The sequence below is a fragment of the Modicisalibacter sp. MOD 31.J genome (assembly GCF_020147985.1).
GTDB lineage: Bacteria > Pseudomonadota > Gammaproteobacteria > Pseudomonadales > Halomonadaceae > Modicisalibacter > Modicisalibacter coralii.
This window is the reverse complement of record NZ_JAGXFF010000005.1, coordinates 227,514-339,760: the sequence shown is the minus strand read 5'-3', so window position 1 is coordinate 339,760 and position 112,247 is coordinate 227,514. Positions and strand designations below refer to the sequence as shown.

The window sequence follows — 112,247 nt, the reverse complement described above, 5'->3', positions numbered from 1 at the left end:
CGAGGGGCGCGCCCCCTGAGGAGCCGGCGCGGCGCTCAGGCGGCGTCGCCGTCGCGCGTGTCGGCGAGATCCGGCGAGCGGCGTACCGCTTCCAGGCCGGCGCTCGAGATCAGCCCCTGGTCGTGGGCGTGCTCGGCCATCTGCACGCTGCTGCTCGCCAGCAGCAGGCTGCAGCCATCCTCGCCGACCTCCTCGGCGAGGCGGTCGATCGCCGCAGCGCGGCTGGCGTCCTGGTTGATGTTGCGAATGTAGATGGTGTGGATCCGCCCCGGATGCTCGCGGACGATGCGCGCGTAGGTCTCGGGATCCTGCTGGCCGCTGTCGCCGATCAGCACGAACGGCAGGGTGTCATAGAGCGAGAGCATCTGCTCGATCACCCGGGCCTTGTGATCGGTGGCCTTGCGTGGCCAGGGGCGTTGCAGGCTCAGCCCCCATTCGCGCAGGAAGAGAATCGGCCCCACCGGGATACGATTGCGCTGGAAGAACGCCTCGAGGACCTCGTAGATGCTCCAGGGCCCGCGCGAGACGTAGAGCATCGGTCGGCGTCGCTGGCCGTCGGCGCCGGCGAACAATGCCTGGTAGAAGGGCGCGACACCGGGAAAGGCGGTGCGCCGGTCGGCCTTCTCGAGAAACAGTCGGTAGAACATCTTCAGCTTGTTGGCGACACCGGTGTACATCACGGTGTCGTCGATGTCGCTGATCACCACCATGTCGACCGCCGGCGGCGGCACGTAGACTTCGGCGCTGCCGCTGACCGTGTGGGCGTCGTCGACGCGCACGTCGAGTTCGGCGCGGTGCCAGCTGCGATCCTGCGGCAACGGCTCGTCGAGCGGCATCCAGGCATCGTAGTAGCCGTCACGGTCGGTGATCACGGTCAGCGTGCTGCCGTTCAGGCGCAGGGTGACCTCGGCGCCGCCGACGCCCCAGCGCACGCCGCGGCGCACCACGTCGGCCAGATCGCGGGCCAGCGTGCCCTCGGCGAGCGGCAGTCCCAGGCTGGGCTGGTGAAAGACCCGGCCCATCAGGTAGACCTGACTCGCCGAGCCGTAGCCCCGGTAGGCGTGCACCACGATGCCGCCGCGACCGCGATCCGATTTCATCGGCCGGGCGGCGAGACGCAGCAGCTTGCGCAGGGCCTGTGACGGGCGGCGGGTCATGGGGCTCTCCCGGGAAACGGTATCGGCGGTGGCCAGACGCAAAACGTCCGCCTCGTCGGGCGAGGCGGACGCAAGCGATCCGACGTGGTGTCGATCAGGCGTGTTGCTGGTTGTGACGGCCCTCGCCGATCTCCTCGATCAGCTTGCGGCAGAAGGCGTCGAGGTCGGCCGGCTTGCGGCTGGTGACCAGGCCGCTGTCGACCACGACCTCTTCGTCGACCCACTCGGCGCCGGCGTTCTTCAGGTCCTGGGCCACCGAGGGGAAGGAGGTCATCCTGCGCCCTTCGACCACGCCGGCGTTGATCAGCAACCAGGGGCCGTGGCAGATCGCCGCGACCGGCTTGCCGGCCTCGAAGAAGTGCCGGGCGAAGGTCTGGGCCTTCTCGTTGATGCGCAGGCTATCCGGATTGAACAAGCCGCCCGGCAGCACCAGGGCGTGATAGCTGGCGACGTCGGCGTCGTCGAGGGCGACGTCGACATCGTAGGTCTCGCCCCAGTCGCTCTCCGCCCAGGCGCGGATGCCCTTCTTCTCGGGGGCGACGATATGCACCGTGATGCCCTGGGCATCGAGTTCCTTGCGCGGCACCGCGAGTTCCGATTCCTCGAACCCGTCGGTGGCGAGAATGGCGACGCGCTTGCCACTCAGTTTCTGGCTCATGGCTACCTCCTTGCGGCACAGTGAGCGATGCGGCCGAATGCCGCCTTGCCCCCCTGACCTTGGGGCGACCGTCCTTACGGACAAGGGGGTCGCGTCAGCGGGGACACCCCAAGGATAGGCAATGCAGTGACTTCCACAACCGGCCGGGCATGAAAAACGCCGCTCCGGGGAGCGGCGCGTCGATCTCGGGCGGACGTCAGCGGGTCGGCGTCAGCCGAGATAGGCGTTGAGCATCCAGACGGTCTTTTCCTGCTCGCGAATATAGTCGCTGGCCAGCGAGGCGGTGCCCTCGTCGTCGGCATCCGAGGCCAGGCTGAGCAGTTCGCGCTGCAGCTCGATCAGGGTCTGGTAGCCCTGGACGATGCCGCGCACGCAGGCCTCGCCGTCGTGGACGTTCTTGTCCTCGGCGATGGCGGCGGTCTTCACGTAGTCGCTGTAGGCGTGCAGCGGCTGGTGCCCCAGGGTGAGCACGCGCTCGGCGACCTCGTCGATCTTGGTCAGCAGGTCGGTGTAGAGTTCCTCGAACTTTGTATGCAGCTCGAAGAACTGCTGGCCCTTCACGTTCCAGTGATAGCCGCGCACGTTCATGTAGAAGATCTGATAGTTGGCCAGCAGGGTATTGAGCTGCTCGGCCAGTTGATTGGCGCTGGCCTGATGCAGGCCGATGGCGTTGGTATCGGACATGATGAAGCCCTCCTTTGCAATGACTGACTCGATGATAACGACCCGTGTCGAGTGTTGACAGACATCACTCTACATCGTGGGGATAGTCCCATCCTATTGATTTGGCTCATGACATCATGACATCGGATCGGCCTGGGCGATGAACAGGCGAACCACCGACTCGGCGCGGTCGGCGAGCAGCTCGGCGCAGCGCGACAGGGCCTCGTCGAGCTCCATGGGGCCATCGGCCAGGGCGAAGGCGGCACTCACGCCCTCGGCATAGGCAGCCTGCCAGCCGTCCCCCAGGCGCCCGGCGAGAATGACCGTGGGCACCCCGCAGGCATGGGCCCGGCGGGCGATGCCGATCGGCGTCTTGCCGGCCAGGCTCTGGCCGTCGAGCTGGCCCTCGCCGGTGATCACCAGATCGGCGCCGGCGAGCTGGGTGTCGAAGCCCACCTGGGGCATTACCAGCTCGATGCCCGGGCGCAGCTCGGCGCCCAGCAACGCGCGGGCGGCGAAGCCCATGCCGCCCGCCGCGCCGGCGCCCGGATGATCGCGCTCGTCGCGGCCCAGGGCGTGGGCGACGTGATCGGCGAAGTGCCCCAGCGCGGCGTCGAGGCGTTCGACGTCCGCCTCGCTGGCACCTTTCTGCGGGCCGAACACCGCGCTCGCCCCGCGCGGCCCGGTCAAGGGGTTGTCGACGTCCACGGCGGTTTCCACCGTCAGCGAGGCCAGGCGCGGGTCGAGCCCCGAGAGGTCGAGCCGGTCGAGCCCGGCCAGCGCCGCACCGCCGGGGGCCAGCGGCCGTCCGGCGGCGTCCTCGAGCCGCGCGCCCAGCGCCACGAGCATGCCGGCACCGGCGTCGTTGGTGGCGCTGCCGCCGAGCGTCAGAATCAGCCGCTCGGCGCCGGTCTCGAGGGCGGCGAGGATCAGTTCACCGACGCCGCGGGTAGAGCTGTGCAGCGCGGTGCGCTCGTCGCGGGCGAGTGCCTGCAGGCCGCTGGCCTCGGCGAGCTCGACATAGGCGGTGCGACTCGCCGCATGCCAGCCCCAGGCGGCCTGGGCGGGGCGTTCCAGGGCGTCGTGCACGTCGGCGAGGCGGCGTTCGGCACCGGTGGCGGCGAGCAGGGCATCCAGCGTGCCTTCGCCGCCGTCGCCCATCGGGCACTCGACGAGTTCGGTGTCGGGGCGTGCCCGGCGAGCGCCGCGGGCGATCGCCGCGGCCGCCTCGCGGGCCGGCAGGGCGTCCTTGTAGCTATCGGGGGCGATCAGGATCTTCATTGGCGTCCTCTTGTCGTGGGCCACGTGAGGGACCTCGCAGCCGCCCTGGCGTCGGGGTCTCGGGAAGGCTCGGCACAGTCCGTCAGCCTAGCGCGAATCGTCCCGGCGCGGGAGATGGCAAGACGGGTGCCGTCGCGCCGCAAGGCACGCTAAGCTGGGAGTGACGAGTCGCGAACGCGGACTCGACAACGCGATGGGGCACACGCCATGACGAGACGAATCGGGACCCTGCTACCCCTTCTGGGACTGCTGCTCGGCGGTTGTCAGGCCGTCGGCCATGACCCCTTGACTCAGCCTGCCGCCGACATGCCGGCCTCGTGCACCTGGCTGCGCGACGCCGGGGTCAGCCGCGAGGCCTGGGTACGCGCCGCGATTCCCGAGCTCGAGGCGCGCGGCTTCACGGTGCGCAGCACCGACCTCGAGCTGGGCGTGGTCAGCGCCGAGCGGACCCGACGACAACCGGGGATGGGCGCCATCGACGAGCCCTGGTTCGCCGGCACCTCGCTGTGGAGCAGCTTCGGACGCCGCTCGGCGGTGGGCGTGGGCTATGGCGTGCACCTTGGCGACGACCCGGTCCAGGTCGAGCGCTTGTCGCTGGTGGTCGGCGAGGACAGCGTGAGCCTGACCCGCGATTCCAGCGTGATCGATACCGACGGCTACGTGGTCGATGCCCGCCCCTACAATCGCGATGCCTTCTGTCGCGAGGTCAGCGGCGCCATCGAATCGCGCCTGATCAACACGGGGGCTCGGCCATGAAACGCTTGCTGGCGGTACTGATGACGGCGCTGCTGCTGGCGGGGTGTGCCGGCGTCGCGTCGACGCCGGAGACCCGCAGCCTGGTGGTCCGCGCCGAGCCCCGTCCGGCGCTCGAGGCCGGGGTCGCGGTGCTGGTCGAGCACGGTTTCGTGATCCGCATGGCCGACGCCGAGCTGGGCCGGGTCGATGCGGTGCTCGCCGCGCGGTCCGGCTATGTGCTGACGCTCGAGACGCAACCGGCAGCCGACGGCACGCGGCTGACGCTCTCGGGGCGTTTCTCGGGGCGGGGCATCGAGCCGCACCGCTTCGCTACCCTGCTCGACGAGATCCGCGCGCGCCTCGGGGCGTCCTGAGTGGGGCCGATACGCCGTCGGCGCCTGCGCCGTCTGCTGATCGCCTCGGGCGCCGTCCTGATCGCCGCCGTGTTGTGGTGGGTGTGGCACTGGCAGTTCGACAATGCCCTGCGCGAGGCGCGGCGCCACGCCGAGGCGCGCCTGGCGCTCTACACCAGCAGTCTCGACGGGGCGCTGGAACGGTTCACCTATCTGCCCGACCTGCTCGCCCGCCAGCCGCTGGTGCGCGGCGCCTTGGCGGATCGCCCCGCGGTGATTCGCCGGGTCAACCGCCATCTCGAGCGGGTCGCCGAGCGTTCGGGGGCCGAGGCGATCTACCTGATGGACCGCCGGGGTCTGACCCTGGCGGCCAGCAACCATGCCACGCTGGCCAGCTTCATCGGCCATCGCTACGAGTACCGGCCCTACTTTCGCGCCGCCATCGAGGGCGGTCAGGGGGAGTTCTTCGCCGTCGGCAGCACCACCGGGCGGCCCGGCTATTTCGTCTCGGCGCCGGTGCGCACGGCCTCGGCGGAGGATGCCACGATCGGCGGCGTGCTGGCGATCAAGGTGTCGCTGGAGTCGCTGCAGGCCGACTGGCGCGAGGCCGGGGAGAAGGTGCTGCTCACCGATGCCAACGGTGTGGTGATCCTGTCCAGTCGTCCCGAGTGGCGCTTTCGTCGTCTGGGCCGGCTGGATGCGGCGGCGCTCGGTGAGGTGCGCGCCCAGCGTCAGTTTCAGGGGGCCGCGCTCGCCCCGCTCGGCGAGCGCTTGAACGACGGCTCGCTGTGGGTCGAGTCGGGGGCGCTCGGCGAGCGCTTCTTCACCACCGCCAGGGCGCTCGACACCCTGGGCTGGCGGATGCATTACCTGGTGCCGGTGCGTCCGCTCTACGTGAGTGCCCGCAACGCGGTGCTGCTCGCCGGGGCGGTGTGCCTGGCCCTGCTGCTGCTGGGCCTGTGGTTGCGCGAGCGCCAGCAGCGGCTGTGGCTGCGCGAGCGCGAGGCGCGGATCATGCGCGAGGCCAACGAGCGCCTGGAGAGCCGTGTCGCGGCGCGTACCCGCGAGCTGGAATCGGCCCAGGCCGAGCTGGTCCAGGCCGGCAAGCTGGCGGCGCTGGGCACCATGGCGGCGGGCATCGCCCACGAACTCAACCAGCCGCTGGCCGGCATCCGCACCTACGCGGCGAGCGGGGCGCGGTTGCTCGAACGGGGCCGGGATGAGGCGGCGAGCGACAATTTCCGGCGTATCCAGGGGCTCTCCGAGCGACTCGCCACCCTGATTCGCCAGCTCAAGCTGTTCGCCCGCAAGGGCGGCGCGCGCGAGCCGGTCGACCTGGCAGCGCGGCTCGATTTCGTCCTCGAGCTGCTCGAGGAGCGCCTGGCCCGTCAGGGCGTGGCGCTGGACGTGCAACTGCCCGAGCACGCCGCTGCCGGAAGCCTGCTCGTCGCCGGTGACACGGTGCGCGTCGAGCAACTGCTGACCAATCTGTTGCGCAATGCCCTCGATGCGTTGCGCGAGATCGAGGCGCCGCGCCTGACGGTGAGCGTGTCGCAAGGCGAGAGCCGGGTGACCCTGGAAATCGCCGACAACGGGCCGGGCATCGACGAGGACGTGCTCGAGCACCTGTTCGATCCCTTCTTCACCACCAAGGCGGTCGGTGACGGCCTGGGGCTGGGGCTGTTCATCGCCTTCGGCATCGTTCAGGATCTCGAGGGCCGCATCCGTGCCGAGAATCGCCCCGCGTCGCTCGGCGGCGGGGCGGCGTTCAGCGTCGAACTGCCCCGGGCTCGCCAGGTGCCGGCCCGGCGGGACCGCGAGGAATCCCTGACATGAGCGAACTGCCGATCTGGCTGATCGACGACGACCCCGGCGTGCGCGAATCGCTGGCCCAGTGGTTCGAGCTCGGCGAACTCCCGGTGCGCACCTTCGCCGACGGCGAGACGGCCCTCGCCGAGCTGGGCGAGGGCGCCGACTGCGGGGCGATGATCTCCGACGTCAAGATGCCCGGGCTCGATGGCCTGGCGCTGCTCGCCGCGGTACGCGAGCGGGATGCCGAGCTGCCGGTGCTGCTGATCACCGGCCACGGCGACGTGCCGATGGCTGTGGAGGCGATGCGTCGCGGTGCCTGGGACTTCATCGAGAAGCCGTTCGAGCCCGAGCGTCTGGAGGAACGGGTGCGCCGTGCCCGCGAGCGACGGCGGCTGGGCGAGGAGAATCGCCGTCTGCGGCAGGCACTGCGCCAGGGCGGGCTGGCCGGCCGGCTGCTCGGCGAGGCGCCGGGCATGTGTCGCCTGCGCGAGCAGGTCGCCAACCTGGCACCGACCCGCGCCAACGTGCTGGTGGCCGGCGAGACCGGAAGTGGCAAGGAGGTGGTGGCCCGCTGCCTGCATGAGTTCGGTCCGGGCGAGACGGCGCCGTTCGTGGCGCTCAACTGCGGGGCGATCGCCCCGGAGCTGGTGGAATCGGAGCTGTTCGGCCACGAGAAGGGCGCCTTCACCGGCGCCCTGGAGGCCCGGGTCGGCAAGCTCGAGCACGCCAGCGGCGGCACGCTGTTTCTCGACGAGATCGAGTCGATGCCGCTGGCGGCCCAGGTCAAGCTGTTGCGCGCGCTGCAGGAGGGCGAGATCACCCGGCTGGGCAGCAACCGGGTGATCGCCCTCGACCTGCGGGTGGTGGCGGCGACCAAGGCGGACCTGCTGGCGCTCGCCGAGCGCGGTGAGTTCCGCGAGGATCTCTACTACCGGCTGGCCATCGCCGAGCTGCGCATCCCGCCGCTGCGCGAACGCCGCGAGGACATCGCGCTGCTGTTCAACCATTTCTGCCGTCAGGCCGCGGAAGTCCATCAGCGTCCGCAGCGCGAGGCCGACGGCGAGCAACTGTCGCGCCTCGGCCATCACGCCTGGCCGGGCAATCTGCGCGAGCTGCGCAACGCCGCGACGCGCTTCACCCTGGGGCTGGACGTACCGCAACTGGCGGGCGAGGCCGGCACCACGGCGACCGGCTCGCTCGGCGATCAACTGGCGGCCTTCGAGGCGTCGCTGCTGCGCGCCGCGCTGGCACGCCATCGCGGCAACATCCAGGCGGTGCTCGAGGAACTCGACCTGCCCCGACGCACTCTCAATCAGAAGATGCACCGCCACGGCCTGCGCCGCGAGGCCTTTCTCGAGGCCGGCGCCGACCACTGAAAAACGCCGGTTTGGGGGTCCTGGCGGCGGCACCTATACTCCGGGTACCTCGCCACGACGAGGGGCGATGCCGGGCGACCAGGGATAGCTCATCGCCGATCCTCGATGGATCCTGTGCTCACACCTTGCTGGTTCCGGCATGCCGGCCCCCGCCGATGGCACTTTTCATTGGCTTCAGGGAGGAACGGCAATGACGAATGATCCCAAGACCTTGCTGCGTGAACGTGCCTTCGTCGGCGGTGACTGGATCACCGCCGACGATGACGCGCGTCAGGCGGTCGACGACCCGGCCACCGAGCAGACAATCGGCCAGGTGCCCGACCTGTCGGCGGCGAACATCGACTCGGCGATCGACGCCGCGCTGGGCGCCTTCGCCGAATGGCGCGACACCTCGGCGCTGGAACGCGCCGACAGGCTGCTCGCCTGGTATCGAGGCATGACCGAGCATCGCGAGGCGCTGGCGCGGCTGATGACCTGGGAGCAGGGCAAGCCGCTGGCCGAGGCGCGCGGTGAAGTCGACTACGCGGCCAGCTTCCTGCGCTGGTTCGCCGAGCAGGCACGCCGTGCCGACGGCGAGACGATTCCCGCCGACAAGCCCGATGTCTCGCTGGGTACCGTGCAGGAGCCGGTCGGGGTCGCCGCGGTGATCACCCCCTGGAACTTCCCCCTGGCGATGATCACCCGCAAGGTCGGTGCCGCCCTGGCGGCGGGCTGCACGACGCTGGTCAACCCCGCGACCCAGACGCCGTTCTCGGCGCTGGCGCTGGCCGTGCTCGCCGAGCGCGCCGGCTTCACACGCGGCGAATTCAACGTGGTCACCGGCAGCGGCAAGCGTTTCGCCGAGCGGGTCTGCGCCGACGACCGGGTCCGGGCGCTGTCGTTCACGGGCTCCACCCAGGTGGGGCGTTCGCTGTTGCGCCAGAGCGCCGACACGGTCAAGCGCAATGCCATGGAGCTCGGCGGCAACGCGCCGTTCATCGTCTGTGACGATGCCGACCTCGACGAGGCAGTCGAGGGCGCCATCGCCGCCAAGTTCCAGACCAGCGGCCAGGACTGCGTGGCGGCCAATCGGCTCTACGTGCACCGCTCGCTGTATGAGGACTTCGTCGAGCGCTTCACCGCGCGCATGAACGCCATGGCGGTGGGCAACGGCTTCGACGAGAACAACGCCATCGGCCCGCTGATCAACCGCGACGCCGTCGACAAGGCCCGCTCGCTGGTCGACGAGGCCCGTGACAAGGGCGCGCGAATCCTCGGTCGCGACCAGCGCGAGGCGCCGGGGCCGCGCTTCTTCATGCCCACCGTGGTCGCCGACTTCACCGCCGAGATGCGCGTGGCCGGCGAGGAGTCGTTCGCGCCGGTGGCGCCGATCTGCGCCTTCGATGACGACGATGCGGTGATCGCGGCCGCCAACGACACCCTCTTCGGCCTCGCCGCCTACGTCTATACCCATCGCGACGCGCGCATCCGCAAGTTCATGCGCCGGCTGGAGGTCGGCATGGTCGGTATCAATACCATGGACATCACCGGCCCCCAGGTGCCGTTCGGCGGCGTCAAGCAGTCGGGGCTGGGGCGCGAGGGCGCCGATGCCGGCATGCAGGAATATCTCGAGACCAAGTACTACTGCGTGGGCGGCGTTCCCGGCCGCTGAACCCCGCCTCGCGCCGGGCTCGGCACCCCGTGGCTCGTCGACTCGGGTGGTTTCGCGCGCCACATGCCACTGATCTCGACGAGGGAGTGGCGATATCGCGGAGGCCGTCGAGGCGGTGCTCGCCAAGCAGGGGTTGCCGACCGGCGCCTGATTTCCCTCAACCCGCCATCAGCGGCGCGGCGAGACGTTCGATGCGTGCCCGCCACGCCTCCACCGCCCGGGCCGGGTAGGGCTCGGGCGTGCCTACCCCCCACACCGGGCCGGGCCAGGCGGCATCGTCACGGCGCCGCACGATCACGTGGAAGTGCAGCTGTGCCACCTGGTTGCCGAGTGTCGCCAGATTGAGCTTGTCACCATCGAGTTCGGCCTTGAGCGCCGCGCCCAGCCGGGTGGCCTCGCGCCACAGCCGGTCCTGCTCGGCCTCGCTCAGGTCGTCGACTTCGACGACGGCGTCGCGACGCGGCACCAGAATCAGCCAGGCGAAACGCATGTCGTCCATCAGCCGGACCTGACACAGCGGCAGGTCGACCATCAAGTGGGTGTCGGCGGCGAGGCGCTGGTGCAGGGCGAAGTCAGTCATGGCGGTGTCTCCTGAGTGGGCCGTGGCGGCACGAGGATCGGCAAGAATTGGCCGATCGCTGGGCTCGCCATCGGCCATTTTCTGCCGATAGCGGGGGCGAGTTGCTGCGGCGAGATCGGCAAGTAATTGTCGGAAAAGCATTTTCGCCAACTGGCAAGGGCTTTGCTACGTCTTGTGGGCCTCACCACAATAACCGCCAATTCCCACAAGGAGAAACGGCATGCACAAGCGTCAGTTCCTCAAGTCGGCCATCGGCCTGGCCACCGCCGCGGCGCTGGGCGTCTCGGCCTCTTCCGCCCTGGCCCAGGACGGGTCACACCACTACATCATGGGCACCGCCACCACCGGCGGCACCTACTACCCGGTGGGGGTGGCGTTGTCGACGCTGGTCAAGGTCAAGCTCGAGCCCAAGACCGGGATCTCGGTCTCGGCGATCAGTTCCGCCGGTTCCGGCGAGAACCTCAAACTGATGGATGCCGACGAGGCGCAGTTCGGCATTCTGCAGGGGCTCTACGGCGCCTATGCCTGGAAGGGCACCGGGCCGGTACCCAAGGCCTACAAGAACCTGCGCAGCGTGTCGATGCTGTGGCAGAACGTCGAGCACTTCGTGGTCAAGGACGCCATCGTCGACTCCGGCACCATCGACGACATGACCAACCTCTACGGCAAGGCGTTCTCGATCGGCGCGCGCAACTCGGGCACCGAGGGGTCAGGCCGCTACATTCTCGGCCAACTGGGCATCGAGCCGGACAAGATGGACATCGCCTATCTGGGTTACGGGCCGAGCGCCGACGCCCTGCAGAATGGCACCATCCAGGGCATGAACATCCCCGCCGGGGTGCCGGCCTCGGCGGTGACCCGCGCCTACGCCAACGTCGGCGGCGACATCACCACGCTCGACTTCAATGCCGAGCAGCTCGCGAAGGTCAACAGCGAGTTCGAGCTGTGGACGCCCTATGACATTCCGGCGGGCACCTATCCCAATCAGGACGAGGTGATCCATACCATCGCCCAGCCCAACATCCTGGCGGTGCGCGCCGACGTCCCGGCCGACGACGTCTACGCGATCACCAAGACCATGTACGAGAACCTGCCGTTTCTGCAGAACATCCACCCGGCGACCAAGGCGATGGCCATCGAGAAGGCGATCGCCGGCCTGCCGATGCCGCTGCATCCCGGCGCGGCCCGCTACTTCGAGGAGCAGGGCATCGAGATCCCCGATCGGCTGATGCCGAAAGCGGACGGCGCCGAATAAGCACCGGTACGTCACGAGGTTACCTTCCCGGTCAACCTGGCCGGAAAGGTACCTCCGCCGAAAGGCGCCATGGCTCGTGGCGCCTTTCGCTTCCCCTGTCATGATCTGACGCACGCCGCTCTTCAGGAGATCGCCGTGAGCGACCCAACACTCGATTCGATCCGCGACGAGGATGCCCAGGAGGCCGACGAACGCCTCCAGCACCCCTGGCTGGGGCGCTTCCTGTTCGCCTTCGCCATCCTCATCGCCCTGGTGCATCTGTACTTCAATACCTTCTCGACGCTCTCCACGCTGTGGACCAGCGCCATGCACTTCGGCCTGTTCGGCGCGTTGTGCGCGCTGTCGGTGCCATTGGCCCGGCCGCGCCAGGCCGGCGCCCGCCGCGCGATCTTCGCCGTCGACGTGCTGCTGGCCGTCGCCGCGATCGGCTGCGCGCTGTACCTGATGGCCTTCGAGGATGCCCTCTACGACCGGGGCGTGACCTTCGTCACCAGCGACTGGGTGGTGTCGATTCTCGCCGTGGGGCTGATCCTCGAGTTCGCCCGGCGTACCACCGGCTGGTTCATCCCGGTGCTGTGCCTGATCGCGCTGACCTACGTGGCCTGGTGGGGCAAGTACGTCGGCGGGGTGTTCAACTTTCCCGGCCTGAGCTGGGAGACGGTGCTGTTTCGCAGCTACATCGGCGGCGAGGGCATGCTGGGCTCGATCGCCCGCATCTCCTGGTCGTACGTGTTCATGTTCATCCTCTTCGGCGCCTTCCTGGTCAAGTCCGGCGCCGGGGAGTTCATCATCGAGCTGGCCCGCTGCGCGGCCGGGCGCTTCATCGGCGGCCCGGGGTTCGTGGCGGTGTTCTCCTCGGGGCTGATGGGCTCGGTGTCGGGCTCGGCGGTGGCCAACACCGTGTCGACCGGGGTGATCACCATCCCGCTGATGCGCAAGGCCGGTTTTCCGGCGCGCTTCGCCGCGGGCGTCGAGGCGTCGGCGTCCACCGGCGGACAGTTGATGCCGCCGGTGATGGGTGCCGGGGCCTTCATCATGGCCTCCTACACCCAGGTGTCGTATCTGACCATCATCGGCGTCGCCGCGCTGCCGGCGTTGCTCTATTTCCTGTCGGTGGCGATGTTCGTGCGCATCGAGGCCAAGCGCAGCAACGCCCAGCAGCTCGACGATCCCGACGCGCCGAAGATCGGCACGGTGCTCAAGAACGGCTGGCACTATCTGCTGCCGCTGATCGTGCTGGTGTGGGCGCTGATCTACGGCTTCACGCCGACCTATGCGGCGGGCATCGCCATCGTCTCGGTGGTCGTCGCTTCCTGGCTGTCCAAGCAGCCGATGACCCCGAGGCTGATCGTCGAGGCGCTGGTCCAGGGCACCCGCAACATGATCACCACGGCGATCCTGCTGATCACCGTGGGGCTGATCGTCAACGTGGTCTCGACCACTGGCATCGGCAACACCTTCTCGCTGATGATCACCGACTGGGCGGGCGGCAGCCTGCTGGTGACCATCGTGCTGGTCGCCATCGCCTCGCTGATCCTGGGCATGGGGCTGCCGGTCACCGCCTCGTACATCGTGCTGGCGACGCTCTCGGCGCCGGCGCTCTACAACCTGATGGCGCATGCCCAACTGGTCGACCTGATCGTCGCCGGCGACCTGCCGCAGCAGGCCAAGTCGATCTTCATGCTCGCCGCCCCCGACCAACTGCAGGCGCTGTCGGCGCCGATGAGTCCGGCCGATGCCAAGGCGCTGCTCGACAAGGTGCCCGATACCTTCTCCAGCCAGCTCTACGAGCAGGCGCTGTCGCCGCACTTTTTGACCATGTCGCTGGTCGCCGCGCACATGGTGATCTTCTGGCTGTCGCAGGATTCCAACGTCACCCCGCCGGTGTGCCTGACTGCCTTCGCCGCGGCGGCGATCGCCGAGACGCCGCAGATGCGCACCGGGCTGACCGCCTGGAAGATCGCCAAGGGGCTCTACATCGTGCCGCTGCTGTTCGTCTGGTCGCCGCTGATCACCGGCACCCCCGAGGAGATGCTGCAGGTGTTCGTCCTGGCGCTGTTCGGCATCTACGCGATCATCGCCGGCCTCGAGGGCTATCTGGAGCACGAGCTGTCCTGGTGGCTGCGGCTGCTGATGTTCCCGATCGGCGCCCTGATGCTCTGGCCGCATGGTATGCTCGCCGTCGATCTGGTCGGGGTGGCGATCTTCGTCGCGGTGCTCGTATGGAGCGCACGGCGGGGGCGCGGCGTTCCGGCGTGACCATGGACGGCCTCGAAAGGAGTCGCGATGACCTGGCTGGAAGGGCTGGCGCTGGTGGCGATCGGCGGCGTCGCCGGCTTCATCAACGTGCTGGCGGCGGGGGGCTCGATGCTGACCCTGCCGCTGCTGATGTTCCTGGGCCTGCCGCCACAGGCGGCCAACGGTACCAATCGGGTGAGCATCGTCCTGCAGAGCGTCAGTGCGGTGGGCAACTTCTTCCGCGCCGGGGCCCGCGACCTGGGCATCAGTCTGCGCCTGTCGGTGCCGGCGGTGCTGGGGTCCCTGGCCGGCGCCTGGCTGGCGCTGCAGGTGCCGGACGCGGTGTTCCAGACGGTGCTGGTGGTCGCCATGGTCGCGGCCTCGGTGATGATGCTGCTGCCGCAGCCGCGGCTCGATACGCGGGCGCTGACGCCGGAGCGACTGACCCCGGCGGTCTATCTGGCGATGTTCGCGATCGGGATATACGGCGGTTTCATCCAGGTGGGGGTGGGCGTGCTGTTCATCGCCGTCCTCTACCGGATGCTCAGGATCGACCTGGCGCAGGTCAACGTCTTCAAGGTGTTCGTGGTGCTGGTCTATACGCTGCCGGCGCTGGCGGTGTTCCTCCTCGACGGCCAGGTGCGCTGGGCCTACGGTCTGCTGCTGGCGGTGGGCAGCATGAGCGGCGCCTGGCTGGCGGTGCGCGTCAACATGGGGCCGCGCGGCGCCAAATGGGTCAAGGCGCTGACGCTGGTGGTGATCGCGGCGATCATCCTGCGGCTGATCTTCTTCTAAGCGACACCGCTTGTGCGCGACGCGGCGATCGGCGATAACAAGGCGGAGTGTGTCATTCAGGAGACGAACATGCGCAAGACCCTACTGCTGGCCGCACTGGCGGCGCTGGTCTTTCTCGCGGGCTGCAACACCATGCACGGTTTCGGCCGGGACGTGCAGAAGGTGGGTTCGGAAATCGAGGAGGCCGCCGGTCAGTGAACGCCCGGTGTGCGAAATCGCCCACGGCCTGTTAGGCTGCAGGTGTGACGTCTTGTCACCCGCACCGTCAGGGGGAGCCGGAGCGCTCTGCCGAGTGGCACGACCGATGCCTCTACTGGCGGTGACTTCATTGGCTAGTTAGGGAGGACTCAATATGAAGAAACTGACGGCACTGATGTTCCTGGCACTGGTGAGTGTCAGCGTACTGAGCGGTTGCAACACCATGCACGGCGCTGGTGAAGACATCGAACAAGGCGGCGAAGAAATTCAGGAATCCGCCAGCTGAGTCTCGGTACCGACGCCCGGCGGGCTACCGCCGGGTTGTCAAGCAACGACCCGCCTGTCGGCACTGCGCCGCACCACTAGCTACCGAAGCGATAACGGCGCTCCAGCCGTTCGAAGAGCAGATCGCTGACGATCGCCAGCAGCCCCACCAGAACCGCCCCCTGAATCACGTAGGCGATGTTGTCGCCGACCAGCCCGGCGATGATCGGCGTGCCCAGGCTCTGGGCGCCGACCGTCGAGCCGATGGTCGCGGTACCGATATTGATGATCACCGAAACGCGCACGCCGGCGATGATCACCCGCATCGCCAGCGGCAGTTCCACCCGCCAGAGGATCTGCGTGGCGCTCATGCCGGTGCCGCGGGCCGCCTCCAGGGTGTCGGTCGGCACCGTGCCCAGCCCGGCGATGGTGTTCTGGACCACCGGCAGCAGGCCGTAGAGCGTCAGCGCGACGATGGTCGGCACGAAGCCGAAACCGGCCAGCGGGACGACGATCGCCAGTACCGCCGCGGGCGGGAAGGTCTGGCCGATCGCCGCCAGCGCCGAGACCAGTGGTTCGAATTCGCGCCCGGCGCGGCGGGTGACGAACAGCCCGGCGGCGACGCCCACGCTCACCGAGATCAGCGACGACACCAGCACCAGGGCCAGGTGGTCGAGGGTGAGCTTGAGGAAGCTCTCGCGGGCGTAGACGGCGGTGTCGAGCTGCGGAAAGGCCGCGCGGAACAGCGGCGCTAGCGCGTCCATGAACAGCACCAGCAGGATCAGCGCCACGCCGAGGACGAGCAGCAGGGCATCGCGCCCGTGGGGAAGGTTCCGCTTCATGGCTGGCGGCCCATCACGCCGTCCATGCTCACCTCGCCGATCAGCCGACCGCTCTCGTCGATGACCGGCAGCACCATCACCCGATACCAGACCATTCGCGAGAGGGCTTCCTTCATGGGCATCCCCGGGGTGGCGATCCACTCGTCGTTGACCGCGGTGCGCGCCTCGGGATCGCCGTCGCTGAGCCGGCCGCCATGCAGACAGGTGGGGCGGCCCGTGGCGTCGGTCTCCCAGTAGTGGGAAGGCCGCCCGGAGGCTGCGTCGGGCGTGGTGCGGGCACGATCCTGGTACTGGTTCACCCAGCGCCGCGAGAGCAGCTTGAGGCCCAGGTCGGCCTTGCCGATGAAGTCGCTGACGAAGGCGTCGGCCGGCTGGGTCAGCAGCTCGATGGGGCGGTCGTACTGGACCAGGCGGCCGGCGTTGAGAATCGCGATACGCGAGGCCAGCTTGAGCGCCTCGTCCATGTCGTGGGTGACGAAGACGATGGTCTTGCGGGTCCGCTCGTGGACGCGGCGCATCTCGTTCTGCAGCACCTCGCGGGTCAGCGGGTCGACGGCGCCGAACGGCTCGTCCATCAGCAGGACCTCGGGATCGGCGGCGAGCGCCCGTGCCACGCCGACGCGCTGTGCCTGGCCGCCGGAGAGCTGGTGCGGGTACTTGTCGCGGAACTCGCCGGCCGCGAGGTGAAACAGATCCAGCAACTCGTCGATGCGCGCATCGATGCGCGATCTGGGCCACTTGAGCAGCCGGGGGACCACGGCGATGTTGTCGGCCACCGTCCAGTGCGGAAACAGGCCGATCGACTGGATGGCATAGCCGATACGCCGGCGCAGCGTCTCCGGCTTGAGATGGCTGATGTCCTCGTCGCCCAGCAGGATGCGCCCGCGGGTCAGCGGGATCAGCCGGTTGATCATGCGCAGCGTGGTCGACTTGCCGCAGCCGGAGGGGCCGATCAGCACGCCGAACTCGCCGCTCTCGATACGCAGCGAGATGTCCTGGACGACGTCCTTGTCGTCTTAGGTCTTGGTCAAGCCCTGTAGTTCGATCATTCCTCGTCTCTCGGTGGGGCGGCTCAGCGGGCCCCGGCGGGGCGGCTGACGGTGACCAGGATCTGCAGCAGGAAGTCGGCGACCACCGCCAGGGCGATGGTCGGCACCGCGCCGAGCAGCACCAGGTCGATGGCGTACTGACCGAGGCCCTGGAAGATGAAGGCGCCGAGCCCCCCGGCGCCGATCAGTGCGGCGACCACGGTCAGGCCGATCGCCTGGACGGTGACGATGCGCAACCCCGAGAGGATCACCGGCAGGGCCAGGGGAATCTCGACTCGCCACAGCACCTGAGTGGCGGTCATGCCCATGCCGCGCGCCGCCTCGAGGGTCGCCGGCGCGACCCCGGCGAACCCGGCGTGGGTGTTGCGCACGATCGGCAGCAGCGAGTACATGATCAGCGCGATGATCGCCGGTGCCGCGCCGATCCCCGACACGCCCCACTCGCGCAGCCACGGCAGCGCGTCGCCGAGCCGCGAGAGCGGGGTGACCAGCAGCGCGAACAGCGCGATCGAGGGAATCGTCTGAAAGAAGTTGAGTACCCCGAACAGCGGCCCGCGCGCGCCGGGCCGACGGTGGGCCAGCAGCCCCAGCGGCAGGCCGACGACCAGCGCCGGCCCCAGCGCCAGGCCCACCAGCACCAGATGGGTGACGAACTGGGCGGCGAAGGCGTCCTCGATGTTGAAGTATTCCTGCATGATCGCCAGGGCATCGAAGGTGCCGGCGGCGAACAGCGCCACGATACCGCCGAGCACCACCAGGGCGTAGACGCTGCACAGCCACAACGGCGTGCGCAGGCGCTGGAAGGCATCGACCATCATCAAGGCACAGCAGAATACCGCCACCCAGAAGGCCGCGCCCTGCGAGACCCGCGCCGCGGGCGAGGCGTCGGCCAGGGCGCGAGTGGCGTAATCGCCGAGGCCGTAGAGCACCACCAGCAGCGCCAGTGGCGCGGCGATCAGCGCCGTTCGTGCGCCGCGGTGCTCGCCCAGCGGGCGGGCCAGGCAGGCCATGCCCAGTACCAGGGCCAGGCCGAGCAGCACCAGCGTCTGCCAGGGGCTCAGAGCGGCGACGAGCGCCACCGATTCGCCCGAGACCAGCCGGTTGGGTGCCATGGCGGCGAAGGGCAGCAGGAGACAGCCGGCGACCGCCGCCACCAGCAGGGTCGCCAGGACCCGGTTGGCGACGAGGCGCCGGTCGGCGTGTCGGAAAACGGCCGGCACGCGACGCTACTGCTCGAGGAAGTCGTGATCTTCGAGATAGCGCCGGGCCACCTGCTTGGCCGGCAGGCCCTGGACCTGAATCTGGCTATTGAGGTGCTGCAGGGTCTCGCGGTCCAGGCTGTCGAACACCGGTCCGAACAGCTCGGGCAGCTCGGGGTGCGACTCGAGCACCGACTCGCGCAGTACCGCGGCCGGTTCGTAGACCATCTGCACCCCCTGGGTATCGTCCATCACCTTGAGTCCGGCCGGCTGGATGGCGCCGTCGGTACCGTAGACCATCGCCGCATTGGTGCCGCTGGTGCCCTCCGCGGCGGCGCGGATGGTGGCGGCGGTGTTGCCGCCCGAGAGCACCAGCAACTGATCCTGGGAGAGTGTGAAGTCGTAGGCCTTCTGGAAGCTGGGCAGGGCGGCATCGCTCTCGACGAATTCGGCCGAGGCGGCCAGCTTGACGTCGCCGCCGTCGCGCACCCAGCGGCCGAAATCGGCCATGGTGTCGAGGCCGTTCTCCTCGGCCAGCGACTGCTTCACGGCGATGGCCCAGGTGTTGTTGGCCGGCGCCGGCTCGAGCCAGACGATGCCGTGGTTCTCGCGGTCCCAGTCGCGCACCTTCTCATAGCCCTGCTCGGCGTTCTTCCAGGCCGGGTCGTCGGTGGTGCTGCTGAAGAAGGCGCCGTTGCCGGTGTACTCGGGATAGAGGTCGATCTCACCCTCGAGCAGGGCCTTGCGCACGATGTTGGTGGGGCCGAGCTGCAGCTTGTTCTCGACCGGGTAGCCGGCGTTCTCGAGCAGGGCGATCATCATGTTGCCGAGCAGGGCGCCCTCGGTATCGATCTTCGAGGCCACGCGCAGCGGCTCGGCCGCCACGGCCTGACCGGCCGCCAGCAGCGTGCCGGCCACGAGACCCAAGACATTGCCAATCCTGACCATGAGCTTCCATCCTCTTGTCGGTGACGGGGTACGATGAGCGGTATCGTGCGTCGTTCCATTGAGCCTAGCCATCGACATTGGATGGCTCCACATTTCAGGACCTTATCGAGGGTGCCTCGCGGCGTCCATAACACCGTCCGACGCAGGATCAACGAGTGGTCGCCTCGGTGAGTCCCTTGTGCAAGGAGAGAAAGATGATTCGACGCGTCATGGCCGGGATGGTCGCTGCCGTTGTGCTGGGCGGGTGCGGCGGTTCGCCGCTGCGCGAGCCGGCCCCGGCGCCACCGCCGCCGCCGATGAGCCAGACCGGCGAGGATGCCTGCGGGGCGTCGGCGCTGGCCGACTGGCAGGGGCGGGAATATCGCGAGACGCTGCAGGCGCGCGCCGCCGCGCTCAGCGGCGCTTCCGAGGTGCGCGTGATGCGCCCGGGCCAGGGTTACACCATGGATTACCGGCCGCAGCGGCTGGATCTGCACCTCGATGCGAGTGGGCGGATTACCCGGGTTGACTGTGGTTGAGGGCAGCGTTGCCCGCTCAGCGTTGGGCGCCTACCGCCTCGAAGGCCCGCCGTTGGGCCCGGGACAGTGCGTTGGGCGTCAGGCCGAGCCGCGTCAGGCCCGTCCAGTCCAGGGCGTCGAGTTCGCCGCACTCGAGTGACTTGGCCGTCGCCAGGATCTGCCCCAGCGGGCCCTCATGATGCAGGATGGCACGGCGCAGGCTGTCGTGTAGCGGCAGTTCGTCGAGGACCTGATCGAGCGGACGATCGAAGAAGGCATCCAGGCAGGAGAACAGGCCCACCGTGAATCCCGGGCCGCCGTTGTCGAGCAACTGATCGGCGAGTGCCTGGCAGAGTTCGCCTCGCGCCAGCGCCAGTTGTCGCAGGGCGTGGGGCTTGTCGTCCAGCCGGGTCAGCGCGATCAGGTTGGCCAGGCTGAGGATGCGCCGCTTGCCGAGCAGGGTGACGGCCATCTGCACCGAGGTGATCTCGCGGGAGCGGCTGAAGTAGGCGCTGCCGGCCATCTTCAGCAGACGTACGCTGATGAAGGGGTCGCGACGAATGATCGCGCTCAGTTCGTTGAAGCCGATATCCGGACGGTTGAGCTCGGCGAGCAGGTGCAGAACCGAGAGTCGGTCGCTGGGCAGGTGCTGGCCGTGGACCGGCGCGGGCCGCGCCAGGAAGTAGCCCTGGAACAGGTCGCAGCCGGCCGCGAGACAACGCTCGAAGTCCTCGTGCGTCTCGACCTTCTCGGCGAGCAGCCGGACGCGCGGGTAATCGCGGCGCAGGGCGGCTATGACCCGCGCGAGACCGTCGGTGCTGTATTCGGGGTAATCGAGTTTGACGATATCGGCGAAACACAGCAGTGGATGGCCGCTGTCCTCGAGCCGGTAGTCGTCGAGGGCGATCCGGTAACCATTGAGACGGTGCTGGTTGAGCGCCGCGATCACCGGGGCGCTGGCCGGAACGGTCTCGAGCACCTCGATGACCATCTCGCCGGGCGGGAACGGCAATGTCTCGGTCAGGGTGGCGGTGCCGAAGTTGATGAACGCCGGGGTATTCTCGCAGACATCGCGCAGGCTGGTCTCGGTGAAGGCACTGAGCAGCACCTGGCGGGTGGCGAAGTCACCGTCGAACGGTGCTGAAGTGGCCCCCGGGGCGGGACGGAACAGCAGCTCGCAGCCGGCCAGTTCGCGGCGGCGATCGTAGATCGGTTGGCGAGCGAAGAGGACCGCCGGGGTTTCATGCATTGCCGTAACATCCCGTGACGTTGCGTAATAGTTCATATCGTCACGAGCGAGCTAAACTTAAGCGATTGCCAAGAATTGCCACGGCGGCCGGCCTTCAGCCCAGGATGAAGATCACGCAGCCCGCCGTCATCGCCCCCATCGTCACGTTGAAGATCCGCCAGGCGCGCGGCGTTTTCAGCGTGCGCCCCACGGCGATGCCGAAACCCGCCCACAGCGAGATGCAGGGCAGCGCGACCAGTTCGGCGAACCCGGCCAGCAGCAGCGCAGCCAGCCAGGGGGTACCGCCCTCCGGCAGAAAACCCGCCATCAGCGCCAGGCCCATCACCCAGGCCTTGGGATTGGCGAACTGAAAGGCCGCAGCCTGCCAGAAAGTCAGCGGCCGACCGCTGCCGCGCAGACTCAGGTCGGGGGGTGGTGCGCTGGCGATCTTCCAGGCCAGGTACAGCAGATAGCCGCTGCCGACGATCTTGAGCAGCGACTGGAACAGCGGATAGCGCTCGAACAGCAGGCCCAGGCCCAGGGCGATGGCCGAAAACAGCACGAAGCAGCCGGCCAGGATGCCGAGAATGTGTGGCAACGTCCGCCAGTAGCCGTAGTTGGCCCCCGAGGCGGTGAGCATCAGGTTGTTGGGACCGGGTGTCAGGGTCATCGAGATCATGTAGAGGGCCGCAGGGCCGAGGGTGGCGAACGCTTCCATATTGTATGCCTACAATTTTTCCGGATTCTTTGAATTGTGCGCGTAAAGGAAGGATAATTGGCGCAGGTAGGGCGTCAACGGATTTATTGTCACCATGACATTATGGGTTCCCGAACTGCCGCCAGACGGCACCCGCTATCGTGCACTGGCCGATGCCATCGCCGCGGCGATCGCCGACGGGGAACTGACTCCCGGTCAGCGGTTGCCGCCGCAACGCCGGCTTGCCGATGCTCTCGGTGTCACCGTGGGCACCGTGACCCGCGCCTATGCCGAGGCCGAGCGTCGCGATCTGGTCGAGGCGCGGGTCGGCAGTGGCACCTATGTGCGCGAGCGCGCCGCGCCCGACAGCGGCTTTCGCCACGTCGCCGCCGAGGCGCCGCCCGGGCTGATCGATCTCAGCCTCAGTCTGCCCCCGCCGCACCCCGACCGGCCCGCCGGCCTCGCCGAGGCATTGACGTCGATCGCCGCCGACCCCGAGGCGCTGGCAGAGGCGGTGGGGTATCAGGGCGAGTGCGGCACGACCCGGCATCGCGCCGTTCTGGCGCGCTGGCTGACCGCGCTGGGCCTGCCCATGGACGCCGACGAGCTGACCATCACCCTGGGCGGCCAGCACGGGATCTTTCTCGCCCTGCACGCCCTGACCCAACCCGGCGAGCGTATCGCCTGTGCGGCGCTGACCTATCCCGGGTTGATCAACGCCGCCCAGCAGTGCCACCGCAAGCCGTTGCGGGTGCCGCTCGACGATGACGGGATCGATGTCGACGCCCTGGCGCGGCTTTGCGCCCAGCAGCCACCGCGGCTGGTCTATGTGACCCCCGAACAGAACAACCCCACCGGCGCGCGACTCGCTGAAGCCCGCCGCCACCAACTGGTCGAGCTGGCTAGGCGGCACGACATCTGGCTGGTCGAGGATGGCGTTCAGTACATGCCGCCCCAGGCGCGCGATACCCCGCTCTATCGCCTGGCGCCGGAGCGCACGCTGTACCTGTTCAGTACCTCGAAGGTGATCGCCGGCGGGCTGCGGGTCGGCGTGATGCGGGCGCCGGCGGTGCTTCACGAGCGGCTGGCCAATCTGCTGCTGGCGCAGAGCTGGATGGTACCGCCGCTGATGGTCGAGGCGGTGTGTCGCTGGATCGACAGCGGGGCGGCCGACCGTCTGCTGGCCTGGCAGATCGAGGAAACCGTCGAGCGCCAGCGGCTGGCGATGGCGCGGCTGGCGGCGTACTCGCCGCGCGGTCAGGTCCATGGCTCGCATCTCTGGCTGAACCTGCCCGAGGGCTGGCGGGCCGGCGCGCTGCTCGGTCAGCTCGAGCGGCACGGCGTGCGGGTGACCGGCGGCGAGCCGTTCTGCGTGGGCAGCGAGCCGGTGCCCCAGGCGATCCGGCTGTGCCCCAGCGCGGCACCCGACCGGCCGGCCCTGGAGCGGGCGTTGACGGCGATCGCCACCACCCTCGAGGCACCCGCGGGTCACCCCTGGCGTACCCTGTAGCGCCCCGCGGCCGGTTGCATTCGCCGGCGACGAGCGCCATGCCAGCGAGGCGCCCTACACGCTGCTGGCCATCGAGTGATCAGTCGTACTTGGTCTGCCAGCGCTTGGTGGCGACCTGCTCCTTGAGCAGCTCGAGGACCTCGATCAGCACCTGTTCGGTGATCCGCTCGCTGCGCCGGTCGCTGACCAGCAGCACGTCCATGCCACTGTCGGCGGCGCGCCGCAGCAGTTGCGAGAACTCCGGCGAACGCAGGCCGCCGACCGCTTCGTGGATCAGCCGGCTGGCCAGGTCGCTGAGTGCCTGGTCCATGGCGCCGGTGAACTGCCGACCCATCGGCAGCCGGTGCAGGCGCTGGATTTCCGGGCTCTCCTGCAGGGTCCGGCCCACCAGGGCGCTGACGTAGCGGGCGATCAGGGCCCGGTTGTCGGCATAGATCCCCTCGAGTCCCGTTTCCAGCCGCTCGGCGATCTCCTCCACCAGCTGTTCCTTGCGCGGCGCCACCACCTCGTCGGCGAGCCGCCGCGACAGGGTGTTGCTGTGGCGGACCTCCTCCTGGATGCTGCCGATCAGGCGAACCGCGACACGGTCGGAGATCTCCTCGAGCAGGATCTCGTAGTACTTGTGGGCCCCCTGGAACAGGGCCCAGCGGCGTACGTCGATCAGTCCCAGGCGCTGCAGGCGGTGGAGCAGGGCGAACACGCGCAGCACGCGCAGCCAGCGAAAGCCGACCAGCGGAATGCAGCCGAGCACGTCGTACCAGTGCACGAAGGGGTAGAAGAACCAGCGATGATAGCGGCGCTCGATGATCGCCACCGCCCAGCCGAACAGCACGTCGAGCACATAGACGCTGACGAACGCCAGGTCGATCGCGAAGAAGTGGGCGTGGATGTGATCGGCGTAGGCCGCCTCCAGCCCCGGCGCGACGGCCGCGAAGCCCTCGCGCAACGGGGGCAGCAGATAGAGGCTGTCGAACAGCAGCAGGCCGAGATTGACGATCACCAGCGCGATGATCAGCAGGTCCCAGGCCAGACCCAGGCGTTCGCTGAGCGGCGACGATTTCATTCGGCCTCCTGGCGGGCGGTGACGGTCAAGCCGCTCAACGCGGTTGATGCGTGTACTGGGCGTCGTGCTCGCGAGAGGCCTGCTCGGCCTGCTTGCGCAGTTCCTTGCGCAGCGTGGCCTTCTCGAAGCGCAGCTGCTGCAGCGGCGTTTCCAGCCTGAGCGGCGGCACCTCGACCGGATGGCCCTGGGAGTCGACCGCGACCATCGTCAGGTAGCAGCTGTTGGTATGGCGAATGACTTTCTCCTGAATCGATTCGGCCACCACCTTGACGCCGATCTCCATCGACGAGCGGCCGACGTGATTGACCGAGGCCAGGAACGTCACCAGTTCGCCGACGTGGATCGGCTGCTTGAACAGCACCTGATCGACCGACAGCGTCACCACATAGCTGCCGGAGTAGCGGCTGGCACAGGCGTAGGCCACCTCGTCGAGTTTCTTGAGGATCGCGCCGCCGTGTACCTTGCCGCTGAAGTTGGCCATGTCGGGCGTCATCAGCACGGTCATGGTCAGTTCGTGCTGACGGGGCATGTCGTCGGGATTCATCGTGTGTCCTGCCGGTGGTTTTGCCGTTAGGTGTAACACGTTTTGCCCCGCCATGATGAGTGCCGGCCGGGAGTCAGGGCACGAAAGTCAGCCCCAGGGCGATGATCGCGCCGGTGACGAACAGCTGGATCAGGCAGAAGCCCATGATGTCCTTGGCCTTGAGCCCGGCGATTGCCAGTACCGGCAGGGCCCAGAAGGGCTGCAGCAGGTTGGTCCAGGCGTCGCCCCAGGCCACCGCCATGGCGATGCGCGGGATGTCCGCACCCAGCGCCTGCGCCGCCGGCAGCATCACCGGTGCTTGGACCGCCCACTGGCCGCCGCCGGAGGGCACGAAGAGGTTGACCACGCCGGCGCTGATGAACGACCAGAACGGCAGAGTCTGGGCGTTGGCGATCGACACGAAGCCCTGCGACAGGGTCTCGGCGAGCCCGGACTGGACCATGATCGCCATGATCCCGGCGTAGAAGGGGAACTGGATGACGATGCCGGCGCCGCCCTTGATCGCCTCGTGCAGGCTGTCGAGCAGTCGGCGTGGCGTGCGGTGCAGCACGATGGCCAGGAACAGGAACAGGAAGTTGATGATGTTCAGGTTGAGCCCGCCGCCGCGCAGCAGGAAGTGATCGAGCAGGAACAGCAGGCCCGGAATGCCCACCAGCCAGGCCAGGGTCTTGCTGTTCTCGAGGTGTTCGGCCGGACGTTCGATGAGTGGGCGGGCCTCGGCCGAGGCCGGCTTGCCCAGCTTGTCGGCATCGACGTAGACGCTGTCCGACTCGTCGGGCAGCATCAGCCGGTTGATCAGCGGTACCACCGCGAACAGCACCACCAGGATGGCCAGATTGAAAAACGAGAAGATCGTCTCGCTGGTGGGAATCACGCCGATCCGGTCCGCGGCGAAGTGACCCGGCGTGGCGATCACCAGCGGGATCGAGCCGGCCAGCCCGCCGTGCCAGACGACGAAGCCCGAATAGGCGCTGGCGATCAGCAGGCGGTAGTCGACCCGAATCTGGCGGGCCAGTTCCTTGGCGAACAGCGCCCCGACCACCAGGCCGAACCCCCAGTTGAGCCAGCTCGCCGCCAGCGAGACCAGCGTCACCAGCACGATCGCCCGCGCCGGTGTGCCCGCCTGGGCGGCCAGCCGGGCGAGGATGCGCTGGACCGGCGGCGAACTGGCGAGCATGAAGCCGGCGACCAGCACCAGCAGCATCTGCATCGAGAAGGTCAGCAGGTTCCAGAAGCCGTCGCCCCAGAAGCGCAGCACCGCCAGCGGCGTCTGGCGCTCGACGCCGATCGCCGCCGCGGCGGCGACCAGCGTCAGCAGCAGCACGAAGATATAGGGATCGGGCAGGTAGCGTTCGACCAGTTTTACCGCCGGTCGCGACAGAGTCTTGAGCATGACGAGTCTCGTTTGTTGTCGAGGTTTTTTCCAACCGTAGCGCACCCCTCGGGGCGGCGCCGCAACCGGCTTCAACGCTCGCCGGGCAGTGCCGCGGATGCCTGGCCGCTCCAGCGCGTGCGCCGGTAATACAGATAGTAGCCGCCCAGCGTTGCCGAGCGCACCGCCGTGAACAGCACGAAGGCCAGCCACAGGCCATGGTTGCCCAGCCCCAGCGGCCCGGTGGCGAGCCACCAGGCCGGCAGGTAGACCGCCAGTCCGGCAAGGATGCTGTTGCGCATCTCGCGGGTGGCCGTGGCGCCGATGAATACCCCGTCGAGCAGATAGCTCCAGACCGCCAGTGCCGGCATCAGCACCATCCAGGGCAGGTAGTCGGCGGCGACGTCGCGCACCTTGGGCAGATCGGTGAGCAGCGCTATCAGGAGGTGGCCGGCCACGGCGAAGACCAGCATGGCCGCGCCGGTGGTGAGCAGCGAGAAGCGCGTCGCCGCCGCTACCGCACTGACGAATTCCCGCCAGTCGCGTCGGCCGATGGCGCGCCCGGTCAGGGCCTCCGCGGCATGGGCGAAGCCATCCAGCCCGTAGGAGGTGAGCATCACGAACTGCAGCAGCACGGCATTGGCGGCGAGGATCACGTCGCCCTGGCTGGCGCTCTGGCGGGTGAAGAAGGCCGTGGCGAAGAGCAGCCCCAGGGTACGCAGGAACAGCTGCCCGTTGACCTGGAACAGCTCGGTGTAGGCCGCGAGCCGCCACAGTCGTTCGCCGAGAAAGCGTCCGCCGAGCGCACGCAACTGGCGTCGCACCAGCCACAGCCCCAGCGCCAGCGCCGTGTAATCGGCGATCACCGTCGCCCAGGCCACGCCGTCGCTGGTCATCCCCAGGCCGGCCACGAAGATCAGGTCGAGGACGATGTTGACGCTGTTGGTGGTGACCATGATCGCCAACGTCACGCGGCTGTTCTGCTGGCCGAGAAACCAGCCGAGGATCGCATAGTTGGCGAGCACCGCCGGCGCCGAGAGAAAGCGGATGGCGGCGTACTCCCGGGCCAGTGCGGTGGCCTCGTGGCTGCCGTCGAGCAGCCACAGGCCGAGCGCGGTGAGCGGCTGCGACAACGCGATCAGCAGCGTGCCGATCAGCGCCGCGAGCAGCAGCGACTGGCCGAGCAGGTTGCGCACCGCGGTGTCGTCCTCGCGGCCCACCGCCTGCGAGGTGAGCCCCGTGGTACCCATGCGCAGGAAGCCGAAGCCCCAGTAGAGAAAGCTGAACAGCGTCGCCCCCAGCGTCACCCCGGCCAGGAAGCGCGATTCCGGCAGATGGCCGACCACGGCGGTGTCCACCAGGCCGAGCAGCGGTACCGTGACGTTGGAGAGAATGATCGGCCAGGCCAGGGTCCAGACCCGGCGATTGGGGGCGTTGGCGGCGGGCAAACGGTCGTCCTCGTGGGGTGGCGCGTGCGGATGCGGTGCTGGCATCGGCGAAAGGCGCTCAGGATACGCGCGCCAGCGGCACGGTGCGAATCGACGGTTTGCGCACTAGCGCGAGACCGCCCCCGAGAGGGGAGGGCAGGGGCACTCGTGCCCGCGTTGCGCGGCGGGCGCGCGGCTCAGGCCGCGCTGATCAGCTCATACTTTTTCAGCAACTGCTCGCGGCTCTCGCGGTGCTCGGGGTCGAGCGGGATGCAGTCCACCGGGCAGACCTGCTGACACTGCGGTTCGTCGAAGTGGCCGACGCACTCGGTGCACCGGTTGGGGTCGATGACGTAGATCGCCTCCCCGGCCGAAATGGCATCGTTGGGGCACTCCGGTTCGCAGACATCGCAGTTGATGCATTCGTCGGTAATCATCAGGGCCATGGGGTCATGTCCTCGCAGCGGATCATCAGTGGCCTGGCTGACGCTCGGTATCGAAATGGGCGCGCAGCGCTTCAGCGACTCGCGGGTGGACGAGACGGCTGACGTCGCCCCCCAGGCGCGCGATCTCTCGCACGATGGTGGCGGAAATATAGGAGTTCTCGACCGCGGGGGTCAGAAACAGGCTTTCGACATGCGGTGCCTGGGCCCGGTTCATGTTGGCCAGCTGCAGTTCGTACTCGAAGTCCGACACCGCGCGCAGGCCGCGCAGGATGATCCGCGCCCCCTGCTGGTCGAGCAGTTCGGTGAGCAGGCCGCTGAAGCCGGTAACGGTCACGTTGTCGAGCCCGTCGACGACGTCCCGGGCCAGTTCGACCCGGACATCGAGGTCCATCACCGGGCGCTTGCCGGGACTCGCCGCGATGGCCACCACGACCTTGTCGAAGATGCGCGCGGCACGCTCGATGAGATCGAAATGGCCGTTGGTGATGGGGTCGAAGGTGCCGGGGTAGACGACGATGTTCATGGGCAAATCCTGTCTCGAAACGGGCTGCGGCCGACGCCTTGCGCTGTCGTCCGGGCCTGACGTGCCGCCGGGGTCGGGCCCTCAGCGTAGCCGAGGGCCGGTACCGCGACAATCGCCCGCGCGGCGGCGCGGCATCAATCGTCGAGCCGGCCGAAGGGGTTGTCCACCGCCAGCGAGACCGGGCGGGCGTAACCGGGAATCCGGATACCGTCGGCGTCGACACCCAGCTCGGGGCCTTCGAGCACGCCCTCGCCGAAGCGATAGATCACCGCGAAGTCGGCGGCATCGGCGCGTGCCAGGTAGGCTTCGCCGCGCGCCCGGACATCGGCGGCGCGCTCGCGCCAGGCGTCGACGGCCGCCTGGCCGTGGCGCTTGACCAGCAGACGCTCGGTCGCCGCCGGCGAGAGCAGCAGGCCGGTGGCGTTGTTGCCGCCGAAGCCCTTGGCGTTGATGAAGGCGGCGTCGGCCTCGAAGGCCAGCGGCTCGCGGAACAGCCGCAGCCGCTCGCCGTGGACGTCGTCGGCGACCGCGTCGAGGGTGGGGATGCCCGGCACCAGCCCATGGGCGAAGCTGCCCAGGGCACTGACCAGCTGATCGCCGGCGGCGCTGCCCTGGGAGTGACCGACGAAGGCCTTGACCGCGGCGACCGGCCAGTCGGTGATGTCATGGGCGCGCGCCACGGCATCGAGCACGTGGGATTCGGTGACCCGGTTCTTGGGCGTGCTGGTGGCATGGGCGTGAATGAAGGTGCGCTCGCGCAGGCCCCGTTCGCCGAGAATCTCGCGGGCCAGCGTCGCCGCCTTGCCCAGGGTGATGTAGTTGCCGATGCCCGGGGCGGAGATCGAGCGCTTCCAGCCGTCGGCGTTGACGAATACGCCGGGCACCGAGGCGAGAATCTGCGCGCCGGTCTCCAGGGCCAGGGTGTCGTCCATCAGCAGCACGAACTGGCTCGCCTCGGCGATGGTGAAGCCGCAGTTGCGGGCGAAGGGCCGGCAGGCGCGCTGGTAGTCGGCGTCGGTGAGCAGGCTCAGGGCGTCGAGCGCCTTGAGGCTGTCGTCGTCGGCCAGTGCCCCCATGCTGCGGAAGCCCTCGACGACTTCCGGGGTGATCGGGGCGTCGCTGGTCCCGACCATCACTACCCGGCGGGTGCCGCTGCGGATGTCCTCGATGCCCAGGCGCAGGTTGTAGAGAAAGCTCGCGCAGGCGCCCAGCATGGCCCCGGTCGCGCCGACGCTGCCCAGCACGTAGGCGTTGATGAAGTCGGCGGGCATCTGGCCGTAGCCCAGCGGCATCTGCTTGGAGGTGGCGCGGTTGCCCGAGACGAAGCTCTTGAGCAGGCCGCCCCAGCCCGGATCGTCGAGCTGGCCGATGGAGTTGCCGGCATAGACGGCGATCTGGTCGGGGTCCAGGCCGTCGCGCAGCGACTCCCAGTCGAGTCCGCTCTGGCCCAGGCAGTCGCTGGCGCCGAATACCGCCATCGACAGCCCGCGCGGGTGGTGCACGCTGCGGTAGAGACGGTCGGGGGCGAAGCCGCTGGGCAGCTGGCCGGCGGCGCGCACCAGCGCCTGACGGCGCTCCGGCAGCAGCACATCGAGCACGCCGGCGGGCACGCTGACCTCGACCTGACGGCCGTCGAGATCGCGCACCTGCCAGGTTTCCGGCAGCGGGTCGGGGAGCTGGCGGCGGCGCACCTTGAAGACCAGCGGCGCGTCGAGGCGCAACTGGGCCTGACGGTTGGCGGGGATGCCGTCGGCGTTGAAGGCCTCGTCCTCGATGCGTCGGATCAGGGTGTGATCGATCACCTGCTGGCGGAAGCGCGCGGCGATCTCGGCGTCGTCGAGGCGATTACCGTGAATGTCCTGCCAGTGGCCGTCGGCCTGGCGGGTCACCAGTTGCATCATGGCGGCGAGGCCGACCACGGTGCGCTGCTGTTCCTCGGCGGGCAGGGCGTCGAGCACCGTACGTCTGAACGCCTGGTGGCCCGAGGTTCTGCCGGCGGCATTGACACCGCCCATGCCGACAATCACGGGTAACTGTGACAAGCCACATCCCTCGTTGTGCTGTTGAGTCTACGAGTCCTGACAGCGCAGCACCGTCAGGGTTGCATCGGTGTGCGAGACAGCCGGGCCGCAGCGTGCGCCATGCCGGGCCCGGAGCGCGATGATAGCACCTGGCCCGTAGTGGCGTCATGCCACGGGCACGACGCAGCGACCCCGAGAGGAGGAGATCGATCGATCCGTTCGTCAAACGATTGTTTGAATGCGCTCATGAATCGGGCTATGATGAAACGGCTGTTTGAGTCATACGAGTTGGTGTCGGCGCGTTCTCTCCGGATGCGCCGTTTTTTTGCCGCCGCGGGCTGGTAGAGTGGGATTTGTACGAAAAGTCGGCGAGCGAAGGAAAGACAAGGCAAAAGTCGGCGAGAAAGCGGAGTTTACGGGGTGTAAATGAGCATTTTGAGCCGATTTTTAACGCTGTATTGCCAAGCGCAGGCAGTTTTCGTACAAAGCCTAGGCGCCGTCCACGTCAGTCGAGTCTCATGCACGCCATTTCCCGCTCCGTCACCAGTAATCAGCGCGGCCCCCACGACGCTCTCCCGCGTCGCGTTGCCCGCGCCCTGAGCCACCCCTGGCGCAAGCCGATCGCCGATCACACCCGCGACGCCTTCGCCCGCGCCAGGGACTGGTTCGCCGTGCAGGACCGGCCGCTGATTCTCGATGCCGGGTGCGGGGTGGGCCTGTCGAGCCGCGAGCTGGCCCGGCGTCATCCCGGCCACGCGGTGATCGGCATCGATCGCAGCGCCGATCGCCTGGCGCGCGACCACGGCGAGCTGCCCGACAACGCGCTGCTGGTGCGGGCCGACCTGGTGGACTTCTGGCGCCTGGCGCTGGCCGAGGGCTGGTGGCCCAGCCATCACTATCTGCTCTATCCCAACCCCTATCCCAAGGCCTCCCAGCTCAAGCTGCGCTGGCACGGTCATGCGGTCTTTCCGACGCTGCTGGCGCTGGGCGGGCGTCTCGAATTGCGCTCCAACTGGCGCGTCTATGTCGAGGAGTTCGCGCTGGCCACGACCGAGGCCGGCCTCGCCGCGCCGGCGGTGGGTGCCTTCGCGCCGGCGGGGAGCTACCTCACGCCCTTCGAGCGCAAGTACGCCGAAAGCGGCCAGGCCCTGTGGCGGCTGTGTCTCGATCTGCCCCACGATCCGGGGCTCGTGCCCGGGCCTTGAGGATTCGACATCCCCGGGATCACGGCTAGAATCCTCGGCCATCGAACCAGGCTGAGATTCTTTCGGGAGGGAGCCGGATGGCCTACGTCTACCTGTTCATGGCGATCGTCGCCGAAGTGATCGGTACCAGCGCACTCAAGGCCTCGCAGCAGTTCACCCGGCTGTGGCCGAGCGTGGGCGTGGTGGTCGGCTATGCCCTGGCGTTCTATCTGCTGACCCTGGTACTGCGCACCCTGCCGGTGGGCATCGCCTACGCCATCTGGGCGGGGCTGGGGATCGTGCTGGTCACGCTGATCGGTGTGGTGTGGTTCGGCGAGTCGCTCGATCTGCCGGCGGTACTGGGCATTGCGATGATCATCGGCGGGGTGGTGGTGATTCAGGTTTTCTCGGACGTCTCGGCCCACTAGGCTAGTGTCTTCGGTTCGGGCCACTCATCCCCTACGTCGAGGAAACATCATGCCGCGTGCGTTCATCACCGTCCTGTGCCTGCTCCTCATGGGCGGGGCGTCGTCCGTCCTGGCCGCGGGCTTCGATCACGTGGCGAGACTCGCCGACCAGGGCTACCGGATCGGCGCCCAGGCGCGGCTGCTCGACAGCGGCGAGGTGCTCGCCGAGATCGACCCGCAGCGGTCGCTGGCGCCGGCCTCGGTGTCCAAGCTCTACATGGCCGCCGCGGCGCTGGATCGCTGGGGGCCGCAGCATCGCTTCACCAGCCGGCTGGTGTCGACCGGGGCGGTCGATTCGCGTGGCGTCCTGCATGGCGATCTGGTGTTCGAGGGCGGTGGCGATCCGGCGCTGGTCTCCGAGGACCTGTGGCGGCTGATCCAGCGCCTGCGTCAGCAGGGCGTCGAGTCGGTCAAGGGCCAGCTGGTGGTCAGCCAGTGGCGCTTCGGCCCGGTCGAGTGCGTGACCACCGACCGTTGCCGGGCCGAATCCCGCGCCGACAACGCCTACAGCGCGCTGCTTTCCGCGGCGGCGGTCAACTACGGCAGCTGGTGTCTCAATGTATTGCCCGGGCACACGGTGGGCGGCGAGGCGCGCATCCTCAGCTGCGATACCGTCAAACCCACCACGCGCATCGACAACCACGTGACCACCGTCGCCGAGGGCGGGGATACCCGGCTCGATGCCGAGCGGGTCACCGACGCCCAGGGCGACGTGCTGGTGGTGCGCGGCAAGATCGCCCAGGGGACCTACCCCCGGGCCATCTATCGTGCCAGCTCCGACCCCGCCGAACAGACCGCCCAGACCCTGCTGGCGATGCTCGGTCGCGCCGGGATCGAGGTCTCCGGTGGGGCGGCGGTGAGCAGGACCCAACCCCCCGTGGCGGCGACCCGGTTGGCCGCGGTCGACGGCAAGCCGCTGCAGGAGCTGTTGTTGCGCACGCTCAACTACTCCAACAATTTCATGGCCGACACCCTGAGCCTGGATCTGGTCGACACCCCCCGCGCCTCGCTGCCCGAGGGCGGCGCGGCGGTCGCGGCGTTCGCCGAGTCGCTGCCCGGTCACGGCCCGTTGACGTTGAAGAGCGGCAGCGGCCTGACCACCGAGAACCGCACCACCGCCCAGGGCGTCAACACGCTGCTCGCGGCCATGTACCAGCGCCCGGCGCTGTTTCCCACCTTCGTCGCCGGCCTGCAGTTGCCGGTCAACGGCCCGATGCGCTTCATCCGCCGCGGCGACCCGCTGTTCCAGGACCACGTGATGCTCAAGACCGGCACGCTCAACCAGCCCTTCGCGGTGCGCGCCCTGGGCGGCTACTTCCGCACCCGGAGCGGGCGCTGGGGCTCGTTCAGTGTGCTGGTCAACGGCACCGCCAGCACGCCCTATCTCTCCTGGTCGAAGGTCCTCGATCCGGTCGCTGAGGACCTGGCGGCGATGATTCGCGCTTATTGAGAGATCCGCCGCATCTGCGAGGGGCATGGGTAAGACATTGCTTACAAGAATTGCCTTGAAAGTCGCACGCCGGATTGCGCACCCGTTGACAGGATGGCCGACGAGCGAGTGATAGACTGCCGGTCGTTTCCGAGTGCGTTTCGTTCTGTCCTGAGACTTTGCCCCTCTCGACTGATGGTGGTGTGCGCATGCCCTGGCGACGGGACAAGTGATTGCTCAAGGCTCTTTAGGGTTTGTACGAAAAGTCGGCGAGGGAAGGCAAGACAAGGCAAAAATCGGCGAAAAGCGGACCGGGCTGGCGTACCAGTTTACGGGGTGTAAATGAGCATTTTGACGGGGGCGCCGAGCTCGGGCTGGCGCTCCAGCCGATTTTTAACGCTGTATTGCCGAGCGCAGACAGTTCTCGTACACAGCCTAGCAGCCTGTCCATCAGTCTTGCATGCCATCCTTTGCCTATCCCTGATCGGGCGTTTCACCAAGGCGAATGAGTGTCTCTGCGCTCCGGACTGTTCATGATTCGAGGAGTCGAGATGTTCGGTCTCACAGTTTTTCCGCGGTTCCCATACTTCCTGGTACTAGCCCTTATTCCACTCTTTGCCATGGCAGAGGAAGGAAGTGCGCCAGAGACAGATGATTGGCAGGCTGCCAATTGCCCTGGGGCCTTGCCAGTCGAGGGTGTTTCTTCACCTTACGCGAGTAGAATTGAACACTACGCAAAAACTGAAAATCAGGATAAGTATGTCGAGATGGCGGCGAAACATGGCAGGTATTTAAGATGTAATATTGCTGTGGTCTCTGGTTTGGCGATACCTGTAGGACATTATCGTTCTTATCAGATGTACATGAAAGCTGGAGCGGTCGAGACGGCGGAAAGGATGTCGCTGGAATCCATCCTGGAAAAAGCAAAAGATCAATATGACCCCAATGGGCCAATCTATCCGATTTTGGAAAAAGAGTATCGAGAAGCCTATTCTGAAAAAATGGCCAGCATGGCAGAGTCGTCACCCGACAAGGCAAAAGAATTGATGCTTAAAAAATACTTCTGCGAGTGCCTTTCCGTGCCATGGCGGCGTTTTGAGAAAGACTAGCATGGCCTTAAATATAAGGTCGTGCATGGTGCGTGTGGGTGGCAGGGGGCAATGAGAAAGAGGGGGCATCCGGTAAGCCATGCTTCTGGGGTTTGTGCAGCCTTGACGACTGGGCTTTCAATGTAAAGCCAATTGTTTGTAGCTGAGTGGCGGATTGTCTAATGATTCATACTCTTCCAGTTGTCATGGGATGGCGATATCTCTCGCCCGGAAAATTCGGCAGGGAATCCCCTTGAAGCGCATCAAAAGCTGCTGCCATTCGAACCAAAGTTAAGGAGCCTTTCATGCGATTGACAATGTGGTTGTGTGCGGCATTGCTGTCGATGCTGACTCTACCGGCCTGTGCGGGATACTCCAAGCAACCCTCGTATTATTTCAAGGATGAAGCCCAGTTGGCATTAGTCCAAGCAGTTGGTGACGGTGATGTCCAAGCGGTGCAACGGGCGCTGGATCATGGGGCAGATCCTAATGCCGTGGGTAAGAGAGGGATGACGCCGCTTTTCTGGGCTGTGACTATGCAGCCTGATATTGAGATATTCCGATATTTGCTCGACAATGGTGGCGACCCCAATTTAACGACTATCGATAAAAAGTCTAGTGGTATCAAAAAGGTGGGTCTTTTATACCAGGCGTATAGAAATCCGGATCCTACATTTATAGAAGCGGTTTTAGAAGCGGGTGGAGATCCAAATTATCTTTACAATGGAGCTCAAACATTGCTTTATCATCACATGAGTGATGAGCGTATTGAGCATATTAAAGCGCTGGTTAACCATGGCGCTGAAGTTGACTTTAAAGTAAGGTTTGATGAAACGCCGCTGTTTAATGCTGTTATGGGCCAGGAGTATGAGACAGCCTTGGTGCTTTTGAATGCTGGGGCGGATCCAAATATGATTGAGTCGGGGGGAGGGTATTCAATTTTTGACATATTGAAAGAGTTTAAAGATAGAGAGGCTGGTGGAGATTATAAGAGGTTCGTGGATGCGCTTAAGCAAAGAGGCTATCTTGATCCTTCGTTTTGAATGAAGGCGTGTTTGCGCGATAGGTTTTCATTTCTCTGTTCCGCGTAGCATGGGCTTCATTTTTTTTGTTTCCTGATTTCTACAAGGAGGCTGGGTTCATGAAACTCAAGATTGCAGCAGTAATGATGGGCAGCCTGCTGACACTGGGGCAGGCGCAGGCCGCCAATAACCCGGCTCAGCACGAGGCGGATTGCATGATACAAGCCTCGGTGGCGGAAGACATCATGCAAAAACGCTTGGATGGAGTCTCTAAGAGTCAGGTCATGAGAGGCCTGGAGGCCAATGATATGGGCAAGGCGAGCCGTTGGTGGCGTTCGCTGTCGGAGAAGGCCTACGCCTACGATATCAGCGGCAGCAACCCGGTAGAGTCTTTCCAGGAAAAGGTGCATCGCGACTGCATGGCCGAAGGCTGACCGAAGGCTGCCTTTCCGACCGCAGCCCCGGCGGCGCCACCTTCAGGCGCCGGGGCTCGTTCAGTGTGCTGGTCAGCGGCACCGCCGGCACGCCCTATCTCTCCTGGTCGAAGGTCCTCGATCCGGTCGCCGAGGATCTGGCGGCGATGATTCGCGCCTACTGACGGGGCAAGCGTCGATTGTCGCTTCGTCGGTCGTCTGTCGCGCTCGCGTCGCGGGCGGCCGTGTCCTGGGCGAGAGTGGCGCGAGTCCTGCCCGGGCCATGCGCTTGGCGCATGGCCCCATACCGATTGTTCGTTTGTCACCGCGGCGCTGAGCCTGGGTAGAGTGTCGTTGCATGATCTCGACGCATGGGACGAGTGACAACGACAATCGGAGATACCTGATGCAGACTGCCTTGCGGCCGCTGGTGTTCTGGCCGACCTTCCTGATCCTGATGGCGGCGGTGGTCGCCAGCTATGTCGATCTCGATGCGTTCCTGGCGACCGCCAGCGCGCTCAACGACGCGATTCTCGATCGCTTCTCGTGGCTGTTCAGCCTGGGGAGCCTCTATCTGTTGCTGCTCGCGGTGGTGGTCTATTTCTCGCCGCTGGGCACGATCCGCATCGGTGGCGACGACGCCACGCCACTGCTGTCGCGCTGGCGCTGGTTCTCGATCACCCTGTGCACCACCCTGGCGGTGGGCGTGCTGTTCTGGACCACCGCCGAGCCGCTCTATCACTACATGGGTCCGCCCGAGTCGCTGGGCATCGAGGCCGGCTCCAGCGATGCCATGCTGTTCGCCATGTCGACCATGTTCCTGCACTGGTCGTTCACGCCCTACGCCATCTATGCGGTGCCGGCGCTGATCTTCGCCCTGGCGTTCTACAACCGGCGGCTGCGCTTTTCCATCTCGAGCATGCTCGAGCCGCTGTTCGGGCCGCGGGTACGCCGCTTCGGCGGGATGATCGACGCCGTGGCGCTGTATGCGCTGGTCGCCGGCATGGCCTCGACGCTGGGCACCGGCGCGCTGACCCTGGCCGGCGGCGTCGGTCAGTACCTGGGCGGCGAGACCAATCCGCTGCGCCTGGGCGTGATCGTGGCGATCGTCGTGGTGACCTTCGTGATCTCGGCGGCCAGCGGGCTGAAGAAGGGGATCGCCCGGCTGTCGTCGCTGAATGCCTGGCTGTTGCTGGCACTGGGCCTGTTCATGTTCGTGGTCGGCCCGACGGTGTTCATGCTCAAGCTGGGCGTCGAGTCGTTCGGGGTCTATCTGGACAACTTCTTCACCAGGAGCCTGTTCACCGGCGCCGCCGGCGACGACCAGTGGCCCTACTGGTGGTCGATCTTCTACTGGGCGATCTGGTTCGCCTGGGCGCCGGTATCGGCGCTGTTCCTGGGCAAGATCTCGCGCGGCTACACGGTGCGCGAGTTCCTGCGCGTCAACCTGCTGTATCCGGCATTGTTCGCCAGTGTGTGGATCACCATCTTCTCCAGCGCCGCGCTCTACTTCCAGGCGCATGCCGGCGTCGACCTGCACGCCATCCTCACCGACAAGGGCGTGGAAAACGTGCTCTACGAGCTGTTCCGCCAGTTGCCGCTGTCGGGGGTGTGGATCCCGCTGCTGCTGTTCATCGCCTACATCTCCTACGTCACCGCCGCGGACTCCAACACCGATGCCATCGGCAACCTGTGCACCCGGGGGCTGACCGCCGACTCGGATCTCAATGCCGGCCTGCCGATGAAGGTCATCTGGGGATCGGTCGTCGGTGTGGTGTCCTGGGTGATGGTGAGTTTCGTGGGCATCGACGGGGTCAAGATGCTCTCCAACCTGGGCGGGTTGCCGGCGATGCTGATCATCCTGCTGGCGAGCAGCTCGCTGTGGATCTGGCTGAAGCACCCCGAGCAATTGCGGACCCCCGCCAGGGGCGCGGCTAGCGCCGTTGCGCCGGGCGACGCCAGCTCCTCTTACGTTCCCGCCGTCGACAAGGACTGACGATGACGATCAAGCACGACTTCCCGCACGCGATCCGCGAGATCGAGCACCTCGAGATCCCGCTGGCCGACGGTACCCGGCTGGCGGCGCGCATCTGGCTGCCGGAAGACGCCGAGACGCGGCCGGTACCGGCGATCCTCGAGTACCTGCCGTATCGCAAGCGCGACGGCACGGCGGTACGCGACGAACTCACGCACCCCTACTTCGCCGGCCACGGCTATGCCGGCGTGCGCGTCGACATGCGCGGCAACGGCGAATCCGACGGACTGATGGAAGACGAGTACGCGGTGCAGGAACAGCGCGACGCGCTGGAGGTGATCGGCTGGATCGCCGCGCAGCCCTGGTGCGACGGCACGCTGGGGATGATGGGCATCTCCTGGGGCGGCTTCAACAGCCTGCAGCTCGCCGCCCTGCGTCCCGGCCCGCTCAAGGCGATCATCACGCTGTGTTCCACCGACGACCGTTACGCCGACGACATCCACTACAAGGGCGGCAACATGCTGCTCGAGAACCTCGGCTGGGCGGCGACCATGCTGAGCTTCTCCGCGGCGGTGCCGGACCCCGCGCTGGTGGGGGAGCGCTGGCGCGAGATGTGGCAGCACCGCCTCGACAACATGCCGCTGCTGGCCGAGACCTGGATGAGGCACCAGCACCGCGATGCCTACTGGCGCCACGGCTCGATCGGCGAAAACTATGGGGATATCGAGGCCGCCGTCTACATGATCAGCGGCTGGGCGGATTCCTACATCGACACCATCCCGCGGATGATGGAGCACCTCCAGTGCCCCCGGAAGGCGCTGATCGGGCCCTGGATGCACAAGTACCCGCACTTCGCGATTCCCGAGCCGGCCATCGGCTTCCTGCAGGAAGCGCTGCGCTGGTGGGACTACTGGCTCAAGGGCGTCGACACCGGGATCATGGACGAGCCGTCGTGCACCTTCTACCTGCAGGACGGCGTGCCGCCGGCGCCCAAGTATCTCGAGCGCCCGGGTCGCTGGCTGCGCACCCACGGCTGGCCGGCCCCGCAAGACGAGGTCGAGACCACCCGGCTGTATCTCGGCGACCATGGCCTCGCGGCCGACGCGCGCTTGAGCCGCGACCGGGCGATCGCCTCGCCGCTGACCGCCGGGTCGCTGCAGGGCGAGTACATCCCGCTGTGGTTCGGCGCCGACTTTCCGCCCGATCAGCGGCGCGACGACGGCCTGTCGCTGACCTTCGATTCCGCGCCCTACGACGACGGGCTCGACATCCTCGGTCAGCCGAGCGTCGCCGTGAATATCGCCAGCACCGAGGCCTGCGGCCAGCTCCACGTGCGCTTGTGCGACGTGGCCCCCAGCGGCGAGAGCGCCTTGATCACCTACGGCACGCTCAACCTCAACCTGCGCGACGATCCCGGCACGATCACCCCGCCGGTGCCGGGCGAACCGATGGCGGTGTGTCTGGCGCTGGACATGATCGGCTATCGCCTGCCGCCGGGTCACCGGCTGCGCGTCGCGCTTTCCAGTGCCAATTTCCCGCTGGTCTGGTCGCCGCGCAAGCGCGCCGATTTAACCCTCAAGGCCGGTACGCCGTCGCTGGATCTGCCGCTGGCGAAGGCGCCGTTCATCCCGATGCCGTTCGAGCCACCGGAGAGCGCGCGGCCCTGCCGTCAGGAGACGCTGCGTCCCGGCGCGCCGAAGCGCACCATCAGCGAGGACGTCGGCAGCGGCGAGGTGACCGTCATCGTCGAGGACGACATGGGCGACGTGCGCTTTCTCGATCATGGCCTGCGCGTCGAGCAAAAGGCCCGGGAGGTCTATACCAGTCATCCCCACGACGCCACGCGCACCCGTGCCGACATCGAGTGGGTCTATCGCGCCAGTCGCGCCGAGGGCGAGGGGCGCTTCGCGGTCGAGGTGGTCAGCCGCTATCGGTTGCGCTGCGACGAAGCCACCTTCTATCTGGAGGCCGAGCAGATCGCCCACGAGGGCGAGACCCTGGTGAGTCGGCGGACGTGGCAGCGCGAGATTCCGCGCACGGCGATCTAGGCCGGTGGGCGGCGGGGGCGGCCGGCCGGGGGACACGAACCGTGGAACGGCATCGGTCGCCGGGCATGATAGGCTGCGGGATCAGGATGTCTCGGGGCCGAATGCCGCCATGTCGAGTCACGATGCGCTACCGCCGCTGGCCTGCCTGCGTGCCTTCGAGGTCGCCGGCCGGCACTTGAGCTTCACCCAGGCCGGGGCCGAGCTGAATCTGACCCAGAGCGCCGTCAGTCGTCAGATCAAGCGGCTCGAGGCCGATCTCGGCCGGCCGCTGTTCGAGCGCGGTCACGACGGCCTGCGCCTGACCCCCGCCGGGGAGCAGTACTATCGTGTGGTCCGGCAACTGCTGCGCGATCTGGGTGACGTCTCGGCGCGCCTGCGCCGGCGTGGCGGCGAGCGCCAGTTGACGCTCGCCGCCAGCCCGACCATCGCCTCGCTCTGGCTGGCCCGGCGTCTGCCCGACTTCCAGCGTGCCTATCCCGATATCGCCCTGCGCATCCTCACGGTCGAGGATCCGCATCGCCTGGACCTGGCCGAGTTCGATCTCGGGCTCTATTACCATGTGCCCGGCGAGGTGGAACCGGACGGACTCACGGCCGAACCGATCTTCGTCGACGAGGACGTGATCGCGGTGTGCAGCCCGCTGTACCGTCAGCATCATGGCGAGGTGCGCGATGCCGAGGATCTGCTCGACCGCCACACCCTGCTGGTGGTCGAGGACCACTACCACGACTGGCTGACCTGGGAGGCCTGGTTCGCCGGCGTCGGGCTCTCCTGGCGACGACCCGAACGCACCTTGCGCGCCAACAGTTATCAACTGCTGATGAACGCCACGCTGGCGGGGCAGGGCGTGACTCTGGGCTGGTCGCGACTGCTGGAGCGCGACCTGGCCGGGGGCGAGCTGATCCGGGCCCTGCCGCAGGCCCTGCCCAGCCGGGGGCGTCTGGCCCTGCTGTCGCCCCAGCACCGCCACCGCACCGAGGCGATGCAGACCTTTCGGCGCTGGCTGCTGGGCTGAGTGTTCGCGATGCCGCTGCCGGCGGCCCGGTCGCAACGACACGGACCGCCATGGCGGATGAATTGACGTAGAATGCGACAATGTCCGCCACCGATGCCTGCCGACCAAGGATGCCTCATGACGTCGATGAACTGGGACCGCCTGCTCGACCCACAGCGCCTCAACGACAAGCCGCGCGGCTCGCGTGACGAGGTCGGTCGCAGCCCGTTCCACAAGGACCACGACCGCATCGTCTTCGCCGGCTCGTTCCGGCGCCTGGGGCGCAAGACCCAGGTTCATCCGCTCACCGACAACGACCATATCCATACCCGCCTGACCCATTCGCTGGAGGTCGGCTGCGTGGGCCGCTCGCTGGGCATGAGCGTCGGCGAGAAGCTGCGCGAGCGGCTGCCGGCCTGGATCACCCCGGCCGATCTGGGGGTGATCGTCCAGGCGGCCTGTCTGGGCCACGACATCGGCAATCCGCCGTTCGGCCACGCCGGCGAGTACGCCATCCGCGACTGGTTCAAGCGTGCCGAGTCCGACGGCAGCGGCCTGCTCGACGGCCTCACCGACACCCAGCGTGCCGATCTGTTGACCTACGAGGGTAACGCCCAGGGTTTTCGTATCGTCACCCAGATCGAATACAACCAGTTTCGCGGCGGCATGCGCCTGACCGCGGCGACGCTGGGCACCATGCTCAAGTACCCCTGGACGGTGGAGCACGGCGGCCGGGCCGGCAAGTTCGGCAGCTACCAGTCCGAACGCGAACGGCTCGCCGAGGTCGCCGGACGCCTGGGGCTCAAGCCGCGCGACGACTGGGCCTGGTGCCGCCACCCGCTGGCCTATCTGGTCGAGGCCGCCGACGATATCTGCTATGCACTGCTCGATCTCGAGGACGGTCTGGAGATGGGCATCCTGCGCTTTCCCGAGGTCGCCGAGGTGCTCACCCAGATCGCCGGCGGCGAACCGCCCGAGTATGCGCGCATGGAGCAGGCCGGCGTCTCCCAGCGCCGGCGTATCGCGGCGCTGCGCGGGGCGGCCATGGAGCGCGCGGTGACCGATGTCGGCGAGGTGTTCGTCCAGCAAGAGACCGCGTTGCTCAACGGCGGGCTCACCGAGGACCTGCTCGAACTCTGTCATCCCGACCTCGACTGGGGCGTCAAGGCGGCCAAGCAGCTCGCCCGCGAGCGGATCTTCCAGAACGAGCGCAAGGCCAAGCTGGAGATCGGCGCCTACACCACCCTGGGCATCCTGCTCGAGGCCTTCATCGGCGCGGCCCACGAACTGCACCACCACGGCCGCTCGACCTTCAAGCACCAGCGCGTGCTGGCGCTGATCGGCGAGAACACGCCCAAACCCAACTGGTCGCTCTACGACAGCTACCGGCGCATGCTCGACTTCATCGGCGGCATGACCGACCACTACGCGGTCGATCTGGCCCAGGAGATGGGCGGCCGGCTCAAGGGCGAGTGAGCCGCCGCCGGACCTCGTTCAGGCGGCCACGTCGGCGGGTGGCGTGCGGGCGGTGATATGGCTCAGGATCGCCCGGCCCAGGGTGCGCGCGCTGTCGGCGATACCCTGGGTGCCGAACAGACGGTTGAACTCGAAGACGAACGGGTGGCCCTCGACCATGGCGATGTCGAAGCCGGCATGGTCGATGTCCAGGGTCCGGGCCAGACGCTCGACCAGGGCGATGGCGGCCTCGGGTACGTCGGCGTGGTCGATGCGCCCGCCCTGGCTGACGTTGGAGCGGAAGCCACCCAGCGGGGTCACTCGCCAGTAGGCGGCGAGAATCGCATCGCCGACCCGCACGATGCGCAGATCACGGTCGATGGGCAGAGGCTCCTGGATGTAGAGTACATTCTCGCGCTCGGCGTGGGCGGTGAGCTGTTCTCGGTTCTCGATCAGCGACACGCCCTGGCCCATCGAGCTCTTGATGCGCTTGGCGATCAACGGGTAGCCGAAGCGGCGGTCGATCGCCTCGACACTGGCGGCGCTGCTGCCGCGGATCTCGGTGGGCGGCAGGTGCTCGGGGCACACCGCCTGGAAGGCACGGGTTTGCTCGACCTTGTCGTGGCCCAGATGGTAGCTGGCCGCACTGGGGAAGATGCGCTTGCCGAGGCCGTAGATCAGGGTGTTGACCTGCCAGTACTCGGGAAACAGCAACCAGTCGGCTTGGCGGATCTCGTCGAGGTGGGCGTACATCCGCTCGGGCTTGATATACCGGACCCCGGGGATGCCGAGGGTGCGAAATGCGTCGAACGTGATCAGTTTCATCGACAACGACGGCGAAAGGGCCTCTCCTGTGGCGCAGTGACGGCGCGGATTATCGGCCCGTCGGCGGTCTTCGGCAAGCGATTGCGACGACCGGCTGGAAGTGTGTGTTGCACAAGGGTTTATGCTGACGGGTTGCGAGAACGGTTTTCGAGGATCAATCGAAAGGAGGCGATATGATCGGTGAACTGGTGACCTCCTGGACCGGCATGGTCTGGGAAATATTCTGGGGGCTGGCGCTGGGCTTTCTGCTCTCGGGGGTGATTCGCGCCTGGGTACCGGCCGAGCTGGTCGGCGACAAGCTGGGGCGGACCTCGCCGCGGTCGCTGTCGCTGGCCACCGGCGTGGGCGCGCTGTCGTCGAGCTGTTCCTACGCCGCGGCGAGCATGGCGCGCACCCTGATCATGAAGGGCGCGGCCTGGGCCAATGCCATGGCCTTCATGGTCGCCAGTACCAACCTGGTCTTCGAGATCCTGATCGTGCTGTTCTCGCTGCTGGGCATGGCCTTCGTGCTCGGTGAGCTGGTCGGCGGGCTGATCTTCATCGTGGTGATGGCGGTGCTGGTGCGCCTGCTGGTGCCCAGCGCGGTGATCGACGCGGCCCGCGAGAACGCCGGCCACGACAGCGGCGGTGGCGGGCACGAGCATCACCACGATCATGGTGGCCACGACCACGACCACGACCACGACCACGACCACGACCACGACCACGACCATCATTCGGGGCATTCGGGCCATGGCGAGAGCGCCATGCTCGCCAAGTTGCGCACCGCCGCGTCGCACTTCCACATGGACGTGACCATGGTCGGCAAGGACATCCTGATCGGCGTGACCGTGGCGGCGATTCTCTCGGTGATCGTGCCCGACGAGGCCTGGCGGGCGATCTTCCTCACCGAGGGCGACAACCCCGGCTTCGGCGTGTTGCTGTGGAACGCCGTCGCCGGCAGCATCATCGCCGTGCTGGCCTTCGTCTGCTCGGTGGGCAATATCGTGCTCGCCGCGGTGCTGTGGAAGGGTGGGATCTCCTTCGGCGGGGTGATCGCCTTCATTCTCTCCGATCTGATCACCCTGCCGATGCTGTCGGTCTACCGGCGTTACTACGGCTGGAAGGCGGCGGCCTGGATGGCGCTGATCTTCTTTCTGGGCGCGATCGTCACCGCGTTGTGCCTGGACTACGGCTTCGCCGCGCTGGGCTGGCTGCCCGAGGGCGAGCGTCAGGTCAGCCTGGGCCGCGACGTCTTCGGCTGGAACTACGTGACGCTGCTCAACCTGGTGCTGCTGCCGGTGGCGGTGGCGGCGTTCTTCTGGGGCCGCCGGCAGGGCGGCGGGCACTGCCATTGATCGATCTGTTTCGTCGGGCGCTGGTCGCCGGGCTGTGTGGCGTCGCGCTGCTTTTCGCGGTCGCGGCGCCGGCGACGGCGCTCGACACCCCGGCGCGCTTCGATCACTACACCCTGGCGTTGACCTGGCATGCCGGGTTCTGCGAGACCCGCCGCTCACCGCCGCGGGAGTGCCGCGAACCGCGCCTGCGCGAGGCGGCCGATACGGGCTTCGTCCTGCACGGCCTGTGGCCGTCGCGGCCCGAGCGGGCCGCCGAGGCCGGCGTGAGCCGTCGGCAATGGCGGTCCGAGGGGTGCTTTCGCGACTCGCCCCGACCCGACGGCGGCTTCTGTCGCGCGCATGCGCCCTTCGACCTGCCGCCGCCGCTCGATCGGCGGCTCGATGTCGCGATGCCCGGACGGGCGAGCTGTCTCGATCGCTACGAGTACGCCAAGCATGCGGCTTGCCTGGGCATCGCTCCCGATGACTACTTCGCCACCGGCGTCGCCTTGACGGCGGCGGTCAATGCCTCGGCCTTCACCGATTTCGTGGTCCTCCATCGGGGCGGTGACGTGGCCCGCAATGCGTTGATTGCGGCCTTCGAGGCCGCCTTCGGCAAAGGCAACGGTCGCGCCCTGCAACTGGTCTGTGGCGGCCGCGGCAACCGGCGGCTGACCGAGGTGCGTATCGGCATCGACGCCGCGGCGCTGGACGCCTTCCCCGCGGCGTCGAGCCTGGTGGCGTTGCGCCGGGGTCGCTGTGCCGAGCGGGTGCGCATCGCCCGCTTCGCGGCCGAGTAAACCGGCAATTCGGGGAAACCCTGCTAATTTAGAGACAATGGTGTCTGTAAACGGGGACAGGGTCGTGAGCGAATTCACCTGGTTGGATAGTGCGGTGCTGGTGGTCTACATCCTGGCCATCGCCTTCATCGGTGCGCGCTTCGGGCGCAACCAGCACGATACCCGGGATTATTTCCTCGGCGGGCGCAAGATCCCCGGCTGGGCGATCGGCCTGTCGGTGATGGCCACCCAGGCCAGTGCCATCACCTTCATCGGTGCGCCGGGGTGGGGCTTCGAGGGCGGTCTCGAGCGGCTGGTCACCTTCATCAACGTGCCGCTGGCCATGGCGGTGCTGATCCTGCTGCTGGTGCCGGTTTTCCACCGCGCCGGCATCTACAGCATCTACGAACTGCTCGAAAGGCGCTTCGGCCCGGTGACCCGTAGCCTGAGCGCGGCCTTGTTCCTGATCGCCCGGGGCCTGGCCACCGGGGTGGTGCTGTATGCGCCGGCGCTGGTGCTGTCGGTGGTGACCGGCTGGAGCGTCAATCTGACCATCGTGGTGATGGCGCTGCTGGCGGTCAGCTACACGGTGCTGGGCGGCATCAGTGCGGTGATCTGGACCGACGTGATCCAGATGTTCGTGCTCTGGCTGGGGGCGATCGTCAGCATGGGGCTGATGGTCGCCAGCCTGCCGGGCGGCTGGGGCGACGTCTTCGCCTTCGGCGCCGCCCACGACATGTTCGATGCCATCGATCTGTCGTTCGATCCCACGGTGACCTATTCGCTGTGGGCGGGGCTGATCGGTGGTGTGTTCCTGCACATCGCCTATTTCGGCACCGACCAGAGCCAGATCCAGCGCGTGCTGACCAGCCCCTCCATCGCCGAGGGCCAGCGCTCGCTGCTGATCGGCGGCTACCTGCTGGTGCCGCAGATGCTGCTGTTCCTGTTCATCGGCGTGATGCTCGCCACCTACTACGACCAGCACGGCCTGACGGCCCCGGACAACTTGAACGAGCTGTTTCCGCGCTACGTGGTCAGTGCCTTCCCGCCGGGGCTGGCGGGGCTGGTGATCGCCGGCGTCTTCGCCGCGGCGATGTCGAGCCTCGATTCGGCGCTCAACTCGCTGTCGGCGGTGACCGTGCGCGATTTCTACGGCCGCTTCGTGCGCCCCGACGCCAGCGACCGGCACTACCTCAAGGCGTCGCGCTGGGCCACGGTGTTCTGGGGGCTCTATGCCACGCTGTTCGCCTTCTTCGCCGGCAACCTGGGGCCGGTCATCGAGGCCGTCAATCGCATCGGCTCGTGGTTCTACGGCGCCCTGCTGGGGGTCTTCCTGCTCGCCATCCTCAGTCATCGCAGCAATGCGCGGGGTGCGGTGGCCGGCCTGGTGGCCGGCATGGGCGCGGTCTGGTGGGTGTCGAGCAGCCTGTCGATCTCCTGGCTGTACAACAATGCCATCGGCGTGGCGGTGTCGCTGGGCGTGGGCTATCTGGTGAGCCTCGCCACCCCGGCGCCGAGTCGCGAGCAACTGGCCGACGTGGTGATCGACGAGAGCGCGCCGGACATGCAGGCGCTGCTCTCGACACGTGCTGCGGCGGCCCACGAGATCACCCCGGAAGCGCGCCTGACGCGGCGGCGGTGCTTCGGCCTGTTGCTCTGGTTCGTGCTGCTGGTGGCGGGCCTGGCGCTGTTGCAGGCGGTGGCGCATGGCTGAGCGGGCGCTGCCGCGGCGCTGTGACGCGCAGTCCGCCATGACCCGACTGCGACGCCTGGGCGCCGAGCGCTTCGAGGCGGCGCGGCTCGCCATGTGGGCGTTCACCGTGGCCCTGCCCGGGGCCGACCCCGTCTGGCTGCTGTGTCATCGGCGCCTCGAGCGGGGCCTGCTGTGGCCCGACAGCCTGGCGACGTCGGCCGATGACGACGCTGACGAGCGCCTCGTGCTGGCGGCGGAAGCGCCGCCCGACCGGCAGCGGGTCGCGCGGCTGTGGTTCTGGGAGCGTCTGGCCCGGCGCGGGCTGTGGCGGGCCCGGTTGAGCGAGGCGTCGCCGCTGGCGGTATCGCTGCCGTTGTGGCTGGGCTACGCCGGCGAGCGTCGCGGCCGCCGCCGGCTGCTGGTGATCAGCGGGATCTCGGGCGAGCCTCTGGCGGCGCTCAAGCCGGCGGTGCTGGCCGGGTTGCGAGAGGACGCTCAACGCGCCTAGATGGACGGCTTCTCCCGACGGCGACCGTCGAGCAACGCGCCGCGCCGCTCCAGCGCGTGGGCGATGCGGTCGTGGCTGGCGTCGTCGAGCGCGCCGAGCTGCGTCTCGGCGAGGCGCTGTGCCAGGCCTTCGCCGCTGACCACCTCGAGGTCGTTCGGGGCATGTTCGACCGTGACCTGCCAGCCCGGAAGCACCAGCACGCCACGCACCGGCACGTCGATGCCGTATTCGCGGGCCAGCCAGTGACGCACCCACACCGCGGCCTGGCGTGTCTTGTGCAGCGGCTGGCGCTCGCTCCAGCCGGGGAAGCGCAGGCGCTGGCTCTCCACCGTCACCTCGCGCTGGGGCGCTCCGGTGGCATCCAGCGGATGGCTGCGCGCCCGGGTCTCGATCACGAACACGCCGTGGGGCGTGAGCACCACGTGATCGATGGTGAAGGTCTCGCTGGGGATGTCGTGGAAGACGAAGAAGGGGTGCTCTTCGGGGCGGATCAGCCGCTCGAGTTCCTGACCCACCGCCAGTTCGCAGGCCAGGCCCAGCTTGAGCCGGCGGATACGCTGGAAATCCCGGATCAGCAGGAAGCAGAACAGCAGCACCAGGGCCGAGCAGAGCAGGCCGTAGACCGCCCATTCCAGCCACAGTTGCTCGTCGGCGATGATCATTCGCCCCATGCCGTAGGTCAGCGGGGCGAGGATCACGATCGGTCCCAGCGCGCCGTTGAGGAACAGGCTGGAGAAGGCGCGGTCGAGCCGGTCGCGCAGTGCCTGGCCGGGCTCGCGCAACGGCTGCGCGTCGAACGGCGAGCGCACCCGGGCGTCGTGCAGGCCGCGCAGCGCCGTGACGATCCCGGCGGTCGCGCCCAGCGGCGCCAGGAAGATCAGGGGGATCAGGTATTCCAGCCAGGCCATCTCAGCCATCCTTGCCGTGAAGGGGGACGAAACGCCCATTCTACGTCATGTCCGGCAAATGTCTGCGCCCGGCCATCGTCGGCCGCGCGTGCCGGCGTTCAGGTCGAGCGGGTGGTGTCGGTATAGGCGACCACGCAATTGCGTCCCTGGCGCCTGGCGTCGTGCAGCGCCAGTTCGGCCTGCTGCAGCCATTCGGCGTGGCTGGGCAGGGTCGCGTCGCGCTCGGCCAGGCCGATGCTGAAGGTACAGGGCAGCAGCGTCTCGCCCTGGGACTCGGGGAGCGGAAAGCGCTCGCGCAGGTCGTCGAGTCGCGTCAGCGCGTCCTCGCGCGCCATGCCGGGCAACAGCAGGCCGAACTCCTCGCCGGCATAGCGGCCGATCAGCGCGTGCTCGCCGAGCGACTCGCGCAGGAAGGCGGCGGCGCGGCGCAGCGTGCGATCGCCCATGGCGTGGCCGAAGGTGTCGTTGATGCGCTTGAAGTGATCGAGATCGACCAGCGCCAGGGTCGCCGGCCGGCGCTCGTCGGCGAAGTGCGTCTCGACCAGGCGTTCCCAGTACTGGCGGTTGTAGAGGCCGGTGAGCCCGTCGGTACGGTCGAGGCGGGTCATGCGGCGTTGTTGCTCGACCAGCCGGCAGGCCTGGCGGTAGGTCATGTGGCCGAGCAGCAGCGGGTAGACGAGCAGCAGCGGCAGGCAGCCCAGCAGCACGGCGGGCGAGGGCACGAGTCGCCACTCGGGCGTGGGTGTCGCCAGCCAGCCGAGGGCGGCGCCGAGGCCCAGCGCGCCGAGTCCCATCGCCAGCAGGCGCAGGCCGCCCACGGCGATGTTGCCGAGGTTGAGCAGGGCGATCAGCAGCAGGCAGGGCAGCAGGTCGAAGCCCAGTACCGCGCACCAGGCGCCGGTGAACAGGCTGTCGAGCAGCAGGAAGCCCCGTTCGGCGCGATGCGGATTCTGGCTGCGCGCGGCGAGCAGGCGGGCAAGATGCGGCCAGATCAGGCCGTTGAGCGCCAGCAGGCCCCAAAGCGGCCAGGCGGCCCGGGCTTCCCACAGGCCCGGTGCGATGCACACGAGCCCCAGGCCCAGACCGACGATACGCGGCAGGTAGAGGCGCCGGGCGAGCGCCAGGCGAGGATCCCTGGAGGCGGTCGCTGGATGAAGCATCGCGAATATCCGTTGTCGACGCGGGCGGTGTGTGAGACGTTTTCACTGTGACGAAAAATCCTGCCTCTCGCCAGCAAAAACTCCCCATGCCGAACGATACGCTCGCGCTTTCCCGGCCTGCTGCCCGGCCGTCGCCGTCCGCTGGGGGCACGCCCGATGCCACCACGCTGGCGGCCTTCATCGCGGCGCATCCGCGGCTGCTGGTGCTGACCGGCGCCGGGGTGAGCACGACCTGCGGCATTCCCGACTATCGCGACGCCAGCGGGGCCTGGAAGCGCTCGCCGCCGGTTCAGCATCAGGCGTTCATGACCAGCCCGGCGACCCGGCAGCGCTACTGGGCGCGCAGCCTGATCGGTTTCAAGGCCATCGAGCATGCCCGGCCCGGGCCTGCGCATCGCGCCCTGGCGGCGCTCGAGGCGCGCGGTCACGTCACCGCCCTGGTCACCCAGAACGTCGATGGTCTGCACCAGCGTGCCGGGTCGCGCCGGGTCATCGACCTGCACGGGCGTGCCGAGATCGTGCGCTGCATGAGCTGCGGGGCGACTCGCATGCGTTATGCCCTGCACGAGGAGCTGGCGGCCTGCAATCCTCAGTGGCAGTCGCTGGACGCCGCCGTGGGACCGGACGGCGATGCCGACCTCGATGGCCTGGATTTCTCGACCTTCCGGGTGCTGGACTGTTCGCGCTGCGGCGAGGGCATCTGGAAGCCCGACGTGGTGTTCTTCGGCGACAGCGTGCCCCGTGACCGGGTCGATGCCGCCTTCGACGCGCTCGACGCCGCCGATGCCCTGCTGGTGGTGGGCTCGTCGCTGATGGTCTATTCGGGCTTTCGTTTCGCCCGCCAGGCCGCGCGTGCCGGCAAACCGATCGCCTGCGTCAATCGCGGGCATACCCGCGCCGATGACCTCTACACCCTGAAGGTCGACGCGCCGGTGGACGACATACTGGGCGAGCTGCTCGCGCATCTGTGACATTTTTGTGAAAATATCCTCAAGCCTCGGCGTTGCCTGCCGTTATCTCCCCTGATCGACTTTCATTCCATGACAAAATCAGGGGATCCCCATGCTCACCCTTCGTCACTCGCTGTTCGCTGTCGCCCTGCTCGGCGTCTCGCTGCCCGCCGGGGCGGCCAACTGGTCGCTGGGCGCCGAGGCCGGTACCACCGGTTTCGGCGGCAGCCTTAGCTACCGCTTCAACGACAACCTCGCGCTCACCGGCAGTTACGGCGGTTTCAGCTACGACGGCATCGACCATGAGACCGACGATGCCGACTACGAGGGCGACGCCGATGTCGACGTCTACGGCCTGACCCTGGACTACTTCCCGTTTGCCGGGCGCTTCTTCGTGTCATTGGGCGCGGTGCGTCCGGACATCGCCGTGCAGGTGGTGGGGCGGCCCAAGGCGGGGGGCAGCTACGAGTTCAATGGCCGGACCTACACCGCGGCCGAGGTCGGTACCCTCGAGGGCAAGGCCAGCCTGGGCGACTCCGTGCAGCCCTATCTGGGCATCGGCTGGCGCGGCAGCCATGCCGCCGGCCTCGGCATGTTCGGCCGGCTCGGTGCCTTCCTGACCGACGCCGAGGTCGACCTGCACGCCACGGGGGCGGCGAGCGATCCGCGCCTGGCCGGCGACGTCCAGCGCGAGGAGGACGACCTTCAGGACGACCTCGACGACTACGGCTTCTACCCGGTCGCCGTGGTGGGGCTCGAGTACACCTTCTGAACCACAGGCCCGCAGGATTGCTCGAGGCGAAACACAAGGCGCCCGTGCCAATGGCACGGGCGCCTTTCGTGGTGGCGTGAGTCAGGTTCAGCGGCTCGGCGGTGCCATGAACTCGGGGCCCACCGGGTCGGTGACATGCTCGTCGAGAATACGGTCGATCTCGGCCAGGTCGTCCCGGCTCAGCGTCCAGCCGTCGATGTCGTCGAGCGGGTCCATCTGATCGGGACGACGCCCGCCCCACAGGGCAATGCCGTTGGCGTGACTGTCGAGCAACCAGCGCACGGCGAGTTCGAGCACGCGCTTGTCATGGCGCGCGCGGGCCAGGTCGTCGAGCGCGGCGACCGCCGCGAGGTACTGGTCGAAGCGCGGCTGCTGGAACTTGGGATCGGACTGCCGCAGGTCGTCGCCCTGAAAGCGCGAGTCGCGGGACATCTTGCCGCTCAACAGGCCCCGGCACAGCGCGCCGTAGGTGAGCATGGCGAGATTCTCGCGCTCGGCGTAGGGGATGATGTCGTCCTCGGCCTCGCGTTCGAAGAGGTTGAGCGGCGGCTGCACGGTGTGCAGCGGCGCGACCTCGCGAAACGCCCGGCACTGCTCGGACGAGAAGTTGCTGACGCCGATGGCGCGGATCTTGCCCGCCTGGTGGAGCCGCTGCAGGGCGCCGGCGGTCTCTTCGATGGGCGTCTTGGGATCCGGCCAGTGCACCTGGTAGATATCGATGCGGTCGGTGCGCAGACGGCGCAGCGAGTCCTCGACCTCCTGCTCGATGCGCCGTGCCGTGGCGTTGCGCACCACGCCCTCGATGCCGTCGCCCCATTCCAGTGCGACCTTGGTGGCGAGCACCACGTCGTCACGGCGCCCGCCGTCGGCGAGGGCCTTGCCGACGACCTCCTCGGCGTGGCCGAAGCCATAGGCCGGGGCGGTGTCGATCAGCGTGACGCCCTTGTCGAGAGCGGCGTGAATGGTGCGAACCGCCTGGTCGTCGTCGGTGCCGCCCCATTGCTTGCCGCCCATCGCCCAGGTGCCCAGGCCGATGCGCGTCGGGTTGAGGTCGGTGCCGGGAATGCGGAGGGTTTCCATGGGTGTCTCCCTGTGACGGTTTTTCCCTGAACTCTCTGCAAGGCTGGCTCGATTTCCGGCGGTTTGGCAAGCGCCGCGCCCGCCTCGCACGGTTCTCGTGATGGTCAGGGCCGAGCGACGGGCGTTACCGGGACCTCGACGCGGCCCTGCGAGGCGGCATCGCCGGTGAGTACCGGAACCGGTTTGGGGGAGGTGTAGAGCAGGCGGCCATCGGTGCGGATCGCCGCCGTCAGCACATAGCGCCGGCCGCCCTCGATGGCGTTGTCGTCGTAGCGCAGCACCACCGGGATCGGTCCGCTGCCGAGTCGCGTGTAGGTGGCTTCGGCCACCGTGGCCGAGTTGGCATCGGCATCGCGCAGGGTGACCGTGAGTTCGGCATTGCGGGGCAGCTCCAGGGGCTTGTCGCTGACGATGCGCGCTTCGAGGTTGGCGAAATCGGGGGTCAGGGCACAGGCGCCCAGGGCAAGCAGCAGGATGGCGGCGACGAGCCACGAGCCGATAGGGCGAGCCAGTGAGCCGAACGAACGGGGCATGAGAATCTCCGTGAACAATGGGGCGAGAAGCGTGAGAAGCGCTGCGGCTAGCCGCCGGCCAGCTTGACCCGATACCCCTGGGCCTCGAGTTCCGCCTTGAGCGTCTGGCGATGATCGCCCTGAATCTCGATCACCCCCTCCTTGACCGCGCCGCCGGTGCCGCAGCGCTTCTTGAGCGACTTGGCCAGGGTCTTCAGCTCGCCCTCGGCGAGCGGCACGCCGGTCACGGTGGTCACGCCCTTGCCCTTGCGGCCGCTGGTCTCGCGGCGGATGCGCACGATGCCGTCGAGCGCGGCGATGCGCTCGGCCTCCGCCTGGTCGGCGCAGCGGCAGTCGGCGATGGGCTGACGACACTCGGGGCAGGTCTCGCCGTGCTCGGTGGAGTAGACGAGACCGCGGAGCTGATCCTGAAGGGAGGCCATGCGGCGGCTCCTGTCGAGACGATGGATGAGCCCCGATGATAGCGCAGCCGTCAGGACGCGACGAGGCACCCGTGCGGCGCCCGGCGCGACATCACTTGGCCATCGCCATCGGCGCCTGGCGTGACTCGGCCAGGCGGGCGAGCACGCCCGGCAGCTCGTCCATGTCGTGAATCGCGATGGCCCCGCTCGGCGTGGCCTCGGCCTCGGGGAAGCGGTTGATGTGGACCACCTGCATGCCGGCACGCAGGCCGGCGGTCACGCCGACGGCGGCGTCGTCGATGACCACGCACTGCGACGGCGCAAAGCCCATGCCCCGGGCGGCGTGCTGGAACAATCCGGGATCGGGCTTCCAGCAGTTGAGGGTATAACCGCTGTAGAGGCGATCGTCGAAGTAGGGGCGCAGGCGGGTACTGTCGAGCGCGTTGCGAATCTTCTGTTCGGGACCGTTGGACGCCACGCAGCGCGGGTGACGGCTCAGCGCGTCGAGGGTTTCGCGGACATGGGGGATCGGCTTGAGTTCGCGCGACATGCGCAGCGCCAGGGTCTTGCGCATCTCGGATTCCGCGGCGGCGCGGACCGTGTCGTCGAGTCTGCCGTGACGGCGTTCCAGTTCGGCGACGATCGACATGAAGCGCACGCCCCGGAACTCCTCCATGTACTGTCGGGCGGCGAAGGGCAGGCCGACATGACTCAGGGCGTCGGCCATGACCTCGGCCAGTAGCGGTTCGCTGTCCACCAACGTGCCATCGCAGTCGAAAAGCAGGCAGAGTGGTTGCGGCATGATCTCGTGTCTCTTGCGGCCAGCCCCGGCGTGGGCTCTCTCTTCCCGTTATCGGCAGGGCCGGCGCGCGGTTGAGGATGAATGTGTCCACTTTTAGAACACTGTTTCCTAAACACTAGCGCATCTGTGACGATTTGTCGCCCGGGATTTCCGGGCGCGATGCGCTCTGACAATAGGACTTACGTCTCATGGTGCGCGACCGGGGCCGCCCAAATCAACGCCTGGCAATCGTGAGCGACCTCACACGAAATCCGGGGTCAGCCAGCGTGGTATCGCCAGGACCAGGTCCGGATAGAGGATCAGCAGCACGATCACCGCCAGCATTACCGCCAGGTAGACCAGGGTGGTGCCCAGCGCCTTGAGAAGCGGGATGCCGCCGATCTTCGCCGAGATCATCAGGCACAGGCCGTAGGGTGGCGTGATCAGCCCCAGGCCCAGTGCCATGACGCCGACCACGCCGAACTGCACCGGGTGCACGCCGGCCTGCATCGCCAGCGGCTGGAAGATCGGCGCGAGGATCGCCATCGCCGGTAGCGAGTCCATGAAGGTGCCGATCAGCAGCATCACCGCGGCCATGATGAGCAGCAGCGTGGTGGGGTCGGTGATGTTGACGCCGGCCATCAGCTTGGGCGGGATCTGATAGAAACTGATCAGGTAACCGAAGATCGCCGCGCCGACCAGGCTGAACAGCGACAGCGAGCACAGCCGTACGGTGGCGGTCGAGGCCTCGAGCACGTGTCGCACGCTGAGCTCGCGGTAGACGCAGAACCCCAGCGCCATGGCATAGAGCACGGCGATCACCGCGGCCTCGGTGGGCGTGACCAGCCCCAGGGTGATGCCACCGATGATCACGATCGGGATGCCGGCGGCGAGCAGGCCGTCGCGGCCCGAGTGCAGCAGCTCGCGGGCGCTGGCGCGCCGGCGCACCGGCACGTCGTAGCGCCGTACGTAGATCAGATTGAGCAGCAGTTGAGCGACGCCGATCAGAATCCCGGGGAGGATGCCGCCCAGGAACAGCCCGGCGATCGAGGTGTTGGTCAGTGCGCCCCAGACGATCATGTTGATCGACGGCGGGATGATGATGCCCATCACCGAGGAGGCGGCGGTCACCGCCACCGCGAAGCGCACCGGGTAGCCCTCGCGCTTCATGGCCGGGATCAGCACCGTGCCGACCCCGGCGCTGTCGGCGGTGGAGGAGCCCGAGACGCCGGCGAACAGCATGCTCACCAGCACGTTGACATGAGCCAGGGCACCCTTGACGTGGCCCACCAGATGCATGCACAGGGCGATCAGACGGTCGGTGATGCGCGCCGCGTTCATCAGGTTGCCGGCGAGCAGGAACAGCGGCACGGCGAGCAGCACGAAGGAGTCCATGCCGTTGTACATGCGCTGGAACATCACCCAGACGGTTAGCCGCGGGTCGAGCAGGATCACGCCGAAGGCGGTGAGCACCAGCGACATGGCGATGGGCACCCCGGCGACGATCAACACCGCGAGCAGGGCGAACAGCAGCCAGGGCAGCAGGAAGACCCAGTCCATCGGCATCATGATGCGTCTCCTCGTTCGATCGCGGCGAGCTGGGCGTCGTCCGTGTCGGCGATCTCGTCCAGCTCGTTGGGAGTGTCGAGGGCGCGCTCCATGGCGTCGAGGCCGAAGAGCGCGGTGTGCAGCAGGCGTTCGAGGGCGTAGAGCGTGACGAACACCCCGCAGGCGGTGAAGACCGAATAGACATAGATCATCGGCAACTGCGAGGCGGTGGCGTGACGGCGCAGGCCGGAGAGCGCGAAGTCCTTGCCGTAGGCGATGAAGATCACCCCCACGGCGAGGCAGGCCAGGTCGCGGATCAGCCGTGTGGCGCGGTCGGCCCGGGTGCCCCGCGGAAACGCCTCGAGCACGAAGTGGTCGGCATGATAGACGCCGATCGCGGTGCCCAGCATGACCATCCACTGGAAGGCGAAGCGGCTGAATTCCTCGGTCCAGTACAGGCGCGGCAGCAGCGGCAGGTTGCGGCTGACGATCTGGTAGACGATCAGCGCGATGAAGCCCATCAACAGCGCCAGCAGCACCCAGTGAAGCAGACGTTCCAGAGCACGATTGAGTCGGGACAGCCCGGTCAGCAGGAAAGTCATGGCGTCGTCCTCGAGATGGCGGAGGAACGGGGCGTTGGCACGCCCCGGATGCGGATCAGGACTTGCCGACGTTGACGATCTTGTCGTGCAGCTCGGTCAGGCCCATCTCGTCGATGACCTCGTCGAGCGGCTCGGCGACGATCTCCTTCATGCGCGCGCGATCCATCGGGTAGAGCGTGGCGCCCTCCTCCTGCAGGGTCTGGAGTGCCTCGGCATCCTGCTCGAGCTGGACGTCGCGGGCGTAGCTCGCGGCTTCCTGGGCCGCCGCCATCACCGCTCGGCGCTGGTCGTCGTCGAGCCGATCCCAGGTCATCTGCGACAGGGTCAGCAGGCGCACGGTGATGTCGTGCTCGGACAGCCCGATGTTCGGCGCGACCTCATGAAAGCCCATGCGCTCGATCCATTCGGCCTCGTTGAGCAGGCCGTCGATGGCGCCCAGTTGCAGGCCGGTGTAGATCTCCTTCCAGGCCATCACCGTGGGCTCGGTGCCCAGCGCCTTCCAGGCGGCGATCAGCGGCTTGGTGGGGTTGGTGCGCAGCTTCATGCCCTCCAGGTCGTCGAGGCTCTCGAGCGGTCGGGTGCTGACGATCTGGCGCTTGCCGCCACCGAAGAAGGCCAGCACCTTGACGCCGGTCTCGTCCTCGATCCGGTCGGCGATCTCGCGACCCACCGGGCCGTCGAGCACCGCCTGCCAGTGCTCGACATCGCGATACATGAAGGGGATCGAGAAGACGTTGGCGGTATGCGAGAAGTCGGTGATCAGGCCGGGATTGATGATCGACAGGTCCAGCGCGCCGGCCATCTGCTGTTCGAACATCTCGGTCTCGTGGCCGAGCACCGAGTTGCCCAGAATGGTCACACCGATGTCGCCGTCGCTCTGCTCGGCGACGAGCTCCTTGAACTTCTCGGCGCCCAGTTGATAGGCGGTGTCCTCGGTGCCGCCGTGGCCGAAGCGCAGGTCGATGGCCTGGGCGGCGCTCGACAGGCCCAGAGCCAGTGCGAGGGTAGTCCCGGCGAGCAGGCCTCGGGCCAGCCTGGTGGCGCTTTTTGGATCGATCCATTCGTGAGTCATGTCGGGGTACCTCTTGTTGTTGCCTGCAGCCAGCGGCAGGTCAGGGGGTTAGCGAGCGGGCGTGATACGGCGCGGGGTAGCGCGTCTCGGCGCCACAGGATTCGCGCACGCGGAGCTGGGGCGTGAGCACGACTTGCTCCCGCGCCCCGTCGGGGTCGGCGATGCGGCGCAGGGCCAGACGGGCGGCCTCCTCGCCGATCGCGAAGGGATGGGTGGCGACGCTGGTCAGTGCCGGGTCGCTGAGCGCGGCTTCCTCGACATCGTCGGTGCCGATCACCGCGCAGTCGACGCCGGGAACGAGCCCCAGGCGCTTGAGACCCAGCATGGCGCCGAAGGCCATCATGTCGTTGTGACAGATCACCGCGCTGGGCGGCTGGGGCTCGGCCATCAGCGCCTGGATCGCGGCGAAGCCGGCACGTCGTGTGAGCCCGGTGCGCAGGCAGCGGGTCCGTGTCAGGCCGTGATCGGCCATGGCGGCGAAGTAGCCCTGCCAGCGGGCCCGGGTCGCCGAATGCTCGGCCTCGCCGCCGATGAAGGCGATCCGGGTGTGCCCCATCGCGGCGAGATGGTCCACCGCCAGGCGCACGCCCTGTTCGAAGTCGGTGCCGGCGTAGTCGAACGGCGGCTCGCCGATGTGACGCAGGACCTGCACGCAGGGCATGTTCCAGCGTTGCAGGGTGTCGATCAGGCCGGGATCGGTGCCCTCGGCCGGGCAAAGCAGCAGGCCGTCGACGCGGTGTTCGCGCATGCGTTCGAGAAAGCGCTGCTGACGGGTCGACGAATCCTCGCTGTTGGCCAGGAAGGACACGTAGTTCTCGCGGTTCAGCGCGGCGTCGATACCGGCGACCATGGCGCCAAAAAAAGGATTGGCGATATCGTAGACCACCACGCCGAGGGTCTGGGTACGGCTGCTGCGCAGTGCCGCCGCGCCCCGGTTGTAGACATAGCCCAGCGTCTTGATCGAGGCGCGTACCCGTTCGCGGGTGCGTTCGGCGACCAGCGGGCTCTCGCGCAGCACCAGCGAGACCGTCGAACGCGACACGCCGGCATGCGCGGCGATGTCCTGCAGCGTGACGCTGCCCTGACGGGGCGGTGAGGTCGAGTGGCGGGGCTGCCGGGTCATGGAGAAGTCGGGTCCTGATGTTTTTGGATTGATCCAAATCGTAGAAGAGGCTGGCACGCTCACCAATTACCCATTAGTGGCAGAGCCACCCGGGACTCGGGGCTGCGACAACGATCGCGTCAAGCGGCGGGCGGGCAAGGCACGGTGCTCGACACCGCCGGGTCATGCGCGGGCGACGCGATTGCGGCCACGGCGCTTGGCGGCATAGACGGCCTGGTCGGCGTCATGGATCAGGACATCGATATCCGGTGGTACCTCGCTGCGGGGGTCGTACCCGGCCACGCCGATGCTGATGGTCAGAGCGAGAGCGGGGACGCCGCCATCTGCAACGGCCAGCGAGGTGGCCACCACGCCCTGGCGAATGCGCTCGGCGATCTGCTCGGCCTGCTCCGGGTCGGTGTCGGGCAAAAGCATCAGGAATTCCTCGCCGCCGTAGCGGGCGATCAGGTCGCCTTCACGGGCCTGGCGGCGCAGCTGTTCGGCCATGTGATCGATGGCGATATCGCCGATGCGATGGCCGTAGGTGTCGTTGATCGCCTTGAAGTGGTCGATGTCGATGAACAGCAGGCTCGCCGGGCGTTGCTGGCGGCGCTGATGGGCCAGCAGGCGCATGCCCTCGCCGAGGAAGTGACGGCGGTTGGCCAGGTGGGTCATGCCGTCGGTCAGCGCCTGCTGCTCGATCTGGCACCGGTAGCGGTAGAGGTTCCAGTAGAGGTATTCGCAGAACAGGCGCAATGCCACCACCGGGGGGAAACTGATCAGCATGTAGGCCAGGTAGATCCCATGGTCGAGATCGGCCGATATCCCCAGCAGGGGCGCCACCAGCGGGAAGCTGGTGATGGCCGTCAGGACCAGGACCGACAGGCGCAGCGACTGCACGAGCAGCAGGAACGGCACGAAGATGAAGAAGTAGAGAAAGCCGCCGATGCCGTAGGCATTGCCGCCATCGAGTCGCGCCAGGATAGTGATGAAGCCGGCCTCGACCAGCAGTGGCACCGCGATGGTGGCCAGGCGTGCCGGCCAGCCGTGGGCACGATGTCTGATGATCAGGGCCCATAGCAACACTGAGGCACCCAGCAGTAAGCGCAGGCCGATCACCTGCGGCGCATGGGTGGCGTCGATGGCATGGTCCCAGAGGCTGCTGAACAGCACGAACGCTGCCGTGATCACCAGTGACAGGACGGTGAAGGTAGTAAAGTCCTCGGCCTTGGCGGCGCGATACTCGGACGTATGCTGGGCCTGAAGGAACTCGGCCCATCGTCCGGCGTGAGCGCCATACCCCTTTCCCGGCTTGGCGTCGCCTCGTCGTCTGCTCATGGCAGGCCCTGCGTATGGGTGCGTGAAAGCGTTGACCGCTTTTCTTGGTCTTATCGTGCTGCTGGCTTCCAACATACGAAAAACCCGCCGGGCGCGATAGCGTTCGACGGGTTTTTTTGCGGGCCTGTCGGCTGGAACGCAGCGAAATGCCCGGCGGCCCTCGGATGGGCCTTCACCCCTGACGGCGGGTCCAGGCTTCGTCGTTGACCAGGCTGATCGGACGTTCGCCGGACAGTGCCCGGATGATGTTGTCGACCGCGCGCTGCGCCATGGCGTCGCGGGTTTCCACGGTCGCCGAGCCGATGTGCGGCAGTGCGACCACGTTGGCCATGCGCGGTAGCGGCGAGTCGGCCGGCAGCGGTTCCTTCGCGAAGACGTCCAGCCCCGCGGCGCGGATCTCGCCGGTCTCGAGGGCGTCGATCAGGGCCGGCTCGTCGACCACCTGGCCGCGGGCGATGTTGACGAAGATCGCGCTCGACTTCATGCGGGCGAACTGCTCGGCGCCGAACAGGTGAGTGGTTTCGGCGGTCAGCGGCACGGTGACGCAGACGAAATCGGCCTCGGCGAGCAGTTCGTCGAGTTCGCGGCGCTGCGCCCCCAGTTCGCGCTCCAGGTCCGGCTTGGGCGAGGCATTGGAATACAGCACCTTCATGCCGAAACCCAGTGCGCCGCGGCGAGCCACCGCGGCGCCGATGCGCCCGAAGCCGACCATGCCCAGCGTCTTGCCGTGGACGTCGCTGCCGAACTGCGCCGGGCCGACGCTCTCCGTCCAGTCGCCGCGCCTGACGAAGTCGGCCAGCTCGACGACGCGTCGGGCGCTGGCCATGATCAGCGCGAACCCGGTGTCGGCGGTGGTCTCGGTGAGCACGTCGGGCGTGTTGCAGAGCAGGATGTCGCGGCGGGTCAGCTCGTCGATCGGGTAGTTGTCGACGCCCACCGAGATGCTGGCGATGGCTTCCAGGTTCGGTGCGTCGTCGAGCAGCTCGGGGGTGATGCGCAGGCTGGCGCCGATCAGGCCGTGGGCCTCGCGCAGGGCTTCGCGGAAGGCCGGGTCGTCGGCCGAGTCGAGCTCGGGGAAGTAGTCGACGTGGAAATGCTCGCTGAGCTGTTCCAGGTGATGCTGCCCGAGGCGGCGAAAGGCGGTGATGCGTTTTTGCATGCTCGCTCCGTTGGCGTTGGCGTTGGGGGTGAAGGGGGATCAGCTCGACGGTGGCAGGTCGGCCTCGAGCGTGGCGAGTCGCGTGCGATGGGGCAGCCCCTCCATGTCGCCGCGCACCTGGACCGCCTGGGCGCCGATCAGGTTGCCGCGACGCACCGCGGCGCGCGGCGAGAGGCCGTCGAGCAGGGCGCTGACCACGCCCACCGCGAAGCCGTCGCCGGCGCCCACGGTGTCGACGACCTCGGCGACCGGAAAGCCTGCCACCGTGAAGGCCTCGTCGTGGCTGCGGTAATAGCCGCCCTCGGGCCCCAGCTTGATGATCACCGCCCTGGCGCCGCGGTCGAGGTAGAAACCGGCGATGTCGTGGGCGCTCTCGAGGCCGGTCAGCCGGCGCCCCTCGGCGAGGCCGGGCAGCACCCAGTCGGCGCGGCCCGCCAGGTCGTTGAGCGTGGCGCACATCTCGGCGTCGCTCTTCCACAGGCTGGGCCGCAGGTTGGGGTCGAACGAGATGCCGGCTCCGGCCGCGCGGGCCTGATCGAGCATGTGAAAGGAGAGTTCACGCGCCGTGGCGGACAGCGCCGGCGGGATGCCGGTGGCGTGCAGGTGGCGAGCGGCGGCAAAGTCCACCCCATGGGCGTCCGCGGGCGAGAGGAAGCTGGCGGCGCTGCCGCGGCGCACGTACTCGACGTGGGGGTCGGAGCCGTCCTCGACGCGGGCCTTGAAGACCAGCCCGGTGGCGTGGTCGGGGTCGCGCGTCAGGTGGCGGCAATCCAGGCCTTCGGCTTCCAGGGTCCGGCGGATATAGGTACCGAAGTTGTCATCGCCGACCCGGCTCAACCAGCCGACGTGAAAGCCCAGCCGCGCGAGGCCGATGGCGACATTGGTATCGGCGCCGGCGATGCCGCGCTGGAAGCGGTCGGCATCGGCCAGTTCGCCCGGCGTCTCGGCGACGAACAGCGTCATCGCCTCGCCGAAGGTGAGAATCTCGGGAGCGGTCAAACGAGTCATGCAAGGTCTCCTGGGTCGGGGCGCGTCGGTTCATGGCGGTTATTGGGTGGCAAGACACCACCCTGACGCTGCGTGGAGCCGCGCTGGATCAGCCGGCCCATGTAGTCGGTGCGCCGCGGCGGCGTGGCGGCGGTATCGGCATCGAGTCGCCGCATCAGGCTGGCCACCGCGGCCCGGCCGATGGCCTCGGTGGGCTGGGCCAGGGTGGTGATGCCGGGGCCGGCCAGCGCACACCAGTCCAGCTCGTCGATGCCCAGCAGGCCGACCTCGCCGAGGGTGACGTCCAGTTCGCGCAGGGCGTGGGCCACCGCCAGGGTGACGTTGCCGTTGGCGCAGAGCAGGGCGTTGGCGTCGTCCGGCGCCTCGGCGAGCCAGGCGGCCAGGGCTCGTGCCAGGCTCGGGTCCTGGGGCGGCATGGCGAGCTCGATGACGTCGCCGGTGAAGCCGCCGGCGGCGAGGCGTTGCCGGAAGCGCTCTCGGCGACGCTGGCGCGAGCTCGCCGCCTCGGGCGGTTCGCCGAGATAGAGCAGTCGCGTGTAGCCCTGGGCGAGCAAATGGTCGAGTGCGGTATCCACGGCACGGCCGTTGTCGAGCCCCACCACGTCGGCCTCGAAATCGGCCAGCGTCCGGTCGAGCAGCACCACCGGGGTGCCCTGGCCGGCGAGCGTGCGCAGCTCGGCGCTGGGGCGGCCGGCGGCGTTGACCACCAGCCCCTCGACGCGATAGGCGGCCAGCAGCGCCAGATGCTCGCGCTCCTGGGCGGGATCGTTGTCGGTATTGCAGACCAGCAGCGAGAAGCCCTGCTCGCGGCAGGCCTGCTCGACGCCGTGCAGGACATCGACGGTGAACGGGTTGCGGATGTCGGCGACGACCATGCCCAGCAGACGCGAGCGCCCGCCCTTGAGCCCTCGCGCCATCTGGTTGGGGCGATATCCCAGGCGGGTGATCGAGGCGGCGATGCGGCGTTGTAGCGTCGCCGACAGGCGATGGCGTTCGCCGCCCAGGTAGCGCGACACGCTGGTCTTGGAGACGCCGGCGTCGCGGGCGACCTCGAGGATGGTGGAACGGCTGGTGGCTGGCATGAGGCATCGCCTGTTGTCGCATCGCCCGGCATGGAACGTGACGATGCTTTGCGAAAATGGAACCGTTCCCATCGTAGGTGAAGCCCGAGTGCCGGGCAATCCGCAGCGTCATGGACATTGGTCGGAGCATGGCGCGAATACCGAGTGGGTGGCCAAGCCAAACGGTCGCGGCTGTTCGTGAATCGAACCAATCCGGTGGCTGCACCGATCGTCTAACGGCAAGACGACGGGAGGTTTGCTAGGGTGCTAATCATTTTTCCGACGACCGGCAGCTGTTTGTCATCGACCACGCACCGCCATCGGCCTGCCGCCCGATCAGCCACCAGCCACGAGGATCGCCATGAACGCCATCTGGATCGCCCTGTTCGGTGCCGTGTGCTTCACGATGGGCTATCGCTTCTATTCGAAGTTCATCGCCGAGCGCATCTATCGCCTCGATGCCGATTTCCGTACCCCCGCGCATACCTATCGCGATGGGGTCGACTACGTGCCCACCAACAAGTGGATACTCTGGGGGCACCATTTCACCTCGGTGGCGGGGGCCGCGCCGATCGTCGGTCCCGCCATCGCGATCTACTGGGGGTGGCTGCCGGCGATCTTGTGGGTGGTGCTGGGCACGGTCTTCGCCGCCGGCGTGCATGACTTCGGTGCGGTCGTGCTGTCGAGTCGCCACAAGGGGCACTCCATCGGCACGCTGGCCAACAGGCTCATCGGCCAGCGGGCGAAGCTGTTGTTTCTGTTCATCATTCTGATCCTGGTGCTGATGATCAACGCGGTCTTTGCGTGGGTCATCGCCAAGCTATTCATCACCTTCCCGTCTAGCGTGCTGTCGGTGTTCATCCAGATACCGCTGGCGGTATGGATCGGCTATCGGGTCTACCGGCATTCGGGCTCGATGCTGCTGCCATCCGTGGTGGCGCTTGCCGTGATGTACGGCGCGGCGCTGCTGGCCAGCGAGATTCCCATGCTGCAGATCGATCTGGTCGACTGGTTCGGTGGCGCGGATGCGTCGGTGATCGGCGGCTTCAACGGTACCTCGATGGCATTTTTGGTATGGATCGTGGTGCTGATGGTCTACGTCTACGTCGCCTCGACCCTGCCGGTCTGGAAGCTGCTTCAGCCGCGTGACTACATCAACTCCCACCAGCTCGTCGTCGGCCTGGCGCTGCTCTATCTCGGCCTGCTGTTCGGGGCGCCGGCGATGACCGCGCCGGCCGTCAACGGCGAGGCCGACATCAGCTGGTATCCGTTGCTGTTCATCACCATCGCCTGCGGGGCGATCTCCGGTTTCCACGGTCTCGTGGGCTCCGGCACCACCTCCAAGCAGCTCGACAAGGAAACCGATGCCCGTCTGATCGGCTACGGCGGCGCGATCGGCGAGGGCATGCTGGCCATGGTGGCGGTCATCGCCGTGGGTACGCTGTTCGCCAGCAGCGCCGACTTCACCGCCACCTATTCCAGCTTCTCGGCCGCCGGTTCCAGCGGCCTGGGATCGTTCGTCAAGGGCGCCGGGCAACTGGCGGGCAACCTGGGCATCCCCACCCAAATGGGCTCGACGCTGGTCGCGGTCATCGTGGTTAGCTTCGCGGCGACCACGCTGGATACCGCGGTCCGCCTGATGCGTTACATCATTGCCGAACTGGGCACCGAGTACGGCATGCCGATACTGGCGCGCAAGCACGTGGCGACCAGCATCGCCGTCGTCTCCAGCGCCGCGCTGGTGATCCTGCCCGAGGGGCCCAACGGCTTCGGTTCCGGCGGTTACCTGCTGTGGCCGCTGTTCGGTACCAGCAACCAACTGCTGGCGGGCATCACGCTGATGCTGGTCTCGGTGTGGCTCAAGCGGCAGGGGCGGCCGGTGGTCTTCACCCTGGCGCCGATGCTGTTCCTGCTGGTCATGACCCTGTGGGCGATGGGGCAACAGGTGATCTTCACCTGGTCCGGTATCGGCGATGCCGACCGCAATTGGCTGTTGTTCACCTTCGGCAGCCTGATCATGGTCTTCACGCTGTGGATCCTGCTGGAAGCGTCGCGCAGCTTCCGCCAGGATGCCGGCGCGCGCCTGGAGGCGATGAGCGATGAGTCGCGCTGAGTCCGACGACACCGCACCCGCCAGCTGGCGGGACCGGCTGCGCCGTGCCATCGCGGGCTACGATGCGGTGCTGAGCCTCCAGCACCGCCGCGAGATCGCCCGCGAGCTTCAGGACGAGGAGGATCTGTTCATGTTGCTGTGCTTCTGCGACATGATGGGGATTCCCAACCCCGTCGGCGACATGACGCTCGAGCTCTATCCCTACATGCTCGAGCGCTTCCACGAATGGCACCAGCGCCAGGGCATGCCGCGTTCGCCCCTGGACGGCTTTCGCTGCTGCTGACCCTCACGGTTGCGACGAGGACCTTTCATGGCCAGGAGCCTGTTCTTCGGCGGCAAGGGCGGCGTCGGCAAGACCAGTTGTGCGGCCGCCTATGCACTGAGCTGCGCGGCGGCCGGTCAGCGGACCCTGCTGGTCTCGACCGATCCCGCGCACAATCTCGCCGACCTGTTCGGTCGAGCGCCGGGGCCGACACCGGCACGCCTGCGCCCCGATCTCGACGTCGTCGAGCTCGATCCCGAGCGCGAGACGCGACGTTATCTCGATGAGGTCAAGGCCACATTACGGCCACTGGTCAGCGGTGAGCGCAGTTCGACGGTGTTCCGTCAGCTGGATCTGGCGCGACATGCGCCGGGCACCGAGGAGGCGGCGTTGTTCGATGCCCTGGTGGGGTTGCTGCTGGAGGCCGGCCGGGACTACGACCGTCTGGTCTTCGATACCGCGCCCGGGGGGCACACCGTGCGTCTGCTCGCCCTGCCCGAGATCATGGGCGCCTGGGTGGATGGCCTGATGCAGCGGCGTCGCAAGGTGCGCAGTGACTACAAGGCATGGCTGGGCGATGGCGAGGTGGTCGACGACCCGATCCAGGAGGCACTGATGCGGCGTCGAGGACGTCTGGCCGCGGCCCGCGAGCACCTGACCTGCGCCGCGCACTCGGCGGTGGTGCTGGTCGCCAACCCCGAACGTCTGCCGACCCTGGAAACCGTCCGTACCCGCGAGTTGCTCGAGGCGCACGGCCTGCATGTCGGGGCGCTGGCGATCAACAAGTGTCTGCCGGCGCACGTCGACGGCGACTGGCTGGCCAACTGGCGCGACGAGCAGCGACCCTGGATCGAACGGCTCGACGAGACCTTCGCCGACCGGCCGGTGAGACGCATCGACCATCAGCCCCGGGCCCCGGCCTCGTGCGACGATCTGGCCCCGATGATCGACGCACTGGGCGACTTGGCGCCGTGGCGGGCACACGACACCTAGTCGCCCGGGAATCGGGGGCTGGACTACTCCGCCGAGTGGTTGTCGTGGAGCACCCGGTCGGCGGGGCCGAAGCGGTTGGCCGCGGTGTTGTGCTGGTGCCAGTAGGGGTAGAGCAGCGCCGGGCGGCTGACCCGCTCGATGGCGGCGATCTCGTCGGGCTTGAGGGTGAGCTCGGCGCCGGCGAGGTTGTCCTTGAGCTGGTCCTCCTTGCGGGCACCGATCACCGCGGTGGTCACCCCGGGGCGGGTCAGCGTCCAGGCCAGTGCCACCTGGGCGGCGGAGACGCCATGGCCGTCGCCGATCTCGACCAGGGTCTCGATCAGGTCGAAGAGCCGTTCCTCGTCGTGGATCGGCGGCTCGGTCCAGCCCTGGCTGAAGCGGGTGCCGTCCGGATTCTGCTGGCCGCGCCGGTACTTGCCGGAGAGCAGGCCGCCGGCCAGCGGGCTCCAGACCATGGTGCCCAGCCCCTGGTCGGCGGCGGCGGGCATCAGCTCGAACTCGGCATCGCGGGCCTGGGCGGTGTAGTGGATCTGCTGGCAGACCGGCTTGATCAGGTTGTGGCGTTCGCAGATCTTGAGCGCCTTCATGACGTGCCAGGCCGACCAGTTGGAGACGCCGTAGTAGCGGATCTTGCCGTCGCGGACCAGCTGATCCATGGTCGACAGCGTTTCCTCCAGCGGCGTCAGGCCGTCCCACTGGTGCATCAGGTAGAGATCGAGCCGATCGGTCTGCAGCCGCTTCAGGCTGGCCTCGCACTCGCGCAGGATGTGATAGCGCGACAGGCCGTCGTCGTTGGGGCCGTCGCCCATCGGGAAGCGCACCTTGCTGGCGATCAGCAGGGCGTCGCGCTTGTCCTTGATCGCCTCGCCGAGAATTTCCTCCGAACGCCCCTCGGAGTACATGTTGGCGGTGTCGAAGAAGTTGACGCCGCGCTCGATGGCCATGTCGATCTGGCGGCGGGCGTCGCCGAGACCGGTATCGCCGACGCTGGCCATCTTGCCGACGCCGCCGAAGGTCATGGTGCCCAGCGTCAGCGGTGAAACGCGCAGGCCGGATTGGCCGAGGTTGCGGTATTCCATGGTGACTCCTGATAGCTGACGAAGACGGCCCCGCGTCGGCGAGGCCGTACATGAAGCGGGCTCACTCAGCGACGAACACGGTGCGCACGTTGAGGAACTCGCCGAAGCCGTACTCGCTCTGCTCGCGGCCGTAGCCACTGAGCTTGACGCCGCCGAAGGGCAGCTCGGCGAACGGCGTGGTGGGGCGGTTGACGAAGCTCATGCCGACATCGAGGCGCCGGGCGACCTGTTCGGCGCGCTTGACGTCCTGGCCGACCACGGTGCCGCCCAGGCCGTAGGGGCTGCGGTTGGCCAGTTCGATGGCATGCTCGGCGTTGTCGGCGGTGATCACCGAGGCCACCGGGCCGAACAGCTCCTCGTCGAAGGCCGGATTGCCCGGGGCGACGTTGGTCAGCACGGTGGGCGCGTACCAGGCGCCGGGCCGGTCGAGGATCTGGCCGCCGGTCTCGATCTGGGCGCCATTCTGTACCGCGCGCTTGACCTGATCGTGGAGGTCGTCGCGCAGGTCCTTGCGCGACATCGGGCCGATGTCGGTGTCCTCGTCGAGGGGGTTGCCGATGCGCAGTTTCTGGACCTGATCGACCAGGCGCTCGGTGAAGCGCTCGACCATCGACTCGACGACGATCAGCCGCTTGGAGGCCGCGCAGCTCTGGCCGGTGTTGTCGAAGCGGCCTTCGATGGCGATCTCCACCGCCTTGTCGACGTCGGCATCGTCGAGCACGATCAGCGGATCGATACCACCGAGTTCGAGCACGCTGGGCTTGACCAGTTCGCCGGCCTGCTTGGCGACGGCACGGCCGGCTTCCTCGCTGCCGGTGAGCGTGACCCCGCAGACGATCGGGTCGCGCAGGATGCCCTCGATCTCGCTGGAGGAGACCGGCAGCCAGGTGAAGGTGCCCTCGTCGAAGCCGGCGTCGTGGAACAGCTGGGTGATCAGCTTGGCACTGCCGGGAACGTTGGAGGCGTGCTTGAGCAGGCAGGCGTTGCCGCCGGCGAGGTTGGGCGCGGCGAAACGCACCACCTGATAGAGCGGGTAGTTCCAGGGCATGATGCCCAGCACCGCGCCCATCGGATCGCGCACCACCTCGGCCTTCTGGGCGCCGGGGATCTGCTTGGGCTTGGGCGCCATGAACTCTTCGGCGTGATCGGCGTAGAAGCGCACGATCGCCGCCGAGATCCGTGTTTCGGCGATCACGCCGCCGAACTTCTTGCCCATCTCGCGGCAGATCACTTCACCGATGTCGGCCTGACGCTCTTCGATCAGATCGGCGACGGCGTGCAGTTTCTTGGCGCGCTCGGCGACGGTCAGGCGGCGCAGTTCGTCGTAGCCGCGGCGCGTGGCGTCGAGCTTGTCGCGAATGCCCTGGGCATCGAGCATCGCGTGCTCGCCGATGACTTCGTCGGTGGCGGGGTTGACCGCGGTCAGCGTTTGACGGCTCATCGATTCCTCCTTGGCGATGTTGCTGGGGCGTCCTTTCACGCGTCTCAGTGTAGGACAGTGATGATGAACGCAAGCCCCTTCAAGGGGGTACGGCGATGGCGACGAGCGCGCGTTTGCGGCAAAGTACGGCGACACCGCGATCATTCGGCGACAGGGAGATCCCGATGCAAGTGTGGAAAGTGATGAACCCCGTGGTGAGCGTGATGGCCGGGCTGGCCCTGCTCTGGCTGGGTGCCGGGTCGGCGTCGGCCGCTCCCGGCAGCGACTGCGATCGGCTGGTGCGGCCGGGCGAGAATCTGCGTCTCGTCGTCGACGGCCTGCCCGACAACGGCAAGCATCAGACGGTGTGTCTCGGCGAGGGCACGTTCGTCCTCCAGGACATGCTCACGCTGGAGCGCGATGATCTGACCCTGCGCGGCCAGGGGCGCGAGGCCACGGTGCTGCAGCTGGCCGATGGCACGTCCAGCCCGGTACTGGTCCTGGGTGATGCCCGCCACCAGGTGCCGCAGCGGCCGATTCGTCAGGTCACGGTGACCGATCTGGCGATTCGTGGCGGGGGTGCCGGCGGCAGCGAGTTCCGTCCCGATCTGCCCTATCTCAGCAACAGCGGCCTGGTGGTGCGGCGTGGCGAGCAGATCACCCTGCGCAATCTGGACGTGCGGCACTGTCGCAGCGCCTGCCTGCTCACCGAGCACCACAGCCGGGACGTGACGATCGCCGACAATTACGTCAGCGATGCCCAGTGGGACGGCATTTCACTCAATCGCGCCGGGCCCACGACGATCGTCGGCAATACCATCGAGCACAACGTCGCGGCGGGGATCACCGTCGAATACCTCCAGGACAGCGAGGTGCGCGACAACGTCATCACCGACAACGGCACGCACGGGATCTACCTGGCGGATGCCGAGCACAATACCTTCAGCAACAACGCGATCAGCGACAATCGCCAGGCCGGGGTGTTCCTGACCTGCTCGATTCGCGAGCGCGACCCGGTGCAGTGCTGGGACGACAGCTTCAGCCGTGACAACGTCTTTCACCATAACCGCTTCGTGAACAACCGCTTCGGCTATCAGGTCGCGGTGGACGATGCGGCGAATTGCCTGAACCGTGAATCGCCGCCCAACATCTCGCGCGGCGACACCTTCCGCGACAGCCCCAACCACGAGCCATCCTGGGAGCGTTACGGGCGGTGCATCGCCTACGACGGCAGTCGTCTCCTCGACAACGCGAAACAGGCAGCGTCACCCTGATCGCCGGTTCAACCGCGGCGAGAGCTCCGGCGCGACGAGAGGCGGCGCGAGTTGGCGGTGGTGCGGCGGTGCAGGGGCGTCAGGGTGCGATGGCCGGTCTCCCACCACGGCGAGAACCGCCCGCTGGCCATGTTCAGCATGGCCTTCTGCCACTCGGCGGCGACCTCCAGGCTGGCATCGAGCTTCTCGGTGACCATGCGCTGGTTCTCGCGCATCATCGAGCGACTGGTGGGCGACTTGGTGTACCAGAGGTTGTGGCGCATGGCGATCGTCGTCAGCGACGTCGTCCACAGTTCGTAGGCCATCAGGCCGACCTTCCAGGCCTCGAGGGCCGCGGTCGGCGTCATCGGAAGCAGCGGGGGCAGTGCGGGAGTTTGACGCATGTTCGTTTACCGTGCTGATCTGGAAGTCAGCGGCCGCTTTGCGAAGCGACCGCGCCCATTGGATAGTGGCATTCTACGCCGAATGTTGCGGCGCAGCATAGTCCGACGTCATGTCAGTCGCGTGGCGTCGCGTTTCCGGCCCCTGACGCCGGGCTGGGCTAGTCTGAATCCAGCAAGGCGCGTCACGCGCGGGATGCCGTCCGGCCCCGGCGCGGATCGATCATCACGGAAGAAGAGGAGGCAGCATGAGGGAAACCACACTCTGGTCGCTGATCAGTGCCGGTGCCGCGATCGCCAGCGGCATCGCGGTGCGCAACGGTGCGCGCAAGGCTTATGAACGCAAGGTCGGCAAGCCACCGATCGACCCCTACGATCGTGATGTCCGCTGGCGCGATGCCCTGGTATGGGGCGCGGCCTCCGGGGTGATGGTCGGCGTGGCCCGCGTGGTAGGGCGGCGCGCCGGCAGCGAGGCGATGCATCGCGCCCGGCGGCGCCGCGAGCGTCGTCAGCGCCGGCTCGATTATGACCGGCGCCCGCTGGGCTGACGGTCGTTCGATGCGCAGCCCGGCGGTGGGTGAAAACGCCGGGCTAGGTTCTGTCTGAAAAGTCTGCACGCAAACAACGGTCTATGCAGGCCAGGCATACTATCGCCCGGAAGCTGCTGGCCAATTTGTCGTAACGGGTGCAAACCCGGCGTAGCTCTTTGATCCAACCGAAGCAGCGCTCAATGATGTTTCGCTCTCGATACCGGGGCTTGTCAAAGCCCCTTGGAGCGCCGGGGCGCGGTTTTCGCTTCATCTTGCGCCGGGCAATGATCGGCTTCATGCGATGCCGGTCGCAGTAGCGGCGAAGCGGTTCGCTATCGTAGCCCTTGTCCGCCACGATGAAACGGCAACGCTTGCGAGGTCTGCCTTTGGTTCCAGGCAGTTGCACATCCTCCAGGGTGGGAATGAAGTGCCGTGTATCCGAATCCTGCCCCGGCGACAGCGTGAAGGCCAGCGGCCAACCATGCCGGTCACAGAGCATATGGATCTTGGTCGTCAGACCGCCCCGACTCCGTCCCAGGGCATGGTCTACGGGCTCTACCTGTCCCCCTTTTTGCCGCCTCCTGAGGCGGCCCGAGTGGCGCGGATCGATGTCGAATCGATCATCCAGGTGTCCAGGTCCATCAGACCATCCTCTCGCAGGCGAAGTTGGAGGCGCGCCAGAATGGCCTCGAAGGTGCCATCATCGCGCCACTGACGGAAACGGTCATAAACGGTCTTCCAAGGGCCGTAGCGCTCTGGCAGATCGCGCCACTTGGCACCCGAGCAGAGGATCCAGAAGATGCCGTTCAATACCTGGCGGTCATCGCGACGGGGACGGCCTGACCTCTGCGGCGGCGAGACGATGTCTTCGATGAGGGCCCAGCCGTGGTCGGAGATCTCGTAGCGTCCTGCCATGGGTCACCTATGCAGTTGCAGCATGGGGCACATTAGCAAATCCGACTTTTCGGACAAAGCCTAGGCGTCAGATCCAGCCCAGCCACTGCCACCACAGGTAATCCAGCGGCCACTGGATCAGCACGCTGAGCACCGCCATGATCAGCAGCACCCGCATCGAGTCGCGCAGGCGCAGCCCGGCGCTCAGCAGGCCCACCACCAGCGGTGGTGCCTGATAGGGCAGTATCACCGTCGAGAAGCCCACCACCTGGGTCATGGTCACCGCTTCCGGGGACCAGCCGGTGATCGAGGCGATCTGCGGCGCCAGGGGCGTGAGGATGGCGGGGATGCCGGGCAGGGTGACCACGGTGCCGAGTGCCATCGACAGGGCGCTCAGCAGGCCGAAGGTGACGGCGTCGCCGGCCTCGCCCAGCGGCAGGGCATCGAGCAGATAGTGGGCGAGGCGATCGCCCAGGCCGCTACGGTTGGCCAGGGCGCCGAGGCTGACGATCCCGGCGACGTAGAACAGCGACTCGACGTTGAGCGACTTGAGCGGCTTGTCCGTCATCAGGCCGCTACCGGGAAACAGGCAGACCAGTGCCGCCAGCATGCCGATCCAGGCCGGCGAGATGCCGTGCCAGGCATCGCTGACCCACAAGGCCACCGCCAGACACAGCACCAGGGCGAGCCGCCGCTGTGGCGCACTGAGTGACGCGCTGCCGGCAAGATCGCCGGGCTGCGGGTCGCGGTCGGGGTAGAGCTTGAGCATCACCCCGAACAGGGTCAGCGCCTTGATGATGCCGAGCACCGGGAAGTGCAGCAGCAGATAGGCGCTGTAGGTGGGCGGCTCACCGAGCACCGCTTCGGCCGCGCCCATCAGCACGTTGTTGGGCACGTTGGCCGGCAGGATCGCGTAGGTGGGCAGCACGGTGCTCAGCATGCCGCCGAGGATCAGCCCGGTGTGCCCCGCGCGTCCCTTCGCGTAGCCGAGGTGGTCGGCCAGGGTGACCAGCAGCGGCGCCAGCAGCACGATGCGCCCCATCGCCGAGGGCATGACGAAGGCCATCGCCACCCCCAGGGCGATCACCCCGGCCATGGCACCGCGATAGGAGCCGGTCAGCCAGGCGCCCACGCGGCTGGCGACGTTCTCGCCGAGGCCGGTGTACTGAATCGCCGCGCCGATCACCAGACCGGCGAACACCAGCCAGGTCGCTGCCGAGGCAAAACCGGCGAACACCGTGTCCGGCGGCGCCACGTCGGCCACGGTGCACAGGGTGAAGAACACCAGCGCGGTCAGCCACTGGGGCAGCCAGCCGGTCGCCCACAGGGCGATCGACAGCACGACGACGCTGGCCGCCCGGGCCACCGTGGGGGCGCCGGGTGCCAGCAGCAGGAAGGCGCCCACGGCGACGATGCCGGTCAGGCAGACGAGGTGACGGCGCGACGAGCGCAGCGCAGCGGCGGACATGGCGGCTCCGGTGGCGGGGACGGGTCGCAGAGTTTAGCAGGCGAACCGGTAGCGCTCACCCGGGGCGGCGCGATCGTCCTGATCGGCGATTTCATCGCAGTGACCCGAGACACGAAGCGTCGCCAGGGGCGCCCGGCGATTGCCCATCACGGCCCGCGTTTGGGTATGCTAAGGAACGACCGATAGCCTGCTCATCGTCGCCACGACACCGAGGCACTCACGAGGTTTCGCCATGACTCACGCCACCGTTTCTCCCTCACCTTCCCTGCCACCGCGGCCCTCAAAGGCCGCGCTCGAGGCGCTGATCGACGAGCTCGCGCCGCGACTCGGCGAGCGGATCACCACCGCCCGCGGCGTCCGCGATCAGCATGGTCATGACGAATCCTGGCATCACCCGGGTGCGCCGGATGCGGTCTGTTTCCCTCACTCCACCGAAGAGGTGGCCGCGGTGGTCACTGCCTGCGCCCGCCACCGGGTACCGGTGATTCCCTACGGGGTCGGCACCTCGATCGAAGGCCAGGTGATCGCCGAGCACGGCGGGCTGTGCATTGATCTCTCGGCGATGAATGCGATTCTCGCCGTGCGCCCCGAAGACATGGACGCCACCGTCCAGCCCGGCGTGACCCGAACCCAGCTCAACACGCACCTGCGCGCCAGTGGCCTGTTCTTCTCCGTCGACCCCGGCGCGGATGCCAGCATGGGCGGCATGGCCTCGACCCGCGCCAGCGGCACCAACACCGTGCGCTACGGCACCATCCGCGAGAACGTGCTGGCGATGACGGTGGTGATGCCGGACGGGCGCATCGTCAAGACCGGCAGCCGGGCGCGCAAGTCCGCGGCCGGCTACGACCTGACCCATCTGATGATCGGTGCCGAAGGCACGCTCGGCATCATCACCGAGCTGACCGTCAGGCTGCACGGCCTGCCGGAGGCGGTCTCCAGCGCCACCGTGGCGTTCGAGAATGTCACCGGGGCGGTCGATACCGTGATCGCCTCGATCCAGTACGGCATCCCCATGGCACGCATCGAACTGATGGACGCGCTCGCCATGCGTGCGGTCAACCGCTTCTCGCACCTCGACTACGCCGAGAAACCGACCCTGTTCCTCGAATTCCACGGGACCCATGCCGGCGTGAAGGAGCAGGCGGAGAACATGGCGGCGTTGTGCCAGGAGTTCGGCGGCAGCGATTTCGTCTGGGCGACCAAAGAGGAGGAGCGCAGCGCGCTATGGCAGGCACGCCACGACGCGGCCTATGCGGCCAAGGCGCTGCGCCCGGGGGCGGAGTTCCTGGCCACCGATATCTGCGTGCCGATCTCCGAGCTTGCCGCCTGTATCGAAGCGACCCAGGCAGACGTGGCCGCCAGCGGCCTGATTGCGCCGCTGCTCGGCCATGTCGGTGACGGCAACTTCCATCTGGTGGTGGCGGTGGATCGCGAGAGTCCCGAAGAACTCGAGACGCTGGCGGCCTTCAACCGGCGTCTGATCGAACGCGCGCTCGCCGCCGGCGGCACCTGTACCGGCGAACATGGCATCGGCAGCGGCAAACGCGCCTATATGGAGGCCGAGCATGGCGAGGGCTGGGCGGTGATGCGCAGTCTCAAGGCGGCACTCGATCCGTTGGGCATCATGAATCCCGGCAAGCTGGTGTAGCGTGCGGTGAAAGGGCCCCGCGCAGGCGGGGCCGTGATCGAGGGAGCTCAGTCGCGGGCGGTGGTCGGGGTATTGCCCAGGGTGCGGTGGGCGCGTTCGAGATCTTCCGGCTCCAGCTCCCACGCCTGCGGGTCCAGGTCCAGTTCCGGATGGTCCTTGGCGTTGAAGATCGGGCGTTCGATGCCCTGGCGCTGCTGGTCGTCGAAATCGCGCAGGATGCGCAGGCCCGGCTTGAACAGCAGGATCAGCGCGACCAGGTTGGCGACCGCCAGCAGACCCATGGTGACGTCGGCGAAGCCGAAGACCGTGCCCAGATCGGTGGTCGCGCCCCAGCACACCAGCAGCACGATGGCCACGCGGAAGGCGTTGAACAGGGTCTGGTTGTCGCGGCTGAAGTAGTTGAGGCTGTTCTCGCCCAGATAGTAGTTGTAGAGGATGGTGCTGAAGGCGAACAGCAGCAGCGCCAGGCTGACGAAGGTGCGCCCCCACTCGCCGACATGGTCGGCCATCGATGCCTGGGTCAGCGCAATGCCCGCCACGTCGCTGGCCGAGGCCGGGTCGTAGACGCCGCTGAGCAGGATCATGAACGCGGTGGCCGAGCAGATGACCACGGTGTCGATGAACACCGAGAACGCCTGCACGATGCCCTGGTTGGCCGGGTGCGGCACATAGGCCACGGCGGCCACGTTGGGGGCGCTGCCCAGGCCGGCTTCGTTGGAGAACAGGCCGCGCTTGACGCCCATCATGATCGCCGCGCCGATGCCGCCGCCGATCGCCGGTTCGAGGCCGAAGGCGCTCTTCACGATCAGCACGACCACGTCGGGGATCTTCTCGATGTTGAGGCCCAGCACCAGCAGCGCGATCAGCAGGTAGCCGCCGGCCATGAACGGCACCAGCACCTCGGAGATGCGCGCGATGCGCTTGATGCCGCCGAAGATGATCAGGCCCACGAGCATGGCCAGGCCCAGGCCGCTGTAGAGCACCGGCACGCCGAAGGCGTCGCCGAACGAGGTCGCCACGGCGTAGGACTGCAGCGCGGTGAAGGCGAAACCGAAGGTCGCCAGCAGCAGCACCGAATAGACCAGCGCCAGCCAGTGCCAGCGCCGCCCCAGCCCGCGCGAGATGTAGTAGGCCGGGCCGCCGCGGTAGGTGCCGTCGGCCTCGGCTTCCTTGTAGGTCTGGGCCAGGGTGCACTCCAGAAAGCTGGTGGCCATGCCCATCAGGCCGACCACCCACATCCAGAACACCGCCCCCGGCCCGCCCAGGGTGATCGCCACCGCGACGCCGGCGATGTTGCCGCCGCCGACCCGCCCGGCCACCGACAGCACCAGCGCCTGGAAGGAGCTCAGATGGCCGTGCTTGTCGCGGCGGAAGGCCTGGCTGGCGCCGAGGATGCGAAACATCTGGGCGAAGTAGCGAAACTGCACGAAGCGCGAGGCGAGGGTGAAGCCGATGCCCACGGCGATCAGCAGCACCAGCAGGACCTTGCCCCACAGCAGGTCGTTGAGGAAATCCAGCATGCGTTGTCTCCACTCTTGTGTTGTTGTGGACCGTGTCGATGTGTCGGCCCGATTTAAGCACTCCACGAGCGGGCTGGAATTTGACGCCCCGTTGCAGCCTGGCGCATTCTCTTGCGCACTCTGTGCACCAGAGTGCACCAGTCTCCATTGAGCACTGCCCATGCATGACGATTTCGCGGCCAACCTGCGGCTGCTGTGCAGCTACTACCGCTCGATTGCCGAGGTGTGTCGGCGGCTCGAGATCAATCGCGCGCAGTTCAATCGCTACCTCAGCGGGCGCTATCGGCCCGCCGGTCATACCATGCGTCGGATATGCGACTTCTTCGGTGTCGAGGTCCACGAGATTCTGCTGCCCCACGCCGAGTTCCAGCCGCTGGTCCGCCTGCGCCCCGGCCTGCAGAGCCGGTCGGCACCCGAGCGGCCGGATGCCTCCCCGGGCATGCCGGCGGCGCTGCTGGAGGCGGGACGCCAGGGGATGTCGCGCTATCTGGGCTGCTACCACGAGTACTACCTGGCGATGTCGCGGCCCGGACAGGTGCTGTGTACCCTGGTGTGCCTCGAGCGCCACGGCGACGATGTGGTCTATCAGCGCACCGAGCGCATGCCGACGGGCGGCGGGCGGGTCTTCCACAACCGCTACCGGGGCGTGGCCATGCTGCTGAGCGATCGTCTGTTCCTGGTCGACCACGAGTCGCTCAACGGCCACGAGATCACCCAGACGATCCTGTTTCCCAGCTTCAAGAGTCAGGTCTTCCGGCTCTCCGGTCTCAAGCTCGGGGTGGCGGACAGCAGCGAGCGCATGCCCTGCGGCGTGCGGGTGGTCTACGAGCGCCTCGGCGGGGCGCTCGGGGTGCGCCAGGCGCTGGCGGGATGCGGCCTCTATGCGCTGGACGATCCGCGCCTCGACCCGGCGGTGGTGGCGGCGATCCGCAACGACGTGGCGCCCGGCGAGTGGCAGTTCCGGGCACGCTACGTCTGATTTGTCGCGACGAGTGCGACCGTGACGTGCCGCCGGCTCAGTGGCGAGCGGGGCGCCGGACCGGCCACAGCTCCAGCATCGCCGCCATGATCACCAGCAGCCCGCCGAGGCCTTCCCGCAGGCCCAGCGCTTCGCCGACGAACAGCGCCGCCGAGACCACCCCCACCAGCACCTCGCTCATCAGCAGAATGCCCAGGCGGGCGGGCTCCAGGCGCGACGTCGCCCACAGCAGCGCGGCCAGCGACAGCGCCCACCAGAGTGCCGCGGCGGCCAGCGTCCAGCCCGCCACGTCCGGCCAGGCCCCCGGCGGGGGCAGGTCCGGCCAGGGGGCGAGCAGCGGGGCGAGCACGGCGGCGGCGATCACCGCGCCGAGCACGAAGACGAAGTTGCCCTCGACCGGGCCGGGGCTGTCGCTGCGGGTGCGGATCAATGTCGACGACAGGGCCCACAACAGGCCCGAGGCGAGCCCCAGCCAGTCGCCGAGGCTGCGCGGCAGCGGCACACCGCCATCGGCGCCCAGCACCAGCAGCAGCCCGCCGAGGCCCACGCCGATCGCCAGATAGCGCAGTCGGGGCGTCGGCCAGCGCAGCCAGAAACGGCCGATGAGCGTGCTCCATACCGGGGTCAGGTAGAACAGCAGGATGACGATCGCCACCCGGCCGTAGACCAGGCCGATCGAGTACATGACGAAGGCCGCGCCGCCCAGGGCGATGGCCATCAGGGTCAGCGGTCGTGTGGCGGCCAGACGTCGCCGCTGGCGCAGGGCGAACGGCGCGAGCAGCAGCGCCGCGGTCGCGACGATGGCCAGCGAGCCCCAGGCGCCGGGCAGCGCCTCGGCCAGGCGCCGTACCGGCAGCCAATAGAGGCCCCACAGGGCGCCGGTGACGACGACGATCAGGCTGGCGAGTTGTCGTTGGCGAGGGTCCATCATCGAGTCTTCCCTGACCACGGGGCGGGCGCGTGGCCCGCCGGTTCACGAACGGCACAGGGCATCCGGCGCATCACGGATCGAGACAATTGACCCGATAGCGGTTCGAGTCGCCGTCCAGCGCCAGGTGCTCGTTGACCTTGTTGAAGAAGAACGGCGTCTTGGCCCCCGAGCCCCGCCGGTAGTGCCCGCAGATGCCGTAGCCGTTGTTGACCTCGCGCATGTCGGTCACTTCGACCTCGCCGCGGGTGTCGAGTCGCGTGGCGATGGCCTGTGCGATGCGCTCGTCGAGGTGGCTCTCGGTGAGGGCCTGACCGCCGAATATCAGGGCGGCGGCGAGCAGGATGGTGAGGGCGGGGATGGTCAGGTTGTGCATGAGGGCTCTCGATGACGCGGATATCGACGGCGCCCGCCGGGACCCGGCCGCGGCGGATCGTACCTGAGTGCCGCAGCGGCCGGGGGACCTGTGGCGGTTAGCAGGGCGTCGGCTCAGTGGACCCCAGGGTCGAGTTCGCCGCGCGCGTAGCGCTCGAACATCGCCTCCAGGCCGATCGGCTTGATCCGGCTGGCGTTGCCGGCGGTGCCGAAGGCCTCGAAGCGGTCGATGCACACGTCGCGCATGGCGGTGACGGTTTCCTTGAGGAACTTGCGCGGGTCGAATTCGGCCGGATTGTTGGCCAGAAAGCGCCGCACGGCCCCGGTGGAGGCCAGGCGCAGGTCGGTATCGATGTTGACCTTGCGCACGCCGTGGCGGATGCCCTCGACGATCTCCGCGACCGGCACGCCGTAGGTCTCGGGGATGGCGCCGCCGAACTCGTTGATGATCGCCAGCCACTCCTGGGGCACCGAGCTGGAGCCGTGCATCACCAGGTGGGTGTTGGGGATGCGCTCGTGGATCTGGCGGATGCGCGCGATCGACAGGGTGTCGCCGGTGGGCGGCCGGGTGAACTTGTAGGCGCCGTGGCTGGTGCCGATGGCGATCGCCAGGGCGTCGACGTGAGTGGCCGCGACGAAGGCGGCGGCCTCTTCCGGGTCGGTGAGCAGTTGCTCACGGGAGAGCGTTCCCTCGGCGCCGATGCCGTCCTCCTCGCCGGCCTGGCCGGTTTCCAGGCTGCCCAGGCAGCCCAGCTCGCCCTCGACGGAGACGCCGCAGGCGTGGGCCATCTCGACGGTGCGCCGGGTGACGTCGACGTTGTAGGCGTAGTCGGTCGGCGTCTTGCCGTCCTCGCCCAGCGAGCCGTCCATCATCACCGAGGAAAAGCCCAACTGGATCGAGCGCTGGCACACCGCGGGGCTGGTGCCGTGGTCCTGGTGCATGACCACCGGAATGTGCGGGAACTCCTCGACCGCGGCCAGGATCAGGTGGCGCAGGAAGGGCGCCCCGGCGTACTTGCGGGCGCCGGCGGAGGCCTGCACGATCACCGGCGAATCGGTGCGGTCGGCGGCTTCCATGATGGCGCGCATCTGTTCCAGATTATTGACGTTGAAGGCCGGCACGCCGTAATCGTGTTCGGCGGCGTGGTCGAGGAGCTGGCGCAGGCTGATCAGGGCCATGGGCGGTGAATTTCCTTGCTGACGGTCGAAGGGCGGCCGTTGGGCCGCCCCGGAGATGGTGATGGTGAGGATTTGCGCTAGCCGGCCGCGGCCTCGAGCGCGGTCACCGCGGGCAGCGGCTTGCCCTCAACGTACTCGAGGAAGGCGCCGCCGCCGGTGGAGATGTACGAGACCTGGTCCTCGATGCCGTACTTGTCGATGGCCGCCAGGGTGTCGCCGCCGCCGGCGATGGAGAAGCCGTTGCTCTCGGCGATGGCCCTCGACAGCGCTTCGGTGCCCATGCCGAACTGGTCGATCTCGAACACGCCGACGGGGCCGTTCCAGAGGATGGTGCCGGCGCTCTCGAGCAGGCCGCCGAAGCGCGAGGCGGTCTCGGGGCCGATGTCGAGGATCATCTCGTCGTCGCCCACCTGGTCGACCGGGCGGACCACGGCCTCGGCGGACTCCGAGAACTCGGTGGCGACCACCACGTCGGTGGGCAGGGGGATCTCGACCCTGGCCATCAGTGCCTTGGCCTGGTCGATCAGGTCGGCCTCGTGCAGCGACTTGCCGACGTTGTAACCGGCCGCGGCGATGAAGGTGTTGGCGATGCCGCCGCCGACGATCAGCTGGTCGCACTTCTCGGAGAGGGCGTTGAGCACCTCGAGCTTGGTCGAGACCTTGGAGCCGCCGACGATCGCCACCATGGGCCGAGCGGGCGTCGCCAGGGCCTTTTCCAGCGCCTCGAGCTCCTGGGCGAGCAGCGGGCCGGCACAGGCGGCCGGGGCGAAGCGGGCCACGCCGTGGGTCGAGGCCTGGGCGCGGTGGGCGGTGCCGAAGGCGTCCATGACGTAGACGTCGCACAGGCTGGCGTAGGCCCGCGACAGCGCTTCGTCGTCCTTCTTCTCGCCGCTGTTGAAGCGCACGTTCTCGAGCAGCACCACTTCGCCGTCGGCGATGTCGAACGGGCCGTCCAGGTAGTCGGTGACCAGGCGCACCGGCTGGCCGAGCAACTGACCGAGGTGAGCGGCGACCGGGGCCAGCGAGAACTCCTCGGCGGGCTCGCCCTCGGTGGGGCGGCCCAGGTGGCTCATCAGCATCACCTTGGCGCCGGCGTCGCGGGCGGCCTTGATGGTCGGCAGGCAGGCGCGGATGCGCGCGTCCGAGGTGACGCTGCCCTGCTTGACCGGCACGTTGAGGTCTTCACGGATCAGCACTCGCTTGCCGGCGAGAGCGAGGTCGGTCATCTTGCGCACGTTCATGTGGCGAGTCCCCTTTCTTGGTCATTCCCGAACTGGGTGAATCTGGAACGTTCAGCGTCCGCCGAGCGTGGCGCGGCCGGCGAACGGGCACGGCGTTCAGCGCCGCGCGTCGAATTCGGCCAGGCGCGCGGCGACGTCGAGCATGCGATTGGCGAAGCCCCATTCGTTGTCGAACCAGCTGAGCATCTTGATCAGGTGGCCACCGGCGACCCGGGTCTGGGTGGCGTCCACGATACCCGAGCGCGGATCGTGGTTGAAGTCGACCGAGGCCATGGGCTCCTCAGTGTAGCCGAGCCGACCGGCCAGGCGCGTGCGGCTGGCCTCGGCGAGCAGGGCGTTGACCTCGGCGGCCCGGGTGGCATGGCGCACCGAGATCGCCATGTCCATCGCCGAGACGTTGATCGTTGGCACCCGCACGTGCAGGCATTCGAAACGCCCGGCGAGATGCGGCATCAGCCGCTCGATGCCGCGCGCCAGCCCGGTATCCACCGGAATGATCGACTGCATCGCCGAGCGGGTCAGGCGCAGGTCGGACTTGTGATAGGCGTCGATCACCGGCTGGTCGTTCATCGCCGAGTGGATGGTGGTGGTGACGCCGTGCTCGATGCCCAGTGCCTCGTCGAGCACGGTGAGAATCGGGATCAGGCAGTTGGTGGTGCAGGAGGCGGCCGAGACGATGCGCATCGCCGGGTCGAGGGCGGCCTCGTTGATGCCGCCGACCACGGTCAGGTCGACATCGGACTCGGCGGGCTGCGAGAACAGCAGGCGCCGAGCGCCGGCGGCGAGGTGGCGCTCGGCGGTGGTGCGGTCCTTGAAGCTGCCCGAACACTCCAGCACCAGGTCGATGCCGAGTTCCGACCAGGGCAGGTCGGCGGGCTCGGGCTCGCACAGCAGGGCGATCGGCCGGCCATCGACCACCAGTCGCTCGCCGGCGGTCTCGACGCGGCCGGGAAAGCGGCCGTGGGTGGTGTCGTAACGTGTCAGGTAGGCGACCGTCGCCAGGTCCGAGAGCTCGTTGATCGCCACCACCTCGAGGTCGAGTTCGGGCCGTTCGACGAGCGCGCGCAATACGCACTGGCCGATGCGGCCGTAACCGTTGATGGCGATGCGGTGGGGCATGGGCAGGCTCGACGGCAACCGTTGGGGCGTGACGAAGGCAGAGATTCTAGCGCAAAGCGTGCAACGCCCCAACTGCCGTTCGTGGGTGGGGGCGACGCGAGGCAGGCCTGCCGGAGGCGCCTTGAACCCTTCCCTGGGCGCTACCTGCGCCATCCCTGGCGCAGGACCTCCTTCGGCCTGCCTCGACGCCGTGCCCTCGGAGGGGAAAAAGGCAGGACGCTTCCAGGCGGCTCAGTCGATGTGCGGGTCGACCAGCAGCCGCCCATGAATGTCGGCGTTGATCATCGCCTCGGCGCGCTCGGCGATCAGCTCCATGCCGATCTCCTCGACGTGCATGGACTCGCGCATCGCCGCCGGCAGCTCGGCGATGCGCTGCCACACCTCGCGGCGCTTGGCGAGCGGGGTTCGGGCGCTCTCGACGCCCAGCAGCGAGACGCCGCGGAGGATGAACGGCATCACCGAGGTGGGCAGATCGCTGCCGCCGGCCAGGCCGACCGCGGCGACCCGGCCGTGCTCTTCCATCTGGGCGATCACGTTGGCCAGGGGGTTGTCGCCGACGGTGTCGATGGCGCCCGCCCAGCGGGCCTTCTCGAGCGGGCGCGGCTCGCCCTTGAACTCGACGCGGTCGAGCACCTCGGTGGCGCCGAGTTCCTTGAGCCACTGATCCTGGTCGGGCTTGCCGGTGACCGCGTACACCTCGTAGTGGTAATGGGCGAGCATCTGTACCGCCCAACTGCCCACGCCGCCGGTGGCGCCGGTGACCAGCACGCGCGCGCCGCGCTCCAGGCCGGCTTCCTCGAGGCGCAGGATGGCGAGCATGGCGGACAGCCCGGCGGTGCCGAAGAGCATCGCCTCGCGGGTGGTCAGGTCCTCGGGGCAGGGCACCAGCCAGTCGGCATCGACGCGCATGCGCTCGGCGAAACCGCCCCAGTAGCGCTCGCCGACGCCCCAGCCGGTGAGAATCACCCTGTCGCCCGGCGCGTAGCGGTCGCTCTCGCTGTCGCGCACCGTGCCGGCGAAGTCGATGCCCGGCACGAAGGGGTATTCGCGGACGATCTTGCCCTTGCCGGTGACCGCCAGGGCGTCCTTGTAGTTGAGGTCCGAATAGTCGATGTCGACGGTCACGGCGCGCTCGGGCAGGCGCTCGTCGTCGATGGTCTCGACCCGGGCGCGAGGATCTTCGTCCTTGAGCATCAGCACGCGGGGCATGGGTCCCTCCAGCAGGTAATCAGGTCGGTCGCGATCACCCCAGACTAGTCCGCCCGCCGTGGTCGGGCAATCGTGGGAGTCTTGCCTGCCCCCGGGCCTCTGCTACCATCGGCCCCTTGATTCGACCGGCCCGCCATCGTCTGCGCGGCGCGGGCGGCGTAGGCGACGAGGCAGCGGCATGAAACCGAGCGAGACCGGCTGGCGACACCTGATCCATTCGACCCGATATTCCCTCAAGGGCTTCAAGGCGGCCTTCCGCCACGAGTCGGCGTTCCGCCAGGAATTGCTGCTGTGCGTGCTGCTGGTGCCGCTGGCCTGGTGGATCGCCCGTACGCCGGTGGAATGGCTGCTGCTGGTGGGCAGCTGTGTCCTGGTGCTGGTGGTGGAGCTGCTCAACAGCGCCGTCGAGACCGTGGTCGATCGCATCGGCCCCGAGCATCACGTGCTCTCGGGCCGCGCCAAGGACATCGGCTCGGCGGCGGTGATGCTGTCGCTGATCATGGCCGGGCTGACCTGGGGCGTGATGATCTGGCAGCGTCTGGTCTGACGCGCCCGGTGGGGCCGCGTTGACGGGCCGGCTGGGCAAGCGCCGCGGCGACTTCTACGCTTCCTTACAGTGGGCCCGTAGTCGGGATGCGACATCATGACGCGCATCACCGTTCGTCGGCTTGTCTGGCCCCGGCGCCCCCGGTATCGTCTCTGATCTTTCGAATCGTCACGGACGGCGCCGCCTCCGACACCCACGACTGCAACGTCAATAACAATTGACTCGCCACAGCTTCAAGGAGCAGCACAGATGCGTTTGATCCTCTTGGGCGCCCCCGGTGCCGGCAAGGGCACGCAGGCCCAGTTCATCTGCGAACGGTACGGCATTCCGCAGATTTCCACCGGCGACATGCTGCGTGCCGCCGTCAAGGAAGGCAGTGACCTGGGCCTCAAGGTCAAGGAGATCATGACCAGTGGCGGCTTGGTGTCCGACGACATCATCATCGCCCTGGTCAAGGAGCGCATCAGCCAGCCCGACTGCGCCAACGGCTTCCTGTTCGACGGTTTCCCGCGCACCATTCCGCAGGCCGATGCCATGAAGGACGCCGGCGTCAAGCTCGACCACGTCCTCGAGATCGCCGTCGACGACGAGGAGATCGTCAAGCGTCTGGCCGGCCGCCGCGTGCATCCCGACTCCGGTCGCGTCTATCACGTCGAATACAACCCGCCCCGGGAAGAGGGCAAGGACGACGTCACCGGCGAGGCGCTGATCCAGCGTGACGACGATCGCGAGACCACCGTGCGCAACCGGCTGTCGGTCTACCACGAGCAGACCGAGCCGCTGGTCGACTACTACCGCCAGTGGGCCGAGCAGGATCCCGTCAATGCTCCCGCCTACCATCGCGTCGAGGGGATCGGCACGGTCGACGATATCCGCAACCAGGTGGTCAAGGCCCTGGAAGGCTGAACCCAGGTCCGCGAGCCCGACCCGCAGCCCGGCGCCTGTCGCCGGGCTGTTGCGTTGGGTGGCGGCGTCGGGCGCGGCTTTTGCCGGGGCCGCCCCGGTCGTATAATGCCCGCGCCATTCACGACGCTGCGAATCCCATGTCGACACTGCTGGCCCTGGATGCCTCCTCGACCGCCTGTTCCTGTGCCCTGTGGCGCGACGGCGAGGTGCTGTCGCGCTTCGCCCTGGCCCCGCGCGAACACACCCGCCGCCTGATGCCGATGATCGACGAGGTGCTCGCCGAGGCCGGGCTCGCCATCGCCGATCTCGACGCGCTGGCCTATGGCCGCGGGCCCGGCTCGTTCACCGGCCTGCGCATCGCCGCCGGGGTCGCCCAGGGGCTTGCCTTCGGTCTCGACCGCCCGCTGATCGGCGTGTCGACCCTCGAGGCGCTGGCGCTGGCCGCCCACCGCGAGCTGCATGTGCGTTACGTGATCGCCGCGCTCGATGCGCGGATGAACGAGATCTACGTCGCCGCCTACCATTGCCGGGACGGCGCGGTGACGCCGCTGCTCGACGAGGCGGTGCTGCCGCCCGAACGCCTGGCCTTGCCCGAGACGCTTCGCGACGCCGACTGGTGCGGCGTGGGTTCCGGCTGGACGCTGTGGGAGGCGATGCCGGTGTGGGTCAAGGATGCGCTCAGCCAGCGTCTGCCCGACGCCCAGCCGAGTGCCGAGGCGATGGTGCGCCTCGCCGCCGATGCCCTGGCGCGCGGGGAGGGGCAGGCCCCCCACGAGGCCGTGCCGGTCTATCTGCGCAATCAGGTCGCCTGGAAGAAGCCCGCGTCGTCCTGAACGCCAGCCCGGGCGCGTCCTGCGACGCACTCCGTTCCCGTCATGGCGGCCGCTCCGGCCGCTTGGGAAGTGCTGAATAAATCGGCGAGCGGTGTCAAGCACGAGGCGTACGGCGCACAGGAACCGGAGCCTATGGGGTATAGGTGAGGATTCCGCGCACCGCACAACGACGTGATTGGCCCGCGCAGCCATTTATGTAGTGTTTCCCTTGTACAAGGAAGACTCCGATGGATTGGTTTCAACTGGTCTCGCTGTCGCTGATTCAGGGGCTCACCGAATTTCTGCCGATCTCCTCCTCGGCGCATCTGATCCTGCCCTCGCAGGTGCTCGGCTGGCCCGACCAGGGGCTGGCCTTCGATGTCTCCGTGCACGTCGGCACGCTGCTGGCGGTGCTGCTGGCCTTTCGCCACGAGGTGGTGGCGATTCTGGGTGGCTGGTTCGGCCAGTTCGCCGGGGCGGGCTCGCTGGTCTCGCGCCAGACCCCGGAGAGCCGGCTGGGCTGGATGGTGATCCTGGCCACTCTCCCCGCGGTGATCGCCGGCGGCCTGTTCAGCGATCTGATCGAGACCTCGCTGCGCTCGTCGCTGGTGATCGCCCTGGCGACGCTGCTGTTCGGCCTGCTGCTGTGGTGGGCGGACGCCCGCGGCAGCCGTAGCCGCGACCTGGCGAGTCTGACCTTCAGGGCGGCGCTGATCGTCGGGCTGTTCCAGGTGCTGGCACTGATTCCCGGCACGTCGCGCTCGGGGATCACCATCACCGCGGCGCTGCTGCTGGGCTTCGACCGTCAGAGTTCGGCGCGTTTCTCGTTTCTGCTGTCGATTCCGCTGATCGTCGCCGCGGGGGCGCTCAAGGGCCTCGAGCTGGCCGAGACCGGCAGTGACGCCGCGATCCACGACGTGCTGATCGGCGCCGGGCTGTCGTTCGTCGCCGCCCTGGTGTGCATCAAGCTGTTCCTGGCGGCGCTGGATCGCATCGGCATGTGGCCGTTCGTCGTCTACCGTCTGGTGCTGGGCGTCGTGCTGCTCGGGCTATGGGCGGCGTGACGATGCCGGTGGCGGTGGGCGAGGGGCTGCGCGAGCTCGCCGAGCGGCTGGGCTTGCGCTGGTCGGCGACGCCCCCCGCCACGGGGCTGGCGCTGGTCGAAACGCCCGACGGTCTGGCGATCGCCGGCGATCCGCAACGTTACGGCAAGCCGTTGCTGGCGGACTTCGTCGCCGGCAAGGCGGGCCACCGGCGGCGCTTCGGCGGTGGGCGCGGGCAGTTGGTGGCCCGGGCCTGCGGGCTGGTCAAGGGTGTCACGCCGCATGTCGTCGACGCCACCGCCGGGCTGGGGCGCGATGCCTTCGTGCTCGCCACGCTGGGCGCCGAGGTGCTGATGCTCGAGCGGGTGACGGCGATCGCCGCGCTGCTCGAGGACGCCCTGCTTCGCGCCGGTCGTGACGCCGAGGTGGCGCCGATCGCCGCGCGCCTGCGGCTGCGTCGCGCGGATGCCGCCGAGGCCCTGGCGGCGACGGTCGCGGCGGCCGACTTTCCCGCCCAGGTGATCCATCTCGACCCGATGTTCCCGCATCGTGACAAGTCGGCGCTGGTCAAGAAGGAGATGCGCGTGTTCCGCGAGCTGGCCGGCGACGACGACGATGCCCCGCGGCTGCTCGAGGCGGCGCTCGACGTCGCCACCCACCGCGTGGCGGTCAAGCGCCCGCGCAAGGCCCCTCCGATCGACGGACCGCGTCCGGCCCACAGCCTCGAGGCCAAGACCAGTCGCTACGATCTGTACGTGCATCGCTCCCTGCGCGCTTAGTCCGTTGCCTGATGTGCCGCGGCGCGGCTCGGTGCCTCATCATCGCTCGCCGCCGGCCCGGCGGGGCGGGCGATCTGCAGCAGGCGGTGGCGCAGTTCCGGGTCGAACAGGCTGCGGCTGCGCTTGAGGGCCTCGCCGAGCAGGTCGTCGAAGGCCAGCCGGCCGTCGCTTTCCCAGACCCAGCCTTCGGCTTCCAGGCTGTCGAGCAGCGAGCTGAACAGGCGCCGGTCGAAGAATTCCGGGGCGTTGAGCCCCGAGAGCAGGGTCAGGCGTTCGGCGAGCTGGCGGCTGCGCTCCTCGAGGGCGTCGCGGGTCAGGCTCGCGCTGGGCTGGCGCAAGAGCGCGGCCAGCAGCAGGTAGCCGCGCTCCAGAGTGGGCTGGACCAGACGGCCCAGCAATTGCAGTTGCTGGTTGGCGAGGCTGTGCCCCGGCGGGCGCTGCCAGCCCTGCGCGGTGCGCTCGAGCAGGCCGTGATCGACCAGGGTCGCCAGCGTGGCCTGCAGGGCCTGGCGAAAGTCCGCGCCCGGCAGGCGAACGTACTGCTCCTGGGCGATCAGCGGCCAGGCCGGGGCGAGGCGCTGATCCAGGGTCTCCAGGTCATTCTGGGCGTTGTTGCGAAAGGCGAAGGCGACCAGCGCGGGCAGTGCGAACAGGTGCTGGACGTTGTTGCGATACCAGGTGAGCAGGGTGGCGCGTTCGCCGTCGATGAGTACCAGCTCGCCCAGCGCCTGCGACCGGCGCTCGACGAAGCCCAGCCATTGCGCTTCGGCCAGCCACTCCCGCGGCGAGCCCTCGGGCAGGCTCACCCGGCTGCCGCCCGGCTGGCTGCGCTGCAACGCCACCAGCAACGTCATCTGGTGCTCGAGCAGGTCGGCCTCGATGGCCCGGTGCGGCGTCGCCAGCAGCACCAGGGCGGTGAGGTTGACCGGGTTCAGCGCCGCGGCGGCGTTGATCCGCTGGCCCAGCTCGCGACCCAGCAACGGCACCGTACGGCTCAGCCAGGCGGGGCGTGTCTCGTGGCGGCTGTCGCGCCAGTGGGGCGCGGCAGCGTCGAGGAAGTCGTCGAGCTCGAGAGGCTCGCCGACGTTGACCTGGACCCGGCCGAAGGGCTGGCGCAGCTGGCCGAGCACCCGGAACAGGTCCAGCGGCGACTCCTTCTTCTTGCGCCCGCCGCGCAGCTCGCGCAGATAGCTGGCGCTTTCCAGCACCTTCTCGTAGCCGATGTAGACCGGCACGAAGGCCACGCCGCGCTGGGTGCCGCGCAGGTAGGAGCGCAGGGTCATCGCCAGCATGCCGGGACGCGGCGCCAGCAGGCGGCCGCTGCGCGAGCGCCCGCCCTCGATGAAGTACTCCACCGGATGGCCGCGCGCCAGCAGACGGTGCAGGTATTCGTTGAAGACTGCCCCGTAGAGCCGGTTGTCCTTGAAGCTGCGACGCAGGAAGAAGGCTCCACCGCGGCGCAGCAGCGCGCCGACCACCGGCATGTCGAGATTGCGTCCGGCGGCGATGTGCGGTGGCATCAGCCCCTCGCGGTAGAGCACGTAGGAGAGCAGCAGGTAGTCGATATGGCTGCGATGGCAGGGCACATAGACCAGGGTGTGGTCGCCGGCCAGGCGCTTGACCTGTTCCAGCCCGTTGATCCGCACCCCGGCATAGAGCCGGTTCCACAGCCGGTGCAGCAACTGATCGAGGAAGCGCAGCACCGGATAGCTGGTATTGGAGGCGATCTCGCGGGCGTAGCGACGTGCGCGGCGCTCGACCCGCGCATGCGACAGCCCCTGGGCGGTGGCCGTCTCGTCGATCACCCGCTGGATCTCGCGATCGGCGATCAGCCCTGCGATCAGCGTGCGTCGATGCGACAGATCGGGCCCCAGCACCCGCGTGCGCACGCGCCGGAAGTGCACACGCAGGACCCGCGAGACCTTGCGCCGGGTCAGCGCGGCGGGGCGTTCGTCGAGCAGCTCGCGCAGTGACAGTGGCTCGCCCCAGTAGAGTTCGACGTTGCGTGCGTTGACCAGCATCGACAGTGCCCGGCGCAAGCGACCGGTAAGCTGCCAGCTGTCGGCGGCGAGCAGCTTCCAGAAGCCGAAGGTCTTGCCCGGGGCGCGGCCCCAGAACACGCTGACCGGCACCAACTGGACGTCGGTGTCGGGATGCTCGGCCAGGGCGTCGATCAGTTCGCCGAACGGCGCGTCCGGTGAACGGCGACGCCACAGCCGTCGCTTGTGACTGGGTAGCGCCAGGCAGCCGCGTCGGGTCACGTTGCCCACCCGCCAGCGTGCCTCGGGGGCGGGCAGGCCGTGGCGGCGGCAGATGATTTCCAGCAGCAGGCGGTCGGACAGCGCCGGGTGCGGCAGCACGTAGAGAGTGGGGCGTGTGGGGTCGAGCCCCAGTCGCTCGGGGGCGGGCTCGATCAGGCGCAACTCGACCCAGGCGGCCAGAAGACGGCGCAGCACGACGCGTAGCGGGTGGAGCAGCGAGTTGAGTAATGCCATCCGGGTGCCGATCCGATAAGTGTTGGGGCAGTATAGTGATTTTGCGTCGTCGCGGCGTGGTGCTGTCGGGCGCTGTGAGCATGACGACCGTTGATACGGGGAAAGACGATGCGTGGAGTCTGGCGGGATGGCAACCGCTTTGCGTTATTGCCGGAGAGCCGTTGCTTTCTGCCGGCGATGACCGAGGCCATCGCCGGGGCGCGGCAGTCGATCGTGCTCGAACTCTATCTGATGGAGTCGGGGACGCTGGCCTCGCAGTTGATCGATGCGCTGGGCGCCGCGGCGGCACGCGGCGTCCAGGTGCTGGTGCTGCTCGACGGTTACGGCTCGATGAAGCTCGCCGCGGCGGATCGCCGGCGACTGGTCGATGCCGGGGTGGCGCTGCGTGTGTTCAACCCGCTGGTCTGGTATCGGCTGGGCAAGAACTTCACCCGTGACCATCGCAAGCTGCTGATCATCGATGGCCGGGTGGCGTTCACCGGGGGCTTCGGCGCCAGCGACGAGTTCCTCGACACCTGGTTCGACGTCGCGGTGCGCATCGAGGGGCCGGTGGTCGCCGACTGGGTACGCCTGTTCTCGCGCCTCTGGGATTCGCCGCTGACCCGCGGCGAGGGCGACCCGCGACTGGTCCAGCGCCTGGGGCTGGATGTCGCCGCGCTCGACGATTACCAGGGCATGCGCGGGCGGGTGGTCTGGGGGCAGGGCTATCGCTATCAGGCGATTCGCCTGTCACTGCACCAGCAGCTCCGCCAGGCCCAGCGGCGGATCTGGTTCTGCACGCCCTATTTCGTGCCCACCCTGAGCCTGCGCCGGCGACTGGCCCGTGCCGCCCGGCGCGGGATCGACGTGCGTCTGCTGCTGCCCGGCGAGGCCCACGATCATCCCGGCATCCGTTATGCCGGTCAGCGCTTCTACGGGCGCTTGCTGCGCGCGGGAGTGCGCATCTTCGAGTTCCAGCCGCGCTTCATCCATGCCAAGTTCTCGCTGGCCGACGATTGGGCGACGGTCGGCTCGTGCAACTTCGACCACTGGAGCCTGCAATGGAACCTGGAGGCCAATCAGGAAGTGCACGACGCGCGTTTCGCCAAGGAGATCGCGGCGCTGTTCGAGCGCAACTTCGCCCAGAGCGTGGAGATCCTGCCCGAGGACTGGGCACGCCGCTCGCGCTGGCAGCGGCTGCGCGAGTGGCTGTACGGCACGCTGGACGCCTGGGTCACTCGACTGCGTTGAACCGGGCTTCGCCCGGGAGCGGGAAGAACGCCCACTTCCCTCTTCCCTCTTATGACTTACGGTTGCGCTTGCCGCGCCCGGCCGGCGACTTGCCGCGCGGCTTGGGCTTGGGCGTCTCCGGCGGCACGCGGTAGTGCAGGTAGAGATCGAGGACCAGTTCCGGCAGTTGCGTCACCAGGCGTTCGGCGTCCGCCGGGCGGCGAATGAACTCGGCCATGTCGGGCTCGTCGTCGAACAGCCCCGACAGCGCCATGAACGGCAGCAGCAGGGTCGCGGCGGCTTCCTCGTCCTGTTCGAACCAGGCGCTCTCGTCGAGGAACACGCTTTCCATGAAGCCGGCGCACCAGTCGCCGATCGGCGTCTCCTCGGGGGCCAGGCCGTCGAGGGTCAGCTCGAAGGGCAGCTCCGGCAACTGGCCCTGCTCGAGCGCGGCGATGGCATTGCCGCGCAACTGCTCGAGCAGGCCGAGCACGGCGTCGCGCTCGGCATCGTCGGCGAAGGCCGGTTCGCCGTGGAAGAGCTCGCCGACCCAAGCGCTCGCCGGAACCTCGCGTGGGGCCACCGCCAGGGCGACGAGAAAGCCGTGGGCGCCGATCAGGTCGAGGGCGTCCTCGCCGGCGCGATCGGAGTCGAGAAAGTCGTCGAGGCGATCGAGTTCCTCGTCATCGAGCAGGGGCTGGGGCGGGAGCGCTTCGGGCATCGGCGTCGTATCCTCTGGCAAGACGGACGCGCTGGACGCGCGCCGGGTTCGTCGGCATTCTAGCATCCCCATGCAAGCGCCGACTCTCCCCACCCCGGATACCGACTGGCTCGCCGCGCTCTCCCGCGAGGCGTTGCACGACGCCGCCCGTGCGCGCTGCGCGGCGGCCTGGCGCCTGGCCTGCGAGGTCTTCCCCGGCCTGCCGCAGCCGGCGGTGTGGCTCGATCTGCGCGGCAAGTGCGCCGGCCAGGCCCACTTCGGCCGCGGCGGGCTGCGCCTCAACCCGGTGCTGCTGGCCGAGAATCGTCTGGCCTTCTTCGTCGAGGTGATCCCCCACGAGATGGCTCACTGGCTGGTCCATCATCTCGAGGGCGGCGAGCGGGTGCGCCCCCACGGGCACGAGTGGCGCAGCGTGATGCGTCGTCTCTACGGGCTCGAGCCGAGCGCCACCCACCGTTTCGATACCCGCCGGGCCAGCCCGGCCCCGCATCGCTATCGCTGCGCGTGTCGCGATCATCATTTCAGTCAGCGACGGCACGCCCGCGCGCTCGGCGGTCAGCGGTATTATTGTCGACACTGTCGACAACAGCTGCGGCATGCGGATTCGGCGACCTCTTGATGTAATCGTAAGTCAATGAAATATCTGTAAAAAATCTTCCTACCAAGGTCTAATTGGGACCTTGCCCCGCTGTGGGTATATGCTGGTTGGAGATTCAGCGTGAATTTCGGGTCGGTATCGACCGTTCGACGGGGCGCCGGGACCGAACTTCGACAATCGATCTTTCCAGGACGGGGGCGATATGACCGAACAGCAGAAGGTCCATCCGGTCAGCGAGACGATGGCGGCCAATGCATGGGCCGACAAGGACACCTATCTGTCGATGTACCAGCAGTCCGTCGACGACCCGGAAGGTTTCTGGGCCGAGCAGGCCAAGCGCCTCGACTGGAGCCGGGCGCCGACCAGGGTCAAGCACACCTCCTTCGACCCCCACAACGTGGATATCCGCTGGTTCGAGGACGGCGAGCTCAACGCCTGTCACAACTGCGTGGACCGGCATCTCGAGAGCCGCGGCGACCAGCCGGCGATCATCTGGGAGGGGGACGAGCCCGGCGACAGCAAGACCTACACCTTCCGCGACCTGCATGCCCGCACCAGCCAGCTCGCCAATGCCTTCAAGGCGCTCGGCGTCGGCAAGGGCGACACCGTCACCCTCTACATGCCGATGATCCCCGAGGCGGCGATGGCGATGCTCGCCTGTGCCCGCATCGGGGCCATCCACTCGGTGGTGTTCGGCGGCTTCTCGCCGGACGCGCTGGCCCAGCGCGTGGTCGATGCCCAGTCGAAGCTGGTGATCACCGCCGATGAATCGGTGCGCGGCGGCAAGCGCGTCCCGCTCAAGGACAACGTCGACGCCGCCCTGACCCGCGACGGCACCGATGTCGTCGACAACGTGCTGGTGGTCCAGCGCACCGGCGGCGACATCGAGTGGCACGACGGTCGCGACGTCTGGTTCCACGAGGTCGTCGACAAGCAGTCCAGTGACTGCCCGGTCGAGCCCATGAACGCCGAGGATGCCCTGTTCATCCTCTACACCTCGGGGTCCACCGGCAAGCCCAAGGGGCTCAAGCACACCACCGGCGGCTACCTGCTGCATGCCTCGCTGACCCATCAGTACGTCTTCGACTATCACGACGGCGAGGTCTACTGGTGCGCCGCCGATGTCGGCTGGATTACCGGTCACAGCTACATCGTCTATGGCCCGCTGGCCAATGGCGCGACCACGCTGATGTTCGAGGGCGTGCCCAGCTATCCCACCTCCGGGCGCATGGGCGAGGTGATCGACAAGCACGGGGTGTCGATCCTGTATACCTCGCCCACCGCGATCCGCGCGCTGATGGCCCACGGCGAGAACGTCATGGACTCCAGCAAGCGCGACAGCCTGCGCGTGCTGGGCTCGGTGGGCGAGCCGATCAACCCCGAGGCCTGGGAATGGTTCTATCGGGTGATCGGCAACTCGAAGTGCCCGATCGTCGATACCTGGTGGCAGACCGAGACCGGCGGCATCATGATCGCGCCGCTCCCCGGTGCCATCGACCTCAAGCCGGGGTCGGCGACGCGGCCGTTCTTCGGCGTGCAGCCGGCGCTGGTCGACAGCGAGGGCAACATTCTCGAGGGCGCCACCAACGGCAACCTGGTGATCCTGGATTCCTGGCCGGGCCAGGCGCGCACCATCTGGAAGAACCACGAGCGCTTCGTCGACACCTACTTCTCCGCCTACAAGGGGATGTACTTCACCGGCGACGGCTGCCGCCGCGACGAGGACGGCTACTACTGGATCACCGGACGCGTCGACGACGTGATCAATGTCTCCGGCCATCGCATGGGTACCGCCGAGATCGAGTCGTCGCTGGTCGCCCACGAGGCGGTGGCCGAGGCCGCGGTGGTCGGCTACCCCCACGACATCAAGGGGCAGGGGATCTACATCTACGTCACCCTGGGCGACGAGTACGAGCCCAGCGACGAGCTCAAGAAGGAGCTCACCCAGTGGGTGCGCAAGGACATCGGGCCGATCGCCTCGCCGGATGTGATCCAGTGGGCGCCGAGCCTGCCCAAGACCCGGTCGGGCAAGATCATGCGCCGCATCCTGCGCAAGATCGCCGCCAACGAGACCGACGGGCTGGGCGATACCAGCACCCTGGCCGACCCGAGCGTGGTCGAGGATCTGATCGCCAACCGCGCCAATCGCTGACGTCTGTCTCGCCGATGCCGCCGCGGCGCCGGTCACGCCCCATGGTCGAGGCGTGCCCCGGCGGAAAGCACGCCACTTAGTCGGTGGCATTCGGCCTTTCATGCCGGCCTTTCGGGGCCGGTTTTTTCATGGGTCCGCCGAGTATCGACGGGGCGCTTGACGGCGCTTGGGAATCGGGTAGGGCATGGGGTAACATGCCAGACACGAGAGGCGACAAGCTTGGCGTCGTCGGGGTTCCCCGAGGCGCGGCGGCTCGCTGCAGGAGGATCCGGAGGAGACTCAATGGCCTTTGCCCAGAAATTCATCGTCGCCGATGATCACCCGCTGTTTCGAGCAGCCTTGACCCAGGCGCTGCGTCAGGTCGCACCGCAGGCCGAAATCGTCGAATCCGACACCATGGATGCCACGACCGAGGTGGTCACCCGCCACCCCGATGCCGATCTGATCCTGCTCGATCTGCACATGCCAGGGGCGCACGGCTTCTCGGGGCTGATCCAGTTGCGCGGTCAGACGCCGGAGATCCCGGTGGCGGTGATCTCCGGCAGCGACGAACCCCACGTGGTACGCCGCGCCATCGACTACGGGGCGTCCGGGTTCATTCCCAAGTCGGCATCGCTGACGGTGATCGCCGAGGCGGTGGGCGAGATTCTCGACGGCGAGATCTGGCTGCCCGAGGAGATCGCCGAAGCGATCGGCGAGTCCGACGAGGAGGATGCCCGGTTCGCCGAGGCGATCGCGTCGCTGACGCCCCAGCAGTTCCGGGTGCTCAACATGCTCACCGAGGGGCTGCTCAACAAGCAGATCGCCTTCGAGCTCAATGTCAGCGAGGCGACCATCAAGGCGCACGTCACGGCGATCCTGCGCAAGCTCGGGGTGCATTCGCGGACCCAGGCGGTGATCGCCGCCCAGAAGCTCGAGGTGGAGCCGCCCAAGGTGGAGTCCTGAGCCCGACGCGACGCGAGTCGACTCGTCCGGCATCGACGAAAAAGCCGCCCCGCACGCTGTGCGGGGCGGCTTTTTTCGGGTGCATCGCATGTTGCCGGGAAATGCAGCGCGAATCCTCAAGAACAAGCTACCTTCCACAGCCCCTGCGATTGGCTTGTCCTTGTGGGAAATGGAATGGACCCGTCCCCCCTTGTGCCAAGATGAGCCTGTAACGCCATCTATCGGTGCATGGGGCACCCACGGCATCCCGAGAGGAGGGTCCATTCATGAACAAGATTAGCATTGTGGGTATCGATCTCGCCAAGCACGTCTTCCAACTGCACGCCATCGATGCACACGGCCGCAAGGTCTTCGGCAAGTCGGTGAGCCGCCAGCAACTGCGCCTGACACTGAGCCAGATGCCGCCGTGCCGGGTCGCGATGGAAGCCTGTGGTTCGGCCCATTATTGGGCGCGTGAGATCCGCGCGATGGGGCATGACGCGCTCCTGTTGCCGCCCCAGGCCGTGAAGCCCTTCGTCCAGGGCCACAAGAACGACGCCCGCGATGCGGCGGGGATCGCCGAGGCGGCGGCGCGTCCCGCCACGCCCCACGTGGCCATCAAGACCGAGGCGCAACAGGCGCTTCAGGCCATACATCGGGTACGCACACGTCTGGTTCGCGAGCGCACGGCGATCGGCAATGAGTTGCGCGGTCTGATGGGCGAGTTCGGACTCGTGGTGGCCCAGGGCCACGCGGTGCTTCGCCAGGGCGTCGCCCGAGAGTTGATCGAGCGACACCGCGAGCGACTGGGTAGCGCCCTGTGCCTGCTGCTGGAAGACCTGATCGCCCAATGGCGTGACGTGGACGAGCGGCTCAAGGGTTATGACAAGCAGCTGATGGCACTGGCCAAGGCCTCGTCGGATGCCGAACGGCTGATGAGCGTGCCCGGCATCGGTCCGGTCAATGCCACGCTGTTGCTGAGCCATCTGGGCGATCCCCGGCGTTTCCCCAACGGCCGCCAGTTCAGTGCCTCGATCGGTCTGGTACCGCGGCAGTTCTCCAGTGGTGGCAAGGCGCGGTTGAGGGGCATCACCAAACGGGGCAACGGCGAGGTGCGACGCCAGTTGGTGCATGGGGCCCGGGCGGCCTTACGCCAGTTCCAGCGCCAGGCGGCTCCCGACCGGCTGGCCCGTTGGGTCTGTGAGCTGGCGGCACGCGTGGGCCAACGCAAGGCGATCGTGGCGCTGGCCAACAAGCTGGCCCGTATCTGTTGGTCCGTGCTGGCTCATAGCCGGCCTTATCAGCCTCAGGGCCAGGTGATCTGAGGGCCGGACGGGAAGAAAGGCAAGAAGCGCAAGCGGATACAGAAAAGCGTTTTCCGAGGTTGCGCGGGCAAGTTGCCTCGATGACATGGTCGGCAAGACCGGCTCTCTGGCACACTGATAATTCGCTAGGCCCGTTGGAGGCCGTGTGGGAGATAAGAGGCCAGAGAGCGCGCATTCCATCAGGGCCCGGCGCCGCAGGCGCCACAAGAGGCCGGATATAAGCGTGCAGTCTCACCTCATGTCTCGTTGCTGCTGGCTTGCACAACGGGACGGGTCCATATAAGCGAATTTATTCGCGATGGCGGCGGGCACTGCCCCCCGGCCATGCCGGGCGCCTGCGGCGCCAATCGGGAACGAGTTCCCTCCCACAGAAACTTTCATGCGCCAGTGGCGCCATCCAGGTTGGTTTCCACGGGAGGAATTCATGCCCCATAGCGGGCCCTTAACGTTTTACGCCAATTCGCGAAGAACGTTTTTCGGGTGTCGCGTCAGTGGTGTTGCGTGTGCTTCAAGAGCGCTCGAGGAAACGGCGCATCGCGGCGACGGTCTCGTCGCTGCAGTGGTGTTCGATGCCTTCCGAGTCGGCACGGGCGATGTCCTCGGGAACGCCCAGCTTGCGCAGCGTGTCGAGGACCACGACGTGGCGGTTGGCGACGCGTTCGGCCAGCGATTCGCCGAGTTCGGTGAGGAAGATGCCCCGGTAGGGGCGGGCGATGACCAGGCCGTCGCGCTTGAGTCGCGCGACCATCTTGGAGACCGCCGCGGTGCTCACGCCGAAGCATTCGGCCAGGTCGCTGGCGCGTGCCTCGCCGTGTCGATTGTGGAGATGAGCGATCTCCTCGACATAGTCCTCGACCAGTTCGGTCTGGTGATCCTGCCGGACGCGCTTGAAGAATTCGTGTTTGGGCAGAGAGTTCATTCGAGGCCTGTCAGTTACCCGTGAGGGTGAAAAATAACACGTAGCCGTTCAGGGCAATGATCAGGGCACAGATGAGGCCGCCGATCCCGGTGACGATTCTGGTGTTGACCAGATTGCCCATGATCCGGCGATTGGCCGTAAAGAATAGCAGAGGCACCAGGGCAAAGGGGATACCGAAGCTCAGGATCACCTGACTGGCGACCAGAGCCTTCTGCTCGGAGATGCCCAGCATGATCACCGCCAGCGCCGGTGCCATGGTGATCAGGCGGCGCAGCCAGACGGGGATGGTGAAGCGCACGAAGCCCTGCATGATCACCTGACCCGAGAGCGTGCCGACGATCGATGACGACAACCCGGCGAGCAGCAGGGCCACGCCGAAGATGATGCTGGCGGTCTCCTGACCCATCATCGGCGCCAGCAGTTGATAGCTGTCGCTGATGGTGGCGACGTCGTCGCGCCCCTGGGCGTGGAAGACCGCGGCGGCCATTGCCAGCATGCTCAGATTGACCAGCCCGGCGATCGCCATGCCGACGATCACGTCGATGCGGTAATAGCGCATCAGGCGCTTGCGCTCGTGGTCGTCGGTGGGGCGGATGCGGTTCTGCGACAGCGCCGAGTGCAGGTAGATGACATGCGGCATCACCGTGGCGCCGAGGATGCCGGCCGCCAGGTACAGCGCGTAGCCGTCGGGGAAGCCGGGTATCAGCAGCCCCGCGAGCAGCGGTTGCGGGTCCGGACGGCTGAGCAGCATCTCGAGCAGGAACCCCGTGGCGACCGCCAGGATCATCGCGCCGATGACGATCTCCATCAGCCGGAAGCCCTGACGGTGCATCAACAGCGCCAGATAGGTGATCAGCCCGGTGAGCAGGGCGCCTTCCATCAGGCTCAGGCCGAACAGCAGGTTGAAGGCCAGCGCCGCGCCGAGGAACTCGGCGAGGTCGGTGGCGATGGCGACGATCTCGGCCTGGACCCAGTAGAACCAGACGACCGGGCGCGGGTAGCGCTCGCGGATCACCTCCGGCAGGTTCTTGCCGGTCGCCAGGCCCAGGCGTGCCGACAGGGACTGGATCAGCATCGCCATCAGGTTGGCACCGAGTACCACCCAGAGCAGGGCATAGCCGTAGCGCGAGCCGGCCTCGATGTTGGTGGCGAAGTTGCCGGGATCGATATAGGCCACGGCGGCGATCAGTGCCGGCCCGAGGAACGGGGCCCAGCCCCAGCGGCTGCGTTGACCGCGCAGCGTGGCGGTGGCCTTGTCGCGAATCGTCTGGTCGGAGAATGCGGAGAACATCGTGGGCGACCTGTTAACCATGGTTAATCACTAGTCTTGATGTTAACTAGTCGTCGGCACGTTGGCCAATAGGGTTTTGCCGATGTCCTCGATTGGCGGCGATTATCGCGCGCTATGGGCGGGGCCCGCCCGCTCAGGGGGCCTGGCGGGCGGCGCGGTTGGCCTGCAGGGTCCGCGTCAACAGCGCGCGCAGCGCGGCCGGGCGTACCGGCTTGAGCAGCAACTGGTAGCCGCCGCGCTTGATCGCATCGGCGACCTCCTCGGTGCGATCGGCGGTGATCACGATGCCCGGTACCGGGCCGTTGCAACGCTCGAGCAGGGCGTCCAGCGCCATCAGCCCGGTGACCTCGTTGTCGAGATGATAGTCGGCGAGGATCGCGTCGGGATCGGCGTCGAGATGGCGCAGGATCGACTTGGCGCCGCCGATCGAGGTGGCGGTGAACACCTCGCAGCCCCAGCCGCTGAGCATCGCTTTCATGCCCTCGAGGATCAGCGTCTCGTTGTCGATGCACACTACCCGGGTCCCGGCGAGCTTGTTGCCGGCGCGCCGGGACGGTGGCTCGTCGCCGGTCTTGGCCGCCTCCCGGGCGCTGACCGTGGGGACGTCGACGGAGAACACCGTGCCCACGCCCTCCCACGAACGCACCCGGATGGGGTGATCGAGCACGCGGCTCATGCGGTCGGCGATCGACAGGCCCAGTCCCAGACCCTTTTCGCTCTCCTTGTGGCGCGAGGCCTGATCGAGACGGCGGAACTCCTGGAAGATCTCGGCCTGCTTGGCGTCGGGAATGCCCGGCCCGGTGTCCCAGACCTCGATGCGCAGTCGTCCGCCGCGCCGCCGGCAACCCAGCAGCACCCGCCCGTGCTGGGTGTAGCGCAGCGCGTTGGACAGGAAGTTCTGCACGATGCGGCGCAGCATCTGGGCGTCGCTGTCGACCCACTGGGCGGTGGGCACCACGTCCAGATCGAGCCCGCGCTCCTCGGCCATCACCTCGAACTCGGCACGCAGCGGGCGGAAGATGTCGGCCAGCGCGAACTGACTGCGCCGCGGCGTCAGCGCCCCGGCGTCGAGCTTGGAGATGTCGAGCAGGGTGCCGAGCAGTTCCTCGGCGGCCTGCAGGGAATTGTCGATGTGGCCGATGGTGCGCTGGTGGTCGTCGGCGAGCGTCTCCTGGGACAGCGCCGAGGTGAAGAGCCGCGCGGCGTTGAGCGGCTGCAACAGGTCGTGGCTGGCCGCGGCGAGGAAGCGGGTCTTCGAGGCGTTGGCGTCCTCGGCGACCTGCTTGGCCTGGCGCAGCGCCTGCTCGGCCTCGGCGCGCACGCGGTTCTCCTGGCGCAGCGCGGCGTTGGCCTCCGACAGCGCCTGGGTGCGTTCACGGACGCGCTCCTCGAGGTTCTCGTTGGTCTCCTTCAGCGCGATCTCGGCCAGGCGGCGCTCGGTGATGTCCTGATAGAGCGCGAAGAAGCCCAGGATCGAGCCGCCGTCGCCGAAGTGGGGCGTGTAGGTGACCAGCAGGTAGCGGGTGCCGCCCTCGCCGTCGTCCAGCGAGATCTCGAAGCTCACCCGCTCGCCGGCCAGGGCGCGGTCCATCCACGGCGAGCGCTCGCGGGCCACCGCCGGCGACATCACGCTCTGCACGCGCTTGCCGATCACCTCGTTGCGGTCGATGTCGAAGACCTGCTCGTAGGCCCGGTTGGTGAAGAGGTAGCGGCACTCCTTGTCGAAGTAGGCGATCAGCGCCGGCACGTTGTCGGTATAGATGCGGATGTTGTTCTCGGAGCGGATCAGCGCTTCCTCGGTGCGCTTCTGCTGGGTGATGTCCTGGTAGGTGTAGACGAAACCGCCGCCGGGCATGGGGTTGCCCTGGACCTCGAGCACGGTGCCGTCCTGGCGGTAGCGCACATAGCGATGCGGATGGCCCTGACGGATGTTGTCCATCAGCAGCTCGACGTGTTCCTCGGGGTCGCCGGGGCCGTACTCGCCGTTGTGGGCGTTGTAGCGCAGCACCTTGTCGAAGGCCGCACCCACGCGGATCAAATGATCGGGAAAGCGGAACAGTTCCAGGTAACGCTGGTTCCACACCACCAGATTGAGGTTCTGGTCGACCACGCTGATGCCCTGATTGATGTTCTCGATGGTCGCCTGCAGCAGGGCGCGGTTGAACTCGAGGACCTGCGAGGCCTCGTCGACGATCGAGATCACGTCCGAGATGCCGATGCCGCGCCCCTGCAGCGCCGAGTTGACCACGATGCGCGCCGACGAGGCGCCGAGTACCGAGGCCAGGAAGCGCTCGGTGAACTGGATGACGTCGATCGAGGCGCGGGTATTGTGATCGAGTGTCTGGCCGTTGCGCAGCGCGAAGTCGTCGAAGGCGCGATCGACCTGCTCGGCCCCCAGGAAGCGTTCGCACAGCACCTTGAGATCGCCCACCGTGGTGGCGCCGGTCCAGGGCCGGTTGACCGAGGTCTGGCGGGTTTCGACGCTGTCGACGAACAGCGAGGCCTGGATGCGCTCGACCACCCGCTGCGGGGTGATCTGCGAGATGAAGATGTAGCCGAACAGATTGACCCCCAGCGAGAGCATCACGCCGTGGGTGAAGGGGCTGCCGATGCCCAGGCCGAACAGCTGATAGGGCGACAGCCAGTCGAGGCCGAAGGGCCCGCCGAGCAGCCATTCGCCGGGTACCACGCCGGCCTTGATCAGCGCCGGCAGGAGCAGGGTATAGGCCCAGATGGCGAAGCCCAGGTTCATGCCCACGATCACGCCCAGGCGGTTGCCGCGCTTCCAGTAGAGCCCGCCGAGCAGGGCCGGGGCGAACTGGGCGGCGGCGGCGAAGGAGAGCATCCCGGTGGAGGCCAGCGAGCTGAATTCGGCGATCAACTGATAGAAGACGTAGGCCAGCGCCAGGATCACCACGATGGTCACGCGGCGGGCGCGCAGCACCAGCCGTCCGTAGTCGCGGGCCTTGGTATCGAACCAGCGCAGGCGGAACAGCAGCGGAATGACGATCTCGTTGGAGATCATGATCGACACCGCCACGGTGGCGACGATCACCATCCCGGTGGCCGCCGAGAAGCCGCCGATGAAGGTGGCCAGCGACAGCCAGTCGTTGTCGAGGGCGATCGGCAACGCCAGCACGAAAGTGTCCGGCTCGACGGTGCCGTCGGGAAACAGCGTCAGGCCGGCGGCGGCCAGCGGCAGCACGAAGAACCCGAAGGCCACCAGATAGAGCGGAAACAGCCAGCGCGCCCGGGCGGCGTCGTCGCGGTGGGTGTTCTCGACCACGGCGACGTGGAACTGGCGCGGCAGACAGAACACCGCCAGCATCGCCAGCAGGGTCTGGGCCCAGAAACTCTGCCCGAAGTCCTGTTCGGTGAGCTGACGTTCGAGCTGCAGGAAGTCGTCGGCCCGCGTGAGCACGTCGCCGAGGCCGTCGAATACCCCCCAGGTGACATAGGCGCCCAGCGCCAGGAAGGCGCCCAGCTTGATCACCGATTCGAAGGCGATGGCATGGATCAGCCCTTCGTGGTGTTCGGTGGCATCGGTATGGCGGGTGCCGAAGAGGATCGCGAAAAGCGCCATCACCGCCGCGACGTAGAAGGCGGTATCACCGAGCAGCGGCGCGCGGGTGACGTCGGAGGAATCGGTGAGCACCGTGAAGGCCGACGACACGGCCTTCAGCTGCAGGGCGATATAGGGCAGGGTGCCGATCAGCGCCACCAGGCTGGCGAACGCCGCCAGCGACTGGGTCTTGCCGTAGCGCGAGGCGATGAAGTCGGCGATCGAGGTGACGTTCTGGCGCTTGGCGATACGGATCATCTTGGCCAGTACCGGCCAGAACAGCCCGAAGGTCAGCAGCGGACCGATGAAGATGCTGGCGAACGACCAGCCGGACGTGGCGGCCTGGCCCACCGCACCGTAGTAGGTCCACGAGGTACAGTAGATGGCCAGCGCCAGGCTGTAGATCACCGGGCGGCGCTGCGCCGGCCCGTGACGCCTGGCGTGACGGTCGCCGCGCCAGGCGATCAGGAACAGGATGGCGACGTAGCAAAGCGAGACGGCGATCAGCAGCCAGCCAGCGAACATGCGAGCTCCCCCTTGGTTTGTCGCCATTCTAGGGGAATGGCGGGCACGAGGGCAGTCATGTCGCCCCTTGCCCGGGCAGCGAAATCCGCCCCGGCCTTCGCGTGTCGCGGTCGGCGATCCGCCGCCGGGGGATCAGGCGCCGGCGCAGACCGCCTGGAACAGCGGTGCCGAGGATTCGACGCGGCGCAGTTCCGGGTAGCGAGGCCGGCCGTCCTGCTCGGCCAGCGGGACGATCTCCCGGGCGTCGCAGTTCAGCAGATAGGGGTGGTGAGACACGCGGTCGGCCGGCTGGCGTTCGAAATGGTAGAGGATGAACTCGACCACCCTATCCTCGCCGGCGCTCCGGGTGACCAGGTTGCCGCGGTCGACGACGTCGAAGGCAGTGGTCAGCGGAGCGATGTAGGTCCAGGGGCGCCAGGGCATGCGCTCGGTGTGTCTATCCACCACGGTGGCCGAGGCCGGCAACTGGGCCTGCTTGTGGTCGAACCAGGTGTACTCGTAGTGAATCTGGTAGCCGAGTATCCCCAGCCCGCCCAGCGCCGGCAAGATCCAGCGCGGCAGGCGCCTGCCGCTGAGCTGTCGCAGAATCAGGCCGATGCCGGCGGCCCCCAGGCCGGCGAAGATCGCCGCGATCAATTGCCAAACCATGCCGTCCCCTTCTCATGACATCGGGCTTCCCGACGGGAAGCCCGATGAAGTGTGGTCCCGCGGCCCGGGCCTGCGCCGAGCCGGGGGCATTATCGCCTAGTGGTCGACGGCACCACCAGCGCCCTTGGGATAACGCACGCTCTGCACCAGATCCTGGATCTCCTGCGGCGGCTCCTCGGTGGCGTTGGAGACGAGATAGGCCACGGCGAAGTTGATCACCGCACCCACGGCACCGATGGAGAGCGGGGAGATTCCCAGCACCCAGTGATCCACCGTGTCGGGCAGGTTGTTGGTGCCGGGAATGAAGAACCAGCCCTTGTAGACGAAGATGTAGACGAGGGTGAAGATCAGACCGGCGAGCATACCGGCGATGGCGCCCTTGTTGTTCACCCGGGTGGAGAAGATCCCCATCATCAGCACCGGGAACAGCGAGGCGGCGGCGATGCCGAAGGCCAGGGCCACGACCTGGGCGGCGAACCCCGGCGGGTTGGCACCCAGGTAAGTGGCCACGACGATCGCCACCGACATCGAGATGCGCGCCGCCATCAGCTCCCCGCGTTCGGTGATTCGCGGGTTGATCGCGCCCTTGATCAGGTCGTGACTGATCGCCGAGGAGATCGCCAGCAGCAGACCGGCCGCGGTGGACAGCGCCGCCGCCAGACCGCCGGCGGCGATCAGCCCCACCACCCAGCCGGGCAGATTGGCGATCTCCGGGTTGGCGAGTACCAGGATGTCGTTGTTGACCTGCAGTTCGTTGCCGGCCCAGCCGCGGTCGGAGAAGTCGGCGGCGGGGTTGTAGAACTCGATCTTGCCGTCGTCGTTCTTGTCCTGGAAGGTGATCAGGCCGGTCTCTTCCCAGGTGCGGATCCAGTTGGGCCGGTCGGCGTAGGCGATGGAGTTCTCGGCGGCCGCGTCGTAATTCTCGACCTGACCCGCCATGTCCGGATAGATGGTGGTCACCAGGTTGAGGCGTGCCATCGAGGCCACGGCCGGTGCCGTGAGGTAGAGCAGGCCGATGAACACCAGCGCCCAGCCGGCGGACCAGCGGGCGTCGGCCACCTTGGGCACGGTGAAGAAGCGCATGATGACGTGCGGCAGGCCCGCGGTCCCGATCATCAGCGACAGCGTGAACAGCACCATGTTGAGCTTGTTGTCGACCATCGCCGTATAGGCATTGAAGCCCAGCGCCGTCACCACCTCATTGAGCTTGGCGAGCAGCGGCTCGCCCGACGCGCTGTGGTCGGAGAACAGGCCCAGCGGCGGCACCGGATTGCCGGTCAGCTCCAGCGAGATGAACACGGCCGGGATGGTATAGGCGATGATCAGCACGATGTACTGGGCCACCTGGGTATAGGTAATGCCCTTCATGCCCCCCAGCACCGAATAGAAGAACACCACCACGGCGGCGATGATCAGGCCGGTGGTCGCGTCGACCTCCAGAAAGCGCGAGAAGGCCACGCCGGCCCCGGCCATCTGGCCGATGACGTAGGTCACCGAGGCCACGATCAAGCAGACCACGGCGACCATGCGTGCCGTCTTGCTGTAGAAGCGGTCGCCGATGAACTCCGGGACCGTGAACTTGCCGAATTTGCGCAGATAGGGCGCCAGCAGCATGGCCAACAGCACGTAGCCGCCCGTCCACCCCATCAGGAAGGTCGAGTTGGCGTAGCCGCCGGCGGCGATGAGGCCGGCCATGGAGATGAACGACGCCGCCGACATCCAGTCGGCGCCGATGGCCATGCCGTTGGTGACCGGATGGACGCCGCCCCCGGCGACGTAGAAGTCCTTGGTCGACCCGGCCTTGGCCCAGATGGCAATCCCGATGTACAGCGCAAAGGAAGCGCCGACAAAGAGGACGTTGATCGCAAATTGACTCATGCCGGTTTACTCCCCGAGTTCGAATTGCTTGTCCAGCCGGTTCATCTTCCAGGCGTAGAAGAAGATCAACCCGATGAACACCAGGATGGAGCCCTGTTGGGCGAACCAGAAGCCCAGGTCGGTGCCCCCCACGGGGATGCCTGCCAGCAGGGGGCGTAGCAGGATGGCAAAGCCGTAGGACACCAGTGCCCAGACGATCAGGCAGCCCGTGATCAATCTCAGGTTGGCCTTCCAGTAAGCTTCGGCATTGGCTTTTTCTTGTGACATGACGTCGCTCTCCGCTTGTGGGTAAGAAGGAAGTGTTGGGGCCTTACGCCGCTCAGGCGGTCGACTTCCCGTTGTCGTTGGTGATCGAGCGTTTAGTTGACGAACTAACGCCCTTGCCAGAAAAGGGCGATATAAACACTGTCTTTTCCGTTATTGCGAAAGTCGGTGATGTCGTTATTGTCCGCTGGGTTACCTTGAGTCGTTACGCTGCATTTCGTGGCGAATCGCCACATGATTCGTGGGTAATATTGGTCAGTAATCCTGGAAAATAAAATCCCCATACTTTGGTCTCATAAGCCGAAACCGATAAAGCGGCTGTTTTTAAAAATCTTTAAAAACAATCGCTTATTGGTTTTCTTTGTCTTTCCTTCGAGACGAGCGGTTGCCGTATAGGACGATGGTATAGCCAGGAGGGGATAGGACAATGGTCTAACGGTTGGCGCCCTAGAACCTTGGTCTATGTTCAATTGAAAGAAGAGGATCGGATATTCTAGGTTTGTGCTGACGGCAGGTCGGTCAGTGTCATATGAAGACGCGTGAGGATTTACCAACCCCGCTGCGGATTGGTGCCATGGCCAGCGGATGTCCGGGGGCCGTTCGTGGTGGTCGGGCTGGAAGCCGTCCTCGAGGTGGCCCGGGTGGTGCCGAGAGGGCCATCCGCTTGCGTGGGACCTCGCTATCGGTGAAGGCCAGCGTGGCAAGATCAATGGCTCGCCTGCTCATGATCGGCAGCGAGGTGAGGCCGTCATGACGAGGGCGATTACGAATGGTCGACATCGATCTTTCACAACCCCCGTTCTCGCTGCTCGACGAGGCAGGGCGGGCGCGGGTCAGAAGCGGGGTCGACCTGGCTTACTACGATACCGGCGAGGTGATTCTCGAGGCCGGCCAGGCCGGCGATCATGTCTTCGTCATTCACAAGGGCGAAGTCGCCGAACTGGATACCGGCCAGCCCGGCGAGCAGGCGCGCATCGGCCACTACACGACGGGCGACCTGTTCGGCGCGATCAGCATTCTCAACGGGCAAAGCCGTTACCGCTTCATCGCCGAGCAGGAAAGCCTCTGCTACCTGCTGCCGCGCCAGCTCTTCGAGCAGCTCTGCGAGGCCCATCCGGCCTTCGCCGACTATTTCCGCCAGAGTCTCGCCGCCAAGACACGCCTGCTGGCCGAACGGCGATCCGCGGGCGGCGCCACGCTCGCCGGGTTCATGCTCGCCAGGGTCGCCGACTGCCAGCGTTCGCCGCGGGTGGTCGCCGGCGAGACATCGATCGGCGAGGCTGCGGCGCGACTGCGCGACACCCGTGCCGACAGTCTGCTGGTGGCCGTCGACGACCGCTTCGGCATGCTCACCAAGACCGATCTGCTCGATGCCCTGGTGGCCCGTGGCCTGCCCCGCGAACACCCGGTGGCCGAGCTCGCGCACGTCGAGCTGGTCACCGCCCGGGCCGACGACTACCTGTTCCAGGCGCTGGTCAGCATGACCCGTCATGGCATCGAGCGGGTGGTGGTGATCGGCGACGACGGCCAGCCGGCGGGCGTCGTCGAGATGACCGACGTGCTGAGCTTCTTCTCGAGCCGTTCGCACATGGTCAGCCTGGAGCTGGAGCAGGCCGAGGACCTCGAGGCGTTGGCCCAGGCCAGCGCGCGCCTGCCTTCGCTGGTCCAGACCCTGATGGCCCAGGGGGTCAAGCTGCGCTTCGCGATGGAGCTGCTGGCCGCCCTCAACGGCCGGATCATCGACAAGGCCTTCGAGTTCCTGGTGGCGCCGGCGCAGCGTGAGGCCTGCTGCCTGCTGGTACTGGGTAGCGAAGGGCGCGGCGAGCAGATCCTCAAGACCGACCAGGACAACGCCCTGATCCTCGCCGACGACGGCGACTGGGCCGAGCGCGGCGAGCAGATGACGCGCTTCACCGAGACCCTGCTCGAACTGGGTTACCCACGTTGCCCGGGCAACATCATGGTCAGCAATCCGCAGTGGGTGAACACCGTCAGCGGCTGGTGTCAGCGCATCCACCACTGGGCCGACGAGGGCGACGGTCCGGCGCTGATGAACCTGGCGATCCTGCTCGATGCTCATGCCGTGGCTGGCGACCCGCGATTGCTGGAGCCCGTGCGCGAGACGCTGTTCGCGCGCTGCTCGCACGACCAGATGCTGCTGGCGCATTTCGCCCGGGCGGCGCTGAGCTTCTCCACGCCGTTGACCCTGTTCGGCTCGCTCAAGCGCCCCCAGCACGGCATCGACATCAAGAAGGGCGGGATCTTTCCGATCGTCCACGGCGCGCGTGCCCTGGCCCTCGAACACCGCCTGCGGCCGACCTCGACGCTGGCCCGGCTCGAGGCGCTGGCCGACGAGGGTCATCTGGAGGCGCGCTTCGCCGAGGACCTGGGTGAAGCGTTGACGCTGTTCGCCGAATTGCGGCTCACCCAGCAACTGGCGCGCCTCGACGAACCGCCGGGCGCGCTCGACAGCGCCAACCGGGTGGTGGTGCAGCGCCTGTCGTCGCTGGAGCGCGACCTGCTGCGCGAGGCGCTGCACCTGGTCAAGGAGTTCAAGCAGCGCCTGACCCAACGTTTTCATCTCGAGTACTGAACAGGCCCGTCGAACCGGATGTCGACGTGGCTCGCTAAGGGAGTGTCGTGATGCTTCGATCCCTGCGTCGCGCGGCCGACCGCCGCCGACAGGTCAACGGCCGCTACGGCTGGCTCTTCAACCCCTACACCGGCGACGAACTGGTGGCGATCGACTGCGAGACCACCGGGCTCGACCCGCGCACGGCGGATCTGGTGTCGGTGGCCGCGGTGAGGATCAAGGACGGCCGCGTGCTCACCAGCGATGCCCTCGACCTGCGCCTGGAACGCCCCGCGAGCCTCACTGGGGAGTCGATCAAGGTCCACGGGCTGCGCGGTATCGACCTCCACGGTGGCGTCTCGCTCGGCGATGCCCTGGAACGCCTGCTCGACTTCATCGGCAATCGCCCGCTGCTGGGCTGGTGCGTCGACTACGACGTGGCGGTGATCAATCGTCAGTTGCGGCCGCTGTTCGGGTTCGATCTGCCCAACGCCACCGTCGATCTGGCCCAGGCGTACCGTCGCTGGATGCGCCGTACCCATCCCCAGGTCGAGCCGCACCTGGGGTTCGAAAGCGTCGCCCGGGCCCTGCGGGTGCCGTTGATGCAGCGCCACACCGCGCTGGGCGACGCCGTGACCACCGCCCTGATGTACGTGCGCTTGAAGCAGGGGGCCCTGGAAGCCTGCTGAATGAACGACAACCCGGATAGCGAGGACGTGAACGAATGGAATGGCTGCAGAATGGCCTGCTGGTGGCCGGGTTCGGGCTCCTGATGCTCGCCAACCTGTGCTACGTGAGACGCACCCAGGACCTGCACGGCGTGCTGCTGTTCTGGCGCCGGCGCCTGGGACTCAACCGCGGCGAGTTCCATTGCCAGCGCATCGGCATCGTGCTGATCCTGCCGGGCGTGGTGCTGCGCTACCTGATGCTGCTGAACGTCCTCTGACGGCACCGCCACGGCGGGACATCGCAAGTCGCGGGAGTGGGTGGTAGCATAGGCGCGCCTTCCACTTCTCCCTGCGTGTCGCACGACCCATGCAAGCATTTACCGGTAATCAGAAACGCGAGTTCAACAAGCTGCAGAAGCGCCTGCGTCGCCAGGTCGGCAACGCGATCATCGATTACGGGATGATCGGCGACGGCGACAAGGTCATGGTGTGTCTGTCCGGCGGCAAGGACTCCTACACCATGCTCGAGATCCTGCGTAATCTGCAGCGCAACGCGCCGGTGGACTTCTCGCTGGTGGCGGTCAACCTCGATCAGAAGCAGCCTGGTTTCCCCGAACACGTGCTGCCCGAATACCTCGACGGCATCGGCGTCGACTATCACATCCTCGAGCGCGACACCTATTCGGTGGTCAAGGAGAAGACCCCGGAGGGCAAGACCACCTGCGCGTTGTGCTCGCGACTGCGGCGTGGCTCGCTGTACGGTTTCGCCGAGGAGATCGGCGCCACCAAGGTGGCGCTCGGCCATCACCGCGAGGACATCCTCGAGACGCTGTTCCTCAACATGTTCTACGGCGGAACCCTCAAGTCGATGCCGCCCAAGCTGCTCTCCGACGACGGCAAGAACATCGTCATCCGCCCGCTGGCCTACTGCCGCGAGGCGGACATCGCCGAGTTCGCGCGGCTGATGGAATTCCCGATCATCCCCTGCAACCTGTGCGGCTCGCAGCCCAACCTGCAGCGTCAGGTGGTCAAGGAGATGCTCGCCGACTGGGAAAAGACTCACCCCGGCCGGCTGGAGACGATGTTCAAGGCGGTCACCAACGTCGCCCCGTCACAGCTCGCCGATCGCGACCTGTTCGATTTCCAGGGGCTCGAGGACAAGCAGCAGCGTCTCAACGCCTCGCGGATCGAGGCCTTCGATCTGCTGGCACGCGAAGCCTGAGCGAAACAACCCCCGACCGAAAACACCACGGCCCGCCGATGCTCGGCGGGCCGTGGTGTTTTCGCGAATGCCAAGTGGGCTGTCACTGACAGCCGGAGCCCTCCGCCATTTCCTCCAGGGCCTCGAGGTCGAGGATGTTGACTTCGCGCCCCTGGACGTCGACCAGCTTCTGCTGCTGGAAGCGACCGATGATCCGGCTGACGGTCTCCACGGCGAGCCCCAGGTAGTTGCCGATGTCGGCGCGGGCCATCGACAGGCGAAAACTGTAGGGGGAGTAGCCGCGCCGCCGGAAGCGCGTCGACAGGTTGACCAGAAAGCTGGCCAGGCGCTCGTCGGCGGTCTTGCGTGACAGCAGGCGCAGCATGCGCCGGTCGTCGCGCAGCTCCTTGCTCATGTTGCGATAGAGCTGGGTACGCAACTCGGGCAGGGCCTCGGAAAGCTGGTCGAGACGCTCGAAGGGGATCTCGCAGACCGTGGTGGTCTCCAGGGCGATGATGCTGCCGGGGTAGTGCTGCTCGTCGATGCCGTCGAGGCCGACCAGTTCGCTGGGCAGGTAGAAATTGGTCAACTGGTCGTCGCCATCGCCCTCGTGACTGACCTGCTTGAGACTGCCCGAGCGCACCGCGAACACGCTGGTGAAGGGATCGCCCTGGCGCAGCAGCGTGTCGCCCTTCTTGAGCGGCGCGCGGCGCTGGATGATCGCGTCGAAGCTGTCCAGTTCCTGGGTCCCCAGCGCCAGGGGGAGGCACAGGGAACTCAAGCTGCAGGTCTGGCAACGCGCTTCCTGAAGTCGCGGCCGGCGCACGTGGAGGGCGGAATTCGCCATGGTTGTCTCCCAGTCTTTCGAAGCACTCTCGCTATGGTAGTTGCATTATGGGTGATATAGCGAGGGTATGATCGTGAAAGTTTTTCTCAATAGTTGTTCTCAGAGAATCCGGGAGTAGCGGTCGCCCTTGGCGTCCAGGCGGGCATCGAAGGCCATCGCCAGGTGGCGCACCAGCAGTTGGCCCAGTGGCGTGACTGTCAGGCGATTGCCGTGACGCCTCACCAGGCCGTCGCGTTCGGCGCTCTCGAGCCGTTTCAGGGCCTCGCCGAAATAGGCCGTGGCATCGAGGCCGAAGCGTTCGCCGACCGCGTCGAGATCGAGGCTGAGGTCGCACATCAGGCGCAGGATGACAAATTGTCGCAGGCGGTCGTCGGCGGTCAGGCGCAGTCCGCGGCAAGTGGCCAGATGGCCGGCATCGAGCGCCGCCTCGTAGTCGGCGAGCCGCGTCGGGTTCTGGGCGTAGCTGTCGTCGATCTGACTGATCGCCGAGACGCCGAGCCCTACCAGATCGCAGTCACCGTGGGTGGTGTAACCCTGGAAGTTGCGGTGCAGCCGCCCCTCGCGCTGGGCCACGGCGAGACTGTCCGTGGGCCGCGCGAAATGGTCCAGGCCGATGTGCACGTAGCCGGCCTCGTCGAGCAGCGCGCGGGTGACCTCGAGGATCGACAGTTTCTCCTCGGGCGAGGGCAGCGTG

At 67.5% G+C, this 112,247-nt stretch carries 105 protein-coding genes (2 of these 105 cut by a window edge); 50 read left to right on the top strand and 55 right to left on the bottom strand.

The window, feature by feature from the left end:
* Window positions 1-19, top strand: partial view of an aminoacyl-histidine dipeptidase gene (locus KGR00_RS18395; protein WP_224418793.1) — the final stretch only. The gene continues 1,451 nt to the left of window position 1, outside the view; only the last 19 of its 1,470 coding nucleotides appear in the window; the start codon falls outside the window, past its left edge; its stop codon occupies window positions 17-19.
* A gap of 16 nt (window positions 20-35) precedes the next feature.
* On the opposite strand, the gene KGR00_RS18390 is transcribed toward KGR00_RS18395, so the two are convergent.
* The 4 genes from KGR00_RS18390 to KGR00_RS18375 all read right to left on the bottom strand — a co-directional run bounded on the left by KGR00_RS18390 (window position 36) and on the right by KGR00_RS18375 (window position 3,759).
* Window positions 36-1,157, bottom strand: a complete 1,122-nt coding sequence (locus KGR00_RS18390) for a phosphatase domain-containing protein (protein ID WP_224418794.1) — start codon at window positions 1,155-1,157, stop codon at window positions 36-38.
* 94 nt (window positions 1,158-1,251) lie between these two features.
* The gene (locus KGR00_RS18385) at window positions 1,252-1,815 is read right to left on the bottom strand and encodes a type 1 glutamine amidotransferase domain-containing protein (protein ID WP_224418795.1); all 564 of its coding nucleotides are present in this window, start codon (window positions 1,813-1,815) and stop codon (window positions 1,252-1,254) included.
* A gap of 210 nt (window positions 1,816-2,025) precedes the next feature.
* The gene (locus KGR00_RS18380) at window positions 2,026-2,499 is read right to left on the bottom strand and encodes a Dps family protein (RefSeq protein WP_224418796.1); all 474 of its coding nucleotides are present in this window, start codon (window positions 2,497-2,499) and stop codon (window positions 2,026-2,028) included.
* 114 nt (window positions 2,500-2,613) lie between these two features.
* The gene (locus tag KGR00_RS18375) at window positions 2,614-3,759 is read right to left on the bottom strand and encodes a glycerate kinase (protein WP_224418797.1); all 1,146 of its coding nucleotides are present in this window, start codon (window positions 3,757-3,759) and stop codon (window positions 2,614-2,616) included.
* A 207-nt stretch (window positions 3,760-3,966) separates the two neighbouring features.
* On the opposite strand from KGR00_RS18375, the gene KGR00_RS18370 reads away from it, so the two are divergent.
* From KGR00_RS18370 to KGR00_RS18350, 5 genes are all read left to right on the top strand, one after another.
* On the top strand, window positions 3,967-4,515 hold the full coding sequence (locus tag KGR00_RS18370) for a hypothetical protein (RefSeq protein WP_224418798.1): 549 nt from the start codon (window positions 3,967-3,969) through the stop codon (window positions 4,513-4,515).
* Complete coding sequence (locus KGR00_RS18365) at window positions 4,512-4,868, top strand: hypothetical protein (protein WP_224418799.1); 357 nt, start codon at window positions 4,512-4,514, stop codon at window positions 4,866-4,868. The genes KGR00_RS18370 and KGR00_RS18365 overlap by 4 nt, the downstream gene beginning before the upstream one ends.
* Window positions 4,869-6,683 (top strand): ATP-binding protein, encoded by a 1,815-nt coding sequence (locus KGR00_RS18360; RefSeq protein WP_224418800.1) that lies wholly within the window; start codon window positions 4,869-4,871, stop codon window positions 6,681-6,683.
* Window positions 6,680-8,035 carry a sigma-54 dependent transcriptional regulator gene (locus KGR00_RS18355; protein ID WP_224418801.1) on the top strand — a complete coding sequence of 452 codons (1,356 nt, stop codon included), beginning with the start codon at window positions 6,680-6,682 and terminating at the stop codon, window positions 8,033-8,035. Before KGR00_RS18360 ends, KGR00_RS18355 begins: the two co-directional genes overlap by 4 nt.
* 190 nt (window positions 8,036-8,225) lie before the next feature.
* On the top strand, window positions 8,226-9,686 hold the full coding sequence (locus tag KGR00_RS18350) for an NAD-dependent succinate-semialdehyde dehydrogenase (protein WP_129140420.1): 1,461 nt from the start codon (window positions 8,226-8,228) through the stop codon (window positions 9,684-9,686).
* A gap of 157 nt (window positions 9,687-9,843) precedes the next feature.
* Here KGR00_RS18350 and KGR00_RS18345 read toward each other — a convergent pair whose 3' ends face one another.
* Window positions 9,844-10,266 carry an HIT family protein gene (locus KGR00_RS18345; RefSeq protein ID WP_224418802.1) on the bottom strand — a complete coding sequence of 141 codons (423 nt, stop codon included), beginning with the start codon at window positions 10,264-10,266 and terminating at the stop codon, window positions 9,844-9,846.
* Window positions 10,267-10,486: 220 nt separating this feature from the next.
* Here KGR00_RS18345 and KGR00_RS18340 point away from each other — a divergent pair, with 220 nt between their 5' ends.
* The 5 genes from KGR00_RS18340 (at window position 10,487) to KGR00_RS18320 (ending at window position 15,038) form a co-directional block, all read left to right on the top strand.
* Window positions 10,487-11,521, top strand: coding sequence for a TAXI family TRAP transporter solute-binding subunit (locus KGR00_RS18340; protein WP_129140417.1), 1,035 nt, complete (start codon window positions 10,487-10,489; stop codon window positions 11,519-11,521).
* Between the two features lie 135 nt (window positions 11,522-11,656).
* Window positions 11,657-13,780 carry a TRAP transporter permease gene (locus KGR00_RS18335; protein WP_224418803.1) on the top strand — a complete coding sequence of 708 codons (2,124 nt, stop codon included), beginning with the start codon at window positions 11,657-11,659 and terminating at the stop codon, window positions 13,778-13,780.
* Between the two features lie 27 nt (window positions 13,781-13,807).
* The gene (locus tag KGR00_RS18330; RefSeq protein ID WP_224418804.1) at window positions 13,808-14,554 is read left to right on the top strand and encodes a sulfite exporter TauE/SafE family protein; all 747 of its coding nucleotides are present in this window, start codon (window positions 13,808-13,810) and stop codon (window positions 14,552-14,554) included.
* Window positions 14,555-14,623: 69 nt separating this feature from the next.
* On the top strand, window positions 14,624-14,752 hold the full coding sequence (locus tag KGR00_RS18325; RefSeq protein ID WP_129140414.1) for an entericidin A/B family lipoprotein: 129 nt from the start codon (window positions 14,624-14,626) through the stop codon (window positions 14,750-14,752).
* 154 nt (window positions 14,753-14,906) lie between these two features.
* Window positions 14,907-15,038, top strand: coding sequence for an entericidin A/B family lipoprotein (locus tag KGR00_RS18320; RefSeq protein ID WP_129140413.1), 132 nt, complete (start codon window positions 14,907-14,909; stop codon window positions 15,036-15,038).
* A gap of 76 nt (window positions 15,039-15,114) precedes the next feature.
* Here the strand turns inward: KGR00_RS18320 and KGR00_RS18315 are convergent, their stop codons facing one another.
* The 4 genes from KGR00_RS18315 to KGR00_RS18300 form a co-directional block, all read right to left on the bottom strand.
* Complete coding sequence (locus KGR00_RS18315; RefSeq protein WP_129140412.1) at window positions 15,115-15,858, bottom strand: ABC transporter permease; 744 nt, start codon at window positions 15,856-15,858, stop codon at window positions 15,115-15,117.
* On the bottom strand, window positions 15,855-16,850 hold the full coding sequence (locus tag KGR00_RS18310) for an ABC transporter ATP-binding protein (protein WP_224419858.1): 996 nt from the start codon (window positions 16,848-16,850) through the stop codon (window positions 15,855-15,857). The genes KGR00_RS18315 and KGR00_RS18310 overlap by 4 nt, the downstream gene beginning before the upstream one ends.
* A gap of 80 nt (window positions 16,851-16,930) precedes the next feature.
* Window positions 16,931-18,127: an ABC transporter permease gene (locus KGR00_RS18305; RefSeq protein ID WP_224418805.1), complete on the bottom strand. Its 1,197-nt coding sequence runs from the start codon at window positions 18,125-18,127 to the stop codon at window positions 16,931-16,933.
* A 6-nt stretch (window positions 18,128-18,133) separates the two neighbouring features.
* On the bottom strand, window positions 18,134-19,024 hold the full coding sequence (locus tag KGR00_RS18300) for an ABC transporter substrate-binding protein (RefSeq protein WP_343232822.1): 891 nt from the start codon (window positions 19,022-19,024) through the stop codon (window positions 18,134-18,136).
* 224 nt (window positions 19,025-19,248) lie between these two features.
* On the opposite strand from KGR00_RS18300, the gene KGR00_RS18295 reads away from it, so the two are divergent.
* Window positions 19,249-19,572, top strand: a complete 324-nt coding sequence (locus KGR00_RS18295; RefSeq protein ID WP_224418807.1) for an I78 family peptidase inhibitor — start codon at window positions 19,249-19,251, stop codon at window positions 19,570-19,572.
* Window positions 19,573-19,588: 16 nt separating this feature from the next.
* Here KGR00_RS18295 and KGR00_RS18290 read toward each other — a convergent pair whose 3' ends face one another.
* Together KGR00_RS18290 and KGR00_RS18285 are read right to left on the bottom strand one after the other, a co-directional pair.
* Window positions 19,589-20,800 (bottom strand): HDOD domain-containing protein, encoded by a 1,212-nt coding sequence (locus KGR00_RS18290; protein ID WP_224418808.1) that lies wholly within the window; start codon window positions 20,798-20,800, stop codon window positions 19,589-19,591.
* Between the two features lie 94 nt (window positions 20,801-20,894).
* Window positions 20,895-21,497 carry a LysE family translocator gene (locus tag KGR00_RS18285; RefSeq protein ID WP_224418809.1) on the bottom strand — a complete coding sequence of 201 codons (603 nt, stop codon included), beginning with the start codon at window positions 21,495-21,497 and terminating at the stop codon, window positions 20,895-20,897.
* 94 nt (window positions 21,498-21,591) lie between these two features.
* Here KGR00_RS18285 and KGR00_RS18280 point away from each other — a divergent pair, with 94 nt between their 5' ends.
* Entirely contained in the window at window positions 21,592-22,986 is a 1,395-nt protein-coding gene (locus tag KGR00_RS18280; RefSeq protein ID WP_224418810.1) for a PLP-dependent aminotransferase family protein, read from the top strand.
* A 79-nt stretch (window positions 22,987-23,065) separates the two neighbouring features.
* On the opposite strand, the gene KGR00_RS18275 is transcribed toward KGR00_RS18280, so the two are convergent.
* The 7 genes from KGR00_RS18275 to KGR00_RS18245 form a co-directional block, all read right to left on the bottom strand.
* On the bottom strand, window positions 23,066-24,049 hold the full coding sequence (locus KGR00_RS18275; RefSeq protein ID WP_224418811.1) for an ion transporter: 984 nt from the start codon (window positions 24,047-24,049) through the stop codon (window positions 23,066-23,068).
* A gap of 34 nt (window positions 24,050-24,083) precedes the next feature.
* Window positions 24,084-24,593 carry an acyl-CoA thioesterase gene (locus tag KGR00_RS18270; RefSeq protein WP_224418812.1) on the bottom strand — a complete coding sequence of 170 codons (510 nt, stop codon included), beginning with the start codon at window positions 24,591-24,593 and terminating at the stop codon, window positions 24,084-24,086.
* A gap of 73 nt (window positions 24,594-24,666) precedes the next feature.
* Window positions 24,667-25,986, bottom strand: coding sequence for a short-chain fatty acid transporter (locus tag KGR00_RS18265; RefSeq protein ID WP_129140404.1), 1,320 nt, complete (start codon window positions 25,984-25,986; stop codon window positions 24,667-24,669).
* 71 nt (window positions 25,987-26,057) lie between these two features.
* Entirely contained in the window at window positions 26,058-27,413 is a 1,356-nt protein-coding gene (locus KGR00_RS18260) for an MATE family efflux transporter (RefSeq protein ID WP_224418813.1), read from the bottom strand.
* A 176-nt stretch (window positions 27,414-27,589) separates the two neighbouring features.
* Window positions 27,590-27,838, bottom strand: a complete 249-nt coding sequence (locus KGR00_RS18255) for a YfhL family 4Fe-4S dicluster ferredoxin (protein WP_129140402.1) — start codon at window positions 27,836-27,838, stop codon at window positions 27,590-27,592.
* A 25-nt stretch (window positions 27,839-27,863) separates the two neighbouring features.
* Window positions 27,864-28,361, bottom strand: coding sequence for a pantetheine-phosphate adenylyltransferase (gene coaD, locus KGR00_RS18250; protein WP_129140401.1), 498 nt, complete (start codon window positions 28,359-28,361; stop codon window positions 27,864-27,866).
* A 134-nt stretch (window positions 28,362-28,495) separates the two neighbouring features.
* The gene (locus tag KGR00_RS18245; protein ID WP_224419859.1) at window positions 28,496-30,376 is read right to left on the bottom strand and encodes a beta-ketoacyl synthase; all 1,881 of its coding nucleotides are present in this window, start codon (window positions 30,374-30,376) and stop codon (window positions 28,496-28,498) included.
* A gap of 524 nt (window positions 30,377-30,900) precedes the next feature.
* Here KGR00_RS18245 and KGR00_RS18240 point away from each other — a divergent pair.
* From KGR00_RS18240 to KGR00_RS18195, 10 genes are all read left to right on the top strand, one after another.
* The gene (locus KGR00_RS18240; protein WP_224418814.1) at window positions 30,901-31,587 is read left to right on the top strand and encodes a methyltransferase domain-containing protein; all 687 of its coding nucleotides are present in this window, start codon (window positions 30,901-30,903) and stop codon (window positions 31,585-31,587) included.
* A gap of 77 nt (window positions 31,588-31,664) precedes the next feature.
* Window positions 31,665-31,994 (top strand): SMR family transporter, encoded by a 330-nt coding sequence (locus KGR00_RS18235; protein ID WP_129140399.1) that lies wholly within the window; start codon window positions 31,665-31,667, stop codon window positions 31,992-31,994.
* Window positions 31,995-32,043: 49 nt separating this feature from the next.
* The gene (gene dacB, locus KGR00_RS18230; RefSeq protein WP_224418815.1) at window positions 32,044-33,483 is read left to right on the top strand and encodes a D-alanyl-D-alanine carboxypeptidase/D-alanyl-D-alanine-endopeptidase; all 1,440 of its coding nucleotides are present in this window, start codon (window positions 32,044-32,046) and stop codon (window positions 33,481-33,483) included.
* Window positions 33,484-34,013: 530 nt separating this feature from the next.
* Window positions 34,014-34,571, top strand: a complete 558-nt coding sequence (locus KGR00_RS18225; RefSeq protein WP_224418816.1) for a hypothetical protein — start codon at window positions 34,014-34,016, stop codon at window positions 34,569-34,571.
* A gap of 284 nt (window positions 34,572-34,855) precedes the next feature.
* Window positions 34,856-35,593 carry an ankyrin repeat domain-containing protein gene (locus tag KGR00_RS18220; protein WP_224418817.1) on the top strand — a complete coding sequence of 246 codons (738 nt, stop codon included), beginning with the start codon at window positions 34,856-34,858 and terminating at the stop codon, window positions 35,591-35,593.
* Between the two features lie 98 nt (window positions 35,594-35,691).
* Entirely contained in the window at window positions 35,692-36,006 is a 315-nt protein-coding gene (locus KGR00_RS18215; RefSeq protein WP_224418818.1) for a hypothetical protein, read from the top strand.
* Window positions 36,007-36,391: 385 nt separating this feature from the next.
* Window positions 36,392-37,981, top strand: a complete 1,590-nt coding sequence (locus KGR00_RS18210) for a BCCT family transporter (RefSeq protein WP_224418819.1) — start codon at window positions 36,392-36,394, stop codon at window positions 37,979-37,981.
* Window positions 37,982-37,983: 2 nt separating this feature from the next.
* The gene (locus KGR00_RS18205) at window positions 37,984-40,008 is read left to right on the top strand and encodes a CocE/NonD family hydrolase (RefSeq protein ID WP_224418820.1); all 2,025 of its coding nucleotides are present in this window, start codon (window positions 37,984-37,986) and stop codon (window positions 40,006-40,008) included.
* A gap of 109 nt (window positions 40,009-40,117) precedes the next feature.
* The gene (locus tag KGR00_RS18200) at window positions 40,118-41,023 is read left to right on the top strand and encodes a LysR substrate-binding domain-containing protein (RefSeq protein ID WP_129141196.1); all 906 of its coding nucleotides are present in this window, start codon (window positions 40,118-40,120) and stop codon (window positions 41,021-41,023) included.
* A 117-nt stretch (window positions 41,024-41,140) separates the two neighbouring features.
* Window positions 41,141-42,478 carry a deoxyguanosinetriphosphate triphosphohydrolase gene (locus KGR00_RS18195; RefSeq protein WP_224418821.1) on the top strand — a complete coding sequence of 446 codons (1,338 nt, stop codon included), beginning with the start codon at window positions 41,141-41,143 and terminating at the stop codon, window positions 42,476-42,478.
* A gap of 18 nt (window positions 42,479-42,496) precedes the next feature.
* Here KGR00_RS18195 and KGR00_RS18190 read toward each other — a convergent pair whose 3' ends face one another.
* A complete protein-coding gene (locus KGR00_RS18190; RefSeq protein WP_224418822.1) occupies window positions 42,497-43,282 on the bottom strand; it encodes a hypothetical protein in 786 nt (261 codons plus the stop codon).
* Window positions 43,283-43,455: 173 nt separating this feature from the next.
* On the opposite strand from KGR00_RS18190, the gene KGR00_RS18185 reads away from it, so the two are divergent.
* The 4 genes from KGR00_RS18185 to KGR00_RS18170 all read left to right on the top strand — a co-directional run bounded on the left by KGR00_RS18185 (window position 43,456) and on the right by KGR00_RS18170 (window position 47,578).
* The gene (locus tag KGR00_RS18185) at window positions 43,456-44,619 is read left to right on the top strand and encodes a permease (protein ID WP_224418823.1); all 1,164 of its coding nucleotides are present in this window, start codon (window positions 43,456-43,458) and stop codon (window positions 44,617-44,619) included.
* Complete coding sequence (locus KGR00_RS18180) at window positions 44,616-45,398, top strand: ribonuclease I (protein WP_224418824.1); 783 nt, start codon at window positions 44,616-44,618, stop codon at window positions 45,396-45,398. Before KGR00_RS18185 ends, KGR00_RS18180 begins: the two co-directional genes overlap by 4 nt.
* A gap of 64 nt (window positions 45,399-45,462) precedes the next feature.
* Window positions 45,463-47,091: a sodium:solute symporter gene (locus KGR00_RS18175; RefSeq protein ID WP_224418825.1), complete on the top strand. Its 1,629-nt coding sequence runs from the start codon at window positions 45,463-45,465 to the stop codon at window positions 47,089-47,091.
* Window positions 47,084-47,578: a hypothetical protein gene (locus tag KGR00_RS18170; protein ID WP_224418826.1), complete on the top strand. Its 495-nt coding sequence runs from the start codon at window positions 47,084-47,086 to the stop codon at window positions 47,576-47,578. The genes KGR00_RS18175 and KGR00_RS18170 overlap by 8 nt, the downstream gene beginning before the upstream one ends.
* Here the strand turns inward: KGR00_RS18170 and KGR00_RS18165 are convergent.
* Complete coding sequence (locus tag KGR00_RS18165; RefSeq protein ID WP_224418827.1) at window positions 47,575-48,486, bottom strand: nuclease-related domain-containing protein; 912 nt, start codon at window positions 48,484-48,486, stop codon at window positions 47,575-47,577. The two genes, KGR00_RS18170 and KGR00_RS18165, sit on opposite strands and share 4 nt — an antisense overlap.
* Before the next feature lie 98 nt (window positions 48,487-48,584).
* Window positions 48,585-49,646, bottom strand: a complete 1,062-nt coding sequence (locus KGR00_RS18160; RefSeq protein WP_224418828.1) for a sensor domain-containing diguanylate cyclase — start codon at window positions 49,644-49,646, stop codon at window positions 48,585-48,587.
* Window positions 49,647-49,732: 86 nt separating this feature from the next.
* Here KGR00_RS18160 and KGR00_RS18155 point away from each other — a divergent pair, with 86 nt between their 5' ends.
* Window positions 49,733-50,617, top strand: coding sequence for an NAD-dependent protein deacetylase (locus tag KGR00_RS18155; RefSeq protein ID WP_224418829.1), 885 nt, complete (start codon window positions 49,733-49,735; stop codon window positions 50,615-50,617).
* Between the two features lie 91 nt (window positions 50,618-50,708).
* Window positions 50,709-51,368, top strand: coding sequence for a hypothetical protein (locus KGR00_RS18150; protein ID WP_129141205.1), 660 nt, complete (start codon window positions 50,709-50,711; stop codon window positions 51,366-51,368).
* 87 nt (window positions 51,369-51,455) lie between these two features.
* On the opposite strand, the gene KGR00_RS18145 is transcribed toward KGR00_RS18150, so the two are convergent.
* From KGR00_RS18145 to KGR00_RS18090, 12 genes are all read right to left on the bottom strand, one after another.
* Entirely contained in the window at window positions 51,456-52,448 is a 993-nt protein-coding gene (locus KGR00_RS18145) for an aldo/keto reductase (protein WP_224418830.1), read from the bottom strand.
* A gap of 104 nt (window positions 52,449-52,552) precedes the next feature.
* Entirely contained in the window at window positions 52,553-52,981 is a 429-nt protein-coding gene (locus KGR00_RS18140; protein WP_224418831.1) for a YbaY family lipoprotein, read from the bottom strand.
* Window positions 52,982-53,028: 47 nt separating this feature from the next.
* Entirely contained in the window at window positions 53,029-53,403 is a 375-nt protein-coding gene (locus tag KGR00_RS18135; protein ID WP_224418832.1) for a translation initiation factor Sui1, read from the bottom strand.
* Between the two features lie 91 nt (window positions 53,404-53,494).
* Complete coding sequence (locus KGR00_RS18130) at window positions 53,495-54,184, bottom strand: HAD-IA family hydrolase (protein WP_224418833.1); 690 nt, start codon at window positions 54,182-54,184, stop codon at window positions 53,495-53,497.
* A 240-nt stretch (window positions 54,185-54,424) separates the two neighbouring features.
* Window positions 54,425-55,732 (bottom strand): TRAP transporter large permease, encoded by a 1,308-nt coding sequence (locus KGR00_RS18125; protein WP_224418834.1) that lies wholly within the window; start codon window positions 55,730-55,732, stop codon window positions 54,425-54,427.
* Window positions 55,729-56,313, bottom strand: a complete 585-nt coding sequence (locus KGR00_RS18120; RefSeq protein ID WP_224418835.1) for a TRAP transporter small permease subunit — start codon at window positions 56,311-56,313, stop codon at window positions 55,729-55,731. Before KGR00_RS18120 ends, KGR00_RS18125 begins: the two co-directional genes overlap by 4 nt.
* A gap of 55 nt (window positions 56,314-56,368) precedes the next feature.
* Entirely contained in the window at window positions 56,369-57,385 is a 1,017-nt protein-coding gene (locus KGR00_RS18115) for a TRAP transporter substrate-binding protein (RefSeq protein ID WP_224418836.1), read from the bottom strand.
* Between the two features lie 40 nt (window positions 57,386-57,425).
* Window positions 57,426-58,508 (bottom strand): LacI family DNA-binding transcriptional regulator, encoded by a 1,083-nt coding sequence (locus KGR00_RS18110; RefSeq protein WP_224418837.1) that lies wholly within the window; start codon window positions 58,506-58,508, stop codon window positions 57,426-57,428.
* Window positions 58,509-58,670: 162 nt separating this feature from the next.
* Window positions 58,671-59,825 (bottom strand): GGDEF domain-containing protein, encoded by a 1,155-nt coding sequence (locus KGR00_RS18105; RefSeq protein ID WP_224418838.1) that lies wholly within the window; start codon window positions 59,823-59,825, stop codon window positions 58,671-58,673.
* Between the two features lie 172 nt (window positions 59,826-59,997).
* A complete protein-coding gene (locus KGR00_RS18100; protein ID WP_224418839.1) occupies window positions 59,998-60,984 on the bottom strand; it encodes a D-glycerate dehydrogenase in 987 nt (328 codons plus the stop codon).
* A gap of 39 nt (window positions 60,985-61,023) precedes the next feature.
* Window positions 61,024-61,992, bottom strand: a complete 969-nt coding sequence (locus tag KGR00_RS18095) for a sugar kinase (protein ID WP_224418840.1) — start codon at window positions 61,990-61,992, stop codon at window positions 61,024-61,026.
* A complete protein-coding gene (locus tag KGR00_RS18090) occupies window positions 61,989-63,074 on the bottom strand; it encodes a LacI family DNA-binding transcriptional regulator (protein ID WP_224418841.1) in 1,086 nt (361 codons plus the stop codon). The genes KGR00_RS18095 and KGR00_RS18090 overlap by 4 nt, the downstream gene beginning before the upstream one ends.
* Before the next feature lie 340 nt (window positions 63,075-63,414).
* Here KGR00_RS18090 and KGR00_RS18085 point away from each other — a divergent pair, with 340 nt between their 5' ends.
* From KGR00_RS18085 to KGR00_RS18075, 3 genes are read left to right on the top strand one after another with little or no spacing between them, the layout of a single operon-like run.
* Window positions 63,415-65,166 (top strand): carbon starvation protein A, encoded by a 1,752-nt coding sequence (locus KGR00_RS18085; protein ID WP_224418842.1) that lies wholly within the window; start codon window positions 63,415-63,417, stop codon window positions 65,164-65,166.
* On the top strand, window positions 65,153-65,449 hold the full coding sequence (locus tag KGR00_RS18080) for a cory-CC-star protein (RefSeq protein WP_224418843.1): 297 nt from the start codon (window positions 65,153-65,155) through the stop codon (window positions 65,447-65,449). The genes KGR00_RS18085 and KGR00_RS18080 overlap by 14 nt, the downstream gene beginning before the upstream one ends.
* Before the next feature lie 27 nt (window positions 65,450-65,476).
* A complete protein-coding gene (locus tag KGR00_RS18075) occupies window positions 65,477-66,421 on the top strand; it encodes a TRC40/GET3/ArsA family transport-energizing ATPase (RefSeq protein WP_224418844.1) in 945 nt (314 codons plus the stop codon).
* Between the two features lie 23 nt (window positions 66,422-66,444).
* Here the strand turns inward: KGR00_RS18075 and KGR00_RS18070 are convergent, their stop codons facing one another.
* Window positions 66,445-67,500 (bottom strand): aldo/keto reductase, encoded by a 1,056-nt coding sequence (locus tag KGR00_RS18070; protein WP_224418845.1) that lies wholly within the window; start codon window positions 67,498-67,500, stop codon window positions 66,445-66,447.
* A 61-nt stretch (window positions 67,501-67,561) separates the two neighbouring features.
* Complete coding sequence (locus KGR00_RS18065; protein WP_162500886.1) at window positions 67,562-68,941, bottom strand: NAD-dependent succinate-semialdehyde dehydrogenase; 1,380 nt, start codon at window positions 68,939-68,941, stop codon at window positions 67,562-67,564.
* 164 nt (window positions 68,942-69,105) lie between these two features.
* Between KGR00_RS18065 and KGR00_RS18060 the strand changes: the two genes are divergently transcribed.
* On the top strand, window positions 69,106-70,194 hold the full coding sequence (locus KGR00_RS18060; protein ID WP_224418846.1) for a right-handed parallel beta-helix repeat-containing protein: 1,089 nt from the start codon (window positions 69,106-69,108) through the stop codon (window positions 70,192-70,194).
* An 8-nt stretch (window positions 70,195-70,202) separates the two neighbouring features.
* Here the strand turns inward: KGR00_RS18060 and KGR00_RS18055 are convergent, their stop codons facing one another.
* Window positions 70,203-70,577: a hypothetical protein gene (locus tag KGR00_RS18055; protein WP_224418847.1), complete on the bottom strand. Its 375-nt coding sequence runs from the start codon at window positions 70,575-70,577 to the stop codon at window positions 70,203-70,205.
* Window positions 70,578-70,822: 245 nt separating this feature from the next.
* Here KGR00_RS18055 and KGR00_RS18050 point away from each other — a divergent pair, with 245 nt between their 5' ends.
* Window positions 70,823-71,122: a DUF4235 domain-containing protein gene (locus tag KGR00_RS18050; protein ID WP_129141221.1), complete on the top strand. Its 300-nt coding sequence runs from the start codon at window positions 70,823-70,825 to the stop codon at window positions 71,120-71,122.
* Between the two features lie 43 nt (window positions 71,123-71,165).
* Here the strand turns inward: KGR00_RS18050 and KGR00_RS18045 are convergent.
* Together KGR00_RS18045 and KGR00_RS18040 are read right to left on the bottom strand one after the other, a co-directional pair.
* Window positions 71,166-72,019, bottom strand: a protein-coding gene (locus tag KGR00_RS18045; RefSeq protein WP_224417144.1) for an IS5 family transposase whose coding sequence is annotated in 2 segments (ribosomal slippage) — window positions 71,166-71,677 and window positions 71,677-72,019 — 855 coding nt in all. Because the reading frame shifts where the segments join, the coding sequence is not laid out codon by codon here.
* 67 nt (window positions 72,020-72,086) lie between these two features.
* The gene (locus KGR00_RS18040; RefSeq protein WP_224418848.1) at window positions 72,087-73,466 is read right to left on the bottom strand and encodes an SLC13 family permease; all 1,380 of its coding nucleotides are present in this window, start codon (window positions 73,464-73,466) and stop codon (window positions 72,087-72,089) included.
* 232 nt (window positions 73,467-73,698) lie between these two features.
* Here KGR00_RS18040 and KGR00_RS18035 point away from each other — a divergent pair, with 232 nt between their 5' ends.
* Window positions 73,699-75,117 (top strand): FAD-linked oxidase C-terminal domain-containing protein, encoded by a 1,419-nt coding sequence (locus KGR00_RS18035; RefSeq protein ID WP_224418849.1) that lies wholly within the window; start codon window positions 73,699-73,701, stop codon window positions 75,115-75,117.
* 47 nt (window positions 75,118-75,164) lie between these two features.
* Here the strand turns inward: KGR00_RS18035 and KGR00_RS18030 are convergent, their stop codons facing one another.
* Window positions 75,165-76,637 carry an alanine/glycine:cation symporter family protein gene (locus KGR00_RS18030; protein WP_224418850.1) on the bottom strand — a complete coding sequence of 491 codons (1,473 nt, stop codon included), beginning with the start codon at window positions 76,635-76,637 and terminating at the stop codon, window positions 75,165-75,167.
* A 160-nt stretch (window positions 76,638-76,797) separates the two neighbouring features.
* Between KGR00_RS18030 and KGR00_RS18025 the strand changes: the two genes are divergently transcribed.
* A complete protein-coding gene (locus KGR00_RS18025; RefSeq protein WP_224418851.1) occupies window positions 76,798-77,616 on the top strand; it encodes a helix-turn-helix transcriptional regulator in 819 nt (272 codons plus the stop codon).
* Between the two features lie 37 nt (window positions 77,617-77,653).
* On the opposite strand, the gene KGR00_RS18020 is transcribed toward KGR00_RS18025, so the two are convergent.
* The 6 genes from KGR00_RS18020 to KGR00_RS17995 form a co-directional block, all read right to left on the bottom strand.
* Window positions 77,654-78,547 carry a DMT family transporter gene (locus KGR00_RS18020; RefSeq protein ID WP_224418852.1) on the bottom strand — a complete coding sequence of 298 codons (894 nt, stop codon included), beginning with the start codon at window positions 78,545-78,547 and terminating at the stop codon, window positions 77,654-77,656.
* Window positions 78,548-78,617: 70 nt separating this feature from the next.
* Window positions 78,618-78,920: a hypothetical protein gene (locus KGR00_RS18015; protein ID WP_224418853.1), complete on the bottom strand. Its 303-nt coding sequence runs from the start codon at window positions 78,918-78,920 to the stop codon at window positions 78,618-78,620.
* Window positions 78,921-79,033: 113 nt separating this feature from the next.
* Complete coding sequence (gene fba, locus KGR00_RS18010; RefSeq protein WP_224418854.1) at window positions 79,034-80,098, bottom strand: class II fructose-bisphosphate aldolase; 1,065 nt, start codon at window positions 80,096-80,098, stop codon at window positions 79,034-79,036.
* 77 nt (window positions 80,099-80,175) lie between these two features.
* Window positions 80,176-81,339, bottom strand: a complete 1,164-nt coding sequence (locus KGR00_RS18005; RefSeq protein WP_224418855.1) for a phosphoglycerate kinase — start codon at window positions 81,337-81,339, stop codon at window positions 80,176-80,178.
* A gap of 96 nt (window positions 81,340-81,435) precedes the next feature.
* Complete coding sequence (locus KGR00_RS18000; RefSeq protein ID WP_224418856.1) at window positions 81,436-82,458, bottom strand: glyceraldehyde 3-phosphate dehydrogenase NAD-binding domain-containing protein; 1,023 nt, start codon at window positions 82,456-82,458, stop codon at window positions 81,436-81,438.
* 231 nt (window positions 82,459-82,689) lie between these two features.
* Window positions 82,690-83,667 (bottom strand): MDR family oxidoreductase, encoded by a 978-nt coding sequence (locus KGR00_RS17995; protein ID WP_224418857.1) that lies wholly within the window; start codon window positions 83,665-83,667, stop codon window positions 82,690-82,692.
* Between the two features lie 178 nt (window positions 83,668-83,845).
* On the opposite strand from KGR00_RS17995, the gene KGR00_RS17990 reads away from it, so the two are divergent.
* The 5 genes from KGR00_RS17990 to KGR00_RS17970 all read left to right on the top strand — a co-directional run bounded on the left by KGR00_RS17990 (window position 83,846) and on the right by KGR00_RS17970 (window position 87,754).
* Window positions 83,846-84,214, top strand: coding sequence for a diacylglycerol kinase (locus KGR00_RS17990; protein ID WP_224418858.1), 369 nt, complete (start codon window positions 83,846-83,848; stop codon window positions 84,212-84,214).
* 249 nt (window positions 84,215-84,463) lie between these two features.
* On the top strand, window positions 84,464-85,120 hold the full coding sequence (gene adk, locus KGR00_RS17985) for an adenylate kinase (protein ID WP_129141233.1): 657 nt from the start codon (window positions 84,464-84,466) through the stop codon (window positions 85,118-85,120).
* A gap of 137 nt (window positions 85,121-85,257) precedes the next feature.
* Complete coding sequence (gene tsaB, locus KGR00_RS17980; protein ID WP_129141234.1) at window positions 85,258-85,953, top strand: tRNA (adenosine(37)-N6)-threonylcarbamoyltransferase complex dimerization subunit type 1 TsaB; 696 nt, start codon at window positions 85,258-85,260, stop codon at window positions 85,951-85,953.
* Between the two features lie 227 nt (window positions 85,954-86,180).
* Window positions 86,181-86,996, top strand: a complete 816-nt coding sequence (locus KGR00_RS17975; protein ID WP_224418859.1) for an undecaprenyl-diphosphate phosphatase — start codon at window positions 86,181-86,183, stop codon at window positions 86,994-86,996.
* Between the two features lie 2 nt (window positions 86,997-86,998).
* A complete protein-coding gene (locus KGR00_RS17970; RefSeq protein WP_224419860.1) occupies window positions 86,999-87,754 on the top strand; it encodes a class I SAM-dependent methyltransferase in 756 nt (251 codons plus the stop codon).
* Here the strand turns inward: KGR00_RS17970 and plsB are convergent.
* Window positions 87,751-90,249, bottom strand: coding sequence for a glycerol-3-phosphate 1-O-acyltransferase PlsB (plsB, locus tag KGR00_RS17965; protein ID WP_224418860.1), 2,499 nt, complete (start codon window positions 90,247-90,249; stop codon window positions 87,751-87,753). The genes KGR00_RS17970 and plsB overlap by 4 nt on opposite strands.
* A 108-nt stretch (window positions 90,250-90,357) precedes the next feature.
* On the opposite strand from plsB, the gene KGR00_RS17960 reads away from it, so the two are divergent.
* Window positions 90,358-91,479 (top strand): phosphatidylserine/phosphatidylglycerophosphate/cardiolipin synthase family protein, encoded by a 1,122-nt coding sequence (locus KGR00_RS17960; protein ID WP_129141238.1) that lies wholly within the window; start codon window positions 90,358-90,360, stop codon window positions 91,477-91,479.
* A 49-nt stretch (window positions 91,480-91,528) separates the two neighbouring features.
* Here the strand turns inward: KGR00_RS17960 and KGR00_RS17955 are convergent, their stop codons facing one another.
* On the bottom strand, window positions 91,529-92,179 hold the full coding sequence (locus KGR00_RS17955) for a YecA family protein (protein WP_224418861.1): 651 nt from the start codon (window positions 92,177-92,179) through the stop codon (window positions 91,529-91,531).
* Between the two features lie 70 nt (window positions 92,180-92,249).
* Between KGR00_RS17955 and KGR00_RS17950 the strand changes: the two genes are divergently transcribed.
* From KGR00_RS17950 to KGR00_RS17935, 4 genes are all read left to right on the top strand, one after another.
* On the top strand, window positions 92,250-92,798 hold the full coding sequence (locus KGR00_RS17950) for a SprT-like domain-containing protein (protein ID WP_224418862.1): 549 nt from the start codon (window positions 92,250-92,252) through the stop codon (window positions 92,796-92,798).
* A 181-nt stretch (window positions 92,799-92,979) separates the two neighbouring features.
* Window positions 92,980-94,929 carry an acetate--CoA ligase gene (acs, locus tag KGR00_RS17945; RefSeq protein WP_224418863.1) on the top strand — a complete coding sequence of 650 codons (1,950 nt, stop codon included), beginning with the start codon at window positions 92,980-92,982 and terminating at the stop codon, window positions 94,927-94,929.
* 282 nt (window positions 94,930-95,211) lie between these two features.
* On the top strand, window positions 95,212-95,874 hold the full coding sequence (locus tag KGR00_RS17940) for a response regulator transcription factor (RefSeq protein ID WP_129141242.1): 663 nt from the start codon (window positions 95,212-95,214) through the stop codon (window positions 95,872-95,874).
* Between the two features lie 266 nt (window positions 95,875-96,140).
* On the top strand, window positions 96,141-97,178 hold the full coding sequence (locus tag KGR00_RS17935; RefSeq protein ID WP_224417614.1) for an IS110 family transposase: 1,038 nt from the start codon (window positions 96,141-96,143) through the stop codon (window positions 97,176-97,178).
* Window positions 97,179-97,686: 508 nt separating this feature from the next.
* Here KGR00_RS17935 and mntR read toward each other — a convergent pair.
* From mntR to KGR00_RS17905, 6 genes are all read right to left on the bottom strand, one after another.
* Window positions 97,687-98,097 carry a manganese-binding transcriptional regulator MntR gene (mntR, locus tag KGR00_RS17930; RefSeq protein ID WP_224418864.1) on the bottom strand — a complete coding sequence of 137 codons (411 nt, stop codon included), beginning with the start codon at window positions 98,095-98,097 and terminating at the stop codon, window positions 97,687-97,689.
* A gap of 10 nt (window positions 98,098-98,107) precedes the next feature.
* Window positions 98,108-99,388, bottom strand: coding sequence for an Nramp family divalent metal transporter (locus KGR00_RS17925; RefSeq protein ID WP_224418865.1), 1,281 nt, complete (start codon window positions 99,386-99,388; stop codon window positions 98,108-98,110).
* 133 nt (window positions 99,389-99,521) lie between these two features.
* Window positions 99,522-103,475, bottom strand: a complete 3,954-nt coding sequence (locus tag KGR00_RS17920; protein WP_224418866.1) for a NahK/ErcS family hybrid sensor histidine kinase/response regulator — start codon at window positions 103,473-103,475, stop codon at window positions 99,522-99,524.
* A gap of 132 nt (window positions 103,476-103,607) precedes the next feature.
* Window positions 103,608-104,123 (bottom strand): hypothetical protein, encoded by a 516-nt coding sequence (locus tag KGR00_RS17915; protein WP_224418867.1) that lies wholly within the window; start codon window positions 104,121-104,123, stop codon window positions 103,608-103,610.
* Between the two features lie 96 nt (window positions 104,124-104,219).
* Complete coding sequence (locus tag KGR00_RS17910) at window positions 104,220-106,001, bottom strand: sodium:solute symporter family protein (RefSeq protein ID WP_129141247.1); 1,782 nt, start codon at window positions 105,999-106,001, stop codon at window positions 104,220-104,222.
* 6 nt (window positions 106,002-106,007) lie between these two features.
* Window positions 106,008-106,268 (bottom strand): DUF4212 domain-containing protein, encoded by a 261-nt coding sequence (locus KGR00_RS17905; RefSeq protein ID WP_129141248.1) that lies wholly within the window; start codon window positions 106,266-106,268, stop codon window positions 106,008-106,010.
* Between the two features lie 766 nt (window positions 106,269-107,034).
* Here KGR00_RS17905 and KGR00_RS17900 point away from each other — a divergent pair.
* The 4 genes from KGR00_RS17900 (at window position 107,035) to ttcA (ending at window position 110,727) form a co-directional block, all read left to right on the top strand.
* Window positions 107,035-108,858 carry a putative nucleotidyltransferase substrate binding domain-containing protein gene (locus KGR00_RS17900; RefSeq protein ID WP_224418868.1) on the top strand — a complete coding sequence of 608 codons (1,824 nt, stop codon included), beginning with the start codon at window positions 107,035-107,037 and terminating at the stop codon, window positions 108,856-108,858.
* A 50-nt stretch (window positions 108,859-108,908) separates the two neighbouring features.
* A complete protein-coding gene (locus KGR00_RS17895; RefSeq protein WP_224418869.1) occupies window positions 108,909-109,526 on the top strand; it encodes a 3'-5' exonuclease in 618 nt (205 codons plus the stop codon).
* Between the two features lie 35 nt (window positions 109,527-109,561).
* Window positions 109,562-109,783, top strand: coding sequence for a hypothetical protein (locus tag KGR00_RS17890; RefSeq protein WP_224418870.1), 222 nt, complete (start codon window positions 109,562-109,564; stop codon window positions 109,781-109,783).
* Window positions 109,784-109,872: 89 nt separating this feature from the next.
* Window positions 109,873-110,727 carry a tRNA 2-thiocytidine(32) synthetase TtcA gene (gene ttcA / locus KGR00_RS17885; protein WP_224418871.1) on the top strand — a complete coding sequence of 285 codons (855 nt, stop codon included), beginning with the start codon at window positions 109,873-109,875 and terminating at the stop codon, window positions 110,725-110,727.
* Window positions 110,728-110,809: 82 nt separating this feature from the next.
* Here ttcA and fnr read toward each other — a convergent pair whose 3' ends face one another.
* Window positions 110,810-111,553, bottom strand: a complete 744-nt coding sequence (fnr, locus tag KGR00_RS17880) for a fumarate/nitrate reduction transcriptional regulator Fnr (RefSeq protein WP_129141253.1) — start codon at window positions 111,551-111,553, stop codon at window positions 110,810-110,812.
* Between the two features lie 99 nt (window positions 111,554-111,652).
* On the bottom strand, window positions 111,653-112,247 hold the end of the coding sequence (gene hemN / locus KGR00_RS17875) for an oxygen-independent coproporphyrinogen III oxidase (protein ID WP_224418872.1). The gene runs 818 nt beyond the window's last position; 595 of the gene's 1,413 nt are visible here — the last part of the coding sequence; the start codon falls outside the window, past its right edge; the stop codon is at window positions 111,653-111,655.

Bases quoted from the DNA above. Each gene is read 5' to 3' on its own strand.
- KGR00_RS18390 (WP_224418794.1), bottom strand. From the start codon at position 1,157: ATGACCCGCCGCCCGTCACAGGCCCTGCGCAAGCTGCTGCGTCTCGCC.
- KGR00_RS18385 (WP_224418795.1), bottom strand. From the start codon at position 1,815: ATGAGCCAGAAACTGAGTGGCAAGCGCGTCGCCATTCTCGCCACCGAC.
- KGR00_RS18380 (WP_224418796.1), bottom strand. From the start codon at position 2,499: ATGTCCGATACCAACGCCATCGGCCTGCATCAGGCCAGCGCCAATCAA.
- KGR00_RS18375 (WP_224418797.1), bottom strand. From the start codon at position 3,759: ATGAAGATCCTGATCGCCCCCGATAGCTACAAGGACGCCCTGCCGGCC.
- KGR00_RS18370 (WP_224418798.1), top strand. From the start codon at position 3,967: ATGACGAGACGAATCGGGACCCTGCTACCCCTTCTGGGACTGCTGCTC.
- KGR00_RS18365 (WP_224418799.1), top strand. From the start codon at position 4,512: ATGAAACGCTTGCTGGCGGTACTGATGACGGCGCTGCTGCTGGCGGGG.
- KGR00_RS18355 (WP_224418801.1), top strand. From the start codon at position 6,680: ATGAGCGAACTGCCGATCTGGCTGATCGACGACGACCCCGGCGTGCGC.
- KGR00_RS18350 (WP_129140420.1), top strand. From the start codon at position 8,226: ATGACGAATGATCCCAAGACCTTGCTGCGTGAACGTGCCTTCGTCGGC.
- KGR00_RS18345 (WP_224418802.1), bottom strand. From the start codon at position 10,266: ATGACTGACTTCGCCCTGCACCAGCGCCTCGCCGCCGACACCCACTTG.
- KGR00_RS18340 (WP_129140417.1), top strand. From the start codon at position 10,487: ATGCACAAGCGTCAGTTCCTCAAGTCGGCCATCGGCCTGGCCACCGCC.
- KGR00_RS18330 (WP_224418804.1), top strand. From the start codon at position 13,808: ATGACCTGGCTGGAAGGGCTGGCGCTGGTGGCGATCGGCGGCGTCGCC.
- KGR00_RS18325 (WP_129140414.1), top strand. From the start codon at position 14,624: ATGCGCAAGACCCTACTGCTGGCCGCACTGGCGGCGCTGGTCTTTCTC.
- KGR00_RS18320 (WP_129140413.1), top strand. From the start codon at position 14,907: ATGAAGAAACTGACGGCACTGATGTTCCTGGCACTGGTGAGTGTCAGC.
- KGR00_RS18315 (WP_129140412.1), bottom strand. From the start codon at position 15,858: ATGAAGCGGAACCTTCCCCACGGGCGCGATGCCCTGCTGCTCGTCCTC.
- KGR00_RS18295 (WP_224418807.1), top strand. From the start codon at position 19,249: ATGATTCGACGCGTCATGGCCGGGATGGTCGCTGCCGTTGTGCTGGGC.
- KGR00_RS18290 (WP_224418808.1), bottom strand. From the start codon at position 20,800: ATGCATGAAACCCCGGCGGTCCTCTTCGCTCGCCAACCGATCTACGAT.
- KGR00_RS18285 (WP_224418809.1), bottom strand. From the start codon at position 21,497: ATGGAAGCGTTCGCCACCCTCGGCCCTGCGGCCCTCTACATGATCTCG.
- KGR00_RS18280 (WP_224418810.1), top strand. From the start codon at position 21,592: ATGACATTATGGGTTCCCGAACTGCCGCCAGACGGCACCCGCTATCGT.
- KGR00_RS18275 (WP_224418811.1), bottom strand. From the start codon at position 24,049: ATGAAATCGTCGCCGCTCAGCGAACGCCTGGGTCTGGCCTGGGACCTG.
- KGR00_RS18270 (WP_224418812.1), bottom strand. From the start codon at position 24,593: ATGAATCCCGACGACATGCCCCGTCAGCACGAACTGACCATGACCGTG.
- KGR00_RS18265 (WP_129140404.1), bottom strand. From the start codon at position 25,986: ATGCTCAAGACTCTGTCGCGACCGGCGGTAAAACTGGTCGAACGCTAC.
- KGR00_RS18255 (WP_129140402.1), bottom strand. From the start codon at position 27,838: ATGGCCCTGATGATTACCGACGAATGCATCAACTGCGATGTCTGCGAA.
- coaD (WP_129140401.1), bottom strand. From the start codon at position 28,361: ATGAACATCGTCGTCTACCCCGGCACCTTCGACCCCATCACCAACGGC.
- KGR00_RS18245 (WP_224419859.1), bottom strand. From the start codon at position 30,376: ATGGGCGGTGTCAATGCCGCCGGCAGAACCTCGGGCCACCAGGCGTTC.
- KGR00_RS18240 (WP_224418814.1), top strand. From the start codon at position 30,901: ATGCACGCCATTTCCCGCTCCGTCACCAGTAATCAGCGCGGCCCCCAC.
- KGR00_RS18235 (WP_129140399.1), top strand. From the start codon at position 31,665: ATGGCCTACGTCTACCTGTTCATGGCGATCGTCGCCGAAGTGATCGGT.
- dacB (WP_224418815.1), top strand. From the start codon at position 32,044: ATGCCGCGTGCGTTCATCACCGTCCTGTGCCTGCTCCTCATGGGCGGG.
- KGR00_RS18225 (WP_224418816.1), top strand. From the start codon at position 34,014: ATGTTCGGTCTCACAGTTTTTCCGCGGTTCCCATACTTCCTGGTACTA.
- KGR00_RS18220 (WP_224418817.1), top strand. From the start codon at position 34,856: ATGCGATTGACAATGTGGTTGTGTGCGGCATTGCTGTCGATGCTGACT.
- KGR00_RS18215 (WP_224418818.1), top strand. From the start codon at position 35,692: ATGAAACTCAAGATTGCAGCAGTAATGATGGGCAGCCTGCTGACACTG.
- KGR00_RS18210 (WP_224418819.1), top strand. From the start codon at position 36,392: ATGCAGACTGCCTTGCGGCCGCTGGTGTTCTGGCCGACCTTCCTGATC.
- KGR00_RS18205 (WP_224418820.1), top strand. From the start codon at position 37,984: ATGACGATCAAGCACGACTTCCCGCACGCGATCCGCGAGATCGAGCAC.
- KGR00_RS18200 (WP_129141196.1), top strand. From the start codon at position 40,118: ATGTCGAGTCACGATGCGCTACCGCCGCTGGCCTGCCTGCGTGCCTTC.
- KGR00_RS18195 (WP_224418821.1), top strand. From the start codon at position 41,141: ATGACGTCGATGAACTGGGACCGCCTGCTCGACCCACAGCGCCTCAAC.
- KGR00_RS18190 (WP_224418822.1), bottom strand. From the start codon at position 43,282: ATGAAACTGATCACGTTCGACGCATTTCGCACCCTCGGCATCCCCGGG.
- KGR00_RS18185 (WP_224418823.1), top strand. From the start codon at position 43,456: ATGATCGGTGAACTGGTGACCTCCTGGACCGGCATGGTCTGGGAAATA.
- KGR00_RS18170 (WP_224418826.1), top strand. From the start codon at position 47,084: ATGGCTGAGCGGGCGCTGCCGCGGCGCTGTGACGCGCAGTCCGCCATG.
- KGR00_RS18165 (WP_224418827.1), bottom strand. From the start codon at position 48,486: ATGGCCTGGCTGGAATACCTGATCCCCCTGATCTTCCTGGCGCCGCTG.
- KGR00_RS18160 (WP_224418828.1), bottom strand. From the start codon at position 49,646: ATGCTTCATCCAGCGACCGCCTCCAGGGATCCTCGCCTGGCGCTCGCC.
- KGR00_RS18155 (WP_224418829.1), top strand. From the start codon at position 49,733: ATGCCGAACGATACGCTCGCGCTTTCCCGGCCTGCTGCCCGGCCGTCG.
- KGR00_RS18150 (WP_129141205.1), top strand. From the start codon at position 50,709: ATGCTCACCCTTCGTCACTCGCTGTTCGCTGTCGCCCTGCTCGGCGTC.
- KGR00_RS18145 (WP_224418830.1), bottom strand. From the start codon at position 52,448: ATGGAAACCCTCCGCATTCCCGGCACCGACCTCAACCCGACGCGCATC.
- KGR00_RS18140 (WP_224418831.1), bottom strand. From the start codon at position 52,981: ATGCCCCGTTCGTTCGGCTCACTGGCTCGCCCTATCGGCTCGTGGCTC.
- KGR00_RS18135 (WP_224418832.1), bottom strand. From the start codon at position 53,403: ATGGCCTCCCTTCAGGATCAGCTCCGCGGTCTCGTCTACTCCACCGAG.
- KGR00_RS18130 (WP_224418833.1), bottom strand. From the start codon at position 54,184: ATGCCGCAACCACTCTGCCTGCTTTTCGACTGCGATGGCACGTTGGTG.
- KGR00_RS18125 (WP_224418834.1), bottom strand. From the start codon at position 55,732: ATGATGCCGATGGACTGGGTCTTCCTGCTGCCCTGGCTGCTGTTCGCC.
- KGR00_RS18120 (WP_224418835.1), bottom strand. From the start codon at position 56,313: ATGACTTTCCTGCTGACCGGGCTGTCCCGACTCAATCGTGCTCTGGAA.
- KGR00_RS18115 (WP_224418836.1), bottom strand. From the start codon at position 57,385: ATGACTCACGAATGGATCGATCCAAAAAGCGCCACCAGGCTGGCCCGA.
- KGR00_RS18110 (WP_224418837.1), bottom strand. From the start codon at position 58,508: ATGACCCGGCAGCCCCGCCACTCGACCTCACCGCCCCGTCAGGGCAGC.
- KGR00_RS18105 (WP_224418838.1), bottom strand. From the start codon at position 59,825: ATGAGCAGACGACGAGGCGACGCCAAGCCGGGAAAGGGGTATGGCGCT.
- KGR00_RS18100 (WP_224418839.1), bottom strand. From the start codon at position 60,984: ATGCAAAAACGCATCACCGCCTTTCGCCGCCTCGGGCAGCATCACCTG.
- KGR00_RS18095 (WP_224418840.1), bottom strand. From the start codon at position 61,992: ATGACTCGTTTGACCGCTCCCGAGATTCTCACCTTCGGCGAGGCGATG.
- KGR00_RS18090 (WP_224418841.1), bottom strand. From the start codon at position 63,074: ATGCCAGCCACCAGCCGTTCCACCATCCTCGAGGTCGCCCGCGACGCC.
- KGR00_RS18085 (WP_224418842.1), top strand. From the start codon at position 63,415: ATGAACGCCATCTGGATCGCCCTGTTCGGTGCCGTGTGCTTCACGATG.
- KGR00_RS18080 (WP_224418843.1), top strand. From the start codon at position 65,153: ATGAGTCGCGCTGAGTCCGACGACACCGCACCCGCCAGCTGGCGGGAC.
- KGR00_RS18075 (WP_224418844.1), top strand. From the start codon at position 65,477: ATGGCCAGGAGCCTGTTCTTCGGCGGCAAGGGCGGCGTCGGCAAGACC.
- KGR00_RS18070 (WP_224418845.1), bottom strand. From the start codon at position 67,500: ATGGAATACCGCAACCTCGGCCAATCCGGCCTGCGCGTTTCACCGCTG.
- KGR00_RS18065 (WP_162500886.1), bottom strand. From the start codon at position 68,941: ATGAGCCGTCAAACGCTGACCGCGGTCAACCCCGCCACCGACGAAGTC.
- KGR00_RS18060 (WP_224418846.1), top strand. From the start codon at position 69,106: ATGCAAGTGTGGAAAGTGATGAACCCCGTGGTGAGCGTGATGGCCGGG.
- KGR00_RS18055 (WP_224418847.1), bottom strand. From the start codon at position 70,577: ATGCGTCAAACTCCCGCACTGCCCCCGCTGCTTCCGATGACGCCGACC.
- KGR00_RS18050 (WP_129141221.1), top strand. From the start codon at position 70,823: ATGAGGGAAACCACACTCTGGTCGCTGATCAGTGCCGGTGCCGCGATC.
- KGR00_RS18040 (WP_224418848.1), bottom strand. From the start codon at position 73,466: ATGTCCGCCGCTGCGCTGCGCTCGTCGCGCCGTCACCTCGTCTGCCTG.
- KGR00_RS18035 (WP_224418849.1), top strand. From the start codon at position 73,699: ATGACTCACGCCACCGTTTCTCCCTCACCTTCCCTGCCACCGCGGCCC.
- KGR00_RS18030 (WP_224418850.1), bottom strand. From the start codon at position 76,637: ATGCTGGATTTCCTCAACGACCTGCTGTGGGGCAAGGTCCTGCTGGTG.
- KGR00_RS18025 (WP_224418851.1), top strand. From the start codon at position 76,798: ATGCATGACGATTTCGCGGCCAACCTGCGGCTGCTGTGCAGCTACTAC.
- KGR00_RS18020 (WP_224418852.1), bottom strand. From the start codon at position 78,547: ATGATGGACCCTCGCCAACGACAACTCGCCAGCCTGATCGTCGTCGTC.
- KGR00_RS18015 (WP_224418853.1), bottom strand. From the start codon at position 78,920: ATGCACAACCTGACCATCCCCGCCCTCACCATCCTGCTCGCCGCCGCC.
- fba (WP_224418854.1), bottom strand. From the start codon at position 80,098: ATGGCCCTGATCAGCCTGCGCCAGCTCCTCGACCACGCCGCCGAACAC.
- KGR00_RS18005 (WP_224418855.1), bottom strand. From the start codon at position 81,339: ATGAACGTGCGCAAGATGACCGACCTCGCTCTCGCCGGCAAGCGAGTG.
- KGR00_RS18000 (WP_224418856.1), bottom strand. From the start codon at position 82,458: ATGCCCCACCGCATCGCCATCAACGGTTACGGCCGCATCGGCCAGTGC.
- KGR00_RS17995 (WP_224418857.1), bottom strand. From the start codon at position 83,667: ATGCCCCGCGTGCTGATGCTCAAGGACGAAGATCCTCGCGCCCGGGTC.
- KGR00_RS17990 (WP_224418858.1), top strand. From the start codon at position 83,846: ATGAAACCGAGCGAGACCGGCTGGCGACACCTGATCCATTCGACCCGA.
- adk (WP_129141233.1), top strand. From the start codon at position 84,464: ATGCGTTTGATCCTCTTGGGCGCCCCCGGTGCCGGCAAGGGCACGCAG.
- tsaB (WP_129141234.1), top strand. From the start codon at position 85,258: ATGTCGACACTGCTGGCCCTGGATGCCTCCTCGACCGCCTGTTCCTGT.
- KGR00_RS17975 (WP_224418859.1), top strand. From the start codon at position 86,181: ATGGATTGGTTTCAACTGGTCTCGCTGTCGCTGATTCAGGGGCTCACC.
- KGR00_RS17970 (WP_224419860.1), top strand. From the start codon at position 86,999: ATGCCGGTGGCGGTGGGCGAGGGGCTGCGCGAGCTCGCCGAGCGGCTG.
- plsB (WP_224418860.1), bottom strand. From the start codon at position 90,249: ATGGCATTACTCAACTCGCTGCTCCACCCGCTACGCGTCGTGCTGCGC.
- KGR00_RS17960 (WP_129141238.1), top strand. From the start codon at position 90,358: ATGCGTGGAGTCTGGCGGGATGGCAACCGCTTTGCGTTATTGCCGGAG.
- KGR00_RS17955 (WP_224418861.1), bottom strand. From the start codon at position 92,179: ATGCCCGAAGCGCTCCCGCCCCAGCCCCTGCTCGATGACGAGGAACTC.
- KGR00_RS17950 (WP_224418862.1), top strand. From the start codon at position 92,250: ATGCAAGCGCCGACTCTCCCCACCCCGGATACCGACTGGCTCGCCGCG.
- acs (WP_224418863.1), top strand. From the start codon at position 92,980: ATGACCGAACAGCAGAAGGTCCATCCGGTCAGCGAGACGATGGCGGCC.
- KGR00_RS17940 (WP_129141242.1), top strand. From the start codon at position 95,212: ATGGCCTTTGCCCAGAAATTCATCGTCGCCGATGATCACCCGCTGTTT.
- KGR00_RS17935 (WP_224417614.1), top strand. From the start codon at position 96,141: ATGAACAAGATTAGCATTGTGGGTATCGATCTCGCCAAGCACGTCTTC.
- mntR (WP_224418864.1), bottom strand. From the start codon at position 98,097: ATGAACTCTCTGCCCAAACACGAATTCTTCAAGCGCGTCCGGCAGGAT.
- KGR00_RS17925 (WP_224418865.1), bottom strand. From the start codon at position 99,388: ATGTTCTCCGCATTCTCCGACCAGACGATTCGCGACAAGGCCACCGCC.
- KGR00_RS17920 (WP_224418866.1), bottom strand. From the start codon at position 103,475: ATGTTCGCTGGCTGGCTGCTGATCGCCGTCTCGCTTTGCTACGTCGCC.
- KGR00_RS17915 (WP_224418867.1), bottom strand. From the start codon at position 104,123: ATGGTTTGGCAATTGATCGCGGCGATCTTCGCCGGCCTGGGGGCCGCC.
- KGR00_RS17910 (WP_129141247.1), bottom strand. From the start codon at position 106,001: ATGAGTCAATTTGCGATCAACGTCCTCTTTGTCGGCGCTTCCTTTGCG.
- KGR00_RS17905 (WP_129141248.1), bottom strand. From the start codon at position 106,268: ATGTCACAAGAAAAAGCCAATGCCGAAGCTTACTGGAAGGCCAACCTG.
- KGR00_RS17900 (WP_224418868.1), top strand. From the start codon at position 107,035: ATGGTCGACATCGATCTTTCACAACCCCCGTTCTCGCTGCTCGACGAG.
- KGR00_RS17895 (WP_224418869.1), top strand. From the start codon at position 108,909: ATGCTTCGATCCCTGCGTCGCGCGGCCGACCGCCGCCGACAGGTCAAC.
- KGR00_RS17890 (WP_224418870.1), top strand. From the start codon at position 109,562: ATGGAATGGCTGCAGAATGGCCTGCTGGTGGCCGGGTTCGGGCTCCTG.
- ttcA (WP_224418871.1), top strand. From the start codon at position 109,873: ATGCAAGCATTTACCGGTAATCAGAAACGCGAGTTCAACAAGCTGCAG.
- fnr (WP_129141253.1), bottom strand. From the start codon at position 111,553: ATGGCGAATTCCGCCCTCCACGTGCGCCGGCCGCGACTTCAGGAAGCG.